The sequence below is a fragment of the Pseudomonas arsenicoxydans genome (assembly GCF_900103875.1).
GTDB classification, from domain to species: Bacteria; Pseudomonadota; Gammaproteobacteria; order Pseudomonadales; family Pseudomonadaceae; genus Aquipseudomonas; species Aquipseudomonas arsenicoxydans.
Genome location: NZ_LT629705.1, coordinates 3,293,699 through 3,409,041, shown reverse-complemented (window position 1 = coordinate 3,409,041; position 115,343 = coordinate 3,293,699). Strand labels below are relative to the sequence as shown.

Genomic DNA, 115,343 nt, shown 5'->3' with positions numbered 1-115,343 from the left:
AGCACGCCGCTGAGCAACAACACAACGCCCGCACTCCACATCTTCAACGCATTGCTCATGAAGCTGTAACCAGACGGGAGACATCATCGAGCATCAGATTTGCTCCGAGCATGCCGCCGGACAGGCTCCACGCGACGCCGTCGACCCGCCACACCTGCCCTTGTTGCGGCGCGCGCATTTGCTGCCACAGCGGGTGCTGCACCAGGCTTTCATAATTTCGCTGCACTGCCGCTTTCTCCGCGCGCAAGAAGATGAAGAAAATATCGGCATTCACCACCGCCAGGCTTTCCTTGCTGGTGAGTTTGATCGACACCCCGCTCGCCGCCCGACTGGCTTCACTCCAGTCAAAGCCTAATTCAGTGATGACGGACCCCGGAAAGCTCGCCGGCAGATAGCTGCGGATGTGGTCCTCACGCACATCCAGAATCGACACCGTGGGCGGCCAGCGTCCGGCAAACTTTTGCTGCAATTGCAGACGCAATTGCGCCACACGCCGCTGCCAGTGAGCCAACACCTCATCGGCCCGCTGCTGCCGGTACAAGGCAACGCCCATCAGCGCCAAAGTCTTTTTGAACTCGAACACTTCCTCCAGCATCACCACCGGGGCGATCTGCTTGAGCAACGGGGCGATGCGTTCATGGCGAAAGCGCGAGGCGATGATCACGTCCGGTTTCAGTAGTGCGATGTCCTCCAGGCTGGGCTGGGTTTCCAGCCCGACATGGGGCACCGGGTCCAACGCCGAACGCAGATAGCGGTAGGTGGGTTTCTCGCTCCACGAATCGACGATGCCGCACGGCGTAACACCCAACGCCACGGCGCTGTCGGTGGCGCCCTGAAACAGGGTGATCACCCGCAGCGGCGCGGCGTCGGTCTGGGCCCACACCGGCATGGAAAACCTGAGTGCAAGCGCACCCAACGACAGGCGCAACAGCGTACGCCTGGAAGGATGAGCTTGAAGGTCAGTCTTCACGATGCAACCGGTGGAAAGGGTTCACCACCTGGCCTTTGCCGAACGGCATGCTGCCGGGGCCGCCCGCCCGTTCGATCATCGGCGTAAGCAGCAACTTCTGTGGCCAGTGCAGTGCTTCGAACAGTTGCTGTTTAATCATCGCCCGAGCTTCGGTGTCGAAGTCGATGGTGTCAATCAACTCGTTCAGCTCTTCGCCCATCGCCGTCCATAAAGTAGCGGCCGGTAACGAGTAAACCTGCGCCAGCGTATCGATGATCGCGCGCAAGTTGACCTGGATCCCGAGGGTCTGCAGCCAGAACAACAGGTCTTCAGGACGCTCGTGATACAGCGTGTTGGCGTGCCCCTTCTTCAGTCGATACGCAGGATCGGCGAGGCCGTTGCGTTCCAGCCACGGCACGAAGATGCGCAGCGAATCGTGATCGCGCAGCAACAAGCCTTGGGCATGACCGGCCTTCCACACCAGTACAGCGTTCTGCCCGTGGATCTCGCCGAGCATGCCGATACGGAACATCCGCAGGTTGATGTCGAAGAAGCTGTGGCACAGCTCGCGGAACAATGTCATCACCGACGCAGCGTTGGCGGGCAGTTGTCGATAAGCCATCCAGTCATCGAAAAAGTGCTGATTGCTGCCGGGCAGCGGCGTGCCGAGAGCGGCCATCGGCACCAGTCGGGTGTCCGGGTCTTCCAGCAGTGCCGGCGGATAACCGCGGACCATGGCGGCCAAGTGACGCGGAGCCTCGTCGAACAGCGTCGCGTCCGGCGGCATGAACGCCCACCATTTGGTTTCATCGCACAGGTGCAGTTTCGTTTGCAGGGTTTCATCTTTGCCCAGCGCCTGACGCAGCAGCTTTTCACTCAAGCCGCCGTTGATCATTTTTACCGCGGGCAGGTAACGCGAGGCCCCCAGTGAATAGATCGCCATCGGCAACTTGAGGTAGTCGGCGCTGTTGAAGCACGGGGTCATCGAACGCAACGACGAGGTGGCGTAGAAATCACCGTCGGTGAAGTCGAGCCGCTGGCAATTGCCATTGGCGAAGGCGTCGCCGAGTTGCGCTTCCAATACATGATCGAACTGCCACGGATGCACCGGCATCGCGATATGGCTCTCGAAAATACCCCGTTGCTGCATCTCGTGTTGCAGGCCGGCCTGTAACGCGAATGGCAGCAGGTACTCGGCGGGATTATCCAGCGCCAGGTCTGTCACGCCGTCGCCGCATTGCAGCAACGTACGGTCGATGGCGACCCAGTTCAACGTCACGGGGCGGGCGAATTCGGCTTGGTAGTGTTGATATTCCGCGTCATTCAAACCCTGTTTGGCCTTGGCCAATGGGTGATACGGACGATCACGCAATGAGGCCCACTGCTCCATGGTCAGGAAGAAATCGGCGTTGCTTTTCTCCAGCAAGCGCTGGCTGTTGACCCGATGGGCCAGGGACAACTCGGTCTGGCGCACGCTGGTGCGCAGCACGTCGAGGAACAGCGCGAAGCCCTTTTCATTGTCCTGATAGCGGTCAGTCATCCCGGCCAGTACCTGGGTCATGAAAACTTCGGGGGACAGTTCGGTCAGACGCTCATGCTCTCGACCCAATACCGGCGTGCCCGGTACTTTCTCCCATTGCTGAGTGATGCCGGGGCGCAGGGCGACGAAGATTGAACCCTGCCATTCCCAGATGCGCTGATCGGCACTCAACCCGGTGAACGGCTGATCGTCTGCGGGCGCCATGAGATTCAGCGGTTCGGTCCCGAAAAAATGTTCGGCCAACAAACAATCGACCAGGTCCTGCATCACCCTGTCGGCGGCCATTGTGGTGAAGTTCATCAGGTTATTTTCCTTCTGCTGAAGTGGCGGCCAACTTGGCCTGAAGGGCGCGAAAAGCAATGCCACGCTCGTCACCCAAAACAAAACTGTTTACGCCGCGAGCCAACCACCGTTCGTGGTCGCCTGGCTGGCGTGGGATCGCGCAATACGGCACGCCCGCCGCACTGGCCGCTTGCCAACTGGCGAGCAGCGCTTGCTGCACTTCGGGGCGGTCGATCTGCCATGGCAGGCCCAGGGTTTGCGATAAGTCCGCAGCACCTTCGAGGATCATGTCGAGGCCGGGTACCGCTGCAATTTGCGCCGCGCGTCGCACGCCTTCGGCGCTTTCGATCATCGCCACGATCATGATTTGCTCGTTGGCCAGCGCGATGTAGTCCGCCAGGCTGTGTTTGCCAAATGCGCCGGGGCGCCCAGCGTTCAGGCTGCGGTGGCCCTGCGGATGGTATTTGCAGGCGCGAATGCTCTCGGCCAACGGCTCAGGGCCCTCGATCATCGGCAACACGATGCCTTGGGCGCCACCATCGAGCAGGCGCAGCATGGTTTTCGGGTTGAGGTCCGCCACCCGCACCAGCGGCGTGAGCGCGTAGCTTTCGGCGGTGCGGATCATGTTCTCCACGGTTTCGGGATTGATCAGCACGTGTTCCATGTCGATGATCACGAAATCGAACCCGGCTTCGGCGATCAGCTCGATGGCCGCTGGCGCTGGAATCGAACTGATCAGACCGTAGGCCGGTGCCCCGGTGGTGAGTTTCTGCTTGAGCAGATTGGTCCTCAGCATGATTGCGGCCGGAACGCGTGTAACGGATTCGGCACCTTTTTGAACCGCCGCTCGGCATCGCCCAGCAGGCGGCGTTTGGTCAGTTCTTCGACTTCATAGAACGGCGCGAACACATCAAACGACTCATACCGCGCACGGTGTTGCGGGTGTTCGGCCTGGTAGCCGGTGATGATCTCGGCAGTCATCTGCCAGAACTCGGTTTCGGCCAGTTGATAGTGTTGATGCATGAAGATCGCCATCTCGGCCAGGGCGATAAAAAAGAACGAGTCACAGGAGAAATCGCGCACCGCATCCACATCGTCAGTGAGGATGAACGAGTTGCGATTGAGCTTGGCGTGGCTGGCGGGCAGCGGCACCAGGGTCGGGCTGAGTTCGGGGCGGCCAAGGTGCTGCGGCGAATAGCGCACGCCGTCGTGGAAGTCTTTCAGGGCAATGCGTTGCGGCCAGCCCTGCTTGACGATCAGGACGATATTTTGACCGTGGGACTCCATGCCGATGCCTTCGGCGTAGAGCATATGAATGATCGGCGACACGGCGACCTGCAACAATTGGCGGGTCCAGGCTTGCAAGCCGTATTGCTTGATCCAGGCGTCGATAAACGGGGTTTGCTCACCGCTGCCGTAGCGATTATCCACGGAGCTCAAGCCATTGAATGGCACCGCTTGCTCATCGTCTTCCAGGTACTGGTGAATACTTTCGCGCCACAGGGTGCCCATGGTCCCGTAGGCCTGGGACATGCGCGTGGTGGGCAAGTGATCGTAGTCGAAACTGACGCCGACCACTTCGCCGAGAATCACAAAACCGAGGTCACGGGCGGTGCTGTCGCTGCGGATCAACCGGTGCAGCCAGTCGGTGATGATCGGGCCGTTCATCACGGTATGCCGGGCGAGAATGCGCGTGCTGGAGGTGTTGGTCATGCTCAGTGCGAGCTTGACGTAAGGCCGCTGTTTCTCAGAGACGTTGGCCAGGGTGCGGATCGATTGCTGCGCCTGGTAACGGTCATCGGTGGTGCCGAGATGGATCACTTCACCACTGACCAGCTCTGGGTAGAACACCGGAACAATGACGTTTTCCCACTGCCATGGGTGTACCGGCATAAGCCAGTAATCGCCCATCGACTTGCCTTGGTCGGTGAGGCTTTCAGCAAGCTCCTGCCAGCGTTGTAGGCCAAATTCTTGCTGGATGAAGTCGTCGTAGTTCAGATGCTGTGAGATGTTCATCGCACCGCAGCTTTTCGCCACGGCCAGCCACACGATGGCGACCGGCGCGGCAAATTCAGGCCCGTAACTGGCGTTGTCTTTCAGCGAAAAACCAATACGCGACTTGTAGCAAGGGTGGTAGCTGTGGGCGTCCATGAAATGCTGTTCCAGCGCATCGACGTCCAGTTGATGGCTCGGTCGGGCCGCTTGATAACCCTGGCTGCGCGATTGCAGATCCTTGAGCAGGGTTTGTTCCAGTTCATGGGTGAAACGTGGCAGGTGCGGGCTGTCCTGAAGCTCGCTCAGCAGTTCGGCCAAGGCCTGATGCAAGCGGGGTTGACTGTGCTTGCCCTGGGCATCGACGCGCTCAAGGCTGGAGTAATCGAGGCGGATCAGTTCGAAGCTGGCGCTGAGCAAACCGGTGCAGTGGTACTCCACCGGTTGCTGCTTCGCATCGACGCCGCTGACGACAAACCGGTATTGGCTGCCGGCCAAGGGTGAATGGCTGTACGACAGCACATTTTCATACAGCAGGGTTTGCAACAGCTGGCCGACTACCCGCTGTTCTACTTGTTGATAGCATCGGGTGTCGGCGGTCGCCAGCCAGACGCCAGGAGCCTGAGGTGTTGCCTGAAATGAGGTCGCCATTTTCATACCTTGTCGATTAAAGAATTAACGCTGTTCGAGGGCCGAAGGCAGTGCCTCGGCCGGCTCGTCGCGGGCGTGTACGGGAAAACGCCAGGCGCAGGGCAGCGCTAGCAGGACCAGGACGCCGGTGGCCATGAACACTTCGCTGATCGCCCCCGGCGTACCGGCAGACTGAACCCCTGCCCCCAGACGAAACTCGAGCCAGAGTGAAGCGATGACGATGGCCAGTGACGACACGAGGCGGCGGGAAATGTTGTTCATCGCCGCGCCCTGGGTGACCATCGGTTCGGGCAAGGCATTGAGCCCGGCAGTGGTAATCGGGATGTAGGACAAACCAAGTCCGGCACCGCGCACCATCATCAGGAAAAACACCACGCCGATGGAGGCGCCTGCGCCGAGCATGCCCAGGCCCAGCGTCGCGGCGCCGGTCAGCAGCAGCCCCCAAAGCACCACACCCCGTGGTCCGTGGCGGTCCAGCCAGCGACCTCCGAGGTGCCCGAACAGACTGGCAAACGCCGCTGTGCACAGCAGCGACAGGCCCGTCCAGATCGCGCTGTAACCCATCACCACTTGCACCAGCAACGGCAGCAACACCAGGCACTCGAACATGCCGACCGACTGCACCACCGCGATGATCACGCTCAGGCGATAACCGCGCAGGGCAAAGATCCGCAGGTTGAGCAGCGGCGACGTGCGGTTCAGTTCCAGGCGCACAAACGCGACCAGGCACAGGATCGCCGCCAGCAACATGCCGAGGTTGAGCGGATCCGTCAGGGCTTGCGCGTGACGCAAGCGCCCCACCGCGATCATCAGCAGGCCAATGCCCGCCGCAATCAGCAGGTAGCCCGCCAGGTCGAACGGTTTGCGCTCGGCGGGTTCAGACGCCGGCAGCACGGCCACGCCAAGAATCAGCGCCACCAGGCCAATCGGCACGTTCATCAGGAACAGCGAACGCCAACTGAACCACTCCAGCAGCAGGCTCCCACACAACGGCCCCAACGCCGGCGCCAGCATCACCGCTGCGCCCCACAGGCCAGTGACCCGCCCCCGCTCGCCTTTGGCGTACACCGAAAAAATGATCGCCAACGACAACGGAATCATCAGTCCACTGGCAATGCCTTGCACCACACGAGCCGTGATCACCAGCGCGATGGAATTGGCCAGCGCGCCCATCAGCGAGCCGCAGACAAACAACGCGACTCCCCACAGGTAAAGACGTTTGCGCCCTACCCGTTGGCTGAGAAAACTGGTGAGCGGCATGGTCATGCCCATGCTCACCATGAACGCCGCGACGATCCATGTCGCCAGCAGCGGACCGATGTCGAAGGCGCTCATGAACGCCGGCAATGCCGGGTTGAGCGAGCTGTTGTTGAGGCTGACGGTCAGGGTGCCCAACAGCACATTGACCACCACCAGCCAGCGCGGAACGGCGACCGTCAAACCCAAGACGCGCCTCCTGCATCTTGCACAAACAGCTGTGGCGGTCGCGGATGACAGAGGAAATCGGCATGGGAAATGTTGTAGCCGTAGGCCCCGGCCAGCGGCAATACCAACAGGTCGCCGACCTCGACACCGGTCAGCGGACAATCGCGGCTCAGCACATCCTTGGGTGTGCAGAGTTGCCCGACCACGGTCCAGTCCCGCTGCACTGCGCCGCAAGTTACGGGGTGCCTGGGCAGATGAATCACCGGGTGATCGTGCCCTTGCGCCACCGGCAAGCGGAAATGGTGAGTGCCGCCGCGACAGACCAGAAAATGCTTGCCATGACTGGTCTTCGTGTCCAGCACTTCAATGGCGTAGTAGCCGCAATACGCGCTGATGAAACGACCGGGCTCGAAGCGCACGATCGGCGCATCGGCACACGCCGCCAAGGACTGGCCCAAGTGCGCGCACAAGCGCTGCCAATCGAACTGCTGCGGGCCGAGATAATTCACGCCGATGCCGCCGCCGACATTAAGGTGGGTGATCGTCGCCGGAGTCGCCGACAACGCCTTCCATTGCGGCCAGCGTTCCAGGTACAGGTCGAGCAGTTGTTCGTGACGTTCCACCCGCGACTGATGGGACATCGCATGCACATGGAAACCCTTGAGCCGCAAGTGACTGGCGTTATCCACCCAACTCACCGCCTGGGCCAGCTGCGACTCGTCAATCCCGAATGGCGTGGCGGTGCCGGCCATGGCCAATTTGCTCGACAGCGGCGAAGGCAGCTCCGGATTGATCCGCAGCAACACGTCCTGTACCCGTCCCGCTTCCAGCGCCAGCCGTTGCAGACGGACGATTTCATTCAGGCTTTCGATGTGGATTGCTTCGACTTGATGCTGCAGGGCTGAACGCAGATCGGAATCGAGTTTGCCGGGGCCGGAGAAGATGAACGGCTTGGCCGTCGGACAGGCCTGCAGGCGATCGATTTCGCCGCCGGAGGAAATCTCGAAGCCGTGCACCAATGGCGCTACGGTGGCGAGGATTTGCGGTTCGCTGTTGGCCTTGATTGCGTAGTAGAGTTCCACGCCTTCGGGCAACGCCGCCATCACCTGGGTCACGTGCTGTTTCAGTGCATCCAGATCGTAGATGAATAGCACCAGCGGGTCTTCGTTTTGGAGGCGGGCTTGGTCGATAGCGGCCAGTACCGTTGCGGGCAGCTTATCCATGCTTGACCTCCTTGCCCCACGGCGACTCCAGGGTGACGTAGCCGGCCTGACGATCAGCCTTGGCCGCCAGACGGACTTTCAGGTTGGTTTTGCAGGCAATCGGCTGACCGGCGATCAGCGCATCCAGCTCCGGTGCCGCGCGGCTCAATTCGGCGCGGATGCTGATCAACTGCTGCTCGACTCGTTGCCACATCAGCGGTGCCAGGTGCGCACGTTCCCAGCTCAGGGCCAGCACGGCCTCGGACAAATTGTTGACGAACAGGCAATAGACGATGCGGTTCCAGCCTTGCTGACGGGAATAGAGAAGCGACTCGCGGACGCGCGGATGAACGTCGGCATCGATTCGCGAGGCGCCCAGTTCTTCGGTGAGTTTTACCCCTTCAAAATCTCGCAGCAGCAGGCGTTGCGGGCGACCGTTGTCGTGCACCATCACGCTGTTTTGCAGATGCGGCTCCATGACGATGCCGTGGTTGAAGAACAGTGCCAGCACCGGCCGGAGCAGCAGCGCCTGATAGTCATCGAACCAGCTCAACAGCTGTTGGTCGTCGATGTCATTGCCGTTGAAGCGAGTGAGGAATTCATGCACCAACGGCCGCAGGTGCAGGCCGCGAGCGAATAGCGTGCCGGCCATGATGCTGCAGTCGGTGCCGCTGTCGAGGCAGAAGTTCTCGCGCAGGATCGCCCCGGTCTGTTCGCGGAACCAATGGCTGTCGGCCTCGCTGGCGCCGTGCGGTGCCCAGCTCAACAGGCCCGGCTCGGCGACAACCGACAAGCCGCCGAGGGTCTCGGGTTGAGTCAGTTGCAAGTTACGGAAAATGCGGTCGATCATCAGCGCGCTTTCCAGTTCGTACCAGGCGTTTTTCCTGACGCAATTGGTGATGCGCACGTTCAGCGAGCCCTTGATGAAAAAGTCATGGCCCTCGATGTACCAGGTGCGGATCGACGCCGTGGGATTGGCCATCAGGCCCGTGGCACCGAGATCGACGATGGCCTTGGACTTGAGCAATTGCTGCACACGGCCGTCCTGCATGAACAACTGCGCCTGGACCGGGTGCATGCAAATCACCGCGTGTCCTGGCCGCGCTTGGGCTTGATCGGCAAAACCGGCCAGCACCTGGGCTTTGCTCAGGCCGTTGGCGCCGACGTTCAGCCCTTCCAGCGGTACTTCGAACAGGTGCAACGCTGTACGCGCCTGGAATTCAGGGGCGTAGGTTTCCTGGGACAGATGGGCGGGCCACAACCGCGCCTTGGGTGCCGGGTGGTTTGGGTGACCGAACCACAAGCCTTGCTCGCTGGCCAGATAACCGCTGAGCGGGTCCGCGTCCTTCGGTGTGTTATGGCCGACGATAGCGGCCGTCAGTAACTGACTTTGCAACACCTGATCCAGCAACTCGTCGTTGCTCGCGCGGGTCATGTGTTCGCACGCCGCGAGCAACTGCTCAACGAACCCGGCAAACCTCAGGCTCGACCAGTCACCCTCGCCGCGCCGGGCATAGACGTCCGACAGGTAACGGTGGCTGCCAAGACCGTCGCGGCGATCCACCATCACAAAGAACTGCTGCTGGTTCGGCAGCTTGATGGTCAGGGGAATACCCTTCCATTCCAGGCCGTCGAGGTAACTGCCCGGGGCAATACCTTGCATCTGCGTCGGCCAACTGTAGCTGAGGCAGTTTTCCGGCAAGGCGAACTCTTTGATCAAGCAATTCAGCAACGCACAGGTCGTTGCCAATTCACTGACTCTATTCGATAACACATTGCGATCTGGATGATTCATGGGTGCTCCACAGTAGCCCGTGAGGTCACTGAATACGTTATCTCGCGAAAAAATTAGTTGCTGATCGACTGATTTAACGGCCGACAAAACTCCACATAACGACATGACTTCGCCAAGCCTTTTTAAATAATCAAGGACACTTGCGCCAACGCCATCGAACTGCAACATGGCGGAGGTTTAACCAACTTCAATGGACTCATTCAAGGTCGCAATTGCGATAACGCTGTGGCCACGGCTTTATCAAAACGCTGGATCACTTGTTGGCATTGTTCTTCGTCGATAATCAATGGCGGCAACAAGCGGATGACATTGCCCTTGCGCCCACCGCGTTCCAGCAGCAGGCCCTGTTTGAAACACTGTTGCTGGATGGCCACGGCCAGCGCCGGGTCTATCGGGAAATGTCCGTGGCGATCAGCGGGCTCGCGCTCGTCGACGATCTCGATGCCGAGCATCAGGCCGCGACCGCGCACCTGGCCAAGGGCCGGATAATGGGACTGCAACTCGACCAACCGGTCCTTTAGCCACTGGCCACGACGCTCGGCATGTGCGGCAAGGTGTTGCTGTTGCAGCACCTGCAAGGTGGCCAGTCCAGCAGCCATGGCCATTTGGTTGCCGCGGAAAGTACCGGCGTGGTTGCCAGGTTCCCAGGCATCGAATTCACGACGGATGCCCAGCACCGCCATGGGCAAACCGCCCCCGAGCGCTTTGGACATGACGATCAGGTCCGGCTCGATTTCAGCGTGCTCGAAAGCAAACATCTTGCCGGTGCGACCAAAACCGGTCTGTACTTCGTCGAGGATGAGCAGGATGCCGTGCTTGCGGGTTACCTCGCGAATCGCCCGCAGCCAGCTCACCGGGGCGCAGTTGACCCCGCCCTCGCCCTGCACCGCTTCAAGGATCACCGCCGCCGGCAGCGACACGCCGCTTTCGACGTCTTCGATGAACTGGGTGAAATAGTGGCTCAGGGCTTCGACCCCGGCTTCACCGCCAATGTCCAGCGGGCAACGGTATTCATGAGGGAACGGCATGAACTGCACCCCCGGCATCAGGCTGGCGATGGCATTTTTCGGCGCGGTGTTGCCGGTCAGCGCCAGGGCGCCGTGGGTCATGCCATGGTAGGCCCCTGAGAAACTGATGATGTTGTTGCGCCCGGTGCAGGTCTTGGCCAGCTTCAGCGCGGCTTCCACTGCATCCGCCCCGGACGGCCCGCAAAACTGCAGGCAGTAATCGCGGCCCTGGTTCGGCAACAGGCTGAGCAGGGTTTCGCTGAAGGCATCCTTGACCGGTGTCGTCAGGTCCAGGGTGTGCATCGGCAGGCCAGAGGTGAGGAAGCTGTCGAGACTGGCCATGATGGCGGGATGATTGTGCCCCAACGCCAACGTGCCTGCGCCGGCCAGACAGTCGAGATAGGTATTGCCCTCGACATCGGTAACCCAGACCCCGTGCGCCTTGGCAATTGCCAGTGGCAACTTGCGTGGATAACTGCGCACATTGGATTCGAACTTGCTTTGTCGAGTCAAATAGTCGGCATTGGTTTTTTGCAAAGGATTAGAGCGCAATAAGCCATCATTCAACATCGGTTTATCCTCGATTCATTTCGAGATGAAAACTATTCCCATTTAGAAAATAGCGCAACTGTTGGTGCGCACTTTTTTGGAATATTAATATCACTCGATAATCAGTTATAAAAAGTGTTCAGGCACACAACATCACAAGTTATAGAAACCTGATAGTTGATCATCAGCGCCGTTATCCGGCCATGTTCTTGTTATTAAACTGACAACTTCGTTATCACCTTGATACAGGTATTAACGTATAGAAAAGTATCGCAATAGATTATCCAGTCGGGATGGACATGTATTTTTCCTCTACAAACATCCGCTGATACCCACCGGCGGCGCCCTTCCCTGTGGCGCGGCGCTCGACGGGTTAGGCTCAGAAGTCGACGGTGGCCGACAGGAGATAGGTTCGTGGGGTCGAGAGCGTCAATCCAGGCTCGCTGTCATCCGAGGCACCGGCCGAACTCCAGTAGCGCTTGTCCGCCACGTTCTCGACATTGGCCCGCAAGGTGACGTTCTTCTCGTCGACCTTGAACGCGTAGCGAGCACCGACGTCCATACGCGTCCAGGCGTCGATTTCCTTGACGTTGGACTGGTCCAGGTACTGCGAGCTGGAATAGATGGCGCGGCTGGTCAGGGTCAGGCCTTCCACGGACCGCACGTCATATTCAGCGCCCACGTTGACGTTGTATTTCGGCGTGGCGGGTGCGCGGTTGCCGTCGTAGGTGCCGTTGGTGGTGTTGGTCAGCTCGCTGTCGATGTACATGACACCGCCCAGCAGGCGGACACCGTTGAGCGGTTCACCGAACATGCTCACTTCCACACCGGTATTTTCGCGCTTGCCGTTCGGGCCGAAGACCCGCGTGATGGCGTTGGTTTCATAGGCGGGTTGCTTGATTCGGAACACAGCTGCCGTTACAGCGAACGGACCCGCGTCATATTTGGCGCCGACCTCGACCTGGCGACTGATGAATGGCGGGAAGATCTCGTCTTCGTTCACCGAGGTCGATGGCGCAATCTTGCCTTGGCTCAAGCCTTCCATGTAGTTGGCATACAGCGACAGCTTGTCGGTGGCCTTGAACAGGATGCCGCCCGACGGCGAAACTTTTTCCTCGTCGTAAGCCGTGTCGCCTTTGATATTGTCCGACCAGTCGTCGACCTTCACGCGCTGCCAGCGGGCACCGAGTGTCAGCAGTACGCGGTCATCGAAGAAGCCAAGGGTGTCGGACAACGCCACGCCGCTGAAGCGGTTCTCGGTGTAGACCTTGGGATCCTGTCGCGTGGGGCGGACCGGTGTCGGTGTTTCCACGGGGTCATAGAGGTTGCTGGGGGACGCGGCATAGCGGGCGCCGCCATTTTCGAAGTCCATGTAGAAGTAGCTGGCCGCCAGGTTGACTTCATGGCTGACAGGACCTGTGTGGAACCAGTTGCGCACGCCTACATTCGCCGTGCGGACATTTTCGTCCCGGGTGAAGTCACGGGGCAGAACGCTGAAATCACCGGCGTCATTGGTAATCGAAACGGCATGCCGGAGGAAGTCATGATTGCTTTTACGCGCCCCGACACCGCCGTACAGCATGACGGAATCACTGACGTCGAACTCGCCGTTCACCATACCGAAGGTGTCCTTGGTCCGCGCCTTGCTCCACGGCTGCGCATAGTTACGGCTTACATCGCTTGCATGGGGAACCTGCGCGTTGGCGCCGACGGTCACACGTTCCTGCGGAGCGTCGGTATCGCGCTCTGTGTGCCCGACATCCGTCGACAGCCGCAGGCGATCACCGCGAAAATCCAGGCCCAGTACCGCCATGTCGCGGTCGACACTCTGGTGGTCCCATTCGGTATCACCGGACTGCTTCACGCCGTTGAAACGAATCCCGAACTTGTCATCTTCACCAAAGCGCCGGCCGATATCCACGGCACCGCCGATCTGGTTGTTGGAGGCGTAGTTGGCGGTTAACGAGGTGATCGGCGTATCGGTGGCGCGCTTGGGCACCACGTTGATCCCGCCACCGACGCTGCCCCGTGGCGAGATGCCGTTGATCAGCTCGCTGGGGCCTTTGAGGATGTCGACGCGGTCGGCCATCTCCATGTCGATCGTATACGTCGGCAAGACGCCATAGAGGCCGTTATAGGAAACATCGCTGTTGAACAGGCTGAGCCCGCGAATGGTGAACTGCTCATAACGTCCGCCCGCCGGGTTAGTGACGCGAACCGACGGATCGCTGGCAACCAGGTCGCCCAAGGTACGCGCCTGTTGGTTCTTGACCACCTCGCTGGTGTAGGTGGTCATGCTGAACGGCGTTTCCATGAAATCTTTCGAGCCCAGCAAGCCTTGCGAGCCTTTGCGCGCGACCTGACCACCGGCATACACCTCGCCGTCCGCCCCGCCCGTGGCACCGAGAACCGAAGTCGGCGCCAATTGCAGGCTGCCGCCTTCTGGCGCCGGGGTCAGGATGTATGACTGCTCGCCCACCGACTGCAATTGCAGACCGGAACCCTGCAACAGTCGAGCAAAGCCCTCCTCGACCGCGAACTCACCGGAAAGACCAGGGCTGTTGCGACCGCTGACGAGCGACGGATCCATTGACAGATTGACCCCGGCCAGCCCGGCGAAACGGGTCAGCGCGGCGTCGAGACTACCGGCTGGCACCTGGTAACTGCGTCGAGAAGCATCGTCAGCCCAACCAGCAGTGATGAACAACGGACAGGCACTCAGGCTCAACAACAGACTCAAGTGCAACAACGGGCGCAGCCTGAAGGGAGCCAGACGCGTACTGCAAGACATCACTGCGGGCATTGAGAATCTCTCTGATTTCGTTTTACATGCCTTGAATGACAAGCAACACGAAAAAAGGGGACACGCCTCAAACACTATTTTTGCGCGGCTGCAGCGTTACCCAATAACGCGTACGCGAATGCACCTCCACGGGGAGACTGGCGGCCAGCAACGCAAGGATGCGATCAGTGTCTTGCAGACGAAAACTGCCGGTGACGCGCAGAGATTCCAATTCGGGCTCCCAGCGCAATACGCCTGGGCGATAGGTACTGAGTTCACGCAGGAAATCCCCCAAGGGTTGGTTCTGCGCCATCAGCACACCGTCGCGCCAGCCTGGGGCGAACACATCGAATGGCTCCACAGCACCCGCGCCCTTCGCTTGAAGGCTGACTTGCTGGCCCCCGCGCAACGAAAAGACAGGCCCGCGCAGAGGCTGCAACTGTACCGTGCCTTTAAGCACCGACACCTTGCACCCCGCCTGCCCCTGACGAATGCACACGTCGCTCTGACTGACGATCACGTGCCCAAAGTGCGTCTGGATCGTCAGCGGTGAGGTGCCAGACTGATTCAGCGCTATTTCGCCTTCTACGAGCTTCAGAAGCCGATTCTTCAGATCGAGATCGACGGCGCTCGCGGTGTTCAATTGCAGCGTACTGCCATCGATCAACTGGACTTTCTTGTCCTCCCCGGTCGCGGTGCGCAGGTCGGCTCTCCAGACATCCAGCGGTAACTGCCGACTGATCAACCAGGCCGTAGGCACCAGCGCCACCGCGCCGACAGCGCACTTGAGGACGGTGCGCCGACTTGCTTGCGGGCGGTCCAGACTAGCCATCGCCAGGGCGGGCGGCAGGTCGGCAAAGCGTTGGCGCAAGAGTTGCGCCTTTTGCCAGGCCTGCTCGTGACTGGAATGACTGTCGCGCCAACTCTGCAATTCGGCACGATCGCGCTCATTGGCAGAACCGGACTCCATGAGCGCCAGCCACTGCGCGGCGGCCCGCACGACTTGACGGGCTTCAGCCGAAGGTGCTGAACCGATCACAACTCCACCAGCAGGCAATGTTCGTAGGCTTGGGCCATGTAGCGCTTGATCGTGCGCTCTGAGACTTGCAGGCGCTCGGCGATCTCTTGATAGCCCAGGCCTTCGAGCTGGCTCCAGAGGAATGCCCGGCGCACCGGCCTCGGCAAGCCATCGAGCAATTCGTCGAGCGCTTGCAGGGTTTCCAGCAGGATCCAGCGCTGCTCGGGGGACGGCACACAGTCTTCAGGCAACAGCGCCAACGCACTGAGGTAGGCCTGCTCCAGACTGCGACGCTTGTAGAAGTTGGTCAGCAGGCGCTTACCGACGGTCGCCAGGTAGGCGCGGGGCTCTTGCAGGTCAGCAATGCGTTGGGAACTGGCGAGTAAACGCACGAACGTGTCCTGGCTGAGGTCCGCCGCATCGCTGCCATTGCTCATGCGTCGCCTCAACCAACTTTCCAGCCAGCCCCGGTGGTCGCGGTACAGGTCGTGGAAGGTTTGCCCCGTCGGCATCGCTGCATCACTCATCTATAGGAACCCTGCGCGAAGAAATATTTTAAATGAGACTCATTCTAATTAGTGTTGATGCGTCAAATAAAGCGCTTTGTGCGCTTTGCACCCAGTGACGACTTGAATAAATGAGCAACGGACGGGAGATTTCGGCGTGCAGGCACCGGTTAATCAGGGCTGCGGGGGAATTGAGGGGAATTATCACGAGACGTCAAAATTCATTGCAGATCATGCATTGGAATGACGGATGCGAATCCCTGGTGGGCAAGGGAAAGGAGAGAAGCCAATTCGCAGACACAAAAAACCCCGGTCTTTCGACCAGGGTCTTTGCTATCGACTCAAAGATAGCCAGCGGCTTTCTTTGTAGCTTCAAGGCGTTCAGTGGGCCTTGAAGCAGATATGGCGCAGCGGACGGGACTCGAACCCGCGACCCCCGGCGTGACAGGCCGGTATTCTAACCGACTGAACTACCGCTGCGTATCGCTTTGAGCTGACGCTCAATTAACTCGTCTGACTGGAAGCTTCGAGGCTTTCAATCTCGAACCAGGCGAACCTGACTCGGAAAATATGGCGCAGCGGACGGGACTCGAACCCGCGACCCCCGGCGTGACAGGCCGGTATTCTAACCGACTGAACTACCGCTGCGCGTCGGTGGAGGCTTTTAAAAGCTTCCATCTTGCTTTCGCAAGACTCTCAAGAAGTGGTGGGTGATGACGGGATCGAACCGCCGACCCTCTGCTTGTAAGGCAGATGCTCTCCCAGCTGAGCTAATCACCCTTTGCTTCGTTGAGGCCGCGAAATTTACGCAGGTAGCGAACCTAAGTCAATAGCAGGATTGAAGTTTTTTCAAAACAGCTTCAAGTCATAAGCTTCAAGCGGCAAGTAAAAGCAAGATTGCGTATCGAAGGCCTGCACGGGCTCGCCTTGACTTGCCGCTTCTAGCTTGAGACTTGCAGCTTCTACTTGTAGACCATCTTCTTGGTCATGCCGCCATCGACCACAAATTCCTGGCCCGTGACGAAACCGGCGTTCTTCGACAGCAGCCAGGCCACCATCGCCGCGACGTCTTCGACCGTCCCTACCCTGCCCGCCGGATGCTGGGCATGATCGGCATCAGTCAGCGGTTCGGCACGTCGTACCGCCGGATCCCGGGTATCGATCCAGCCCGGGCTCACCGCGTTGACGCGAATCTCCGGCCCCAGACTGATGGCCAATGCGTGAGTCAGGGCCAACAGACCGCCCTTGCTCGCAGCATAGGCCTCTGTGTCCGGTTCCGACTGCGCGGCGCGGGTCGAGGCCAGGTTGACGATCGCGCCGCTGTGAGCGCGCAGATACGGCGCACAATGCTTGGCCAACAGCATTGGTCCGCTGAGGTTGACTGCCAACACACGGTTCCAGTACGCCAGATCAAGACTTTCCAGCGTGATGTTGTGCGGATCAGCCACCGCCGCGTTACACACCAGAGCATCCAGACGCCCGAACTGTCCCAGCACCTCGGCGACACCCAACGCCACTTGCCCCTCGTTCGAAACGTCCATGGCGATGAACCAGGCGTTTTCGCCCAGCACCTTCGTCACCTTCGAACCCCGCGCTCGATCCAGATCGGTCAGCACCACCTGCCAGCCTTCGCAGATCAGCCAGGCAGCGATCCCCAGACCAATGCCTCGCGCGGCCCCCGTGACCAGCGCAACGCGGCCATGGGTGCCAGTGCCCGGCGTGGACATCTCGATCACAAGGCAGCCAACCCGCGCGCCAGATCGGCTTGCAGGTCGGCCACGTCTTCCAGACCGACCGCAATGCGGATCAGGCTGTCACGGATACCCGCCGCTTCACGCTCTTGCGGCGCCAGACGGCCGTGGGAGGTGGTGCTCGGGTGCGTGATGGTGGTTTTAGTGTCACCAAGGTTGGCGGTGATCGAAATCAGACGCGTCGCATCGATAAAGCGCCAGGCGCCATCTTTGCCGCCCTTGACCTCGAAACTCACCACGGCGCCGAAACCCTTCTGCTGACGCAAGGCCAGTTCGTGCTGCGGATGGCTCTTGAGGCCGGCGTAATGGACTTTCTCGATACCATCCTGCTGCTCCAGCCACTCGGCCAGTTGCTGCGCGTTGGCGCAATGCGCTTTCATGCGCAGGCCAAGGGTTTCGAGGCCCTTGAGGAAGATCCACGCGTTGAACGGGCTCAGCGTCGGCCCGGCGGTACGCAAGAAGCCGACGACTTCTTTCATTTGCTCGCTGCGACCGGCCACAACACCGCCCATGCAACGGCCCTGGCCATCGATGAACTTGGTCGCCGAATGCACGACGATATCAGCACCCATCTTCAGCGGCTGTTGCAGCGCCGGGGTGCAGAAGCAGTTGTCGACCACCAGCATCGCGCCTTTGGCGTGAGCGATTTTCGACAACTCGGCGATGTCCACCAGCTCAGCCAATGGATTGGAAGGCGATTCGACGAACAGCAATTTGGTGTTGGCCTTGATCGCCGCATCCCAGCCGGACAAGTCCGCCAGGGGCACGTAATCGACTTCGATGCCGAAGCGCTTGAAGTACTTTTCGAACAGGCTGATGGTCGAGCCAAATACGCTGCGCGACACCAGCACATGGTCGCCGGCGCTGCACAGGCTCATGACCACGGCCATGATCGCGGCCATGCCGGTGGCGGTGGCCACGGCTTGCTCGGCGCTTTCCAGAGCGGCAATGCGCTCTTCGAACGCACGCACGGTCGGGTTGGTGTAGCGCGAGTAAACGTTGCCCGGCACTTCTCCGGCAAAGCGAGCTGCCGCGTCGGCAGCGGTGCGGAATACATAGCTGGAAGTGAAGAACATCGGATCACCGTGTTCGGCTTCCGGCGTACGGTGCTGACCGGCGCGTACGGCCAGGGTATCGAACGCTACGCCTTCGAGGTCGCTGTCCAGCCGACCGGCATCCCAATCCTGACTCATGCTGTCACTCCTTGCCTTGCTCTTCTAGTAGATACAAAACCGGCCCCTCAGGGCCGGTTGTTACTCAGTTGTTATACAGATCAATGATCGCGCTGACTGCCTGCGTCTTGACCTTGGAGGCATCGTTACGAGCCTGCTCGATCTTGTTCAGGTAAGCCTCGTCGACGTCGCCGGTGACGTACTGGCCGTCGAACACCGCGCAATCGAACTTGTCGATCTTGATCTTGCCGCCACCGACCGCTTCGATCAAGTCAGGCAGGTCCTGATAGATCAGCCAGTCAGCGCCGATCAGGTCGGCCACGTCCTGGGTCGAACGGTTGTGGGCGATCAGCTCATGAGCGCTCGGCATGTCGATACCGTAGACGTTCGGGTAACGAACGGCCGGGGCGGCGGAGCAGAAGTAGACATTTTTCGCGCCAGCTTCACGGGCCATCTGGATGATCTGCTTGCACGTAGTGCCGCGAACGATCGAGTCGTCCACCAGCATCACGTTCTTGCCGCGGAATTCCAGTTCAATGGCGTTGAGCTTCTGGCGTACGGATTTTTTCCGCGCTGCCTGGCCCGGCATGATGAAGGTCCGGCCGATGTAGCGGTTCTTCACGAAGCCTTCGCGGAACTTGACGCCCAGGTGGTTCGCCAGCTCCAGGGCCGCGGTGCGGCTGGTGTCCGGAATCGGGATGACCACGTCGATGTCGTGTTCTGGACGCTCGCGCAGGATCTTCTCGGCTAGCTTCTCACCCATGCGCAGACGGGCCTTGTAGACCGACACGCCGTCGATGATCGAATCCGGACGCGCCAGGTAGACGTGTTCGAAGATGCAAGGGGTCAGGGACGGGTTGGTCGCACACTGACGGGTATGCAGCTTGCCGTCTTCAGTGATGTAGACCGCTTCGCCCGGCGCCAGGTCGCGAATCAGGGTGAAACCGAGCACGTCCAGGGACACGCTTTCGGAGGCGATCATGTACTCGACGCCTTCGTCGGTGTGACGCTGACCGAACACGATCGGGCGGATGCCGTGCGGGTCGCGGAAACCGACGATGCCGTAACCGGTCACCATCGCCACAACCGCATAACCGCCGACGCAACGGTTGTGCACGTCAGTGACCGCCGCAAACACGTCTTCTTCGGTTGGCTGTAACTTGCCGCGCTGGGCCAGTTCGTGCGCAAACACGTTCAGCAGCACTTCCGAATCGGAATTGGTGTTGACGTGGCGCAGGTCAGATTCGTAAATCTCCTTGGCCAACTGTTCAACGTTGGTCAGGTTACCGTTGTGCGCCAAGGTGATGCCGTAAGGCGAGTTGACGTAAAACGGTTGAGCTTCGGCCGAGGTCGAGCTGCCTGCGGTCGGATAACGCACATGGCCAATGCCCATGTGGCCGACGAGGCGCTGCATGTGACGCTGATGGAACACGTCACGCACCAGGCCATTGTCCTTGCGCAGGAATAACCGGCCATCATGGCTGGTCACGATACCGGCAGCGTCCTGGCCGCGGTGCTGGAGCACGGTTAGCGCGTCATACAGCGCCTGATTGACGTTCGACTTACCGACGATACCGACGATGCCACACATGCGACGCAACCCCTACTTAATGGATCTGAACTGAACACAACTCACTGAGGCGTTTTGGCCATCGGCAAGAGGTGATCCTTGAACGGTATTTCAGCGGGTACGCTGATACCGCTGGCAAGCCACTGACTGCTCCACCCGAGGATCAGGTTTTTGGACCAGTCTGCGACCAATAGAAATTTTGGCACGAGCTGTGACTCTTTCCACCACCCGTCCTGCTGTACCGGCCCCAGGCTCAAGAGCCCGACCGCCACGACCACCAGCAACACGCCACGCGCGGCGCCGAAGGCCATGCCGAGGAATCGATCGGTCCCGGACAACCCGGTGACGCGAACCAACTCGCCGATAAGATAATTGATCATTGCGCCTACGATTAACGTGGCGACAAACATGATGGCACAGCCCGTGATTATACGAGCCGATGGCGTTTGGATGTATCCGGCGAGGTACTCGGACAATGAACCACCGAACATCCAGGCGACGACTCCTGCGATGATCCAGGTCACCAGCGATAATGCTTCTTTGACGAAGCCGCGGCTCAGACTGATCAATGCGGAGATGGCGACGATTGCAACGATCGCCCAGTCAACCCAGGTAAATGGCACAGTGCAGCCTACAGACGGATAAGGCGGCGCATTTTAGCAGAGCGCATGACTATCGGTAAGCTGCGATTTTCAGTGCATTTCAAATCGGGGCGATAGTTTTAATTGCGCTCAGGCTGGAAGCGCACCACAAACCCCTTGAGGTTCTTCTGACGACCCAGCAAGTCACGCAGACGATCGGCCTCGGCGCGCTCGATCAGCGGCCCGACAAATACCCGATTCTTGCCATCGGCGGTACGGATGTAGGCATTGTAGCCCTGACTGCGCAGGTCTTTTTGCAGACTTTCGGCGCTTTCACGACTCGACAGGCTGGCCAGTTGCACCGACCAGCTGACCGACAGGCCATTGGCGTCGACGCGGCTCTGAGTGGTGTCAGGCTTGCCCGGCGCAGCTGAAATCGGCTGAGACGGCGCGGCTGAAGGCTTGGCAGCCAAAGCAGGCACCGGGGCTGGCGCTGGTGCGACCGGCTTGGCGGCAGGCGCGACGGGTGCGGCAGGCGCAATCGGCTTCGCCGGCACTGCCTGCTGAGCGATCTCGTCATCACTCGGCACAGGCTCCTGAGGCAGCGCCTGTGGTTCAGGCACCACCACAGGATCGACCTGCACTTGCGGCACGGACGGTGCTTGCGGCGCGGATGGCGCTTCGACGGTTACCTGACGCTGTTCGTCCTGACGGGAAAACAGCATCGGCAGGAAAATCACCGCCAGCGCCACCAGAACCAGGGCGCCAACCATGCGTTGTTTGTATGCCTTATCCAGCAATGCCATTTGCCGCTTCCTCCGTGGAGCGCCGGGCCAGCCATTCAAGGGCCTCGGCGACACAATAAAATGATCCGAACAACAGAATCTCGTCGTCGCTTGTCGCCAGCGCGCACTGCCCTTCCAGGGCCGCAGCCACGCTGTCATAGGACGTTACCGCGGCGCCAAGGTTCTGCAACGCGGCCTGCAAATCGGCTACCGGACGCGCCCGCGGTGAATCCAGCGGCGCAACCGCCCATTGCTGGACACTAGCATTCAATTCGCCGATGACACCATCCAGATCCTTGTCCGCCAACAATCCGAACACTGCCAGACGCTTGCCGACCGGCGGACGGCTGGCCAGACGGCGAGCCAGGTACTCGGCGGCATGCGGGTTATGCCCCACATCCAGCAACAGATTCAGACGCTTGCCCTGCCAGTCGAACTGACGGCGATCAAGGCGACCGACCACCCGCGTCGCTTTCAGCGCTTCAATAATCTGTGCATCTACCCACGGCAACCCGAGCAACAGGTATGCCTGCAAAGCCAATGCGGCGTTTTCCATCGGCAGGTCGAGCAACGGCAGGTCGTGCAATTCGACCACACGCCCTTGAGCGTCCAGCCCGCGCCATTGCCAGTTGTGATCGGTCACACCGAGGTCAAAGTCGCGGCCACGCAGGAAAAACGGGCAAGCCAGCTCACGTGCCTTGTCCAGCAGGGGTTGCGGGGGATTCAGATCGCCACAGAGCGCAGGCGCGCCCTGGCGGAAGATGCCGGCTTTCTCAAAGGCAACGGACTCGCGGGTGTTACCCAGATAGTCTGCATGATCGACGCCGATGCTGGTGACCAACGCCATGTCGGCGTCGACCACGTTGACCGTGTCCAGACGCCCGCCCAGGCCGACTTCCAGCACCACGGCATCAAGCCCCGCCCGTTGAAACAGCCAGAACGCCGCCAGGGTGCCCATTTCGAAATACGTCAGGGACGTGTCGCCACGGCCCGCCTCGACCGCAGCAAAGGCTTCGCACAGCTCGGCGTCCGTGGCTTCGACGCCATTGACCTGCACCCGCTCGTTGTAACGCAGCAGGTGCGGAGAATTGTAGACACCCACCTTCAGGCCCTGCGCCCGCAGCAATGAAGCCACGAATGCGCAGGTGGAACCCTTGCCGTTGGTGCCGGTGACCGTGATCACCCGAGGCGCCGGCTTGCCCAGCCCCATGCGGGACGCTACCTGTTGCGAACGCTCCAGGCCCATGTCGATGGCCGAAGGGTGCAACTGCTCAAGGTAGGCGAGCCATTCGCCAAGGGTACGTTCGGTCATATGTTCGCAGGTACCGGTGGAACCACGATCGGCTCGATTGGCGCGGCGACGAATTTCGGCGTCGGCAGGCCCATCATTTGTGCCAGCAGGTTGCCCAGGCGCGGACGCAGTTCCTGACGGTGAATGATCATGTCGATCGCGCCGTGTTCCAGCAGGAACTCACTGCGCTGGAAGCCTTCCGGCAGTTTTTCACGCACGGTTTGCTCGATCACGCGCGGACCGGCGAAGCCGATCAGGGCCTTGGGCTCACCGACGATCACGTCACCAAGCATTGCCAGGCTGGCGGAAACGCCGCCGTAGACCGGGTCGGTCAGCACGGAGATGAACGGAATACCTTCTTCACGCAGACGCGCCAGCACCGCAGAGGTCTTGGCCATTTGCATCAGGGAGATCAGGGCTTCCTGCATCCGCGCACCACCAGAGGCGGCGAAGCAGATCATCGGGCAACGGTTTTCCAGCGCGTAGTTGGCGGCGCGGACAAATCGCTCACCAACGATGGCGCCCATCGAACCACCCATGAAGGAGAATTCGAAGGCCGAGACCACCACCGGCATGCCCAGCAGGGTGCCGCTCATGGAAATCAGTGCGTCTTTTTCGCCAGTCTGCTTCTGGGCAGCGGTCAGGCGATCCTTGTACTTCTTGCCGTCGCGGAATTTCAGACGGTCAACCGGCTCCAGGTCCGCGCCCAGTTCGGCACGGCCTTCAGCGTCGAGGAAGATGTCGATGCGCGCGCGCGCGCCGATACGCATGTGATGGTTGCACTTGGGGCAAACGTCCAGGGTCTTTTCCAGCTCTGGACGATACAACACAGCCTCGCAAGACGGGCATTTGTGCCACAGACCTTCAGGCACCGAGCTCTTCTTGACCTCGGAACGCATGATCGAAGGGATCAGTTTGTCTACTAACCAGTTGCTCATGCTTTCTTTCTCCAGTACCGGCGGCCCGAACGCTCTGGTTCGCAGCCCCGCGTATGCCCTTGAGCTAAATTCATATGTGTGGCGATGATCAGTGGATGGCCGGGTCAGTGAAGCGTGACCTGCGTACAACCCAAAAATCCTCAGCCATGCGTGTGGACGGCGGCAGTGTGCCAGCCGTCACATCGACGTACCGCGTACCGCGTTGATGAATGCCTGAATCTTTGCGTGATCCTTGATGCCCTTGCTCGCCTCTACCCCACCGCTGACGTCCACCGCGTAAGGCCGTACCCGGGTGATGGCCTCGGTGACGTTTTCCGGCGTCAGGCCACCCGCGAGGATGATCGGCTTGCTCAGGCCTTGTGGTATCAAAGACCAATCGAACGCCTCACCGGTTCCACCGGGCACGCCTTCGACGTAAGCGTCCAGCAAGATCCCGCTGGCACTTGGAAACGCATCGCATGCCGCGGCGATGTCGTCACCGGCCTTGACCCGCAACGCCTTGATGTACGGACGGTGCCAGCCTTCACACTCGGCCGCGGTTTCGTCGCCATGAAATTGCAGCAAGTCCAGCGGCACGGCGTCGAGCAATTCGCCCAACTCGCAGCGACTGGCGTTGACGAACAAGCCCACGGTGGTCACGAACGGCGGCAGCGCGCTGATGATCGAGCGTGCCTGCTGGAACGTGACCGCCCGAGGGCTTTTGGCGTAGAACACGAACCCGATGGCATCCGCCCCGGCCTCGACCGCCGCCAACGCATCTTCTATGCGGGTAATCCCACAAATTTTGCTGCGAACGGCTGACATGTCGATAGAACCTCAGGGCAAATCCGAGAAAGTCCCGGATGGTAACAAATGCATTCGAGGGCGTCAGCCGTCAAGTTCCGTGAAACCGGTCAGGAAGTGTGGGCCGATGTAACGCTCGGGCAGTTCGAACTCGTCGCGATACTCGACCTGCACCAGATACAGACCGTACGGATGCGCCGTCACCCCGCCGGAACGGCGAATTCGGCTCTCCAGCACTTCCTTCATCCACTCCACCGGACGCTCGCCGGCACCGATGGTCATCAGCACGCCCGCGATGTTGCGCACCATGTGATGCAGGAAGGCACTGGCGCGAATGTCCAGGACGATCATCTTGCCGTGACGCGTGACGCGCAGATGATGCAGCTCCTTGATCGGCGACTTGGCCTGACACTGGCCGGCGCGGAAGGCGCTGAAATCGTGAATGCCGACCAGATACTGCGCTGCCTCAGCCATGCGCTCGACGTCCAGCGGACGGTGATTCCAGGTGATTTCTTCATTCAGGTGCGCCGGGCGGATCTGATCGTTGTAGATCACGTAGCGATAACGCCGGGCTATGGCCTTGAAGCGCGCATGAAAATGCGCCGGCATGACCTTGGCCCAACTGACGCTGACATCGTGGGGCAAGTTGATGTTGGCGCCCATGACCCAGGCTTTCATTGAACGCTCGACCTGGGTGTCGAAATGCACCACTTGGCCACAGGCATGCACGCCGGCATCCGTACGCCCGGCGCAGAGCAGCGACACCGGCGAATCGGCGACTTTGGACAAGGCTTTCTCGAGGGTTTCCTGCACCGTGAGCACGCCAGAGGCCTGACGTTGCCAGCCGCGGTAACGCGAGCCTTTGTATTCGACGCCCAATGCGATCCGGAAAAAGCCCTCGGCTGCCATTTCGGCGGCCGGGTTATCTAAATTTGCCAAGGAGTAACAGCCTGCTGATATGCGCAAAGGCGGGCATTATAAGGCCGTCGCACCGGGACGCCAGAGGCGTGTGGATTTTGTGTCGTTGCATCGCCCGGGCAGACTTCGTTATATAGATGACTACACAACGAAAAAACAGACACCACCGAGACCTGATGATGACCGCCACTCTCAAAGAAGCCGTCGGACTGGCCTACAGCCTGGACGGCATGCTCCACGCCAAACGCAAAACCTGGGAAGCCATCGACGAAATGGCCCGACGCGTGAAACCCGGCATGCGCGAATCCGAAGCCCTGGCGATGAGCCTCGAAGTGCTGAACGAACTGGGGATGGACCGCATCTGGCACCCGTCCAAAATCCGCTTCGGCGAGAACACCCTGAAAACCTTCAAGCAACCCTCCGACGGCGATCCGGTACTGGCTGACAACGACATTTTCTTCATCGACCTCGGTGTGGTCTGGGATCGTCATGAGGGCGACTCGGGCGCGACGTTTACGGTGGGCAATGATCCCGACATGAAAGCCTGCGCGACGGCGGCAAAAGCATTGTTTGATCAGGTCCACGATTACTGGCGAACCCATCAAGTCGCCGGCCCTGAGCTGTACCGCTATGCCGATGAACAGGCGACGGCCATGGGTTGGAGGTTGAACCTGGAGATCAAGGGGCACCGGGTCAGCGACTTCCCCCATGCGATTTATCGCGCCGGTGATCTGGGGAGTTTCGAGGCATGCCCGAATGTCGGGTTATGGATTCTGGAAATCCAGATCGCCCACCCTACTCGACCGTTTGGCGCGTTTTATGAGGATTTGCTCGCCTGATCCCAAGCGCATCACGGAAACAAAAACGGCAGCCTCAATGAGCTGCCGTTTCGTTTATTGCCGACCGATCATTCAAGCCAGGCGCGAAAGCATTTCCTTGGCTTCGGTCTTCTGACCGGCATCACCCTCGGTCACGACTTCATTGAGGATGTCCCGGGCGCCGTCGGTGTCGCCCATGTCGATGTAGGCCTGGGCCAGATCGAGCTTGGTGGCCACTTCATCGGTGCCGGAGAGGAAGTCGAAGTCCGGCTCGTCAGCCATCGAAGCCGCCGCGTCTTCCGCAGTGAAAGTCGGCTCGCTGATGCTCTGGGACAAACGATCCAGCTCGGCGTTGACGTCATCCAGTTCGGCAGCGAAGGCATCTGGCTCAGCCGGGGTGGCATCCATTTCATCGGACAGCGACAGGTCGAAATCGGCCGGCAACTCCAAATCGTCCTGCGGAACCTCAGGCTTGACAGGAGCAACAGGCTCGACCGGCAGGTCCTTCACGCCTTCATCCAGATCCAGCAGGAAGTCGTCTTCGGCGAGGATCGCAGGCGAAGGGTCGCCGCCCAGGTCCATGTCGAGGTCGAAGTCCGACAGGTCGTCGAGGTTTTCCTTGATTTCAGTCTGCTGCTGCAACACCGATTCAAAGCTCAGATCGTCGTCCAGCGGGAATTCGTCCAGTTCGGCCGCAGGTTCTGGCTCTGGCGCAACCACCGCCGGAGAAGCGGCTTCCAGATCATCCAGGCTCAAGTCGAAAGCGCTGTCGAAATCGTCATCCGCGGCTGCCGGTGCTTGCGGCTCGTCCAGCAGCAGGTCCTTGACGTATTGCGCGTCGAGTTCGGCGGCGAGGGCCGCAGCCGCCAGCCCACCGGCAACTGCAACGGCCATTGCCGGGAAGCGGGTTTTAAGCTTTTCGACCTGAGCGAAGTTGTCACCGTTGGCCACCAATTGGCGCTCCTGGGCAACAAACGCATCGCGATCACCCTGCTGACCGTAGACTTCCATCAGCTTGAGGCGCAGATCGCTGCGCTGCGGCTCCTGCTTGATGCCGTCTTCGAGCATGGCGGCAGCCTGATTCAAACGACCAGCGGTAATGTGCGACTGAGCTTTGCTCAACACATCGTCATCGCGCTCCGCCGCAGGCGAAATCAGTGGCGCGGCAATGGGCTGTGTGACCACAACCGGCTCAATGACTGGCGCGGGAGCCGGAGCTGGCACAGGTGCAGGCGCAAATGCAGGTGCAAAGGCCGGCGCGGTCGCGAGTTTCACGTTCGGCGGCGGCACTTCCAGACCTTCGAAGCTGCTTTCTGGCAGTTCCTGCTCGGTGGAGAATTCCTTTTCGTCCTCCAGGGCACGGGCCATGCGCAGGTGTTTCTCGGCTTCTTGCTGTGCTTTGCGTCGACGCGCCAGCAACAACAGCAAGAGCAGCAGAACCACTGCACCACCACCGACCAGACCCAGCAGAATCGGGTTGGTCAGCAGTTCGTTGAATTTTTGATCGTCAGAGGTCGCAGGCGTCGGCTCGACAGGCTTCTCGGCGGGGGCCGGAGCAACTTCAGCGACGGGTGTTTCAGGCTTAGGCGTTGCAGGCGCCACGTCCACTGGCGTTGCCGCAGGGCTTGGCGCCAGCTCGGCGGAGATCGCCGGAGTATTAGCAGTAGCCGCAGCAGCAGCGGGCGCACCGGCTGCGCCTTCTGCCTGTAGCTTGGCCAGTTGATTGTTTTTCAGCTCGATCAGACGTTGCAGCTTATCCAGCTGACTTTGCAGATCGGTCATGCGGCTTTTCAGTTCGGCGTTGTCACGACGGGTCGTGTCGAGGCTTTCCTGGGTCACCGCCAATTTATTGCTCAAGGCCTTGGCATCACCCCCTTTGCCACGACCTTTAGCGGTCTCGGCCGACACCAGGCTCAGGTTGTCCTTGGCCGTTTGCGATGAAGCGGCATCACCCCGCCCGCGCTTGGTCGCATCGAGCTGCTGTTGCCCGGTCCCGGGCTTGGCCACATAACGCCGCCCCTGACGCCACGCAGTGTTCTGCGCAGCAACTTCAGCGATGGCTTTAGGTTGCGGCAGGCTGGTGGTTTGGGTCTGATCCGGCATGCGCAGCACCTGGCCGGTTTTCAACCGGTTGATGTTGCCGTCGATAAAGGCATCCGGGTTCAACGCCTGGATGGCCAGCATGGTTTGCTGGACCGATCCGCCATTACGCGCCTTCGCGGCAATTTCCCACAGGGTATCGCGCGGCGTGGTGGTGTATTGGGCAGGCTTGGCAGCACCAGTGACCGGTGAAGTGATCGCCGGAGTCGGTGCAGGCTGCGCAGCCGCTTCAGCGGTCTGCGGCGAGAATTTGGAAGGATCGAGCAAGACGCTGTAATCACGCATCAGTCGACCGCTTGGCCACATGACCTGAACCAGGAATTTCACCATCGGCTCGGACAGTGGTTTGCTGGAGGTCACGCGCAGGACACTTTTACCGCTGGGGTTGAGCACCGGGGTAAAAGTCAGATCGTTGAGGAATGCCTGGCGGTCGACGCCAGCCTTGGCGAAATCTTCGGGCGAGGCCAGGCTCGGCACCACTTCGGCAGCGGTGAGGTCCTTGACGTCGAGCAGCTCGATTTCCGCCACCAAAGGTTGGTTCAGCGTCGACTTCAGGGTCAATTCCCCGAGCCCGAGTGCCTGCGCCATACCGGAGGACAGCGCCGAGGCGGCCGCTATTGCTAACACCAGTTTGCGAACTTGAACCATAGCCTCATCCTTTGTTTGAACATTCCTCGGCCAGCGAGAAGGTATTAATAGTCGCTGCCGTAAGGCATTGCGCGCAGCGCCGAAGTGTCGTCGCGCGCGATCATTTCTTTCATGCCCGGAAAGCCCCGTAGGGTGACTCGCCATCAGCAATCCGCCCCAGCATAGCGCTCGACCGGACTCATTCGAAAAATTGTTGCCAAGTATCTTTTACAGCAGGTCTTTTATCAACAATTCAGCCACCTGCACAGCATTGAGCGCGGCGCCTTTGCGTACGTTATCTGACGTCAGCCACAGATTTAGTTCCGACAGGTCGTCGACACCATGGCGAACCCGACCGACGTACACCACGTCCTGCCCTACCGCGTCGCCGACTGGCGTCGGGTAATCGCCGGCTTCCACCAGCTCGATACCGGGTGCATCTTCCAGTGCCGCGTTGACTTTCGCCAGGTCCACAGCGCTCGCAGACTGCAAGGTCACGCTAAAGCTATCGCCAAAAAACACCGGGGCTTGAATGCAAGTGACGGAAATCTTTAATAAAGGCAGGGCCATGACCTGACGCAGCTCACGCACAAGGCGTTTTTCCAACAGGGTATGCCCCTGCTCGTCAGGCTTGCCGACCTGTGCCAACAGGTTGAACGCCATCTGCCGATCGAAGAACGTCGGCTCCAGAGGACGCACGTTGAGCAGCTCGGCGGTTTGTCGGGCCAGCTCGGTGACGGCTTCACGGCCTTGCGCGGAGACTGCCAGGCACGCGGTCAGATGGATGCGTTGCAGATCGAGCAAACCGAGTAGCGGCGCCAGCACCACCGCCAGGGTGGTGGCCGACGGGCTTGGGCTGCTGACCTGGAACGGTTTTTTCAGACTGGTCAGGATGTCGGCGTTGGCTTCCGGCACCACTTGCGGCGCCTTATCGGCCGGCAAGGCGCCGGACAGGTCGATCAGCGAGCAACCGGCGGCGACGGCACGCGAGGCAAAACTCAGGGTCACCGCCGGACCTGCCGCGAAAAACACCAACTGCACTTTGCTGAAATCGAATTCGTCGACCTCCCGCACCCGCACGTTCTTGCCGCGAAACGGCACCGAATGACCGGCGGATTCGCTGCTGGCCAGCAGGTGCAGGTTGCCCACCGGAAAATCGCGCTCTTCGAGAATCTGCACGAGCGTCTCGCCGACAGTACCGGTGGCGCCGATCACGGCAATATCAAAGGACTGGCTCATGGTTCTACCTCTGGCGAAACGGGGGGAGCGGCACTTTACCGGGTGGTTGGCGTGCAGGCAATTATGTGGCGTCTGATCCAACCTCATCGCGGGCAAGCCCGCTCCCACAGGGATCTCGTTGAACCTTGTGGGAGCGGGCTTGCCCGCGATGGCGGCAGATCAGACACTGAAGAAGCGTCAGGCTGCCGGGATAAAAAAACCCGCGCCTCTTTCAAGGCACGGGTTCTTTCACATCTTCAACCGATCAACGCTCAAGCAGGATCCGCAGCATGCGACGCAGCGGTTCGGCCGCGCCCCACAGCAGTTGGTCGCCGACGGTGAACGCGCCTACGAACTGCGAACCCATGTTCAGTTTGCGCAGACGGCCAACCGGGACGTTCAGGGTGCCGGTGACTTTCGTCGGGCTCAGTTCCTGAATGCTGGCTTCACGGTTGTTCGGCACCAGCTTGACCCAAGGGTTGTGCTGGCTGATCAGCCCTTCGATATCGGCGATCGGCACGTCTTTGTTCAGCTTGATGGTCAGCGCCTGGCTGTGGCAACGCATGGCGCCGATGCGCACGCAGATACCGTCGACCGGGATCGGGCTCTTGAAGCGACCGAGGATCTTGTTGGTCTCGGCCTGGGCCTTCCACTCTTCGCGGCTCTGGCCGTTCGGCAGTTCCTTGTCGATCCACGGGATCAGGCTGCCGGCCAACGGTACGCCGAAGTTTTCGGTCGGATACGCGTCGCTGCGCATGGCTTCGGCCACACGACGGTCGATGTCGAGGATCGCGCTGGCCGGGTCGGCCAGTTGATCGGCAACGGCGGCGTGGGTTGCGCCCATTTGCTTGATCAGTTCACGCATGTTCTGCGCGCCGGCACCGGAGGCCGCCTGATAGGTCATGGCGCTCATCCACTCGACCAGACCGGCTTCGAACAGGCCGCCCAGGCCCATCAGCATCAGGCTGACGGTGCAGTTGCCGCCGATGTAGTTCTTGGTGCCCGCGTCGAGCTGCTGGTCGATGACCTTGCGGTTCACCGGGTCCAGCACGATCACCGCGTCATCCTGCATGCGCAGGCTGGAAGCGGCGTCGATCCAGTAACCCTGCCAGCCGGCTTCGCGCAGCTTCGGGAACACTTCGCTGGTGTAGTCGCCACCCTGGCAGGTCAGAATCACGTCGAGGGTTTTCAGCTCTTCAATGCTGTAAGCGTCCTTGAGCGGAGCAATGTCCTTGCCCACGGACGGGCCTTGGCCACCGACATTCGAAGTGGTGAAAAACACCGGCTCGATGAGATCGAAATCCTGCTCTTCCAGCATCCGCTGCATGAGCACGGAACCGACCATACCGCGCCAACCGATCAGACCTACACGTTTCATCGCAACTACACCTTCTTTAAAAAGTGGGCCGCTGCTTTCGAAGTTGAAAGTGGCAGCGGGCCCGAGAGATTACAGATTCCGCAGCGCGGCGACTACTGCGTCACCCATTTCCTGCGTACCGACTTTAGTGCAACCGGCCGACCAGATGTCACCCGTGCGCAGGCCTTGGTCCAATACCAGACTAACGGCCTTCTCGATCGCATCCGCCGCATCCTGCAGATTGAAGCTGTAACGCAACATCATGGAGACCGACAAAATGGTCGCCAACGGGTTGGCAATGCCTTTGCCTGCGATGTCCGGCGCCGAACCGTGGCACGGCTCGTACATGCCTTTGTTGTTGGTATCCAGGGATGCCGACGGCAGCATGCCAATGGAACCGGTGAGCATCGACGCCTGGTCGGACAGGATGTCGCCGAACATGTTGTCGGTGACGATCACGTCGAACTGCTTGGGTGCGCGCACCAGTTGCATGGCGGCGTTGTCGACGTACATGTGGCTCAGTTCGACCTCAGGGTAATCCTTGGCCACTTCCTCAACGATTTCACGCCACAGCTGGCTGGACGCCAATACGTTGGCCTTGTCCACCGAGCAGAGCTTCTTGCCACGCACCATCGCCATGTCGAAACCGACACGGGCAATGCGGCGGATTTCGCTTTCGCTGTACGGCAGCGTGTCGTAGGACTGACGCTCGCCGTTTTCCAGGGTGCGGGTGCCACGTGGCGCGCCGAAGTAGATACCGCCGGTCAGCTCACGGACGATCAGGATGTCCAGGCCGGCAACGATTTCCGGCTTCAGGCTCGATGCCTCAGCCAGTTGCGGATAGAGGATCGCCGGACGCAGGTTGCCAAACAGGCCCAATTGCGCACGAATTTTCAGCAGGCCGCGCTCAGGGCGGATGTCACGATCGATGGCGTCCCATTTCGGACCGCCAACAGCGCCCAGCAGAACCGCATCGGCCGCGCGGGCACGGTCCAGGGTTTCGTCGGCCAGTGGCACGCCGTGCTTGTCGATGGCCGCGCCGCCGATCACGTCATGGCTGAGTTCAAAGCCCAGGCTGTACTTGTCATTGGCCAGTTCCAGCACCTTGACCGCTTCGGCCATGATTTCCGGACCAATACCATCACCCGGGAGAATCAGAATCTGCTTGCTCATGCTTTCCTCATGTCATCAGTCGGCGCGCCCGCGGGCACGCGGGCACGCCGTGGAAAAAGTCTATTGTCAGGCGCTTATCGTTCAGCCATCAGCACCAATACATCGGTACTGAACGAACCATCGGCCTCAATCTCAAAATATTCGCGTACTTCGCTGCCCATCGACTGCTGCAATTCGCGGATTGCCGCGCGCATCACCTCTGGCGTGCGCATGCGCTCGACCCACGACGTGTATTCCAGACGCAGCCGCTGGCGCGTGGTGCTGCGGGTATGCAACCCCGCTTCGCTGACCTGGCGCAACCACTCACCGGCGGAATAATCGCGCACATGGCTGGTGTCGCGCAGCACTTCGACGCTTTGCAGGTAAGTGTCGAACAACGGGTTGCCCGGCGACAACACGTCGATGAACACCGCCACGCCGCCCGGCTTCAGCACCCGACGGACTTCCCGCAAGGCCATGCCGAGATCGCTCCAATGGTGCGCCGAATAACGGCTGAACACGAAATCGAACTCGCCATCGGCGAACGGCAGGCGCTCGGCGGCACCGTTGACGGTGATCACGTTGCTCAAACCACGATCCTGAGCGGCGGCAGACACCACGTCGAGCATTTGCCGGGACAGGTCGTAGGCCACGACTTCCTTGACCAGCGATGCCACATGAAAACACACGTGACCGGCGCCGCAACCCAGGTCCAGAACCCGCGCATCGCCCTGCCCGGCCAGTTCGGCCTGTAGCAGCGCGAATTCGGTGCCTTGAGCGTGAACGGCGCTGCTCAAATAGGCCGAAGCCTGCTCACCGAATTGCTTTTGGACTACCTGGCTGTGCTGGGCGGTGCTGGTCATGGGGACTTCCTTTTGGGGTTAAGCCTTGTGTTGTTCGGGCTGCCGTCTTCGCGGGCAAGCCCGCTCCCACATTTGAAATACATTCCCCTGTGGGAGCGGGCTTGCCCGCGATGAGGCCGGAACTGCCTACATCAATCCCGGATCAATCAAGCGTCGCGAAACAACCACGGCTGGCTCGCACGATGCTTGGCTTCAAACGTCGCAATCGCCTCGTGATCCTGCAAAGTCAGGCCGATATCGTCCAGACCATTGAGCAGGCAGTGTTTGCGGAACGCATCAATCTCAAAACGCAGCACCTTGCCATCCGGACGGGTCACGGTCTGGGCTTGCAGATCAACCTGCAACTGATAGCCAGGGGTCGCTTCCACTTGCTGGAACAGCTCATCAACTTCAGCGTCGCTCAGGATGATCGGCAGCAAGCCGTTCTTGAAGCTGTTGTTGAAGAAAATGTCAGCGTAGCTCGGCGCGATGATGCTGCGAAAACCGTATTCTTCCAGGGCCCACGGCGCGTGTTCGCGACTTGAACCGCAACCGAAGTTCTCACGGGCCAGCAACACGCTGGCGCCCCGGTAACGTTCGGCGTTGAGGACGAAGTCCTTGTTCAGCGGACGCTTGGAGTTGTCCTGATACGGTTGCCCGACATCCAGGTAGCGCCACTCATCGAACAGGTTCGGGCCGAAACCCGTGCGCTTGATCGACTTCAAGAACTGCTTCGGGATGATCTGGTCGGTATCGACGTTGGCACGATCCAAAGGCGCGACAAGACCAGTGTGCTGGGTAAAAGCTTTCATGCTGCGCTCCTTTAGATCAATTCACGGACGTCGACGAAACGACCGTTTACCGCGGCGGCGGCGGCCATGGCCGGGCTCACGAGGTGGGTACGGCCACCGGCGCCCTGACGGCCTTCGAAGTTGCGGTTGGAGGTCGAGGCGCAATGCTCGCCCGACTCCAAACGGTCCGGGTTCATCGCCAGGCACATCGAGCAGCCTGGTTCACGCCATTCGAAACCGGCGTCGAGGAAAATCTTGTCCAGGCCTTCCGACTCGGCCTGAGCCTTCACCAGGCCCGAGCCCGGCACCACGATGGCTTGCTTGATGGTCGACGCCACTTTACGGCCCTTGGCGATCACCGCCGCAGCGCGCAAATCTTCGATCCGCGAGTTGGTGCAGGAGCCGATGAATACGCGGTCCAACTGAATGTCAGTGATCGCCTGATTGGCGGTCAAACCCATGTATTTCAAAGCGCGTTCGATGGAGCCGCGTTTGACCAGGTCCATTTCCTTGGCCGGGTCCGGCACGTTCTGGTCCACAGCCAACACCATCTCAGGCGAGGTGCCCCAGCTGACTTGTGGCTTGATCTGGGTCGCGTCGAGCTCGACAACGGTGTCAAACACCGCATCTGCGTCGGACACCAGGTCTTTCCAGGCTTCGACGGCCAAATCCCATTCCGCGCCTTTCGGGGCAAACGGACGGCCCTTGACGTAGGCCACGGTTTTTTCATCAGCGGCCACCAGACCTACGCGAGCGCCGGCCTCGATGGACATGTTGCAGATGGTCATGCGGCCTTCAACCGACAGATCGCGAATCGCGCTACCGGCGAATTCGATGGCATGGCCGTTACCGCCGGCGGTGCCGATTTTGCCGATGACGGCGAGAACGATGTCTTTGGCGGTCACGCCGAACGGCAGTTTGCCTTCGACCGACACCAACATATTCTTCATTTTTTTGGCGACCAGACACTGAGTGGCGAGCACGTGCTCGACCTCGGACGTGCCGATACCGTGAGCCAAGGCACCGAACGCACCGTGGGTCGAGGTGTGGGAGTCGCCACAGACCACGGTCATGCCCGGCAAGGTGGCGCCCTGCTCCGGACCGATGACGTGGACGATGCCTTGACGCACATCATTCATCTTGAATTCGACGATGCCGTATTCATCGCAGTTGTCGTCGAGGGTCTGAACCTGCAAACGCGAGACCTCGTCGGCAATGGCTTCGATGCCGCCCTTGCGCTCCGGGGTGGTCGGTACGTTGTGGTCCGGGGTCGCGATGTTGGCATCGATGCGCCAAGGCTTGCGCCCTGCCAGACGCAGGCCTTCAAAGGCCTGCGGCGACGTCACTTCATGGATGATGTGACGATCGATGTAGATCAGCGCAGAGCCATCGTCGCGCTGTTTGACCAAATGCGAATCCCAGAGCTTGTCGTAGAGCGTTTTGCCGGCCATCAGACGGTTTCCTCATCAGCTTGTTTCTATGCCCTGGGTCTTGAGAGATTCAATAACCCCTTGGCTTGTGAGGTCGATCCTAGGGGGTTACATTAAATAACTCAAATTCATATTTTTTATGCTTTGGATAACCAACTGGAATACAGCAATGGACCTCGCCAACCTCAATGCCTTTATCGCGATTGCCGAGACCGGGAGCTTCTCAGGCGCCGGCGAACGCCTGCACCTGACGCAACCGGCGATCAGCAAGCGGATTGCCGGGCTGGAGCAGCAACTGAAGGTACGGCTGTTCGATCGGCTGGGCCGTGAAGTCGGCCTGACCGAGGCCGGACGCGCCCTGCTGCCGCGGGCTTATCAGATCCTCAACGTGCTCGATGACACGCGCCGCGCGCTGACCAACCTGACGGGCGAAGTCACCGGCCGCCTGACCCTGGCCACCAGTCACCACATCGGCCTGCACCGTCTGCCCCCCTTATTAAGGGAGTTCACCCGCCGCTACCCGCAAGTGGCGCTGGACATTCAGTTCCTCGATTCGGAAGTGGCCTACGAAGAAATCCTCCATGGGCGCGCGGAACTGGCGGTCATCACCCTGGCGCCCGAGCCTCATTCCCTGGTCAAAGCTACGCCGGTATGGGACGACCCGCTGGATTTCGTGGTCGCCCCGGAGCATTCGCTGATCAGCAACGGCGCCGTCAGCCTGGCGGATATCGCCCGGCACCCGGCCGTATTTCCCGGTGGAAACACCTTTACCCATCACATCGTCCAGCGTCTGTTCGAGGCCCAGGGATTGACGCCGAATATTGCCATGAGCACGAATTACCTCGAAACCATCAAAATGATGGTCTCGATCGGCTTGGCGTGGAGCGTTTTGCCGCGCACCATGCTCGACGATCAGGTTGCGCGAATACCTTTACCGGGCATACAACTGACTCGCCAGCTAGGCTATATCCTGCACACCGAACGGACGCTGTCGAATGCGGCACGGGCTTTCATGGCCCTGCTGGATGCACAAATCGATCTCCCAGGGACTCAAGGCTAACGTGTGCAATTGCCATAAAGCCGCGAACTCCTGTGCCTAACGCCCAATTCCGCCCAAGGCTTGCTGCCAATGCCCAAATCTGTTGACCGTATTCCGCCGATGCCGCGTATTCAGGCGCTAGACCCAAAACGATCCGAGCAGAGCTGGGAAAGTGCGCCGCAATTGCTGGCCGCCCTCAATGGCGCACGTCTGGGCGCCTGGTATTGGGACATCGAGCGCGGACAGATCAGCTGGTCGCGGGGCACTCAGGCGTTGTTCGGTTTCGATCCGCACCAACCATTACCGGCCGATCTGGAATACCTCGACTTGCTGCCGCCGGAGGATCGGGCGAAAACCATCCGGGCCTTCCATGCGGTGATCGCCGGAGCTCCGCTGGAGCAGGCGATGCATCACCGCATCCGCTGGCCCGATGGCAGCCTGCACTGGCTGGAAATCAATGGCAGTTTGCTGCCGGATAAACATGGACGGCCGCGAATGATCGGCGTGATCCGCGAAATCACCCACCAACGCCAGCGCGAACAGGCGCTGAGCAGCTCCGAAAAGCGCTTCGCCACGCTATTCCACCTCTGCCCGAACATGGTGTTGCTGACTCGCCAGGAAGATGGCCTGATTACCGAAGCCAACCAGTATTTCGAAAGTCTGTTTGGCTGGCCGGTGCAAGACGCCATTGGACGCACCACTGTCGAGCTGGGTCTCTGGGTACACCCGGAGCAACGGGACGTACTGGTCAAGGCGACCAAGGCCAAGGGCGAACTGACCAGCATGGAGGTGCAGTTTCGCGCCAGCAACGGCCAGATCCACGACGGCATCCTCAGCGCACAAAAAGTCGAACTCGAAGGCCAGCCGTACTTGCTGAGCACCTTTCTCGACACCACCGAACGCAAAGCCGCCGAACATGCCCTGAAGGACAGTCAGGAACGCCTCGACCTGGCCCTGGATTCGGCGCAACTCGGGACCTGGGACTGGCACATTCCCAGCGGCATGCTCTACGGCTCGGCCCGGGCCGCGCAACTGCACGGGCTGGACCCCATACCTTTTCATGAATCCTTCGAGGCGTTTTTCGAAGGCGTGCCCGGCGAAGAACGCGACAGCATGCGGGACGCCTACCGCAGCCTGCGTGAAGGCCCGGCGGGCAATTATCAACTGACCTACCGCGTGCAACTGGACGACGGCAGCTCACGCTATCTGGAAAGCCGCGCCCGGCTTTACCGTGATGAAAACGGCGCTCCGCTACGCATGGCCGGCACCTTGCTGGACATCACCGATCAGGTGGAGCGCGAGCAACGACTGGTAGCCTCCGAAGAGAAATTCGCCACGCTGTTCCAGGTCAGCCCGGACCCGATTTGCGTGACACGCCAGGACACCGGCCAGTTCATCGAGATCAACTCCAGCTTCACTCAGACATTCGGCTGGAGCGCCGCAGAAGTGATCGGTCGCAGCGCCGACGAAATCGGCCTGTGGGACGCTTCGGCAAAGAGCCTGCAACGGATTGAACAGGTCATCCGCGAACAGAGCCTGAACAACGTAGCCATCGTCGCTCAGCACAAAGATGGGCAATCCCTGACCTGCGTGATTTCCAGCCGACAGATCAGCGTCGGCGAACAACCGTGCATCGTCACGACGCTGCGCGACATCACCCAGCAGCAACGCTCCGAAGCGGCGCTGAAGGCCAGCGAGGAGAAGTTTGCCAAGGCGTTCCATTCAAGCCCCGATGCCATCACCATCACCGAGCGTGACACCGGGCGCTACCTGGAGGTCAACGACGGCTTCTGTCGCCTGACGGGCTATCGCGCCGATGAGGTGTTGGGCCGCACGGTGTATCAGGTCGGTATCTGGGCTCAAGAGAAACAACGTTCGGCGCTGCTGGCCGAGTTGCAGATCAAGGGCCGCGTACACCACCAGGAGATGATCGGCCGCAACAAGCGTGGCGAACTGCTGACCGTCGAAGTCTCGGTGGAGCCCATCACCCTCAACGAAACCGCGTGCCTGTTGCTGACCGCCCGGGACGTCAGCCTGCTGAAAAATGCCGAAGCGCAAATTCGTCACCTGGCGTACCACGACCCGCTGACCAACCTGCCGAACCGCGCGCTGCTGATGGATCGCCTGAGCCAGCAAATCGCCCTGCTCAAGCGGCATAACTTGCGCGGCGCGCTGCTGTTTCTCGACCTCGATCACTTCAAGCACATCAACGACTCACTCGGTCACCCGGTGGGCGATACCGTGTTGAAGATCATCACCGCGCGTCTTGAAGCCAGCGTGCGCATGGAGGACACGGTTGCGCGCCTGGGCGGCGATGAGTTCGTGGTGCTGCTCAGCGGCCTGGAAGGCTCGCGCAACGAGGTCAGCGCCCAGGTCCGGGAATTGGCGGACACCCTGCGCGAATTGCTGTCGGAGCCGATGTTCCTCGACGGCCAACGCCTGCAGGTGACACCGAGCATCGGTATCGCACTGATTCCCGACCACGGCTCGACACCGACCGACCTGCTCAAACGCGCCGACATCGCGCTTTACCGCGCCAAGGACTCGGGCCGCAATACCGCTCAGATGTATCACAACACCATGCAGAAGGCTGCCAGCGAACGCCTGCGCATGGAAACCGACCTGCGCCTGGCCCTTTCCCGTGGCGAGTTTGACGTGCATTACCAACCCCAGGTCGACGCCCGGGGGAACCGCATTGTCGGCGCCGAAGCACTGGTGCGCTGGAACCACCCGGAACTCGGTCCGCAATCGCCCGCCGAGTTCATCAAGGTGCTGGAAGACAGCGGACTGATTCTGGAAGTCGGCACCTGGATCCTTGACGAAGCCTGCGCCGCGTTCAAGCAACTGGTTGCCAAAGGCCTGGTCAATCCGCTCAGTTTCAGCCTGTGCGTCAACATCAGCCCGAGGCAATTCCGCCAGAACGATTTTGTCGAACGCATAGAGCACAGCCTCGGCAGCCACGGCCTACCCTGCTCGCTGCTGAAACTGGAAATCACCGAAGGCATCGTCATCCAGAATCTGGAGGACACCATCAACAAAATGCGCCGCCTGAAAAAACTCGGCGTGAGCTTTGCGATGGACGACTTCGGCACCGGTTACTCCTCGCTGACCTACCTCAAGCGGCTGCCGGTCGACACACTGAAAATCGATCAGTCGTTCATCCGTGACGCCACCACCGACCCCAACGACGCCGAAATCATCCGCGCGATTGTCGCCATGGCGCGCAGCCTGGAATTGAAGGTGATCGCCGAAGGCGTGGAAACAGCGGAGCAGCTGGAGTTTCTACAAGGGTTGGGCTGCCATTTTTACCAAGGGTATTTGCACAGCCGGCCGTTGCCGGTGGAGGAGTTTCAGAAGTTGCTGAAATGAAGACACAAAAAAGGGCGCCAATGGCGCCCTTTTCGTAGCTCCGACTCAGTGCTGCAAAGCCGGTTTTTCTGCCCCGTTGATCGGGATTCGTTTGGCTTTCGCCTCTTCCGGAATCACCCGCAACAGGTCGATGCTCAACAAACCGTTGCTCAGGCCGGCAGCCTTGATTTCGATATGGTCCGCCAGACGGAAGGACAGTTTGAAGGCGCGCTGTGCGATGCCCTGGTACAGATAGGTGACGTCTTCGTTTGCGTCACGCTTGCCACCACTGATGGTCAGCACACCTTTTTCCACTTGCAGGTCCAAGTCTTCTTCCTGGAACCCCGCGGCCGCTACGACGATACGGTATTGGTCGTCACCGTGTTTTTCCACGTTGTAGGGTGGGTAGGTGCTGCCTGGCTCATTGCGCAGGGCGGTTTCGAACAGGTCGTTAAAACGGTCGAAGCCCACCGAGGAACGGAACAGAGGCGCCATCGAAAATGCAGTACTCATGATTCAAATCTCCTGAAAACAGATCAGCAAGTTTTTTTGTCTCCGCGACCCGGATTCGGCATCGCGTAATCCTTAAATAAGGATCGCCGATTGCTTTTCAAGAGATTTTTTTCGGTTTTTTTAAAAAAATTTACGCCGCTTCGGACACCTGCAACCCCAGCAAACGCGAGACCTGGTCCAGCTCGGTTTCACGACGCAGGACGGTAAACAGCTCGACCGCTTCTGGATAATTGCGGGTCAGCATCGCCAGCCATTGCTTCAAGCGACCCGGCGATTGGCGTGGCGTCATCTGCGCCTTGGCTTGCAGCCAGAAGTCCTGGATCAGCGGCAGCAACTCGTTCCAGGTCATCTCAATGACCTCCTCACCAGCCCGCGCCGCCGCGATTTGCCGGGCCAGGTCCGGGCGAGAGACCAGGCCGCGACCGAGCATGATGTCTTCGACGCCGCTGATTTCGCGGCAACGGCGCCAGTCTTCGACGCTCCAGATGTCGCCGTTGGCGAAAACCGGCACCTTGACCACGTCCTGTACCCGGGGGATCCATTCCCAGTGCGCGGGCGGCTTGTAGCCATCGGTCTTGGTCCGCGCGTGAACCACGATGTGCGCCGCGCCGCCTTCGGCCAGGGCCGTGGCGCAGACCAGCGAGCCGTCCGGACTGTCGAAGCCCAGGCGCATCTTGGCGGTGACCGGAATGTGCGCCGGCACCGCGCGACGCACGTGTTCGACGATCTGGTTGAGCAGTTCAGGCTCTTTGAGCAACACGGCGCCGCCGCGCGATTTGTTGACGGTCTTGGCCGGGCAGCCGAAGTTCAAGTCGATGACCTCGGATCCCAACTCACACGCCAGCGCAGCGTTTTCCGCCAGACACACGGGGTCGGAGCCGAGCAACTGCACCCGCAACGGAACACCCGACGCGGTGCGCGCACCGGTCAACAGTTCCGGGCCGAACTTGTGGTAATAGGCAGGCGTAAGCAGTTGATCGTTGATCCGGATGAACTCGGTCACGCACCAATCGATACCGCCCACACGAGTCAGCACGTCCCGCAGGATGTTGTCGACCAACCCCTCCATGGGCGCCAAAGCAATTTGCATGAAAAACACACTCGACGAAAAACGTGCGGCAGTTTACAGGTTTTGCTCCTGTAGGAGCTGTCGAGTGAAACGAGGCCGCGATCCTTTGATCTTGATCCTTACAAAAGCAAGATCAAAGGATCGCGGCCTCGTTTCACTCGACAGCTCCTACAAAGGGAGGGTTCAGGCTGGGATTTGCAAGGCCGGGCCGTAGCCTTCGATGAACTCGGCCGGCATGCGCTTGGGCTTGCCAGTGGACAATTCGATGCAGACAAAAGTGGTTTGCGCCCGCAGCAGCGTAGTGTTGTCGCTGGGGCGCTTCAACTGGAAGTGTCGGGTCATTTTCAGGCGTTGGTCCCAGTCGACGATCCAGGTCGCCAATTGCAACTCATCGCCTTCATAGGCCGCGGCCAGGTAATCGATTTCATGCCGCACCACCGCCATCGCCCGGTCCAGCCGACGATACTCGACCAGGTCCAGGCCCAGACGCTGCGAATGGCGCCAGGCGCAGCGTTCGAGCCAGGTCACGTACACCGCGTTATTGGCGTGACCCAGCCCGTCGATGTCTTCGGCGCCGACTTCCAGATCAATGATAAATGGCGTTGCCCGATCCCAGCCCATGCCCCACTCCCGGTCAGATGATGTTGACCGGGGCAGTGTAACGGATGCTTACGCCGATTGGCGCGATTGCAGACTGCGACCGGCCAGCAATGACAGCACGCCGTCAATCACTCGGGGATCCGCCAGCACGCGCTGATGGCCGCCCTCTTCCAGGCGCAACAGCCGACTGTCGAACCAGGCTTCATTGATCAACTGGGCTTCTTTGACCGAGACCAATTTGTCATCTTCGGCATGAACGATCAGGCCCGGCATGTCGAGTTGATAATGGGCGACGTCCAATGCTGCAGCACGCATACCGACGTCTCTCTCGACCTGACGAATGAACGCAGAGCGCGCCTTGGGCGGCAGCCGCACATAGTGGGCGAAACCCCGTAACACACCAAGAATCCGCGCTGGCGCGGCAATCGTCACCAGGGTTTCGGTACGCAGGCCCAACTGAACGGCGAGCATGGCACTCGCCCCGCCCATGGAGTGACCGATGACCGCTTGCAATGGTGGCAATTCAGCGGCTGCTTCGAGCATGGCCCTGGCAAATAGCACCACGTTGGCCTCACGACCAGGGGATCGGCCGTGCGCCGGACCGTCCAGCGCAACCACGGAGTAACCGGCATCGACCAGCGCGGTGATAAGGCTTGCGAACTGCGTCGGCCGGCCCTCCCAGCCGTGCATCAGCAATACCGCCGGCCCTTGCCCCCAGCGCAGCGCGGAGAGGCCGAAGCGCAGAGTGATTCGTTCGGATCTTGCCAGCAGCGGCAGCTCCCAATCACGTGGTGGCAGTTCTCGCGGCGTCATGAACGCCAGTCGCATCTTGCTCGCGACCAATTTCGGAGCAAACCAGCCCAAGGTGCCATTAACGCCACGAACCCACTTCAACGTGCTCATCGCTCTCACTCCCCAGGCCTTGCCTTCAGGTCATAGCACCGCCGATTTGGCGGCGCGCAGCAATCGATCAGACAACTCTCCTGGCCCCAGCGCCCGCGCCAGAGCCAGACCACCGACCATCAAGGCCATGTCGGCCAAGGCTTTGTCGGTGTCTTCCGGGCTGGCCGCCAACTGCGCGACCATCATTTCAACGTGCTCATTCAACGCCACACGAAACTCGTCCGGCAGACGCCCCAACTCGCCAACAGACGCCGGGATCGGGCAGGCTGACTCAGAGGAGTCACGGTGTTTGCGCGACAAATAGAACGCCGCCACTAACGCTCGGCGCTCTTCGCCGGTCAGTTGGGAGTCCATCTCTGCGATCAAGCCACGGCGATGACCGAGCAGTTGCTTGAATGCTTCCAGCATCATCGCGTCCTTGCTTTCGAAGTGCGCATAGAAGCCACCAACCGTCAGGCCGGCTGCACCCATCACTTCGCCCACGCTCGGTTCGGCCGGGCCACGCTGAATCAGCGCTGCACTGGCGGCCTTGAGGATGCGTTCGCGGGTTTGAGCTTTTTTATCGTTCATCGTTGCCTCCGAATATTACGACTAGAATATTATTCTCATAATAATTTTCCGCAAGTCGTGGATGTGACCGCTGGTCTGAAGAACAGTTTGAAAGAAACGGGGGGATTTGGCCAAACGCCAGACAAACAAAAGGGCCATTCAATAATTGAATGACCCTTATAAAATCCCGCAGAGCGGGTAATCGTGGCGTCCCCTAGGGGACTCGAACCCCTGTTACCGCCGTGAAAGGGCGGTGTCCTAGGCCACTAGACGAAGGGGACGCAAAACCTTCTATACAACTGATCAGTGCTGAGAGCTGATCGATTCAAGGCCGGTGTGGCCAGACCTTGAACTGTAAAATTGGTGGAGCTAAGCGGGATCGAACCGCTGACCTCCTGCATGCCATGCAGGCGCTCTCCCAGCTGAGCTATAGCCCCGGATTTTTCGCCTCGCGGCGGAGCGACATCTTGCAACATCGCTTCTGTAAAACTGGCGTCCCCTAGGGGACTCGAACCCCTGTTACCGCCGTGAAAGGGCGGTGTCCTAGGCCACTAGACGAAGGGGACGCAAACCCTTCTATACAACAGATCAACGCTGAGTGTTGATCGCTTCAAGGCCGGTGTGGCCAGACCTTGAAGTGTAAATTGGTGGAGCTAGACGGGATCGAACCGTCGACCTCTTGCATGCCATGCAAGCGCTCTCCCAGCTGAGCTATAGCCCCTCATCGCTGAGGACGGGGCGAATCTTAATGGCGCATCGGAAACGTGTCAAATTTATTTTCAACAATTTCCAAAGTTTTTTGCCGACATAACAATCACTTACCGCCCTCCCCCCGAAAAACCGGGGGTGTCGCCGAAGGCAGGATCAAAAGATCACGGCCTCCGGCAGCTCCTTCACGGGATCAAATGCTCTCAGGCGATGTTGCCCAAGAGTTTTTCCCACTCCTTGTTTTCCTTTTTCGACACGCCGCCCAGCAGGTCGATCGCTTGGCGCAGACGGAAACGGGTCAGGTCCGGACCGAGGATCTCCATCGCATCGAGTACCGACACAGAGCTGGCCTGGCCGGTGATCGCGGCGAACATCAGCGGCATGGCGTCACGCAGCTTCAATTCCAGCGACTCGACCACCGCCTGAATCGTCGCGGTGATGCTGTCTTTCTCCCACTGACGCAGGCTTTCCAGCTTCCACAGGATCAACTGCATCAACTGACGCACCTGATCGCCCGACAGCTTCTTGGACTCGAACAGTTTGGCATCCGGGTTCACGCCACCGGCGAAGAAGAAACCGGCCAGCGGTGCAACCTGGCTGAAGGTTTCTACCCGGCCCTGCACGTGCGGTGCGATTTTCATCATGTATTCTGGGTTCAGCGCCCAGGTTTTCAGGCGCGAAGCGAATTCTTCCACCGGCAAATCACGCAGCCACTGGCCGTTGAGCCACGACAGTTTCTCGATGTCGAAAATCGGCCCGCCGAGGGACACACGGCTCAGGTCGAAGTGGTCGACCATTTCCTGCAGCGAGAACTTCTCACGCTCGTCCGGCATCGACCAGCCCATGCGGCCCAGGTAATTGAGCATCGCTTCGGGCATGAAGCCCATGCGCTCGTAGAACGTCACCGACGTCGGGTTCTTGCGCTTGGACAGCTTGCTCTTGTCCGGGTTACGCAGCAGCGGCATGTAGCACAGCTGCGGTTGTTCCCAGCCGAAGTACTCGTACAGCAGGATCAGCTTCGGCGCAGACGGCAACCATTCTTCGCCGCGCAGGACGTGGGTGATGCCCATCAGGTGGTCGTCGACCACGTTGGCCAGGAAGTACGTCGGCAGGCCGTCGGTCTTCATCAACACTTGCATGTCCATGCGATCCCACGGGATTTCGACGTCGCCACGCAACATGTCCGGGACCACGCACACGCCTTCGCTCGGCACCTTCATGCGGATCACATGCGGCTCGCCAGCGGCCAGGCGGCGCGCGACTTCTTCTTTGGACAGCAACAGCGCACGGCCGTCGTAACGCGGGGTTTCGCCGCGCGCCATTTGCTCGGCACGCATCTGGTCCAGCTCTTCGGCGGTGCAGAAGCACGGGAAGGCATGGCCCATTTCGACCAGTTGCTGGCAGTACTTCTGATAGATGTCGCCGCGCTCGCTCTGACGATACGGACCGTGCGGGCCGCCGACATCCGGGCCTTCGCTCCAGTCGATACCCAACCAGCGCAGAGCGTCGAAAATCTGTTGTTCGGACTCGCGGGTCGAACGCAATTGGTCGGTGTCTTCGATCCGCAGGATGAACTCACCGCCGTGCTGCTTGGCAAAGCAGTAGTTGAACAAAGCGATGTAAGCGGTACCTACGTGGGGGTCCCCGGTAGGCGATGGCGCGATGCGAGTGCGGACGGTGGTCATGGCAAGTCTCGAAATGAAGATAAAACAAAGGGCGAATGGTAACAGGCGATACCCGCCCGGCTCCAGTCAGCAGGGCATTTAAGCCAACGTTGCGTCTACAACGGGCCTGAGCCGCGATGAATGATCGATTATCAGCCGATGGCATTTACCCACTATCGCCTGTATGCCAAATTCGCCTGCTGATAACTTCCCTTACAATTTCTCGACTACAGTCTGCCCCATGCCTGCCCAACTCAAGCGCCGCCTATTTATTTTCCTGTTGATCGTCCTGCTGATTGCCGGGGGCTTTTTCGCCCAATGGTTCTTCAAGGGACGGTTTTATGAGAGCACCGACAACGCCTATGTCCAAGGCGAAATCACCCGTGTCTCGAGCCAATTGGGAGCGCGCATCGAGCAGGTGTTGGTGCAGGACAACCAGCACGTCGAGAAAGGCCAACTGCTGATCAAGCTCGAAGGCGATGACTTCCACCTCGCCGTCGATCGCGCCAACGCGACCCTCGCCACCCGTCAGGCCGAACGCCTGCAAGCCCAGAGCAAACTGACCCAGCAAGCCAGCCTGATCGCTGCCAGCGAAGCGCAAGTGGCTTCCAGCCAGGCGAGCCTGGGCCGTTCGCAGATCGACTTGTCCCGGGCGCAGACCTTGCGCAAACCCGGCTACGTGTCGGAAGAACGGGTCACCACCCTCTCCGCCGACACTCACATCGCCCGCTCACAAGTGACCAAGGCTCAGGCGGATGCGCAAAGCCAGCGCCAGCAAGTCAACTCCCTGAGCGCCGAGATCAAGCGCCTCGACGCCATGATCGCCAACGCCAAGACCGACCTCGCCCAAGCCGAACTGAACCTGACCCGCAGCGAAATCCACGCGCCCATCAGCGGCCTGATCGGCCAGCGCGCGGCTCGCGAAGGCCAGTACGTGCAGGCTGGCGCGTATCTGTTGTCGATCGTCCCGGATCAGGACATCTGGATTCAGGCCAATTTCAAGGAAACCCAGATTGGCCACATGCAGCCAGGGCAGAAAGCCAGGCTGACCTTCGACGCCTACAGCGACACGCCGATCGAAGCGCGAGTCGACAGCCTGTTCGCCGCCTCGGGGGCGCAGTTCAGCCTGTTGCCGCCCGACAATGCCACGGGCAACTTCACCAAAGTCGTACAACGGATTCCGGTCAAACTGACATTCGCTGCCGACAATCCGCTGCGCGGCAAGATTCGCCCCGGGATGTCGGTCACCGTCAAAGTGAACATCAAAGACGCCCCTGACGATGGCCGGTGATCAACTGATCCGTCCGGACGGCGAACCGACCCGGCGGGACTGGATCGCGGTGATGAGCGTGATGCTCGGCGCCTTCATGGCCGTGCTCGACATCCAGATCACCAACTCGTCGCTCAAGGACATTCAAGGCGCGTTGTCGGCGACGCTGGAAGAAGGCTCGTGGATTTCCACTTCGTACCTTGTCGCGGAAATCATCATGATCCCGCTGACCGCGTGGCTGGTGCAGTTGCTCTCGGCACGACGCCTGGCGGTCTGGGTCTCGCTCGGCTTTCTTGCCGCCTCCCTGCTCTGCTCCATGGCCTGGAGCCTGGAGAGCATGATCATCTTCCGCGCCTTGCAGGGGTTCACCGGTGGCGCGCTGATTCCGCTGGCGTTCACCCTCACGCTGATCAAACTCCCGGAACACCACCGCGCCAAAGGCATGGCGATGTTCGCCATGACCGCGACGTTCGCCCCCTCTATCGGCCCGACACTGGGTGGCTGGCTGACCGAGAACTGGGGCTGGGAATACATCTTCTACATCAACATACCGCCGGGCCTGATCATGATCGCGGGCCTGATGTACGGCCTGGAGAAGAAAGAAGCGCATTGGGAATTGCTCAAAAGCACCGACTACATGGGCATCCTTACGCTCGGCGTCGGCCTCGGCTGTTTACAGGTGTTTCTGGAGGAAGGCCACCGCAAGGACTGGCTGGAGTCGAACCTGATCGTGACCCTTGGCAGCATTGCGCTGGTGAGCTTGATCACGTTTGTGATCGTGCAATTTTCCAAACCCAATCCGCTGATCAACCTCGGCATCCTGGGCAATCGAAACTTTGGTTTGTCGAGTATTTCCAGTGTCGGCATGGGCGTCGGGTTGTACGGCTCAATCTATTTGCTGCCGCTGTACCTGGCGCAGATCCAGAACTACAACGCCCTGCAAATAGGCGAAGTGATCATGTGGATGGGCGTGCCGCAGCTGTTTCTGATTCCGCTGGTGCCGAAGCTGATGAAGATTATTTCGCCGAAATGGCTGTGCACCCTGGGCTTCGGACTGTTCGGGTTGGCGAGTTTTTCATCGGGGGCGTTGAACCCGGACTTTGCCGGGCCGCAGTTCAATCAGATCCAGATCATCCGGGCGCTGGGTCAGCCGCTGATCATGGTGACCATCTCGTTGATCGCCACGGCGTACATCCTGCCGCAGGACGCGGGGTCGGCCTCGAGCCTGTTCAACATCCTGCGCAACCTCGGCGGCGCCATCGGTATCGCCCTCCTCGCGACTTTGCTGGATGCGCGAACCAAGACCTACTTTGATTATCTGCGTGAATCGATCGTCCCGAGCAACCCGCAAGTGGCGGAGCGGATGGCGTCGATGACTGACCGGTTTGGCAGTGAGACGGCAGCGCTGGGCAAGCTGAGTGAGATCGCCCATCAGCAGGCGTCGATCATGGCGTACAACGATGCGTTTCATTTTGTCGGGATTGCGCTGGGGATCAGCATGATCGCGGTGTTGCTGACCAAGAAATTGCCGGCGGGGTTGAAGGCTGGCGAGGCGCACTAGTCACCGCCGATCGTTCCCACGCAGAGCGTGGGAACGATCACCTATCAAACAGTGATCAACCGCTCCCGCAACTTGCCAATCTCATCACGCATCTGCGCCGCCGCTTCAAATTCCAGATCCCGCGCCAAGGCGTACATCTTCTCTTCCAAACCTTTAATGCGCTTGGCGATTTCACCCGGCGAACGCAATTCGGCCTCGTACTTGGCACTCTCCTCGGCAGCCTTGGCCATGCCTTTGCGCTTCTTGCTGCGCGAGCCCGGCACGGTGGCGCCTTCCATGATATCGGCAACGTCCTTGAACACGCCTTTGGGGGTGATGCCGTTGGCCAGGTTAAAGGCGATCTGTTTGTCGCGGCGACGCTCGGTCTCGCCAATCGCCCGCTCCATGGAACCGGTGATGCGATCCGCGTACAGAATCGCCCGTCCATTAAGGTTGCGCGCCGCACGGCCAATGGTCTGGATCAGCGAACGCTCGGAACGCAGGAAGCCTTCTTTGTCCGCATCAAGAATGGCCACCAGCGACACTTCCGGCATGTCCAGGCCTTCACGCAGCAGGTTGATCCCCACCAGTACGTCGAAGGTGCCCAGACGCAGATCGCGGATGATTTCGACCCGCTCCACGGTGTCGATGTCCGAGTGCAGGTAACGCACGCGCACGCCGTGGTCGGCCAGGTAATCGGTCAAGTCTTCGGACATGCGCTTGGTCAGCGTGGTGACCAGCACCCGCTCTTCCAGCGCCACTCGTTTGCCAATCTCGGAGAGTAAATCGTCGACCTGGGTCAATGCCGGGCGGATTTCGATTTGCGGGTCCACCAGACCGGTCGGACGGACCAGTTGCTCGACCACACGTCCGGCATGTTCCGCCTCGTAGTTGCCCGGCGTTGCCGAAACAAAAATGGTCTGCGGGCTGATGCTTTCGAACTCGTCGAAACGCATTGGGCGGTTATCCAGCGCGGATGGCAGGCGGAAGCCGTACTCGACCAGGGTTTCTTTACGCGAGCGGTCGCCCTTATACATGGCGCCGACCTGCGGCACGCTGACGTGGGATTCGTCGATCACCAGCAAGGCATCGGCCGGCAGGTAGTCGAACAAGGTGGGTGGCGCCTGGCCGGACTCACGGCCCGACAGGTAGCGCGAATAGTTTTCGATGCCGTTGCAATAACCAAGCTCGAGGATCATTTCCAGGTCGAAACGGGTGCGCTGCTCCAGACGCTGGGCTTCCACCAGTTTGTTGTTGGAGCGCAGGTAGTCCAGACGCTCCTGCAGCTCGACCTTGATACCTTCCACAGCGCCGAGCAGGGTTTCTCGCGGCGTCACGTAGTGGCTTTTCGGGTAGAACGTGAAACGCGGCAGCTTGCGGATGACCTCGCCGGTCAGCGGATCGAAAGCAGACAAGCTTTCGACTTCGTCATCGAACAGCTCGATGCGGATCGCTTCGAAATCGGATTCGGCCGGGTGAATGTCGATTACATCGCCGCGCACCCGGAAGGTCGCCCGGGCAAATTCCATGTCGTTGCGGGTGTATTGCAGGTCCGCCAGGCGTCGTAGCAAGGCGCGCTGATCGAGCTTGTCGCCGCGATCCACGTGCAAAACCATTTTCAAATAGGTTTCCGGGCTGCCCAAGCCGTAGATGCACGACACCGTGGTGACGATGATCGCGTCTTTACGCTCCAGCAAGGCTTTGGTCGCCGACAGCCGCATCTGCTCGATGTGGTCGTTGATCGACGCATCTTTCTCGATAAAGGTGTCCGACGACGGCACATACGCTTCCGGCTGGTAGTAGTCGTAATAGGAAACGAAATACTCGACGGCGTTGTTCGGGAAGAACGCCTTGAACTCGCCGTACAACTGCGCAGCCAGGGTCTTGTTCGGCGCCAGCACCAGAGTCGGACGCTGAACTTGCGCGATCACATTGGCGATGCTGAATGTCTTGCCTGAGCCGGTCACACCGAGCAAGGTCTGGTGCGCCAGCCCGGCTTCAATGCCCTCGACCATCAGGCGAATGGCTTCCGGCTGGTCGCCGGCGGGCTCGAAGCGGGTGACTAGCTGGAATTCAGACATGAAATACCTCTGATATCGCGCCAGCGCGGTCAAACCGGCAGCAACGAGAAAGGCCGCAAACGACTGACGTCGCCCGAGGAAAAAACTGGATTGTGCTCAATGTGGAGCCGAATGCCTTCGCTTTCAAGGCAAACGTCCTACATCGCGTAAAGACTTTGACGATGCCATTCGACTAACGGTCGAAAAATAATCGGAAAAACTTAACTTAAAAGCCGAATCGTCTGTCGCCTTCAATCGCAGATGGCCTCTATACTAGCTCCCCGTTTGTGCACCGCTCTAGTGCATTCGGCTGGAGCGCGACACGTCCCTCCACTCTCCATTCAGAGCCGCCGCAAAAATGAGCCTGTTCTCCGCTGTCGAAATGGCACCACGCGATCCAATCCTGGGCCTCAACGAAGCATTCAACGCCGATACACGCACCACCAAGGTCAACCTGGGGGTCGGTGTTTACTGCAACGAGGAGGGGCGAATTCCACTCCTGCGCGCCGTTGTCGAAGCCGAGACGATTCGCGTCGCTCAGCACGCTTCCCGTGGCTACTTGCCCATCGACGGCATTGCCGCCTATGACCAGGCCGTTCAAAAACTGCTGTTTGGCAATGATTCGCCGCTGATCGATGCTGGCCGCGTCATCACCACCCAGGCCGTTGGCGGTACGGGCGCCCTGAAAATCGGTGCCGATTTCCTCAAGCAACTGCTGCCGAACGCCGTCGTGGCCATCAGTGACCCTAGCTGGGAAAACCACCGCGCCCTGTTCGAAACCGCCGGTTTCCCGGTGCAGAACTATCGCTACTACGACGCCGCGACCCATGACGTTAACCGCACCGGCCTGCTCGAAGACCTGAACGCCCTGCCGTCCGGCTCGATCGTTGTGCTGCACGCGTGCTGCCACAACCCGACCGGCGTGGACTTGAGCCCGGCGGACTGGAACAACGTTCTGCAAGTGGTTAAAGCCAAAGGTCACGTGCCATTCCTCGACATGGCCTACCAGGGCTTTGGCGACGGCATCGACGAAGACGCGGCGGCCGTGCGCCTGTTCGCTGAATCGGGCCTGACCTTCTTCGTCTCCAGCTCGTTCTCCAAATCCTTCTCGCTGTACGGCGAGCGCGTTGGCGCCCTGTCGATCGTCAGCGAATCGAAAGAAGAAAGCGCGCGCGTGCTGTCGCAAGTCAAACGCGTGATCCGCACCAACTACTCCAACCCGCCGACCCACGGTGCAAGCATCGTCGCTGCCGTGCTCAACAGCCCGGTACTGCGCGCACAGTGGGAAGAAGAACTGGCCGAAATGCGTCTGCGGATTCGCGGCATGCGCACCCAGATGGTCGACCTGCTGGCGAAAAACGCACCACAGCGTGATTTCAGCTTCGTCGGTCGTCAGCGCGGCATGTTCTCCTACTCCGGCCTGACCGTTGAGCAAGTCACCCGCTTGCGCAACGAGTTCGGCATCTACGCCCTGGACACCGGCCGCATCTGCGTGGCTGCGTTGAACCAGAGCAACATTGATGCAGTGACCAAGGCCATCGTTGCGGTGATCTGAGTGGTTGCGTGATATGAAAAACGGGAAGCCAAGTGGCTTCCCGTTTTTTATTGTTCGCAGATAATTCTCGGTAACTGGAACGAGACCTTTAAACTGCTCCCACAGATATTGTGTACACCCGAGAATTCTTCAGAGAACCCACATGAAAAACGATGACCTACGCGCCGACCGTGACGAGCTGGACGATTTCGTCCCTCGCACCCCGGCCAAACGCGGTAACAACCTGGTGTTGCAAGTGGCCGCTGGCGTATTTCTCGGCGGCCTGGCGCTGTGGCTGGTGCAGCTGGGCGCTACGATGCTGTACGCCAAACTGATGCTCGCCACAGTGACGTTCGGCGGTTAAGCCAGTTCGCCGGCACGCTGACTGGCAGCGTCGTCATAGGCGACGTAGAGCGATTCGGCAACCTGACTCTTGATGGCTTTGGCGCTTTCCAGACCAAGTACAAAACCTTCAGCCTTGCCGCCTGCACGATTCAAATCGTCTGCGGTGCTGGCCTGGGTGATTGCATCGAACAGTTTCTCGGCGTGCGGGCCGACACCTTTGGGCAGGCTGATCTGAGCGATGCTCATGCGAACACCCCGTTGATTTGAGAGGAGAGGATTGGGTGATTCATGGCGCGTACCTTTTCGGCGAATGGCCGGCAGCGCGTGTAACCACTTCCGGGCGGCCATGGTAGACCTCTGAGGCGATTCTGGTAACCGCCCACGGTCGATAAACCACCGTCCGTCCCCATGAACCTGTCATGTTCTACACAGACGCTTGACTTCTCTTTTTGAATCAGTAACATACACGCCATTCCGCGATAGCTCAGTTGGTAGAGCAAGTGACTGTTAATCACTGGGTCCCTGGTTCGAGTCCAGGTCGTGGAGCCAGACAGCAAAATCGAAAAGCCCCTGAATCGAAAGGTTCAGGGGCTTTTTTGTGGCCAAAAGATCGCAGCCTCGTTTCACTCGACAGCTCCTACAGGGGATCGCGTAAACCTGTAGGAGCTGTCGAGTGAAACGAGGCTGCGATCTTTTGATCTACTCGCTTTTCAAGCAATACAACAATCAGACATGCTCACTGCTTTTGGCATGAGCCGCTCGATGCTCACCCGACTCATGCCCCGCCTCCACCACCGGAATCTCATTCCCGTCACAGTCACGCAGTTTGCCTTCGCTGAAATAATCTCCTTCGCGCAACGCCGCCAGATCCTGATAACGCAAAACGCGTTCAGTGCCGGCCGCGAACACCGACTGCTGATCGGAGTTGCCGGCAGTCAGGTGGTTGAAGGTCAGGTTGAGCACGATGGCCATGATTGCCGAGGAGCTGATGCCCGAGTGGAAGATCGTGGCGAACCAGCTTGGGAAGTGGTCGTAGAAGTTCGGTGCGGCGATCGGGATCATGCCGAAACCGATGGAGGTGGCGACGATGATCAGGTTGACGTTGTTGCGGTAATCGACCTTGGACAGCGTACGAATACCGCTGGCCGCCACGGTGCCGAACAGCACGATGCCAGCGCCGCCAAGGACAGACGTCGGCACCGCGGCAATAACCCGGCCCATGAAGGGCAGCAAACCAAGGATCACCAGGAACAAGCCGCCGGTGGCGACCACAAAGCGGCTCTTGATACCGGTGACGGCTACCAGCCCGACGTTCTGGGCGAAGGCGCTCTGGGTGAAGGAGCCGAAGATCGGCGCGATCATGCTCGATAGCATGTCGGCGCGCAGACCGTTGCCCAAGCGCTTGGAGTCGACCTTGGTGCCGATGATTTCACCGACCGCCAGGATGTCCGCCGAGGTCTCCACCAGGGTCACCATGACCACGATGCACATCGACAGGATCGCGGCGAAGTGGAACGTCGGTATGCCGAAGTGGAACGGCGTCGGGAAGCCGAACATCGGGCCTTGCGTGACCGACGAGAAGTCCGCCATGCCGAGGAACACCGCGATGACGGTGCCGATCACCATTGCCAGCAGGATCGACAATCGGGAGATGGTCGCGCTGCCGATCTTGCTCAGCAGCAGAACCAGCACCAGCGTAACCGCCGCCAGACCAATGTTAGCCATGCTGCCGAAGTCCGGGGCATGGCTGTTGCCGCCCATGGCCCAGCGAGCGGCCACTGGCATCAGCGTCAGGCCGATGGTGGTGATCACAATGCCCGTGACCAGCGGCGGGAAGAACTTGGTGATTCGCGAGAACACCGGCGTGATCAGCAACCCGATCAACGACGCGGCAATCACCGCCCCGAGAATCGACTGGAACCCGCCCTCCCCGCCACTGCTGACGATCGCCACCATCGTCGCGACGCCCGAGAAAGACACGCCCTGCACCAGCGGCAACTGACAACCGAAAAACGGTAACCCGAGGGTTTGCAGCAATGTCGCCAAGCCCCCCGCAAACAATGAAGCAGCAATCAACAAACCGATGTCCGCCGGCGAAAGCCCGGCTGCCTGACCAATGATCAATGGGACTGCGACGATGCCGCCATACATGGTCAGAACGTGTTGCAGGCCGTAAGCCATATTCGCGCCGACCCCGAGGTTTTCGTCCTCGGGCCGTTGGTGTGAAACATGGGGCGTTTTCATGGTTGGGGGGTTCCCTGGTTTTTTGTTATGCGCACACTGTATGCAAGACTCAGGACAAATGTCCATAGAGTTGTATACAACTGACCGGTCAGATTATGGACATGTGTCCACACGGCCCTCTACCTGTGCGGCCTCCCCCACGTAAAAATTTTTGAAATACATCATTCCTCTGCCCGCTCCCCTGCCCGCTAGTCTTCAGAATTCAAAGCGACCGGCGGCACGGAAGATTCTCTCGTTGTGTGCAATTAGACGCCTATGCCGCGGCGATCAATCGCCCAAGCACCTGTTTCAAGCCCGCATGCTCCGGCAGCAGAATGCCGAACTCACGCTCAAGCACCTCAATCAACTCCTCGACATCCGCCACCTGCCGCCGCTCGCTCTCGGCACCCACTCGATGGATCGCAAAACTGCCATTGTTCAACGTGCGCCTCCAACCCTCACCAGTTCGCGCGACCATCAGTTGCCTGGCAAACAAGGAGTCGGGATGGGTCGAGACGTACCAGTTGCCTAGGGCGTAATCGATGTCTTCCTGGCGTTGCAGGTCGAAAATGTACATCGCCCGCCATTCGCCGCCGACATTGGCGCGCAAGGTGTAGCCGTCTTCATGGCGCTCGACGCGATACGGTTCGTGTGGCGTGCGTTGTTCGGCATTGGTGTCGAGCACCAGCGGTGCGGTCGGCACCATCCCGCCGAAACCCACATCGGTGATGTAGCGCACGCCGTCCAGCGTGACCAGGCTCAAGCGATGTGTGCGGGCGGTCCAGGCGCCTTCGGGCTGCCCCATGACCACGCGACCGGTGATGCCGCGCGCCTCGAAACCCAGTTCCTGGAGCAAGGCCAGGAACGCATTGTTGAGCTCGTAGCAATAACCGCCGCGCCCCGCGTGCAGAATTTTCTGCTCGATGGATGGCAGATCGATGAGCACCGGATCGCCTGACAGCGTGGTGAGGTTTTCGAACGGGAAGGCACCGGTGTGGCGCAGCTGAAGTAGGCGCAGGGTCTCCAGGGTTGGCGCCGGTGGCGCGTCGAAGCCCAGGCGTTGCAGGTATAACGCACGGTTGGTCAGGCGTGGCTCGCTCATTGCTCAGTCCTTATGCATCGGGCCGCGGATCTCTCCGCCGATGGGCGCCATGTATAAGGGATAAAGCGGCCCGACTGACAATTGATTTAGCCAATCGCCTGGCTCATTGAAATCAACGCCGCTTGCGCGAACCCAGTCGAATCCATGTCGGTGCGTGATCGCTGGCGTGCGGTTCGTTGCGCACCCACGCGTCCACACCGGCCTCTTGCAGATAAGGACTCAACGCCGGGTTAAGCAGCAGGTGATCGATGCGCAGTCCGGAGTTTGTCTGCCAGTGCTGCCTGAAATAATCCCAGAAGGTGTAAAGCCGATCCTCTGGATACAGATGACGCAGGGAATCGGTCCAGCCCTGTTCCAGCAAGCGCTGGTAACACTCGCGACTTTCCGGTTGCAGCAAGGCGTCCTTAAGCCATGAGCGCGGGTTGTAGATGTCCAGGTCGGTGGGCACGACGTTGTAGTCACCGGCCAGCACCACCGGATGGTCGCTGCTCTGGAGGTCCTTGGCATAGGCGATCAGCCGTTCGAACCACGCCAGTTTGTAATCGAACTTGGGCCCCGGCTGTGGATTGCCGTTAGGCAAATACAGGCAACCCACCAAAATCCCATGCACCGCAGCCTCCAAGTAGCGGCTATGGGTATCGGTGTCATCCCCCGGCAGACCACGCCGACTCTCCAAAGGCTGGGCACCACGCGCCAGAATCGCCACCCCGTTCCACGACGACTGGCCTTGCCAGATGGCACCGTAACCTGCCGCTTCAAGTTCGGCGGCAGGGAATGCGCTGTCGACCGATTTGAGTTCCTGCAAACAGGCAATGTCCGGTTTTTCTCGTTCAAGCCAGGCAAGCAAGTTGGGCAAGCGGGCACGCATGCCGTTGACGTTGAAGGTGGCGATTTTCAGGTTCTTCATGGTCCCGGGCTCGTAACGGATTGACGGTATCCAGTTGTGACCGGGGCGCGTCGTGGCAGTTGCCACGACACACCAGGCAGGCGACTAAAGGTGTGAGTCCTGTGTCGGATAGTCGTCTTGCGAAGCCTTGAGCAACGGCAACAGCGCCTGTTTTTCCATCGGCCGACTGAGGTAGAAACCCTGCACCTCGTGGCACTCGTCAGAGATCAGGAAGTCCAGTTGCTCCAGTGTTTCGACCCCCTCTGCAGTCACGGTCAGGCCCATCGCCTTGCCCAGATTGATGATCGCCTGCACCACGGCACGGTCATTACCGGCGCCCCCCATGGAGGAAATGAAACGCTTGTCGATCTTGATCCCGTCGAACGGGTATGTGCGCAAGTAACCCAGCGACGAATAGCCGGTGCCGAAGTCGTCCATGTTCAGCCGCACGCCCAATTCTTTCAGTGCGTTCATGGTCGCCAGGGCGCCATCGACATCATTGAGCATGACGTTTTCGGTGATCTCCAGTTCCAGCCGACTGGCCGGCAACCGGCTGTGGATCAATGCCTCCCTGACATCCTCCACCACGTCACTGCGAATAAACTGCACGGGAGACAGATTGACCGACACCATCAGCTCACCCGGCCAGCTCAGTGCCGTCTCGCAAGCTTCGCGCAGCACCCAGCGTCCCAACGGCACGATCAGATCGGTTTGCTCCGCCAATGGAATGAACGTATCGGGCGCCAGCAAACCCTGCACCGGATGCTGCCAGCGCAACAACGCTTCGACCGAGACAATCTGCTTGCCATCAACGTGATAACGCGGCTGATAGTGCATCACGAACTCGTTGTTCTTGATCGCCTGGCGCAAGTCGTTTTCCAGTTTGCGTCGATGCTGGATCTGATCGTTCATGTGCGGCGCAAAGTAGCACCAGGTTTTCTTGCCGTCGGATTTGGCCTGATACAGCGCAATGTCGGCACACCGGATCAGCTCTTCCGGCATGTGCCCCTGACGCCTGCTCAAGGCGATCCCGATACTCGCGCCGATGTGCAGCGTGTGATGGTCATAGTGGATCGGCTGTTGCAGGCTCTCGAGAACACGCTCGCAGATCCGGTCGATTTCCGTGTGGCTGTCCATGCCATTGAGCACCAGCACAAACTCGTCACCGCCCAGTCGGGCGACCAGATCGATATCCCGCGTGCACTCACGCAAGCGCGCGGCAACCTCCAGCAGTACTGCATCGCCGGCCGGGTGGCCGAGGGAATCATTGATCGGCTTGAAGTTGTCCAGGTCGATCATTAACAGCGTCAACGCCGCCGAATGCTCCTTGAGCACCAATGCCTCTTCGAGGTAACGCGCCAGCTTGTTGCGATTGGGCAGGCCAGTCAGGGCATCGTGCAACGACAAGTGCTGGATTTGCGCGTGGGCGGCCACTTCATCGGTGATGTCACTGGCCGTCCCGCGATAACCCACTACGGTGCCTTTGTTATGGATCGGGCGGGCCGACACCCGGCAGATGCGCTGCTGCCCGGATTGATCACGATAGGAACAACGCAGGTGACTGACGTTGTGTTCTTCATTGAGCCTGTTCAGCCACAGTGACAAGGACGTGGTATCACAAAATAGCAATTGCTCGATGTCTTGCCCCAGCCATTGCTGCTCGGAATACCCGGTGACGGCACCGAAGCGCCCGGACAGGTACGTGATGTGATGCCTGTCGTCGATTTCCCAGATCCAGTCGGAAGCCGCCTCGGCCACCGCGCGAAAACGTTCTTCACTGGCCTCCAGCGCCTGGTTCGACAGGTCGAGGTTGATGTAGCTGGCATCCACGTGGCCGGACGCGCGCAACACATAGCGGAAGAAATAGACCGTCAACAACGCAAGGATCAGTAAGGCGCCACCCAACGGTGGCAGCAGCGACCAGAGTAGTTGATGGCCTGGCCGTTCGAGCCGGGACACCAGGCTGAAACCGGTGCCCGTGAGTGCCACTGCAGGCTGACCGGGAACGAGGGTGTTGTCAGCTGCAAGGCTCAAGTCATGCAAACCGTAATCGGTGCTCAAGTCATTGAGCTTTTGAGGGCTCAATTGATCGACGAACACCAGCACCGAGGTGCTGTGGGGATCGACCGCTGGCCGCTCGTCATTGGGGGTGATCGCGGCAGCCGTCAACAACGCGGGCTGGCCTTCGAACATCGTGAACTGGCAGACCGGAACGAGCAGGCTCTCCTGCGCCTGCACGACCTTGATCAGCTCCGCCATCGATGTCGACACTAAGGCTGCAGCGTCATCGTGCGATTGAACGCCGCGCACCACCGCGTATTTGGTCCGCTGAGGGTCGACCACCAGGACAGCGTCGTAATGGTCCGTGGTGAACAGGGTTTTACCCATGTTCTGCTCGGTATACGCCCACTGCACATCGACCTCACCGTTCAGGTGATCGTAGGCGGTTGTCCAGGTGGCGTAACTGGCGACGTAGTTTTTCGAGGCGGAGATGCGGTTTTCCAGCGCACGCTGGGTGTAGAAAGTAGTCTTGGCCAGGTCCTGGGCATCGAGCCGGCCGGCAATGTTGAACAGTGCAACCAGGGCAATCAGCACCCCGAGGACAAATACCAGCCCGACGGCCCAGACCAGGTTACGTGTGATCGGGGTATGGCGCGCAGGGGCGGCAGTGGTAACGGCAGTCATTTCCATGCACAAATCCTGTCAATCGATTGCCTGATCCGGTGCATGACAGGCAAGCGTCCATTGACCATAGCAGTCCTCCTTGGTCACTGCCTTTGAGGTGTCAGTGAAAGCTGTTTTCGACCACTCGTCATCCAGCCAACACCCACCACCCTCCCCGGCACACCATCATCAGGTAACGACTCATACTGGGAGGCGTGCCCCGATGAACATCAAAATCACCTCGCTGCTGTTGATCGGTTTGCTGTGTGCGGCAACCGGGGCTGCTTATGCAGTCTCCGGCAACGGCGCTGACGCGACCGGAATCCAGTCCGGCGCAACTCGCGGCTCGTCGGTGCCGCCCGACAACACTCCAGGCTCACCGGCATCCGGCAGCAGCGCAGGCAGTGGCACCGGCACGTCTGCCGGCGCCAGCGGTTCAGGGTCCGGCGCGGGCGGTGGCACGGGGGCTGCCGGCGGCGGGACCGGGGGCGCCGGAGGTGGCACTGGCAGCTGGACGCATAAAAGCAGCCCATGATGAACATCGTGGGCTGCTTTTTTACGCGCGGTATTTACAGGCGCTTGATGGGAGGTGGCTCCCATTTGCCATTGAGCGCTTCAGGCTTGGGCCCATATAGGCGCATGGTCAGGTTGAACGGGCCTTTGGGCGCGGGAAGCCAATTGGCTTCAAGTTCCTTTCCCGGGCTTTCGTTCTGGAAGTAGATATCCAGCGATCCATCCGCGTTGGCCTTGAACGGCATCCAGCTACTGACCGCAAAACGGTTGAGCTCATTGCCGACCTGGAAACCTTCAGGGTCGTACAAGGTGATCGACCAGAACGCATTGACCGGCGGCGCTTCGCCTTTGTTGAAATGCAGCACGTACCGGTTAGCCCCTTCGAGCGGCTTGCCGGTGTCGTCGCCCATGTTCAACGGATAAATCGCATCCTCGGGCAAGTTCGCGCCCAGCCCCACTTGTGCAACGATCGCGCGCTTGAGGTAGTAGTTGCCATAGACCCCCATCGTGTCGGTGTTCATCGACCAACCGTTGACCACCCGCGCAAGGGTTGCGACCTTCCACTTCATCAACGCCTGGGCCTCCTCGGGCACCGTTTGAAGCGCTGCTTTTACGTCGGGATCGAGCGCATCGATATTGAACGGCTTGCCGGCTTCGATACCGATGCGCTGCATCTGCGCCAGGATCGGTTGATCGGTGATGTGAGGTGGATGGACCTTGAGCAACGCGGCGGCGTAGGTGAAGTAATTGGCTGCCGACATCGTATCGACCTGAATCTTCGGCGGCGTTTTCATGTCCACCGTCGGGTCGATGACCACCTTGACCGGCTCGGCTTTTTTGCCCATTTGCGACAACGGGGTCACGGTGTAGCCCGCCTGGATTTTATGCACCGCGTCGTAGTCCGCTGCCCCGTCGGTCTTGGTGCGACCAATGACCCAGACGAAGGGCGTGGGCGCCGGCAATTGATTCAATCCGGGCGGCACCATTCCAGTCCATCCCGGCGGTGTCACCAGGAACTGACTGGCCTCGGTGCCAGTCGTGCGCCAACCCGGCGAGGCGAACACATCGCTCCACATGTCGAGCATCGGCAGCAGGTAAAACCGCCCGGCGGTGTCCGGTGCGCTGATCACCAGCGGCTCCTTGGTCAAGTCGAGCCACGCGATGGAATACAGCGTGTCGAAGTTCGGCCGCACCACGCCCTTGAAATTGGCGGGCGGGTACTGCGGCACACTCACAAACATGTTCATCGGGCCTTTACCGAACTCCTTGCCGGGTTCGATATTGGTGAACTGCTTGCGGGTGATGTCCATGGTCAACAGCGGGTAAAAATACAGGTAGGCATCAACACCGATGGTGTGAGCCTCTGCAGGTGTGATTTTCGATTGAGCCTGGCTGGCCAATGGGAAGACGGCGCAGGCGGCAAGGCTTAGAGCAACAGCTGTCAATGTTTGAGTGATCAACATGTTGGCAATCGTCCGTGCTGTGGGGAGATCCGCCGGGCTCGGCAGAGCTACCGCAACTCTAGACGATCAAAACAGACGGATATGACAGGGAGACAAACGGCCAAAAACTGTTGCAAGCCTGAAACAAACACACGAAATTTATCAACGATCGGAGCGCATCAGCGCCTCCACCCCGCCTTCCATCGACAACACGGCTGCACGATTTCGCCCCGAATGCTTGGCCTGATACAACGCCGCATCGGCGCGTTCGATGAACACTTCGATGGTGTCGAGCGCGGTCGGCACAAACGCATAGCAGCCAAGACTGACCGTCAGATAGCCCGTCGGTGAACCACTGTGGGTGATGTTCTTGCCCATGACGCTGCGGCGGATCTGTTCGGCAATGACCAGCGCGCCATGAATGTTGGTGTCGGGCAGCAATACGGCAAACTCCTCCCCGCCATAACGCACCGCCAGATCGGCTTTTCGATGGCAGCAACTCTTGACGGCTCGCGCCACCTCAGCCAGGCAATGGTCCCCCGCCACGTGACCGTAAGCATCGTTGTAACGCTTGAAATAATCGATATCGAGCATGATCAGGCTCAACGAACTCGACTGCCGGGCACCCCGGCCGAACTCGATGTCCAACGCCTGCTCGAACAGCCGGCGATTGGCCAGCCCCGTCAGGCTATCGTGAGTGGCAATCAGCTTCAGCGCGTCCTTGGCCTTGCGCAAATCCGCCTCGACTCGTTCGCCGAGGCGCACCTGACGCACGAACACCCAACCGAACAAACCGATACCCATCAAAACCAGCGCCACGATCACGCTGGATTGAAACGCCGTGCCATACCAATCCTTGAGAATCGAATCCCTGGACGACGCCGCCGACACCACCAGCGGATAAGCATCGAGTTGACGGTAGCCATACAAGCGCACAGTGCCATCCACGACCGAGTTGATCATCGCGTTGCCGGCGGGCGCGTTGATCAAGTGTTTCTGAAAGATGTCACCCTTGGCCAACGATGAGCCGATCTGCGACTCCACAAACGGCCGGCGCGCCAGTAACGTGCCGTCGGTCAACGCCAAAAACATCGAACCGTTGTCATCGATGCTGAAGCTTTTGAAGAACTGATCGAAGTAGGACATTTTGATCCCGGCCAACAACACGCCCTGGAAGTTGCCGTTCTTGTCGTTCACCCGCTTGGAGACCGGAATGATCCACTCGCCATTCTGCCGACTGCGAATCGCCGGCCCGATGTGCGCGACCGTGGAGGCGTTCTGCTGGTGGAATTTGAAGTATTCCCGATCCGCAACGCCCGGGCCTCGGGGCATATCCTCGAACGAGGTGACAATCCACTGTCCCTGCTTGTCGAACAGGAAAATCCCGTGCAACTGCCCAAGCGCCTGCGCCCGCCGGGCCAAGGTTTTCTGTAAGCGAGGCCGTTGCGCGGTGCCGTAGCCATCGATCTGGATCCAGTCCACCAGACTGGTCAACACCAGATCGGCTTTCATTAAAGCGTCTTCGGCCTGCTGCGCCATTGCGCGAGTCAGGTTCGACGACGCCACTCGCGCCAATTCCAGATCGTGGCGGCGCGATTGCTCCAGCTGCAGATACAGAAGCGCACAGAGACAGAGGCACACCGTCACGATAAACAGCACCGCCGCCTTGAGCAGCGGCAACCGTTTCAACGCACCGCCCGGGGCTTGATCAGGGTCTTGAATGGGGATAGGCAAAAGCTCTTCCTGTAAGGGCAAGGCATGGGCAACGGCCCAAAGCCCTTATTTTTTGTGAGCTTAGTCTACGCAAGAGTGAGGGGCAATTGTCCTTTGGATAGCCGGTGCATCGCACTGTGCATATGCGCCCGTGTGATCTGGTGGAGTTTTTGTCCCTAGAGCTAGCGGTGTCGCAGAACAGAGCATTTGCCCAGAGATGATTTGTCACGATTGTGTAGCCGACATGACGCAGGGCAAAACCAGGGTTACGCTCAAGCAGCTACGATTACTCATAGACCACCACAGGGAATCGAAATGAGTAAGGCAGACGAACTCGCGGCGAAGTTGAAACAACGGCAGCCCCATGCTGAGCAGGTGATCGACAGTTGGCCGGGCCAGGTCTACGAGCTGTACCATCAGATCGAGGCGTGGCTGGTGCCCGTAACCGAAGTGGGCCTGGTCCTGCGGCGCAATCCCACTCATGTCTTTGAGCGCGATTTGGATGGTGAAACGTTCGACTATGCGATCGATCAATTGCTGATCGAGGGTAATGATCATCGCATCACTTTCGATCCTGTTGCGCGTTTCACCGAAGATGGTGCGGGCCGCGTGGAGATTCACGCCAAAAACAGGGAGCTTGCCCTACTGCGCACCGTAGGTGAACACGGCGAGACGCATTGGTGGTTGCAGGCGATTGAACATTACGGGCAACAACCGGATGCGGTGGCGTTGACCGAGCATAACCTGCTGGCGGTGGTGCAGGAGGGGCTAGAGCTCTGAGACCTGCGGGCGACCTCAAGGTCGCCCGCTACTACTGCCGTGCCGACGCCACTGAACCGACCGCCGAGTGCAAATCCAGCACGGGCATCGGCGAAGGCCGGTTCAGTGCCCGCAATACCGGTTCGTCGTACCCATACACATCAGGTTTGAACACCACTCGTCCGTCACTTCCCAGATCAACGGTCCAGTAGGCCAGCAACACCGGCACTTTGACCGGAAGCCGGATGTTCTCGGTCTTGCCGTTGGCCAACTGCTTTTGAATGCCTTCGCTGTTCCATTTAACCGGGTCGTTGAACAACAGCTCCACCAGTTGCAGCGGATTCTCTACCCGAATGCAGCCGGAACTGGTGGCGCGCACGGTTTTGGCAAACAGCTCGCGGTGCGGTGTGTCGTGAAGGTAAATCGAATACTCGTTGGGAAAACGGATCACCACTTGACCCAGCGAGCTGTCCGGTCCTGCGTCCTGGCGCAGGGTCAGCCCGCGCGGGTTGCTCCAGTCGACGGTCGAGGGATCAAGCACATTGCCTTCCCGGTCCAGCACGCGAATACGGTTGGCGGCCAGGTAGCCGGGATTGTTCTGGATCTTGGGCAGCACGTCCTCCTTGAGGATCGTCGGCGGCACGGTCCAGGTCGGGTTGAACGTGATGTAGCTAATCTGCGCCTGGAAGATCGGCGTGTTGCGCGCCGTTTTACCGACCTGCACCCGGGACCGCCAGATCGGTTGACCATCGCGGTACATCGCCACCTTATAGCCGGCGATATCGACAATGACGAAAGTGCCCTGGAGTTTGTAGAGCAGCCAGCGCGCCCGCTCCATGTTCACCCGCACCTGATCGATTCGCGCCTGCACGGGCACGTTCAGCGCGGCCAGAGTTGTCGCCCCGGCCATGCCGTCCGCGCCCAGGTATTGCTCGTTTTGATACTTTTTCACCGCCGCGGTGACGGCGCCGTCGTATTTCGTGCCGTGGATCAATCGAGGGTCGAGGAAACCGGCTGCGACCATCCTCGCGCGCAACTGCGCGACAGCCGGTTCGTCCATGCCCGGTTTGAGCGAATGGTCCACCGCCACTTTCGGCCAACCGCCCCGATCCCGAATACCACGCAATTGCGCCAGGGCCTGACGCAAGCCGACGTACACCGCCTCTTGCGGCGGCGCTAGAGCAAACGCCTTCGCCACGTCGTGATGGTCGAGCGCGGCGAAGAAGGTGTTGACGTCGTCACGGGGGTCGACGCCATTGGAATCAAAATTCCAGTGGATATCGAGCCGCGAAGGATCGACCTTACCCCGGCGCAGCTGCAACAGCGCGGTGATAAACGTATGCGTGGTCGCCACATCGAACGCCGCGCGTTGCTCGGGCGTTACCGGGGTCGCCTGTATAGCGGCGTGGGAGCGGACCAACTCATCGACATGAAAATCCGCGGGGATCAAGCCATCGGCGTCGGTCGCGTTCAGGCTGGCGATCAATTGTGCGACATCGCTGTCATCGGTCCACGCGGCGCGATAAGCACGGTGCGTATAAAAATCCATGACCAGACGGCTGACGTCCACCCGCCGATAGCGTGGCGCCGTGAGCAGCGGTGGGAACGCGCTTTTCAAGGGCTCGAGCGACGCCTGAATCGATTGAGCGACGTTATCGTCCGCTGCCGCCTCGATAACGGAGATAGGCGCATCTACAGGCTCAATCGGCGAAGTTTCCGCAAAGGCCGTGCCGCTGATCAGAAAGCCCATAAAAAATATGCGGCTTATGAAGAATAACCTTGTTAAAAGCACCATGAATAATCCTTAATCTCCCGCATTCAACGTCCAGCTTTCAATGCCCCTGCTAGACTCGAACTTAACATGATGAGACATCTATATGGCGCCACTACGTTTTGGCTATCTACTTGCGGGCCTGCTTTTGACTGCAATGTCCGTACCGTCAGCCTACGCCGATTCGCTCTCCGCCGCCCTCATCAAAGCGGCTCCGAACGCTAACGCCAACGTCATCAACCTCGCCGTTCGCGCTTCACAATGCAGCATCGCTCAAGGCGCTGGCCCGGTGCAAAGACTGGCGATCATCGATTATTCGCTGCCTTCGACCGAACAACGCCTGTGGGTGTTCGATTTAAAGAAGCGCAAGTTGCTGTTTCATGAACTCGTCGCCCATGGACGCAACAGCGGCGAAAACATGGCCGTCAACTTCTCCAATCAAAACGAGAGCTTTGCCACCAGTCTCGGCTTATATCGTACGCAACAGAGCTATGTCGGACAAAACGGCTACTCGTTGCGCATGGAAGGCCTGGAGCCTGGTTTCAATGACAACGCGTTTGACCGTGCAATCGTCATCCACGGCGCACCTTACGTCAGTCCGGTACTTGCCCGCATCAACGGGCGGATCGGCAGGAGCCTCGGTTGCCCCGCCGTCCGACCGGCGGTAGCTCGTCGACTGATCGATTCGATGAAAGATGGGCAGCTTCTGTTTTCCTATTATCCGGATCAGCGCTGGCTGAAGTCCTCTTCGTACATCAATTGTGGCAGCGGCACGATGGCCTCAGCCGGCAAAAACACCGTGCGCAAGTAAACCCGGCGTGAACCTGTCAAAACTGTAATCCCCGCCTCAGACTTCTGAAAGGCAGCGCTCGTTAGCCTCCCCGTCAACTTCCCAAGTTGACGGACCGGGTAAACGGCATGCACTCCAGCACCACAAGACGCACCTTCGTTAAAGGCCCGGCCGCGAGCGGATTGCTCGCCGGCCTCGGTTTATGGCGCACGCCTGTCTGGGCGGTTACCAGCCCTGGCGAACCTCAGGTGCTAGCGGGCACCGAGTTCGAGCTGTCGATCGGCGAAACCGCGGTCAACATTACCGGCAATCCGCGCACCGCCATGACCACCAACAGTAGGGTTGGTCGCCTGGCTGGGGACTTTAAGCCCGCAAATGAGCGAAAACTAACGCAAAGGGGCGTCACTTGATATGGATCAATGACAGCCTTTCGCTCAGGACTAACCTCAAGATATCCCTCTTGGATCGGGCTCGATTCAACGATTAAAACCCACCTGCGCGTGCCGGCTAGCCGTCCTTACGTTTTGGTTGCGCCTCTCTGGCGCGTCACGTCCCTGACTCCCTGGAGATTGCCATGCACAAGCACCTCAAATCCGTCGTCGCCGCACTGCTCATCAGCAGCCCATTAATGGCCATGGCCCTCGACGAACAGTCCTCCGACACAGCGCCCACCACTCCGGCCGCCACCTCTCAAGCCGCGCCCGCACAAGACAAGGCCATGAGCGAACAGATGCAGAAAATGCGGGCGGCCCACGAAAAAATGGCCGCTGCCAAAACCCCTGCCGAACGCCAGATCGCCATGCAGGAAGGCATGGCAACGATGAAGGACAGCATGGGCATGATGCACAAAAACTGCGAAGGCATGAGCATGGGCAAAGGCATGTCCGGCAGCAAGGACGGCCCAGACCAGATGATGGGCATGATGATGAAAATGATGGATCAGCAGTCGAGCATGATGAAGATGCCAATGAGCAACTAACGTGCTGAAACAAGCGCTTGACCTTGCCATCGTGGCAAGGTCAACCATCGATCCATGTCATCACATCAACGCTACTCACGGCAAAAGAGGTACACGCAATGAACGGTACTGAACTACAAGTCGAAGGCATGAGCTGCGGCAGCTGCGTCAAACATGTCAATGCTGCGTTGCAACCGCTTGCCGGAGTGGGGGAAGTGACGGTCGATCTGGCGTCCGGCCGGGTCAAAGTGACCGGCAACACCGACAGCGATGACCTGTTGTCGGCACTGAAGGAGGCAGGGTATCCGGCAAGCGTGCGGGCAGTACAAACACCCGAACCCGTACAGAAAAAGTCGGGGTGCGGCGGTTCCAGCTGCTGCTGTCGCTGAGTCCGAACGGCAAGGGCCACATCGCGTCCAGACGGGACACACTGTTGAAAAAAGGGCGCTCCCACAATGAGCGCTCTTTTTCGTCATGGATGACAGCCGAGAAACTGTTTTACTACACTCCCCTTCCTTCACCCCCACTCCATCACAAAAGCCCGCCAGAAATGAAAACCATAACAAGCACAATGATGCTAGGTGGCCTGCTTGCATTGTCCCTCAGTGCTCAGGCAGCGGAAGGCCCCTCGCATCTGGACAGCGTCATCCAGCAAGGCCAATTGCGGGTTTGCACCACGGGCGACTACAAACCCTATACCTACAAAGCCGAAGACGGCGAATACTCGGGCATCGACATCGCGATGGCTCGCACGCTGGCCGACAGCCTCGGCGTCAAGGTCGAGTGGGTGCAGACCACCTGGAAAACCCTGATGCCCGACATGCTGGCGGGCAAGTGCGATATCGGTGTCGGCGGCATCTCCGTCACGCTGGAACGCCAGAAAAAAGCCTTCTTCAGCACCACGTTGGACGTCGACGGCAAGATCCCGCTGGTGCGTTGCGAAGATCAGGCGCTGTACCAGACGGTCGAGCAGATCAACCAGCCTGCGGTTCGCCTGGTTGAACCGGCCGGCGGCACCAACGAAGCGTTTGTCCACGCCTTTCTTCCCAAGGCGCAGTTAAGCCTTCACGACAACGTGACGATCTTCCAGGAGCTGCTGGACAAGAAGGCCGACGTGATGATTACCGATGCGTCGGAAGCGCTGTACCAGCAGAAACTCAAACCCGGTTTGTGCGCGGTGAACCCGAGCCAATTCATGCAGTACGGCGAGAAAGCCTACTTGCTACCCCGTGATGACATCACCTGGAAGTTGTACGTCGATCAGTGGCTGCACCTGACGAAGGTCACCGGCAACTACCAGAAAATTCTGGGTCAATGGATCGCAACGCCCGCCTCCAAATAGCCGCAACATGCGCGATCCCCGCAGCCTGCGTCCGACTGCGCGGTGGTCGACGGGGCATCAGGCAATGACGTGAGCAGGCCAGATTTCCCCCGCCGTCGCGTCACACCTCAGTCATCGTGCAACAAACCCGAACTGTACTGACTGAAACTGTTGCCGATTGCACTTCCACCGAACTTCAACTGGTTGGCACCATGGCCGTCGAAAGATTGGCAACCTTGTGAAAAACACGTGTTGGTACTCACGCCCGAGCAAGCGCTCAACAGCAAAGCACCGGCGATCATCACGACTTTGAGGAGGTTCGGGATCATTTTTCAGTTTCCTGTGGGTTCGACGCGTGGCCATACGAATGTGCGCACTTCATCCTAGGCCGCAAATGCGTCAGACAAGATGAAATCTGACGGGTCGACAGGATCTGTTCAGCTGCTGCGGCATTGTCATCGCAATGACGGCAAATCCGATCTCGATACAAACAATGCGAGCACCGCAGCCAGTAAAAGAAATACTCCACTTGCGATGAACGTTGCCTGGTAGCCAACTCCGTCATAGAGCAAACCGCCCACCGTCGCGCCGAGCGTGATCGCCAACTGAATCACCGCCACCATCAGGCCACCTCCGGTTTCGGCATCGTCCGGAAGCGTGCGCGATAACCATGTGAACCAACCGACAGGTGCACACGTAGCAATCAGGCCCCACATGCCCAGCAGGACGGCGGTCGCCCACATCGAGCTGCCAAATACGAGTAGCGCCGCAGCAATCCCCGACATCAACAATGGGATGATCATCAGCACTCGATGAAGACTTGTGTTCAACACCGAGCCGATCACCATGGTGCCCAGCAATCCGGCCATTCCGATAATCAGCAATAGCAGGGAGAGTCCAGACACATCAACGCGGGTCACCAACTCCAGGAATGGACGCAGATAGGTGAACAACGCGAACTGCCCCATAAACAAAAATGCCACTGCGGCCATGCCCAGCGAGACTTTGGCGTTAGCCAGTAGCCGAAACACATCCGTTACGGAGCCAGACTCATTTTGCCCAGGCATTTTCGGCAACGTAAATGCTTGCCAACAGAGCGCCAACGCGGCGAGTGGAACCACGCAGAAAAATGCACCTCGCCAGCCGATCAGCCCACCCATGTAACTGCCAATGGGAGCCGCGACAGCCGTTGCGAGTGCCGTGCCGCCCTGAATCAAAGCGATAGCCTTAGGCACAAAATGCTCAGGTGCAATCCGCATCATGACGGCAGTCGACATCGACCAACTGCCACCAATAGCGATTCCCAAAATGGCTCGGCCCACCATCAGTGTCGAGTAGTTCGGGGCAAAGGCGACGAGCGCGCCTGAGGCAATCATCAAGCCGGTCAGGAAAAGCAAAACGGGCCTTCGGTCGAGTCGACGGATGACTGAAGAGATGAAGAGACTGGTGACGACCGCGAAGAGGCCTGAGATGGAAATCGCTTGTCCGGCCTGCCCCTCCGTCAGGGCAAGATCAGTCGCAATCGGTGTGAGCAAGCTCACCGGCAGAAACTCCGAAGTCACCAGGGCAAAGGCGCACAGAGACATCGCGAGGACGGCTCCCCATACCTGTCGACTCGCGGCCTGGATAGGAAAGGTGGTGCTGCTCATGATTTTCTCCAACACGAAAAGCTCCAACGCCAGCAAGGAGCACGTGGCGTCGGAATCGTCTTTTGGTCACTTAAGGTGGGTTCGGAAGAACGAGGTCAGCTTGGCAAACGGAATAAGATCGACCCGGTCATAGAGATCCACGTGGCCTGCACCTGGAATGATGACAAGCTCTTTGGGTTGGCCGGCCAGTCGATAGGCCTCTTCACTGAACTCACGCGAGTGAGCATTTTCACCGGCAATGAACAGCATTGGGCGCGGCGAGATCGTCTCGATATCGTTGAACGGATAGAAGTTCATGAACTTGGCGTTGCTGGTGAGCGTCGGATGAGTGGTCAGTAACGGTGACTGACCTTTGGGTGTGAACTCACCGCGTGGTGTGCGGTAGAAATCGTAGAACTCGCGCTCGATGGGGTTGGATGTGTCAGTGAGCTCATGGACCGTTCCGCTGGTGTACTGGGTTTCGCCACCTGTGAACTCGACATATCGCTGCTCGGCAGCAGCGGCGATAGCTTGCTTCCTCTGCTCGACAGTGACGGAATGCTTCAAGCCGTTTCGGTTGGCTGCGCCCATGTCGTACATGCTGACCGTGGCAACGGCCTTCATCCGAGGGTCGATCTTGGCCGCGCTAATGACGAAGCCGCCGCTACCACAAATGCCCAGGACGCCTATGCGATTGCGATCAACAAATGTCTGTGTGCCGAGGTAATCCACTGCAGCACTGAAGTCTTCAGCATAGATGTCTGGCGCAACCGCATTGCGCGGTTGCCCCTCACTTTCGCCCCAGAACGACAGATCGATAGCAAGTGTCACGAAGCCCTGCTCCGCCAGTTTCTGGGCATACAGGTTCGAACTTTGCTCTTTGGCCGCCCCCATGGGATGGCCAACGATGATTGCCGCACTTTTGCTACCGGGCTTCAGATCTTTAGGGACAAACAGATTGCCTACCGTGTTCATCCGGTACTGATTTTTGAAGGTCACCTTTTGCATCGTGACCTTCTCGCTTTTGTAAAAATTATCGGCTCCGTTGGACATGTCTGCTCCCAGTGCGCAGAGCGACGCCATCAGAAGGCCGAGCAACAAAACCAGGTTTCTCATGAGGTGCTTCCATCAGTGAGTAGGTGCTGATCGACCTGCTTTCCAGGGTCTGAATCAGCGAGTGGTATGAGCAATACCTGTAGCGACAGGCGAGGCTTGCCCTATTCTCTGGGAATACGTCATGCTTGATAATCTAATGAAAGCTTGTTGAAGTTATAAGCACAGCTAATCAATCCGGATAGGCGGGCTTCGATGTCACGACATAACCTGAACGACCTTCTGGCCTTTGTGACGGTCGCCAGAGAAGGCAGCTTTACCCGAGCGGCCGCCCATCTGGGTGTCACGCAGTCCGCCCTGAGCCAGACGATTTCCGCACTTGAAAAACGGCTGAAAATTCGCCTGCTTACGCGCACCACTCGTAGCGTTTCGCCGACCAGCGCAGGTGAACGCCTGATGCAGGCCATCGGTCATCGTTTCGACGAAATCGAGTTAGAGCTGGATGCTTTGACGGAGCTTCGTGACAAGCCTGCAGGTACGGTGCGCATTACCTGCGGAGATTTTGTCCTGAAGACCATCCTGCTTCCGCGACTCACTCCACTGCTCCTCGAATACCCTGACATCAAGGTTGAGTTTGATATCAACTATGGCTTCCGGGACATCGTCGCTGACCGCTTCGATGCGGGCATCCGATTTGGTGACACCGTCGATAAAGATATGATCGCCGCTCCAATCGGACCTCAGGTACGGATGGCCGCTGTGGCATCGCCTGCGTATTTCGCACGCAAGGGCATGCCCAAAAAACCGCAGGATCTGGTGAATCACCAATGCATCGACATACGCTATCCAACCCTTGGCGGAGTTGACGCCTGGGAATTCGAAAAGCGTGGTCGAAAGCTCAACGTGCGTGTCACGGGCCAGGTCATTGTGAACACCAGCGCCCATGTCCCGGCGGCGGCAGTCAACGGCTTGGGTATCGCCTACTTGCCGGAAGAAGAATTTGCACCGCATCTTGAGGATGGCCGCCTGGTACGCGTCCTGGAGGACTGGTGCCCTCTGTTTTCGGGTTATCACCTGTACTACCCAAGTCGTCGCTTGCCAACACCCGCCTTTTCGCTAGTGCTGAACGCTCTACGTGGAGAGTCTTTGGAAGACATGCCGAGGCATGTCTCCTGATATGAGTTGAGTCGACGTTGGGTGCCTGGAGCGACAGTTAACGGGCGCTGTTGATGATTTGGCCGTTTCAGCTGTACGTTCCCGTGCCGGGGCGGCCTGTTTGCGGGCGAATGTCCGGCACTCTTGGTAAACTGGTGACCCTTTGTTTTCAGGCGGACTAAAGACGCCTGAAAACGACCCAGAATGCGCAGAGAAAAATGCTAGCTAAAACTGTGACAACCCCACAAAACACAAGCACTGCGCTGTCTCGGCGGTTTAGTGTTGCGCCGATGATGGATTGGACAGACCGCCACTGCCGGTTCTTCCTGCGCCTGCTCTCAAAACACGCGCTCCTCTACACCGAAATGGTCACCACCGGCGCGTTGCTCAACGGCGATCACGAGCGTTTCCTGCGACATAACGAAGCCGAGCACCCGCTTGCGCTGCAACTTGGCGGTAGCGTTCCGCTGGACCTGGCCGCGTGCGCGCGCATGGCTCAGGAACATGGTTATGACGAGGTCAATCTGAATGTCGGCTGCCCGAGTGATCGGGTGCAGAACAACATGATTGGTGCGTGCCTGATGGGGCATCCGCAGTTGGTGGCCGATTGTGTGAAGGCGATGCGCGATGCGGTGTCGATTCCGGTGACGGTAAAGCATCGGATCGGGATCAACGGGCGCGACAGTTACGAGCAGCTGTGTGATTTCGTCGGCACGGTTCGGGATGCCGGGTGCACGAGTTTTACCGTGCATGCGCGGATTGCGATTCTGGAGGGGCTGTCGCCGAAGGAAAACCGTGACATTCCGCCGTTGCGTTATGACGTGGCGGCACGGCTGAAGGCGGACTTTCCGGAGTTGGAGATCATTCTCAACGGCGGAATCAAGACGCTGGAGGCCTGTCATGCGCATTTGCAGACGTTTGACGGCGTGATGTTGGGTCGTGAGGCTTATCACAATCCTTATGTGATGGCTGAAGTGGACCAGCAACTGTTCGGCAGTACAGCCCCGGTGATCAGTCGGGCCGAAGCGCTGGCCCAGTTGCGCCCTTATATCGCCGCGCACATTGATGCGGGTGGTTCGATGCACCACATCACCCGACATGTACTGGGATTGGGCACCGGATTTCCGGGGGCGCGCAAGTTCCGGCAATTGTTGTCGGTGGATATTCACAAGGCGAAAGAGCCTTTGGCGTTGCTGGATCAGGCAGCGGCGCTGCTTGAAGGGCGTTAAAAACTATCCGCGTTACCACCAGGCTGTTGATCGACAGCCTGGTGGTTAGTGTCAGAGCGCTGCAGCTTCAGTCCAGTTGACCCAACCGAACAGCCATGTAGCCAGAATCAACAACCCAAAGACGATCCGATACCAGGCGAATGCGGCGTAACTGTGGCTGGCGATGAACTTGAGCAAGCCGCGCACGGCGATCATGGCGAAAAAGAACGCGGTCACGAAACCCAGGGCAAAGACTGGCAGGTCAGCGGCCTGGAATAGATCCCGGTACTTGTAGCCTGAGTAGATCGCCGCACCGACCATGGTTGGCATGGCCAGGAAGAATGAGAATTCGGTGGCGGCCTTGCGTGACAGGCCGAACAGCAGCCCACCGATAATGGTCGAGCCGGAACGCGAGGTGCCCGGTATCATCGCCAGGCATTGGGCGAAGCCGACTTTAAGCGCGTCAGTCCAGCGCATGTCGTCAACATGGTCGACATACACCACGTGCTCCCGCCGTTCTGCCCACAACATGACGATACCGCCTACAACCAAAGCCACCGCGACGGTAATTGGGTTAAACAAATATTCATGAATCTTGTCGGCGAACAATACGCCCAAGACAACAGCCGGTATAAAGCCGATCAATACGTTGAAAGTAAAACGTTGCGCGTTATGTTGCGTTGGCAAGCCTTTGATAATCTCGAAGATCTTGCGCCGAAACTCCCAGACGACCGCCAAAATGGCGCCCAGTTGAATAATGATGTTGAACGCCATCGCACGTTCACCGCCGAAGTCGAGTAAGTCCGCGACAATAATCTGGTGCCCTGTACTTGATATGGGCAAAAACTCCGTCAGCCCTTCGACCACACCCAATATCAATACCGCCACTGTCGTCCAAAAATCCATTAGTTCCTCTCACTGACAAAAGCACATCAACTGATCTGCTTAAGATGTGTCGCCAACGAGAAATTAAAACGCATCCAGCCACGTATTAAAACTTAATGTTATTAAATGTCCAGCCACCCCTTATCAAGAGGGATGTTATATAACAACAAACACGAGTTATAGGGGAGCCGAAGAAACGCCAAAACCTCTCTTCCAACTAGACCTGCCGTGGCCATTATTAACGTCCTTGGAAATCGGTATGTAACTGAATGTGTGAGCCGCGTGTAACGTTCATTGTTCTGGAAAAGCGAGAGATCACGAAAAAAGATGGCACAATGACACTCTTTTGCCATCCACGTGCTGCATGCCGGAACCGCGAAGAATCACGTCGTAGCCCCCTGCAATGTTAAAAAATATGTGATGACCGCTGGAAAATTCCGTGAAATGTTACCAATTGTCAGTCACAAATGAGAATTGGTGCTTTAACATCCAAATGTCAGCACCCAGCCGAGTCAAAGCATGATGCTTACAGGGAAAATAACGACGACCCGCCACAACCACGTGAAGGAGGTGCCAGGCATTCTCACCATGGGGCGGACCCATTCAATAGCAGAGGATTTTAGAACTTTAGTTGCCAGCCACATTGCCCGTGATATACCCGTCGATACAATGTGCTACAACAACCCATTTAGAAAAAACAGGAATACTCATTCGTATCGCGCAATCTTCATTGTGATTGACAGCCCCCAGGTGTTTATTGAAAGCCTTGCGCTGGTAGAAAGTATTCGCGCCCACAACCAGGCCAGTATCATATTTGTAGCGATCACAGGAAAAGGCACTTACAACAAGATGAAATATTATCTTGCCGGCGCCGACCACTGCGTTAAATTCACGACTTTACCGAGTGAAAACTGCGACGTACTTGCTGATTTTTTCGACAGTGCAGAGTGGCAGAAGAAGCACAGCTTGCTTCTCGATCCGACGCGCATGTGCCTGATTGGAGATTATAAAAAGCTGGACGTTTCGTTTCCCGAAATGAAAATTCTTGAAGCATTTTCTGAAACCAGAAACCAAATATTGAGCCACGACGAAATCGCCAGAATCATGGGGCTAAATATAAATTTTTATGACCCAAGAGCCTTGGAAAAATCGATAAGCCGCCTTCGCGGCAAAATAAAAGGCATGTACGGCACCAACGCCATTCAAAGTATTCGTGGTCATGGATATCGTCTAATCAGGGGTCTGATCGCGACCGCTTGACGAGTTAACAAGCAAGGGAGTTATTGCATTATGAACGCACCGGGGAGCGCGTCTTACGTCTATCCTGCGAGTCATTATTTGTCTCGACAATTGATCCTCACTCGCGATGACTGCCCTTTTGGCAGCGAGATCAGAATACAGTTTGACGACCTTCAGGCTCAGCCCACTCCTGCACGGGTGAACCCGATGAGCGGACTTTACAGTGAAGTACTCACGCAAACCCGGCAGATTGCCTGCTCGCTTAAAGATCGCAATACCTCAAGCGAAAGCAAGTACCTGAGCCGTCGATTCGTCTGCGTCAGGCAGTCGGATCTCGCCAGCTCCGCCCTCGCTGAAGAGCTGATCCAGTGCGGCGATGCGCTGGGAAATCTTGGCCAGACGCTGGTGATCGCACTCAATGAGCTACCCCTCTCGGCGGTCAGCTTCGTCGAAAAAAAGAAAATCCTCAACAACCTGTACCTGTTGAAAGATCACGGCATTGAAATCGCCTTCGACAATTACAACATCGACGATGAAAGTATCGAGATGTTTACAACCCTGAATTTATTCGACTATATAAAGATCCCGCTTTCAACCCTAGACTTGAGTCTTAAACTCACTGGCAACCCAGAACTTTTCAATCGACTCCACGAACGCATGACGATGCTGACGCATACCACAAAAGTTGCATTTATTGCGGACAGAGTGGAGCAAGCTGCTAGCCATATACTGGCTCGCGCATTGCCGTTTGAATACTTTCAAGGGAGCCATTACTCCCCTGCCGACATCCTATTAAACTGAAATCGAGCGTACCCTTCAGGAGAGAGACATGGAAAGCAGTACACCCCTCCCCAGAAAATACTTTGTCGTCGTTACCCACAGCCCGGCATTACAACTTGAGCTTGAAGCCTTACTCTCGAGCGAGCGATATAACTCATTCGGCACGTCACAGGCAAAAATGTTTGTCGAAGGTGTTACCCTTCCCTCTTCAACGCCCAAACTCATGGAGTTTATCTCCCCTCATCTGGACATAAATGTCCCGCCTGTTATCAAACATGACACTCAGCGCATACTCTCGACATTTGAGTCCGAGTGGTTAGCCGCGCAATCCGACACATCTTTTAATAACATCACTTCACCGACAGGTGACACTCGGGACGAGTCCGTCTCAATGAATGTGAAAGCTCACTATCCGTGCTCGGACGCCTGGCAACTGAGCAACGGTAATGGCGCGCTGATCAAAGATGATGTCGAGATTGTCTTGACCGGTCTTGAGGCGACGCTGGTCGAGAAAATGCTCCACCATGATGATCGAGTGGTCAGCAAAGATGATCTGATTCGCAGCATTGGCAGAGAACCCGAGCACTATCGCGGTCTCGAAATGTGCCTCAGTCGATTACAGGAAAAATTTAAAAATGCCAGTAATGGCGAGCGCCTTTTCCGCGCAGTTCGAAACCGTGGCTATTGCCTGATACAGAAAATCACCCGAGGGAAAAATAACATCTGAGCGACTAACAATCCTTTTGATAGTGCACTACAAAAATAAGAAAGCACTTCATGACTCTACCCCCTTCATGCCCCTGATTTATTTCATACCGACCGGCCTTGCGCCCCCTCTTTAATTATCGACCATTTCTAACACCGTTCATAAATCGCAATAGAAACAGCAACTAACACTCCGTTAGAAGTCGTCAGACTGCTTTTAGATCGATCAATTAATCTATTCACTGACGAGCGCGCCGCACAGTGGCGTTTCGATCGTCAACGCGGCGCCATCCTATAAAAACAATAACGCTGATTTATCAACTTTGGCTGTTGTCTGTCGACGCGCAAATGGACGTATTTTGGGGATATCGCATGGTTAACAATCTTCGTATCAATCGAAATACCCACCTCAAAGGACTGACCTTCTGGGGACAGTGGGCATTGGGTCAGGGCTATGTAACGGCCCTGTTGTTTTTATTGGTTTATTACCAGACCGGAACGCTGGAGTTTTATTATCGAGTCTGCGCCATTCTGACGGTATTGGCCTCGGTACCCGCTTATACATGGTGTGGCGTCTATGCCAAGAAGGACAACTACCTGGCGGGATTGGGACGTTTGCTGATGGGCTGGTCAATGACACTCGCGGCATTGGCCTGCGTGGCGTTTATCTGCAAGGCTGATGAGCTGTTTTCACGCGAGATCATCCTGGTATGGGCGGCAGTCGGTTACCTCGGGCAAGCGCTGCTGTACGTGCCATTGCATGGATTCTCGCAATACTATCAACGGTCACTTCAGAGCGAGCATAAAACCCTGATCGTCGGCACAGGCGAGTTGGCATTGGGGCTCGCCAGAAAGCTGCGCAGCCTTGAGCACTTTCCGCTGGTGGGTTTGGTCAGCACGGACACCACGCTTCCGCTGGGCTTGGGGGCACCGCGTATCGTCGGTCCTCAGGAACAACTGCTGGAGTTGATAAAAGCCCACGACATCCGTCGTTTGTACATAACACTACCCCTGAGCGAAGCGGCAAAAATCGAAGCCATGTACATCGATCTGCTGGGGGCCAATGTCGATGTGGTCTGGGTGCCGGATTTGAACAGCCTGACGCTGCTCAATCACTCGGTACGGGTCGTGGACGGTTTGCCGGCGATCTACTTGAACGAAAGCCCACTGACCAGCCAGCCCACCGCCGCACTGAGTAAAAGCCTGTTGGAAAAGAGCGTGGCGCTGTTGGCCATTGTCCTGCTCAGCCCCCTGCTGTTGCTGATTGCCCTGGCCGTGAAACTCAACTCTCCAGGGCCGGTGTTCTTCAAACAGGACCGTCACGGATGGAATGGCAAGGTGATCCAGGTCTGGAAGTTCCGCTCGATGCGCGTGCACGACGACCATGAAGTCAAACAAGCCAGTCGAAACGACTCGCGGATCACCGCGGTCGGAAGGTTTATCCGCCGTACCTCGCTGGATGAGTTGCCGCAACTGTTCAACGTGCTGCAAGGCCATATGGCCCTGGTGGGTCCACGTCCGCACGCGGTTGCGCACAACGATTACTACTCCGGAAAAATTCTCGCCTACATGGCCCGTCACCGAATCAAACCGGGGATTACCGGCCTGGCTCAGATCAACGGATGCCGCGGCGAGACCGACACCCTCGACAAGATGCAGAAACGCGTGGAAATCGACCTCAAGTACATCAACAACTGGTCGTTGTGGCTGGACCTGAAGATCCTGGTGAAGACACCGTTCACCCTGCTCTCCAAAGACATCTATTGATGGCTTGGTGACCGGGCGCAGCAGAATGACAAGGGGACGCAAGTCCCCTTTTTCGTGGGCGTCTATCAAGCTTTGCCGACCTATCAAGACCATTGACCGAGCGTGACTAGACCGCTGCCGAGGGATCTGGCTGACGGTTCTCAGTGGGGCGGGATAACGCAGCGAACGCTGCACAGAAGAGGCTTTACCGTACGACCTTCAGGGCATGGCCCTTACGGTTGAATGCATCGCGAGCTACAGCACTGATCGCCCTGTAGCCCGCTCGCTTTCACTCAGTGATCTTGTCGAAGTTGCGGTAGAACATGTCGCTGTCACGGCTATCGGTCATGGAGTGTAGATAGTAGCTGCGATTGAGCCGCGCGCCACCGTCCCGGGTCAGGGGTGACCAGACGATATTCGCTCGACGCATCGTCGACATGCTCATGAGTTCGTCAAAAGGAATCGAAAGGTAGATGCCTTTGTCGAAGCTGCCTTCGCCATATTCTGCTGTGGTTGCAGTGGTCAACGTGGCCCAGGCACCGAATCGCACGCCATTGGCAAACTCCCGCGACAGGTCGATCGTGGTGCCCCAATCCCGAGCCAGGTAACGTCCAACGCTGACGGCTGCCTGGGTATCAAAAGGCAAATCTGTGTAGCCGGTGATGTGGCCTGTCACGGTCGAGTAATCCCGCAGGCCAAAGCCCTGATTGAACTCGCGCTGACGCACGTAGTTCAGGTCCGCGCCCACCGACCAGCGCTGGCCCGTCGGACGAAACAGCACCTCACCGCCAACGCCGGCGAACATCGATTCCAAATAACCGCCGTAGACCATGCCAAACAGGTCTTTATCGAGCTGCTCGGCATGGCTGAGCTGGAACGTCGGCATGGTGACGTCAGAGGTCGTCAGGTACTTGCGCAGGTCGGTGCGCACTCGGGGCAAGCCACTTGGCGCGTCGTAGGTGAAGTGGTCGTAGTTGTTCGCCAGATTGGCGCTGAGCATGCCGCTCCACCAAGTGTTGCGCGTGAAGCGATACTCGGCGTCCGCATCGACGCTCAATTGATAGAGCAAACCATCGGGGCCACCGATGTTCTGTTTGTAGCCCAGCCCGACACCGTAGTTGAACGGATCACGCGCTGCGGTATAGAGCGTGGTCTCGGTATGGGGCATCGCCGCATTGACCTCGGTGCTGCGGTGCAGGGTTTGTAGCGTCTCCTCATTGTTGACCACTTCGCGAAAGGTCTCGCGCGGCACGCTGGTTTCCTCCAGCGGCATGTCGTAGCGCTTGTTCACCAGGGTGAACCAGTCGATGTCGTCGTTGACGCTGTTGTCCAGAATCCGGCTGGCGCGGCCGACCGCTTTTGCCGCATAGAAATAATTCGTCTGCTCGCCATACACAAACAACTCTGAGCCGCGCTGGGTAATGCGCTCGACGTTGTAGCCGGCGTTTTTCTGCAATCGTTGCGACACGTTGGCCCAATTGACCTGGTCCGGCGCCGTGTTGGGTGCGTGTGCCGGCAGACGCTCCGCCGGCGGATCGTAAGTCTTGGCCGGCGCCTTGCGGCTGACGAAGTTGGTGTGCAAGGTGATGCCGAACATCGCAGTATTGCCGCGTTCCCAGCCAGCGCTCAGATCAACCGAATCGGTCAGCTTGAACACCGCGCCCAGGTTGATGGGCGAGTCTTGCTTGATCACGTTGTCCTTCGGTTCGTTTTTATAGTCGTTGCCTTCGTACTCGAGTTTCAGGCTGAGCGGCTCCCAGGGAGTCTGGTAGGTCACGCCGCCAAACAACGAGGGACGTCCACGGAAATAGGCATTGGTGTTGACGTCACCGGTGCCCTCGCCGTCCGGCCGGGTCTTGAAGCGATCATCCGCCCAACCCAACGGGTTTTCGAAATCGCCTCGATTGCCGATATAGCCCCAGGCAATGCCCGCGCTGAAATCGAAGTCGTCATAGCGTTTGTTGGCGACCAGGAACTCGCTGGAGAACAGACCTGTGCCGCCCACGTCGCGAAAACCCAGGGCCACATCAGGTGCCCAGTGGGTTTCTTGCCACAGGCGCACCTTGAGGTCCACGGCCTTGTCTTTATAGCTCTGGTCGCCGCTCAACGATTCGGGACCGTACCTGCGGTTGGTGATGGCGGTGTAGCGAAACGAGCCTTCCAGCCATTCAAACGGCTGCAATGAAACGCTGTAGCGACTGTAGGGGCTGGTCCGACTGGCGTTCACACTCAACTCGCCGGCCGGGGCCATTCGGGCGGTCGGCGTCTGCATCAAGCCCACGCCGCCGAAATCACTCTGAGTCAATCGCGGCTCTGCGTGAGCCAGACCACACGGCAATAACAACACTGCTGCAAAACGTAAATTCAAGGAACCACCTCAGCCAGTTGCGTGGCAAGAAATTCGGCCAACTGCTGATTCAGTTCAGGTATAGGCGGATTAAGATCATCGTTTTTGACGGGGACCAGGATCTTGCTGCCCGCGGCAGGCACCTGACCGCTTTCGCGATTCCACGGCGCGATGCCGACCCGTCGGGTGATGCCATCGGGCTGAATGATCCACAGGTAATCGGCTTCGGCGTCGCCGCTCAGCGGAGAACACGCTTGCAAGTAATCACGAGCCTCTTGCATCGGGCGATACGCGAGCTCGCACGGTTCGGCGACCGCGCCCAACACTTCAACCACATTCGAACGCATCGGGTAGATCAGGCTGTCGCCGTCATCGAGGCGAAAGTTGCGCGCGAACCCAACCTCGACCGCGACCGGGTCCAGCACGGCCACCTGACGCCCGGTCACCGGCAAGCGACTGACGTGCTCGTACATCTGCAGCGCCAGTGCCGCGCGGCTGGGGCGATCAAAGAGCAACGCTGTGCGCTGCAGCACTTTCAAATCGAACAAGACGCCGGCTTTGAGCCGGGTCTGCTCTTCGAGCAGCGACCGTCGCAGCCAGGCCGCCGCCAGCCAGTAGCCTTCAGGATTGGGCCGCGCCAAGCGCATCACATCCAGCGCGCGGCCACCGGGTTGCAGGTCGACCGGCCCCGGATGGCCGACGTCGCCATCGACGCTGACCGCCGCCTGACTCGTGCCTCCCGCGACCCACAACAGACACGTGCATAACACCTTTGAAAGCTTCAACGGACCGCCCCGCGTTCAGCGGTCAACTGCACGATCTTCACCCGCAATTGCGTCGTCAGTTGCTGCTCACTTTGCAGGATGAAACCACTGTCGGGATCGACCCAAAAATGATTAGTCGCGCGCAGGCCGATCGCCGGCGCATCAATCTGCTCATCGACACGCAGCACAGCGTATTCCTTGTCCAGAATCCTGATGGTTTCCATGGCTTGGCGGGTGAAGCGACTGTTCACCGCTACTCCCACTTCGTAGCCGTGATAGAGATCGATCCAGCGCTGGCTGGTGTAACCGTCGGGCAGCCGATGAAGGCCTTGCCTGAACGGCGAGACCGCGTCAAAACGGGTCCCGTCCAGATCACCAGCAAAGCCCAGACCGACACTGCGAACCGCCAGTCCATCGCGCAGCATCAGCACTTGCTTGCCGGACGCGACCCAGTACTGCAAGTCGCCTCGGGCGCGCACCATTGCCAACACCCCGACGCCGGACGGGGTGGTCAACTTGAGTTGGGGGTATCGAACCTCGGCCACTTGGGCCGGGGTCAGTTCCAGGTCGTCGGGTCCGCTGGCCACGGCTTTGAAGTTCGCCAGCGTGGCCTTCATCAGGGGATTACATCCACACAACAGCAAGGCCGCCATCAAGCAGACGCTAACGTTCAACGTTCTCACAGTGGGACCAGGCCTTATCTGCTGTTGGCTTCACTTAAATTGTTTTGTGCCGCTGCGCCCATACCGAGAATCGAGGCGGATGGCACCAACTGACTGATGAAGCGGTTCCAGCGGGTGACGTTGGCAGGGCCCACGTAGACAATGTCTTGCGGGCGAACATCGAAGTGAGTGGCGAGCGCCATGGCGGACGGCGACTCAGCTTGCAACTGATAGATTTTTGCAGGTTCTACATCAAGGTTTTCCACACCCCGGATGACGTATACGGCGTTGCCGTTCGACGTGGTCTGGTTCAGGCCACCGACCGAGCCGATGACGTCAGACAGGTTCATGGTGCGGGTCCTGAAGGTCAACGCGCGCGGCTGATTGACCTCGCCCATCACGTAAATCTTTTTGCTGTCGTTGTACGGCAGGTACAACTGGTCGCCGCCCTTGAGGTAGACCTTTTGCAGCTCGGCATCCTGTTGATTGATCGCATCGAGATTCAGCGGGTACACCCGCCCGTTGCGCGTCAACAGCAATCCGGACAAGTCGGCATTCACCGGGTCGATGCCGGCCGAACCCAAGGCTTCGACCACATTGAGCGCATTGGTGGAAATCGCTTGCGGACCGGCTTTCAATACGGCGCCCGAGACCACTACTTTCTGACTGGCAAAGCGCAGCACAGCGACATCCACTTGCGGGTCCGAGATGAAAGTCGACAACTTCTCGGCGATATCGGATCGCAGTTGCTGGACGGTCTTGCCGGCGGCCTGGACTTCTTTGATGTAGGGGTAATAGAGCGTGCCGTCGGAACGAACCAGGCGGCCGTTGGCATCGATTTGCTGTTGCGCCCCCGAGGGGGCGGTCAGTTCCGGGTGATCCCATACCGTGATGTACAAGACATCGTTGTTACCGATGCGGTACTCCTCGGGCGGGGTCAACAATTCTGCGGGCAGTGACTCATGTTTCTGCGTGGCCCTGTCCATGGCGATGAGCTTGGGAGTAATCGGAATAAGCTCGACCCGACTGCTTTCGCTGGCACCTTCACGCGTAATCTCGCTGGTACTCAGATGTTGACCCGGAGAAAACATACAACCTTGCAAAGCAATACTTGCCAGCATTAAAAATGGAACACTACGAATCATAATGGCACTACGCTATTCAAGGGCAAACCCAAAACAAGATCGCCCAGTGTTAGCCGGGCAATCTTGTATGACACCTGCGATATTTATCAGTTACTTGTGCCGGTCGTCCCGGTAGTGCCCGTTGTCCCGGTGCTGCCGGTTGTTCCGCCATTGGAACTTCCGCCGCTGTTGGACGCGGCCACGGCAGCGGCCACCAATGCGGTGCTGGCCAGCGCCGCTTGGCCAGCCGTCACGTCACCCACAACTTTAGTGTCCAGGGTGAGCGCCTCTTCCGCGGCGAGTGCCCAGCCGCTCGTCATGGACAACAAGGCAATTAGCATTATCTTTTTCATATCAAACTCCTTCCGGCGTGTTCTTTATATCTACGGACTTGCCGGTGCTGTTTCCAGTCAATTTTCCCGACCTTAATTAACATCACTGCCGGATATAACAATCGGGCTGAAAACACCGCGTTGAACGCACGCCTATCAGCCTTGATCGAGGTATCCCCTGGGATGGTTCGATTGCCAGCGCCAGGTGTCCGTCATCATTTCCTGCAAACTGCGCGTGGCCTTCCAACCCAGTTCCTTCTGCGCCTTGGAGGAATCGGCCCAACACTCGGCGACATCGCCCGAGCGGCGCGGCATCACGCGATAAGGCACCGACCGCCCCGAGGCCTGCTCGAATGCCCGTACCACCTGCAGCACGCTGTAACCATCGCCGGTGCCGAGGTTCCAGACATTGATTCCGCTGCGCGTCGAGATCGATTGCAGTGCCTTGAGATGCCCGTCCGCCAAGTCCACCACATGAATATAGTCGCGCACGCCGGTGCCATCGACCGTGGGGTAATCGTCGCCGAATATCGACAGTTCCTGCAGACTGCCGACTGCGACCTGGCTGATGTAAGGCACCAGGTTATTGGGAATCCCGCTAGGATCTTCACCCATATGCCCACTGGCGTGAGCGCCGATCGGGTTGAAGTAACGCAACAGCGCGATGCTCCATTTCGGCTCTGCCGCGCACAGGTCACGCAACACGTTTTCGATGATCAGCTTGGATTGCCCGTAAGGATTGGTCGGCGTGCCCGTGGGGAAATCCTCGCGAATCGGCATTTGCTCGGGCGCGCCGTACACCGTGGCCGACGAACTGAACACCAGCCGGAACACACCGGCCGCGGCCATCGCCTGGCACAGCGTGATGCTCCCGCAGACGTTGGATTCGTAATATTCAAGCGGCTTGCGCACGCTCTCGCCGACAGCCTTGAGGCCGGCAAAATGCAGAACGGCATCAATGGAATGCTGCTGAAAAATCCGGTCCAGCAAGGGTCTGTCGCACACGTCCCCGTGAATCATTAACGCGGATTTCCCGCAGATGGCTTCTACCGCGTGCAGCGCGGCGTCAGAGCTGTTGCACAGGTTGTCCAGCACGACCACTTCGAAGCCCGCTTCAAGCAGCGCAAGTGTGGTGTGAGAACCGATATAACCGGTTCCACCCGTTACCAGAATCTTCATAGAGCGGTCCATAGTGGGGGTATTTAAGTGTTCAACTGTCCGGCGCCGGGTATATAACCTCCGGCACACATCACACAGTGACGCCCACTACTTATTAGCACCTCACCCCAACTAACACTATTAACAGAGACCGACCAAAAATAACTAAAACCGTGCAGGACCGACAACTAATAACATTTACAAAGTTACAAGCGTGCCACTAATTGCCATGAAACCACTGCTGGGGTATTAAAGTACAAACGCTGTATTACATCGATATTCACAGTTCCGTCTTTTGTGATCTGTGAACAATGACTTTCCAGGAAATATCTATGATTCGTAAATGCTTGTTCCCCGCCGCTGGCTATGGCACGCGCTTCTTGCCTGCTACCAAAGCAATGCCAAAGGAAATGCTGCCGATCGTCAACAAGCCTTTAATTCAATACGCCGTTGAAGAAGCTCGAGATGCCGGCTTGCAGCACATGGCAATTGTGACTGGCCGGGGCAAACGTGCACTGGAAGACCATTTCGATATCAGCTATGAACTGGAACACCAGATTCGCGGCACCGAAAAAGAGAAGTTTCTGGCCGGCACCCGCGAGTTGATTGAAACCTGCACTTTCGCCTACACCCGCCAGGTCGAAATGAAAGGCCTGGGCCACGCGATTCTCAGCGGGCGCCCCTTGATCGGCGATGAACCATTTGCCGTCGTGCTGGCCGATGACTTGTGCCTGAACCTGCAAGGCGACGGCGTCCTGGCGCAGATGATCAAGCTCTACAAAAAATTCCGCTGCTCGATCGTGGCCATTCAAGAAGTCCCCCGTGATCAGACGCACAAGTACGGCGTCATTGCCGGCGAACTGATTTCCGAAGGGATCTACCGGGTCAACAGCATGGTCGAGAAGCCGGCCCCTGAGGATGCGCCGTCCAACCTGGCAATCATCGGCCGCTACATTCTGACCCCGGACATCTTCGACCTGATCGCCGACACGCAACCGGGCAAGGGTGGCGAAATCCAGATCACCGACGCACTGATGAAGCAGGCGCAAAATGGCTGCGTGCTGGCCTACAAGTTTGAAGGCCTGCGCTTTGATTGCGGTGGTGCGGAAGGCTATATCGACGCGACCAATTTTTGCTATGAGCAGCTGTACCTCAACGGTCTTTAAGCACTGCTCACCCTGCGCATCCGTCATCGAACCCATTCATCCAGGCAGGCCACTATGACCACCGCAAAACGCTCGGCAGACATCGAACCGAAGGCGAGCAACTTCGCAGTGATGGCCTGGCTGGGCACCAGCCTGCTGGTGGAGCGTATCGGGGTGTTTCCCTCGTCGGGCGATCTCCTTCGCCCGGTCAAGGAGTTGCTTCCCCTGCTCGCTCACCTGAAGAGCCTGTACGTTCACCAGGCGCTGGATATCGAGGAGCACAACGGACTTAAAATGATATTCAACGACTGGCGATTCCGGGTTCGCCCCCACGACAGCGACCCGGTTGTCGTGATCACGATTGAAACACGCTGCGATGCGGATCTGATGCCGTTGAAAACCGCAGAGCTGCTGGGTCATCTGGAGCATTTTGAGCGGTGACGATTATTTCAAACCCCCAGCGCACCCCTGCTCCTCGACCCCACCGACGATCAGTCGATAAAGATGATCGGCGATCAGCCGACCGCCCGAACCGGGGATGGGATGTATCTTGTCCGGGCCGATCATCGGGGTCGGCCCGTCGCTGGCATAGCGTTTGAAGTCAGGGCCGAACGCACACTGCAAACTTGAATACGTGATGTTCTGCGAACGTGCCCAGGGTTCCAGCACACGGGCATAATCCGACATCGGATAGGCACTGGATCGCGTGGTGTCCTGACGCAGAATCACGTTGATGCTCGCCGCCGGATGGATCTCGCGAATCATCCGTACCAGTCCTTTCATATTCTCCAGATAGTCCTGGGGCTTTACGCCGAAACCTTGATCGTTACCGCCCAACATAATCAGGTACACGTCCGCCGGTATCTTTGAAACAACGGCCTTCCACTGGGTTTGCCACTGGTTGTCGTCTTTATAAAAGTCAGCGGAAGCGGCGCCGGAAGCGGCGAGTTTGGAGACCCTGACGCCACCACGGTTATTGGCCAGCCATAACCCGAACAACGTCGGCGCACCCTTCACCACTTCGAGCCTTAACGCCCAATCCGCGCTGGCGGGGACGCTCAATTGCACTTCCTGAACCCCGGAGCCCGCCATCGTCAACGCCTGCCAAGGGTCTGAAGGTGACCACCGATAGCGCAACTCATTGGTTTTACCGTCGCCCAGATAGAGCAATCTGGCTTGGGCAATAGAGGTATCGATCACGGCCGTTCGACTGGAATCCACCTCAAGCCAGGCCCCCGCACGGCCGGTCACGGTGCGGCTGTCCGGGCTCGCTTGGCCTAGCCTGGAAACGTCCCAATCACCACTGAAGTACTTCTCGCTGCTGCGGGTGTACTTGACGTTGGTACCGCCGAGCGCGGCGCCGTGGTTGAACCCGACATAACCGGGCCCGGCGAAACCGAAATCCTTGGCCAAACGCTGAGTCAGGGCGTTCAGATAAAAGTCCTGCCCGGCGCTGTAGCTGTCGCCAATCACCGAGATGTCCAGCACATCCCCTGCTTTACCCTTGCCCAGCCCGGCAAGTCGTTCGCTGGAACTGCGCACCTCGACAACCGGAGCCGGCACGGGACGCACATCATCGACATAGGCCATTGGCTCATCCCTTATCAAATCACCCGCTGAACGCTGCTCAGGATTGAGACACTTTCAACTCGGGTGTTGGCGTCTTTTTACCGGTCGCGCGTTCACCCAGAAACAGCATGGACGTCAGGGCGAAACGACTGAACACATTCGACAACAGTACCGGCCCCAACAGTCCGCAGAGCACTCCGCCGATGACCAGGATGCTGTCGTCCGTAATGCCCAGACGACCGAACGCGAACCGTGAACTGGCCGCAAACAACACGTGAAACAGGAAGATCGCGTAAGAGTATCCGCCCAGCCAGATCAGTGCTTTTGAACGCATGTCACTCGACAGCAGCGCCACGCAGGACGCACAGCCGACAAGTAATCCGACAAGGCTTCTGCGATCGACGATCAGTTCGCGGTCCACCGCAGCAATGTAGAGCAATGCGATGGAGATCAACACAAACACCACCGGCCCGATCACTTTGAGCGATTGCTTTATCACCGCGACCTTTTCGTGGCAGATCATCCCCGTGACGAAAAACGGCAGCAAATAGAACGCGCCATTAATGCCAAACGCATCGACCGCAAAGGGCGGCAACAAGAACGCCACCGCTGAAAACAGGAACAACAGGTACAGCCGCGTCGTCGTCTGCAACAGCCCACGCCACTGAAGAAAACCGACAAACATGAAAATGATGAACACCGCCTGCAAAAACCAAAAATGGTTAACCGGCACATAAAACGACAACAAGGCCTGGATTAAACCGACGTCCTTGTTCACACCCGGCGCGACAGCCTGCAACACCGAAAATGGAACACCGACAAAAAACAACGGCACGATCAACCGTCTCACCTTGCCTGTGCAGTAAGCGGAAAAATCATTGCCTCTGATTTTGTAGATGGAATAGATGTAGCCCGATATGAAGGTAAACAGCGGCATCCGGACGTACACCATCGAGTCAGCCAGCACTCGAAACGGCGACCCCAAATCTATTTTCAATCCGCCGCCCAACGGCCCGATCACGTGATAGAGCACCAACAGCAAACACGCCAGGCCTCTGAGGGTTTCTATTTCCAACGACTTCTTCTTGCTTTGCATACAGCACAAACCTCAGTTCAAGACCCGTGATTCAACCGGCTCGGGTTTTCTTGCGCGCAATTGCAGCCCGAGCCCCAGAAAGAGCACCGGCACCACCATGGAGAAGTGTCGTGCGAACGAGCCGAAGTCAGGCTCGAACAAGCCCTGCACCAACAAAAACGACAGCGGGATCGCAATCAGCTCTTTGACTTTCGGTTCGATGAACGAGCCCTTGTAGTGACTCGACGTCATCATTTTGAAGATCAACAACGAGGTCATCATCATCAGCACGACAAAGATGATCTGGCCCAGTCCAGACAACAGGATCAACTCCACCGGGAACGACAACCTGAAGAAGATGCTCATCGAGTCCACAGCCTGGGAAACGAAGTCACCGCCGCTGAGCCACGACACGATCAATGACTTCGAGCCCTCCTCCCCCAGGGTCCGCTGTTCGTTGTTACTGGCGCGAATGGACGACACCGAATAACCGACCAGCAGTTGAATCGCGGTGGCAATCACCAGGTAGAACATGAACAACATCACGAAAAAGCTGAAGCGCGATACACGCTTCTTCATCACGCACACACCGACCCAGACCAGCGAAAACAATATCCAGTAGGGTCGAATCAGCACGCCATAGAACAGCGCAGAAAGAAAAAAGCCCGCCCGGTAGCGCTTCGAAAAGGAAAAAAACAGGATGACGATGACCGCCACCGAAACAATGATTTCCTTGGTCAGGTTATCCAGAAAAAACGACCTGACCACGCCCCACAGGCACAGGGTCAGAAAGATCGTCAGCGGTATTCTTCTGAAGATGAAGATCGGGATAGACGTCAGGAACAAGTTGCACAACATGCCGTAGGCCCACGCGTTGTCCAGGTTGATCCCGGTGGGACGCAACAGGTAGGCGGAACATTCGTAGGAAGAGCGGTCTGGCGAAAACGGATTCCAGAAGTTGCAGTTGTCCGAGCGAGCGTAGGACGTCCACAAGGTCATCGCATCAGGGCCAGGATCGCGGTGCATCAACAGCGGCATCGCAATGGACAGGAAAAGACCGCAGAACAGAATCAGGAAGGAAATGGACGAATCCAGTTTTCTGCCGCGAAACTCGATGGAAGGCAGGGATAACGCCATTACACAGTCCCCTTCGTCCGGGCAAACTGAGTCAGCAACGCAATAACGACCAGTTGCACCGTAATCGAAAAGACATTGCCCCACGCCGCGCCATAGATTGAATAGTGCTTGATCAGCACGTAGCTGACGGGCAGCGAAATCACCAGGCAGATCGCCGCACTGGCCAATGACACTCGACTGTTCTTCGAAGCGATAAGGCCTCCCCAAACGATGTCGCCAATGGCACGAAGCGCAAACGAAAAAATCAGCACCGCTAAAATCCTGTTGTCCGGCCGCGGAACAGCTGCATCGACATAATCCAGCAGGATGTTGAAAAAGGCGTAGATCGCCACCGCCACGGCGCCGGAAACCACCAAGGATCGCAGCACCCATTGATTCAGGAACAACTGCCGAACCGTGAGGGCCTGTGGATTATTCTTGTAGCGCTTGGCGAGCACGGGAATGCCGACGACAGCAACAACCGCGTAGGACAGCGCTTGCAGGGTATTGGCGGCGGACCAGGAATACACGTACTTGCCAAGGCTCGCGTAGGGCTCGATGTCCAGAATAAGAAAGCGCTCGGCGTATTGGCTCAACGCAATCAAGCCGCCGCCCAGATAAAAAGGCAGCCCGGCTTTCCAGACGGACACCGTGGTGACGGCACTGACCTCCCGCTCCCGGTGAACGTTAACCACAATGAAGTAGCCGGCCAGGATCACCAGCACGTTGGTGACCACCCACAACCACAGAACACTGGCGATGGAAGACACGACGCCCGTCATGAGTCCGCCCACGGCAATGAGAGCCCAGAGCCCGGTTTTTATGAAGAACAGCAACGCGCCCCAGTTGGCTTTCTGTGCGGAAAAGACAAACGAATTGATTTCAAAGGACAGATGCTCACTGAGCAACAACAGCGTCACGCAAGCGATCAACGCAGCACTCGCCTCGACATCACCGATCAATGAGTAAAGCGTGACCGTTACCACCGACAACAACAAACCCACAGCCAGGTACAGGATCAGCACCTTATCGACGACACCTCGCGAACTGCCGCCAACACTGATCAGCCGGTTGATCTCGGAACTGAATCCGACGCTGTAAAACTTCGAGGCTATCAGTGAGGCCGCCACCACGACGCCGTAAAAGCCCAATGCGTCATAGCCCAGATAATGAGTAATGGCCAACACCAGCAAAAACTTGGCGCCGAGTGCGCCGCCCCGCAGCAACAGCCGGAATATCATCGAACAATCCCTTTGATGATAGTGTCCATCTGCAGCGTTTTGGCTTCGATTTCCTTACAGGTGTCCGTGAGTCTTTTACCGAATCGGCTCAGAGCATTCGGCGCATAGACAGTGTCGATGATGGTGTCGACGTTGATGTCTGCACCATTGATCACCCAGTCTTCCACGCCCATGTCTTCATAGGCGCCAAAGCCTTTGCGCTCATAACTGATATGGAACGCCGGTACGCCGGCCAGCAGCGACTCGATGGCGCCGTGCAGTCTGACGGAAATGACCAGGTCGGGCTGATACTTGGCCAGCGTCGCCTTCAACGGCAGCAGGTCCTCGGTAATACCGAGTTCACGATAAAAAGCTCCGTCATCGTTGCCGCGCACGGCGCTTTGTACCGCGCACACCACTTTGCTCTTGGCCCGCAATCGCTGCAGAAGAAGTTTCAGATTGGCCACGTAGCCGACTTTCTTGTCTTTGCTCCATTGCGGCGGTTTGCGTAACACCACGCAAACTACGGCCGGCGAAGCTGCACAGCGGGTGAACTTGGGTTGCAGCAGGATCTTCTTGGCCAACGCCTGGACCGCCAGATCCGGCGCGCGATACACGTTTTCATGGGCCGCGAAAATGGCTGAAGAACGGTTGTCCCGGACAAACACTGCATCGGCACTGGCGTAGTGCTCGACGATCTTGCTGCTCTGGCCATGGAACGGACCGATACTTTGCGGCAGGTAAACCGACGGCACCTTGCTCAAGATGGCCGTTTCGAGTTGCTTGGCATGCCCCAATTTCAGCTTGATATGTTCAAAGGCGCTTTTGGAGCGCATGTACCCACCGCCGACCCCTACAATCAAATCACAGGTGCTCAACAGATCAGCCAGCGCGGTGTAAGACTGGTTGAGAAACACCGCTTCCTTGACCCGGCCAAATCCTTTAGCCGCCATGACAGGTGCGTCATACCGTTTATAGGGAAGATAACTAAATGATTGGGGGTCCGACGCAACTACGTTGATTAAAGTGTCAGGCCCGAAATTTCGCAGCACCAAGGCGATTGCCAAATCCACGAGAAGGCCATCGCCCGAGTTGGACGCACTGTAGCCATGCAAAATAGTTACGTTCATCATCTTGATTTCTACTTAATAAGTTTGAGCGGAATACACGTCGTAGGTTTGCTGAATCATCAAGGTCGCACTGAACCGCTCGCGCACTTTCTTGCGGCTTTCGGTCCCGAGCTCGAACAATTTTTGCTTTTTGATGTTCAGTAGAATGTTGGCCAGCGCCTGGTAATCGCCCGTCGAAAACAAGTAGCCGGTGATGTTGTCCGTCACCAGTTCAGGCAGCGAAGTGCAGTCACTGGCAATCACTGGCACGCCCATGGCCATGCCTTCAAGCGGCACCATGGCAAAGCCTTCCCAACGACTGGGAACAATCAGGGCGTCGGCTGTTTTATACAGCTCGTTGACTTCCGCAGGCGTCACCCAAGGCAGGTATTCCACGGCATCGATGGCCGGGCACTCGACGGACTCTTCATTGACCGCACTCCCCACAACCGTAAGCCGCAAGTCCGTTCGCTCGACTTCAGCAAACGCCTTCAGCAGGACATCGAAGCCTTTCTGATAGTCGAGTCGCCCCACGAACAGCAGCTGAATGTCCGTGCTCTCGCCAGACTTGTTCTCATCGCTTCTGTAATGAATACCGTTGTAGATCAGCTTCATCCGGTGCCGGTCGATACCGAACGAGGCGGCCTTATCCATTTCGTACTGGCTGACACAGATAATGACGTCGGTGACTTTCTGCAAAAGCCGCTCGACCAGTGAATACACTTTCTGTTTGACCGGAGAGCTCTCCATCAAGAAAGAAAATGCGTGCGGGCAGTAGATGATCTTGGGGGCACGCCATGGACGCATGAGCAGACAGACACACCGGCCAATAACACCGGAAAATGTACTGTGCAGGTGCACGACATCAGGCTTTTCCTTGAAGATCACCCGGATCAGTTGCCAGGCAAACCGCAGGAGGGAGATCACATCCCGCTTATTCCTCGAGAAGGTCCTGATGTCTTTTTCATCAATACCGTGCAGTTCTTTTTTCTGATCGAACGGGATCAGATACACCAACTCATATTGACGAGCGTCGCCCTCGGGGGGAGTCGATATCGTACGAATGACCGTTGCCACTCCGCCTTTAATCGTTTCGGCCACGTGCAGTATTTTTTTCACAATCTATCCATCTCCATGATCGTAGTCGCAGGCGATAAAGCGCTGAGCGTGGGTATTGCTTCACCCCACGCTCGGTTCAATTTCCTGGCAGATAGAAATCGCGTCACGCCTTGTCGGAGGCGTATTCATAGTTGTAATAGCCGTAGCTGCTATTACCGTAATAACTGGACGCCCGTTTCTCGACGCCATTGAAAATGGCGCCCTTCAACTCGATGCCGTTTTGAGCAAACCGGCGCATGGTCAACTCGATCTCTTTGGCCGGGTTAACGCCAAAACGCGTCACGATCAGATTGATTGCCGCTTCACGTCCGACAATGGCCGCATCGGTGACAGCCAAAAGCGGTGGTGTGTCGACGATGACCACATCGTAGCGTTCGCTGAGTTCCGCCATCAGCTCTCGGAAGTTGGCATGCATCAGCAGTTCCGAGGGATTAGGCGGTACTTGGCCACGGCTGATGAAGTGCAGGTTTTCGATCTCAAGTTTATTGATCGCCTGGTCCAGACTGCAGCGTTTGACCAACAGGTCCGACAAGCCATTGTTGATCGGGGTCGCCAACGTCTTGTGCAAATGACCTTTACGCATATCCGCATCGATCAGGATGACCCGCTGCCCGCTTTGAGCCATGACAGCGGCCAGGTTAGAGGAGACAAATGTCTTGCCGACCTGAGGGCTTGGCCCGGAAATCATGATGCGATTGTTGGTCGCGTCCAGCCCCGCAAAATGCAAACAGGTTCGCAGGCTGCGTATCGATTCGATGGACAAATCGGTGGGGTTACGCAGCGCCAATAGAAAGCCCTGGTTAGGGCTACCGTCGCCCAGCCGGAGTTTCTTGGTGTCCTCTTCCTGCTGCAACGCGCTGTACGGAATAGAGGCGTAAACGGGCAGCCCAAGTTGCTCGATGGCTTCGGGGCCTTCAAGTCCTCGGCTTAGGGATTTGCGCACCAACACCAGGGCAACACCGACAAACGCTCCCAGGAAAGTCGCAATAAGCACGATAAGGATTTTACGTGGCTTGACCGGGGTGGTGATGTCGACATCCGCCGTATCAATGAGCCGCGCGTTGCCGACCGCACCGGCCCGCACGATGTCCAACTCCTGGGATTTGTTCAAAAGTTGGGTGTAGATCTGCGTTGCCACTTCGACATCACGGGTGAGGTTCAACAACTCTTGTTGCGTCGCCGGCAGCCCCTGAACCTTCTTCTCCAGTGCTCGGCGCTGGCTGTTCAAATCGCCCATCTGAGCCATCAACGCGCGGTATGCCGGGTGCTCGCGGGTGAATTTTCGATCAAGGTCGGCTTGCTGCAGCTTCAAATCCGAGAGGCGCGTGTCCAGCACCACAATCTGTTCCAGGACAGACTTGGTTTCCAGGGAGATATTCACGGTATTGCCGCGAGTCTGGTAGCTGTTGAGCGCGTTGCTGGCTTTGACCAGATCGTCTTTGACTTGAGGAAGTTGTGCCTGCAGGAAGTCCAGACTCTGGGCCGCCTCGGCAGACGTGCGTTGCACGTTCTGCTGCACATACAGGGTCGATATCTTGTTGAGTATTTTCACCGCCAGGGCGTAGTCGGTGCTGGCCAGGGCCAGGCTGATGATGCCCGACTCCTTACCTTGCTCGGAGACATCCAGGGCGTCCTGGTAACTTTGAATGGTGACGATACGTGGATTGCGCACCACCTCGAATTTCGTCCCCGGGTTGGCGGCCATCCCCGTTACGAGCATCTCGACGCCATTCTCTGCGACAGCAACGCCTGCGGCACCGCTGGCCAACAAACCGCCGTTGTCATCAAACAGCTGGAACCGGTTTTGCTCGCCGGCAATCAGCATCAGCTTCTTGCCCAACAACTCATCGGGCAGTTTGAGCTTCTCGATCTCGAGGCGCTCACCGCCCCAGGCAAAACTGCTCAACCCAAAGCGTGCAGGTGACACCGGTTGATCAGGAGCGCTTTTATAACGACGCGCCAGAAAGCCACCCACTACGGGAAAGGTGTTGGGCGTGACCACAATATCCAGGCGCAGATCATCGACCGTTTTACCAATGACTGCGCGGGACTTGATGATGCCAATCTCGGTAGCCGCTGGCGATTGTCCGCCAAGCATGCTGCTGATATCCGAGAAGCCCAACATGTCGTTCTTTTTCGGCTCGACCTGTACCAGCGCGTTCGCCAGATACACGGGCGCTGATAAAACCGAATACGCGGCACCGGTCACCATGAACGCACCGGTGATAGCACCTATTAACCATTTGTGGTCAATCAATGTGCCGAGTAAACCGAGAAGATCAATCTCGTCTCTATCTTTATCCCGGGTGCTGATTACTGACGGTAACTGCATAAGGTCTATTCTTTTACCATTATTGCTAATCTGAAAATCATCCATCAACGTCCGAGGCGCTGCGCCCATGAGCAAACAGCCTCTTCAATCAATGCATGGGCATGGACAAAAGCAGCTTTTCCTTGACGATACGGATCCTTTATTTCGCGCTCACGCTGCCACTTCCCCAGAAGAAACACTTTGCCTCTGGCATGTGATGCAATATCGAGCACGCCTTTTACATGCTCTTTTTCCATGACCAGAACGAGGTCTGATTCATTAACGATGGCCGCTGTTATCTGCCGTGCTTTAAAGTTCGGCGCGGCGCGCCCATGTTCTTCCAGTACCGAAAGTGCGTCAGGCGCCATAGACTCGCCCACCCGCGCGGCGAGGCCCGCAGAGGTCACTGAAATTGAAGGTTCCAGCGCATTGCGCAGCAACATTTCGGCTGTGGGACTTCGGCAAATATTGCCGACGCAAACGACAAGAATTTTTTTGAACAAGGCTACTCTTCCCGTTGTAGTGTCGAATTGGCCAATGTGCAGCGGGAGTTGAGTGAACCCATAAGATCGTCCCGCATTCAGCGCTGGACCCATCATGAAATTACAAGTGTATTAAATACCATGACCCACAAAAAACGCCCAACCAGAATAACTGGACCAAAAATAACAACAGCATTCTTGTCGTTGTTTATCCGACAAAAAATAACAATGGCGTGTTTTAAGTAAACGATTAAGGGTATGGCTGTATCGACTGACCGATGTTACTTTCATTCGACTAACACCGGGACGATATACTTGATTACCAGGAAAACTGCCAATGACCTTGACGCGCTATCGACTGATTACAACTTCCATGCTCTTTCTATTCGCCGCCAGTCCTGCTTACGCCGGGCAGCCTTTTGCAGCACTGGCGAAAGACCACAAGACAATAGGCGTTCAGGTAAAAATCCAGAATTTCACCGCTAACGATGCCCAACAGATCAAAGCCTCAGGGTTTGGATTCGTGCGCTTTGGCGTATGGACCAACAGCTTGGGCACCCCGTCGTATCAACAGCAGATCAGCGAAGCTTTCGCCGCTGCCAAAACTGCTGATCTACCGGTATTGATGACCGTCCGCTCAACCAAACCTTTGACCAGCACGACAACCAGCAGTGACAGCGATCTCGCCACGGCAGGTGAGGCATTCGCCCGCTCAGTCATCAGCCTGGACAACGCATACCGCACCCAACTTGTCGCCATCGAAATTTGGAATGAACCGGACTTGCCGAAATATTGGCCGACTCAAGACTTCGAAGTCACGTTTGCGCCATTCATGAACGCCGTGTGCAGCGGGCTGCAAAAACGCGACACTTCAACCCCGCTGATCGGCTTTGGATTTGCAAAGGCACCTGTCCAGGGTTCCAAGGCTACCGTCGCACTGAACAAAATCATCAATGACCATCCAAAGTGCCTGAGCGCGGTGTCCTATCACCCCTACGGCATGTCGAGCGCGCAAATCAGCGATGCTCAAGCCTTCATACTCGATAACTTTCATCTGCCGGGTGTCATCAGCGAATGGGGCGTGCCATCGCTCAGCTCCATCGGCGGTACCACCGGGCAAGCCTCGCGAATCACCCAGTTCATCAGCGACACGCAAAAACTGAACATACCGCTGACGTCTATCTACGAATGGAAGAACAGCGATTCTGGAGGCAACGATCGCGAGAGAAGTTTTGGGATCTTGTCGTCGGACGGGACTTCAAAACCTGCGGGAATCGCGGTCAAGTCATTATTAAAATCACACTAGTCAATCAGTGCCCCTTTATGGGAGAGGGGCTTCTCTGTCCAACTGCGAATAACGCTCGATGTCCATCGCCAGCGATGCCTCCACCAGCGCATCAAGCAGAACGACTTGCGCTTGAAAACGCTGGTCTTGCTTGAACGTCTGCGCATCGTTCATTTGCTCGATCAACACATGGGAGACCTGGAGGGGTGTGCTGGATTCCACGCGTTTCAGCCAGAAGGGAATGAGGGCTGCGCCTTTGACACTCCCCATCTCCAGCAAACCTTGCATATTGTCCGGGTGGTGTTGCCTGGAGACTTCCATCAACGTTTCAAAAACGTCGGTCAGTTTTTTCAGGACATAACCCAGAATCAGGTTATCGACGACCTCCACACTGACGCACGCTTGTTGCTCCTGTGAAGCCATGTTCCGATCCACTGCGTCCATTTATCAGCAGCACATTACACGGCATCCGCACCTCTCTATTTGACATCTTATAACGCCTGCACCCGACCCTTTTTAACAACGGCAATGGCTCAAATGCAGGCCTGGAAGTGGACGCACTGGCGCTGATCGAGCAATGCCAACGGTCAATCGCTTTGAACCTGTGCCTTGTTTTGGCATCGTATTCATCACTACCGTGCCCCGCCTTTCAAACATCCGTTTTCCGGTTGTTGCCGCAGGGACCCTCGATACGTACATGCGCCCTTGAGTGGCTGTCAGCGCTCGGGTAATGTCATTAGACCCATAGGACAGAGCACGCCCATGACCTCCAAGCTGGAACAACTCAAACAAATGACTACCGTGGTTGCCGACACCGGCGACTTCGAAGCTATCGCTCGCGTTAAACCCGTGGACGCTACCACCAACCCTTCCCTGCTGCTCAAAGCCGCAGCCATTTCCGGTTATGCCGAGTTGCTGAACGCCTGCGTTCACGACTGCAAAGGTGATGTAGGCCTGGCCAGCGACCGTTTTGGCGTTGCCGTCGGCCAGGAAATCCTGAAGGTCATACCGGGTCGCATTTCCACCGAAGTGGATGCACGCTTGTCGTTCGACACTGACGCCGTATTGAAGCGCGCGCACCGTCTGATCGAGTTGTATGACAAAGCCGGCATTGGCCGCGACCGCGTACTGATCAAGATCGCTTCCACCTGGGAAGGCATCCGCGCTGCCGAGATCCTGGAAAAAGAAGGCATCCAGACCAACCTGACGTTGTTGTTCTCGTTTGCCCAGGCTGCCGCGTGCGCCGATGCGGGCGTGTTTCTGATTTCGCCTTTCGTCGGTCGTATCTACGACTGGTACAAGAAAGCCAACGGCAACGACTACACCGGCGCGGATGATCCGGGCGTGCAGTCGGTGACGCGCATCTACAACTACTACAAGGCCAACGACTACAAGACCGTGGTCATGGGCGCAAGCTTCCGCAACCTGAATCAGATCGAGCAGTTGGCCGGGTGCGATCGCCTGACCATCAGCCCGGATCTGCTGGAGAAGCTGGCGGCCGACACTGGCAAGCTGGAGCGCAAACTCGCGCCGGGTCATGCCGGTGAAGCGCGTTTGAGCTTGAATGAAGCGCAGTTCCGCTGGTTGTCCAACGAAGATGCGATGGCGACCGAGAAACTGGCTGAAGGTATTCGCCAGTTCGCTCGCGACCAGGAAAAACTCGAAGCATTGCTGCAAGCCAAGCTCTGATCCGGTAAGGCTGTCTAGTCCTGAAATAGGTTTACACCTGTTTCACCCTAACGCCCGATGCATCGCCTCGGGCGTTTTGTATTTCAACGACAGGTGCGGACGCTCGCGGTTGTAGATCGATACCGACTCGCTCACCATCTTCTTCGCCTGCGTTAAATCCTGTGGTCGCTGGAGCAAAAGCTCCGTCTTCAATATCCCGTTGACCCGCTCTGCCAAGGCATTTTGGTAGCAGTCATAGCCGTCCGTCATCGAACACCTGATGCCGTGTTTCGCGTGCAGTTCCTGGTACATTCCCGAGCAATACTGGCTGCCTCTGTCCGAGTGATGAACCAGTGGCTGCTCCGTTCGACGGTGCTTCACCGCCCGGCGCAGCGCTTGCGCGACCGACTCGGTGTGCAGGCTTTCATGGACGTGATAGCCCACGATCTTTCGCGAAAAAGCATCCGTCACAAGGCTCAGATAGGCCACGCCTTCCTGAGTGGGCAGATAGGTGATGTCAGCCACCCAAACCTGTTCCGGGCCGCTGGGAACAACCTGTTCAGGCCCCGGTTTGAGCAGGTTCGGATGGCGTCGAAAGCGATGATGACTGTCGGTTGTCTTGTGATACGCCCGCTTTCGCGCTACCAATAAACGCCGTTCGCGCAGAATCGAAAACAGGCGATCTCGCCCTACTTGCAGCTCAAGCAGCGGCTGACATTGCAGCAGGTAATGCAGCTTTCTAGTGCCCAACCGCGGCTGCCGCAGGCGCTTTTGCTGAACGAAATCGGCAACTTTCTGATCCAGAATCAGACGAGCAGCATCGGCGCGATTGCGTTTGTAGTAAGCCTGTCGGCTTATCCCCATGAACTGGCAAGCCCTGCTGATGCTCAGGTTTTGGATTCGTTTTTGCGCGAGGACTTGCCGGGACGCTTTTTTACGACAGAGAGACCGTAGTCATTTTTCAAGACGTCCACGACGGCCTCGAAAAACTGCGCTTTCTGATTGGACAGCGCCAACTGCTCTTCAAGCTCTTTGATGCGCTGCTCTGGCGTTAATGGTCGGTTTTTGTCGGGCATAGACCCCATCCTCGGCGAGCCAATGTAGGTGCCGGGGCTCCAATCTTGACGACCGTGCTTGCGTAACCATGTCAGAACGGTCGTTTTGCCTTGAATCCCGTAGCGCTCCTGAGCCTCTTTATAACTCAGCTCGCCTTTTTCGACCTGGTCGACGACCGACAATTTAAAGGTCAGCGTGTAGTCTCGCTGACTACGCCTTTTTGCGGATTCCATTACGTCCTCCTGAAAAACAGATCAGAAGGTGTAAACCTTATTCAGGACGGGACAGGCAAACGCAAAAAGGGCGAACCTTGACGAGTTCGCCCTTTTTTATGCGTTGGTTTTGGCGCTTGTCGCGCAGCCTAGGGGGAGCTTGCTCCCTCGCCAGACGTCAGTGGCGCTCGAGAGCGTTCACCAGGTCATGGAACGCTTCACGATTGGAGTCGTTCAGGCCCATGAGGATCTTGTGCGCTTCCAGCACTTTGATTCGCACCACTTCTTCGGACTGGTCCTGATCCGGCAAGTCAGTCAGGCACTCAGGGCACGGAATCGGGCGGTCAACAATGTTGAACACTTGCTCGAAGCCCATGGACTCCAGCAGACGCGTGATGTCTTCGTGGGTGGTGACGACGGTCGGCAACAGGCCGACCTTTTGCCGCGACAGGATCGACAATTTGGCCAGCAGGCCAAGGGTGGTGCTGTCGATGCTGCGGGTTTCGGTCAGGTCGATCACGATCGCGTTGAAGTTCAACGCTGTGAAGATCCGATCAATAGTCGCATCCAACGCCGAACACAGGGTCAGGCGAACTTCACCGACGAACTTCAGAACGAAGGTGCCGTCCTGCTCGGCGAACTGGATTCTACCGGTACTCATTAAAGATTCCTGCTCAACACCAACAGGGCGATATCATCCGGCATCTCCCCTAGCGTGGCCAATCCAAAAACCTGCCGCAGACCATCCAGGCTGCCGCCCGCTGCCTTGACCCGTTGGGGCAAAGCCGCTTCTTTTTCTTTGAGTGTAGGTTCTGGCAAAAGGTCCAAAATGCCATCGGACATCAGCGTCAGGCTGAACGTCGGCGGCAGCTCCAGTACGTGGTCTTCGTAGGTGGCTTCATTGAAGAGGCCCACCGGCAGGCCACGCCCTTCCAGATAACGAACACTGTCTGGCGTGTACAACACTGGCAACGGCAAATGACCACCGATGCTATAGGTCAACAAACCTGTCTCCTCGTCGATGACTCCACCGACCATTGTGACGTGTTTACCCAGCTTACAACTGATCAGGCCCCGGTTGATATGACCAAGAACCTCTGAAGGCTTGAATTCCGGCAATGTACCGCTGCGCTTGGACTCGAACAGCAAGCGCGTGGTCATGAATTTCAGCAGCACAGTGACGAAGGCTGAGGAAGCGCCATGACCGGAAACGTCCGCCAGGTAGAACGCTACCCGACGCTCGTCGACCCGAAAGTAGTCAACGAAATCACCCGACAGGTACAGCGACGGGATGATCTGGTGAGCAAACTGGAACTCATCGATGGTCCAGGGGCTGACCGGCAGCATGTTCATCTGCACCTGGCGACCGGCGTTCTGGTCTTCCTGGAGCAGGTTCAGGCTGGCGGCGAGCTCGCGGTTGGCTTTTTCCAGCTTCTCGCGGTACCGCTGGTTTTCCACCAGCAAGCGTGCGCGATCCAGGGCCCGGCGCACGGAGTGCTCGAGCACAGCCAGATCTTCGAGAGGCTTGATCAGGTAATCCGCAGCGCCCAGGCGCAAGGCCTCGACCGCGTCGTTCATCACCCCGGCACCCGACACCACGATCACCGGCGTTTGCGGTGACCGCTCGGTGACCTGGCGAATGAGTTCGAGACCGCCCATCTGCGGCATGCGCAGATCGCAGATGACCAGGTCGGGCTTGTCTTGCTCGAATACCTGAAGACCCTGCTGGCCGTTACTGGCCTGCAGGACACTGAAACCACTGTCTTCCAAATAGGCCGCGAGGCTCGCGCGCACTACTTCGTCATCATCGATTATCAGCAGCGTGGCACTGGTTTTTGGCATGTGGGCAAACGGCGCCAGAATTAGGTTGGCGTAGCAGGCGGGGCTGTGGCCCGGCTCACACTACTGGATTCGCTTTCTAGCCTCTCTGTCGCACCATTTTCGAGCATCCGCCCTACTCACAGGTCCACCAGAGGTGCCCTTCTAAGGCGCAGACGGTACTCCCATCCGCGGGGCGTTTCAAGCTCACGCCGATGGTCGCTTGACGACTTTACTTGTCAAATCACCGGGAGTTATAAGAACAGACAAAACCGTAACCCAATGGAAGGATGGAGACCATGCCTCAAACCGATCGGGACTACAGCGAAAAGCGCGATTTCATCCGCATGCGGGTCGATGCCGATGTGTCGCTGATTCATGAAGGCGATGAGGTGCAAGCCGTCTGCATCGACCTTTCCAGCAGCGGCATGCAGGTCGAGGCGCCGCGTTTGTTCAAGGTCGGAGACCGGCTCAGCGTGCGGATCGATTCCGATCATGCAGCACTCAAAGGGCTTGAGGCTGACACTGAGGTGGTGTGGGTGAAGGAACAGGACGGTGGCAGTCAGAAACTCGGGCTTACAATCTTGAAGATGAAATAACTCCCCAAACGCAAAGAAGGCGGCCAATTGGCCGCCTTCTTCGTTTTACCGCTCGAGATCAAAAATCGTCGACGACCTTGCCGTCTTTGACTTTGAATTCGCGGTTCTGCAAATACGCATTGCGAATGAAGGTGTATTTGTCGCCGGTGATCAACTTCTCGCTCGACAGCAGACTGGCGCGGGTGTCGACAATGTTCAGGCCGAAGACCGAGTTACGTACAGGCACATCGTTGATGTACGGGTATGGGCCGGTGTAGTTGTCGACGACCTTGGATGGCGCATCACGCAACGTGCTTGGGCCCAACAGCGGCAGCATCACGTACGGACCGCTGCCCACGCCCCAATACCCGAGGGTCTGGCCGAAGTCTTCGTCGCTGCGATTCAGGCCCATTTTGGTGCCTACATCGAAGAAGCCCAGCAGGCCGAAGGTGGTGTTGAAGATCAGGCGAGCCGTGTCGACGCCCGCGGCGGCTGGTTTGGCCTGCAAGATGTTGTTGGCAAGGTTGGTGACATCACCCACGTTGCGGAACATGTTGTGGATGCCGTCTTCCAGAAACTGCGGCGTCACGAACTCATAGCCCTGCGCGATGGGCTTGAGTGCATAAGTATCGACGAAGTCATTGAACTGGTAGATCGGACGGTTGACGCTTTCCCAAGGGTCTTCTTCCGTAGCAGCCTGGGCTACAAACGGAACCAGTACTACACTGGCACACACACAAAACTGAGCTAGATGATTGCTCCAGCGCATAGAAAACTCCTTGGATTGTACTGGCACGGGCGCATGAGCCCAGGCGTTAAGCTGGTTAGTATAAGACGGAAACGCCGGTTTAGGCAGCCTCACGCGCAACAGGCTACAGATGAATCACAGGATCAGGAGCGCTTCATATCCCTGTCACTCAACTGTCATGGAGGACGCCTAGCTTTATGGCTATTTCAAGGACGTTGATATGCCGCACGCCGAAACCTTGCCCCTCGCTGCACCCAGCCTGACCGCCGTGTTGTTCGGTCTCAGTGGTTGCCTGGTGGATTTCGGTGCCCGGACACGCCACGGCAACCCCGCCCCCGAACATGCCGAGGCCACGCCCGGCGCGCTGGACAGCCTGCGCAGCTTGCAGCGTCAGCAGATTCCGTGTGCCTGGCTCGACGAATTGCCCCCCACCCTCACCCACTCGCTGGCCGCTGCCCTGCCTTCGTGGATCAAATCTTCACAACACCTTGCAACGAACAATCCCTGGCCGGCGCCGAACGCTTGTTGGCAAGCCCTGATGGCGTTGAACGTCGGGCAACTGGATGGCTGCGTGCTGGTCAGTGGCGAGCCTCGCTTGTTGCAGTCAGGCCTGAATGCCGGGCTGTGGACCATCGGCCTGGCCTCCTGCGGCTCGCTCTGCGGATTGGCACCCAATGAGTGGCTCGCCTTGAGCCCGAAGGAGCGCGAACACTTGCGCGGCCAGGCAACGGTGCAGCTGTTCGGCCTCGGTGTGCACTCGGTCATCGATCACCTGGGGGAACTCGACACCTGCCTGGCCGATATCAGCCTGCGTCGGCTAAAGGGCGAAAAGCCCTGACTGAGATCATGCACGTTGCGCGCGAGTGGATTAATCTAAAGGTCAGCCATAGACCTTTGGCGTGCTGCTGCGGTCTATGCCAGTGCCTATCGATAAAAGGAAGAACGCCATGCCTGCCCGCGAACTGCAAGAACAGCTCAATACTCTGCGCGAGCAACTGGAACAGAATCCACCGCTGTCCGAAGCCGAGCGCGCCGACCTGCACGCGCTGATGCAACAGATCGAACTCGAACTTGAGCTCGAAACCAAAACCAAGGATTCCAACCTCGCCGACGGTGTAAACCTGGCCGTCGAACGCTTCGAACTCGAACACCCCGTTATTGCCGGCACCTTGCGCAGCATCGCGCAGACCCTGGGTAATATCGGAATCTGAATCCCGCAGATGCAAAAAAGCCCCGCTATCGCTAGCGGGGCTTTTTCATATCCGTGATGTGCAATGCAATCCCTGTGGAAGCGAGCCTGCTCGCCCCCGCATCGGCTGTTTACTGGCGGACCAGGCGATGGTTCGGCAGTTGCACGTCTTCGGTACTGCGATACGGGTTGATGTCCAACCCACCGCGGCGCACATACCGCGCATATACAGTCAGTTTCTCGGGTTTCAGCAAGCGCTGCAGGTCGAGGAAAATCCGCTCCACGCACTGCTCATGGAAGTCCGAGTGCTGGCGGAAGCTCACGATGTATTCCAGCAGACTAGCGTGATCCAGCGCCGCGCCACGGTACTCCACCGCTACGCTGCCCCAGTCCGGCTGGCTGGTCACCGGGCAATTGGATTTGAGCAGGTGACTGTGCACGCTCTCTTCCACAATGCGCGATTGATCGCAGCGCAGCAGCTCAGGGCGCGGATGCTCGTAATTGCTGACGCTGATCTCCAGGTCGTCGATGCATACGCCCGGCAACGCCACGACACCTTCGGCTTCAACCTCCTTGAGGCTGCGGATGCGCACGCCGACCGGTTTGCCGGCAGCCGCCGACAGGTCTTTCACCAGGGTTGTTTCAAGGGTGGCGGTATCGGCGAACGGCGTCTGGTTCAAGGAGTTCAGGTACAGCTTGAACGACTTCGATTCGATGATGTTCGGCGAATCTGCCGGAATGCTGAACTCACCAATCGCCACCACGGGTTTGCCGGACGGCAGCAGCCATGACAGCTCAAAGCAGTTCCAGAAGTCCACGCCCTTATATGGCAGGGTTTCAGCGGTCAGGCCCAGCTCCGCCCATTTCGCGGTGCGCGGGATCGGGAACAGCAAAGACGGCGTGTAAGTGGCGATGTATTCGCTGGATTTGCCCAGCGGCGAGTGTTCGGCTGCGGGATGCATGGCGGAAACCTGACTGAAGAATCAGCGGATTCTACCAGCCTTTGCTCCCGCCTTTGAGTGCTTACTGACTGACAGTCAACTTACCGACCATACCGGCCTGATAGTGGCCTGGAATATTGCAGGCAAACTCCAGGTTGGTGGCCTTAGTAAAGGTCCAGGTCAGTTCAGCTGTTTTGCCCGGTTCGACGAGGACGCTATTGGGATCGTCGTGTTTCATCATTCCATGGTCCATGCCAGCCATCGAGCCGTGGTCCATTTCCTTCATGCCGGTCGGCGTGAGCATGCCACTCTGCTGCATCTTCAGCATTTCCTGCTGGTGCCTGGCATGCATCGCCGCATCGCCGAGGTTGAATTCATGCAACAGCTGGCCTTTGTTCACCAGAACAAAACGCACCGTCTCACCGGCCTTGATATCGATGGCCTTGGGGGTGAAAGACATGTCGCCCATCACCACCTCGACACTGCGGGTCGCCTTGGACGCAGGGGCCGGTTGACCGAAATCGTAGGTCGACGCAGGCGAGGCCCATACCGGCGAGCTCAGCACCAGCAAACAGGCGGCCAGCAGCAGCGGTTTGCGCAAAAACATAGTCGTACTCCAACAAGATAAGGTTCAGCCTGTGGAAAACTCTAAACTGCTACCGCTGCCCGCAAGCTGACAGCCAGATTACAACTTTGTCAGGTTGACCTGTAATAACGCTGCCCACGGTATAAAGCGTTCGTTCCACTTGCCTCGAGTTGCCCATGAAACTGCTGATTGTCGAAGACCAACCGAAAACCGGCCACTACCTGCGCCAAGGCCTGACCGAGGCCGGCTTCAACACGGAACTGGTGGCCGACGGCAACACCGGACAGCAACTGGCGTTGAGCGGCGATTACGCGCTGTTGATTCTCGACGTGATGCTGCCCGGGCGCGATGGCTGGCAGATTCTGCAAGCCGTGCGCGGCGCCGGTCTCGATACGCCGGTACTGTTTCTGACCGCGCGAGATGCGGTGGAGGACAGAGTCCACGGCCTCGAACTGGGGGCCGACGACTATCTGGTCAAGCCTTTCGCCTTCTCCGAGTTGCTGGCCCGGGTCCGCAGCCTGTTGCGCCGTGGCAGCGCCTCGCCCCAGGAAACCAGCCTGCAACTGGCCGACTTGCGCCTGGACCTGGTCCGGCGCCGGGTAGAGCGTAGCGGTCAGCGCATCGACTTGACCGCCAAGGAGTTCGCCCTGCTGGAAATGCTCCTGCGGCGCCAGGGCGAGGTACTGCCCAAATCGCTGATCGCCTCTCAGGTCTGGGACATGAATTTCGACAGCGACACCAATGTCATCGAAGTCGCGATCCGTCGTTTGCGCCTGAAGATCGACGATGAATTCCCCAACAAGCTGATTCACACCGTGCGCGGCATGGGTTACGTCCTTGAAGAGCGCCCTGCCTGATGCGCCGGCTTTCTTTAAGCAGTCGCCTCGCGCTGTTGTTTGCCGCGTGCACCGCCGTGGTTTCACTGTTCGCCGGGGTGTTGTTCAGTCGAGCCAGCGAGGCGCACTTCGTTGAACTGGACCAGCAGTTGCTGGACGGCAAACTGATTGGTCTGCGCCGGGCACTTCACGACATTCAATCGAGCGAAAGCGAAATCAGGCTGGCCGATGAACTGAGTCGACAAGCTGATCTGTCGCTGCGGATCACCGGCAGCGACGGCAAGCGCTGGTATGACAGCTCGACAGGTTTGCCCGAGGATTTGCCGCATCAGCCGGGCCTGTCGACGGTCAGCGACGAAGGCACGGACTATCGCGTATTGAATGCTCCGCTGTATCTCGACAAGCCCGACTCGCCCCAACTGACCCTGCTGCTGGACATCACCCATCACCAGCATTTTTTACAACGCATGCAGCACCTGATCTGGCTGACCGTCGGGTTGTCAGCGCTGGCCACGGCGCTGCTGGGTGCATGGGCGGCGCGTAGCGGGTTGCGGCCGTTGCGCAGGATGAGTGCGATTGCCAGCGGGGTTTCGGCGCAATCGCTGAATGCCCGACTGCCCGAAGAGAATATGCCGTCAGAACTCACGGAATTGGCCCACAGTTTTAACGCCATGCTCGGACGCCTGGACGATTCCTTCCAACGCCTGTCGGCGTTTTCCGCCGACATCGCTCATGAACTGCGCACCCCGCTGTCGAACTTGTTGACCCACACCCAAGTCACCCTCACCCGCCCGCGCGCCCTCGAGGATTACCGCGAAGCGCTGCACAGCAACCTCGAAGAGCTGCAATGGATGGCGCAATTGGTCAACGACATGCTGTACCTGGCCAAGGCTGACCATGGATTGCTGACGCCCAATCGAGAGCCATTGGAGCTGGCAGAGGAAGTGGATGTGTTGCTGGAGTACTTTGCGCCGCTGGCCGAAGACGCTCGTGTGGCGCTGAGCCGCGAAGGAAGCGCGCACATGGAAGGCGACCGAAACATGTTGCGTCGAGCGCTTTCCAATCTGTTGGATAACGCATTGCGCTTTACCCCCGCCGATGGCGAGATTCGGGTGCGGATTGCCGATCAGCTCAACGGCTTGAGCCTGACGATTGAAAACAGCGGGGATGGGATAGATGAGGCGTTGCTGCCGCGCTTGTTCGATCGCTTCTACCGCGCTGATCCGGCGCGCCAGGAAGGCAGTAGCGAACATGCGGGATTGGGGCTGGCGATCACCCAGTCAATCATCCGTGCCCATGGTGGGCAGATTCATTGTGAGTCGGAGGAGGGATGGACGCGGTTTGTGATTGAGTTGCCGAAGGGGGATTGAGGCCAGCAGGTCTGGCCTCTTCGCGGGCAAGCCCGCTCCCACAAGGTCCGGAGTCGTTCACAAATTTGTGGCTCAACTCGGTCACTGTGGGAGCGGGCTTGCCCGCGATGAGGTCTGACAGATTACGAATACCGCAACGCGGTAGCCGGCTCGACTTTCGCCGCCCGCCACGCCGGATAAACCGTCGCCAAAAAGCTCATGATGAAACCGGCGGAGCAGATCAACAAGACATCCCCGCCCTGCAGTTCCGACGGCAGATTGCTGACGAAATACACATCCGAACTGAAGATGTGCTGCCCGCTCACCCGCTCCATCCAGCCCACCAGCGCACTGACGTTCAACGCCGCAATCACGCCAAGCACGCCGCCAATCAAGGTGCCGACAATCCCGATCACAGTGCCCTGCACCATGAAGATCGCCATGATTTCCCGGGGTGTCGCACCGATGGTGCGCAGGATCGCGATGTCCGCGCCCTTGTCGTTCACCACCATGATCAGGGTTGCAATGATATTGAACGCGGCCACGGCAACGATCATCAGCAACAGCAGGCCGATCATGGTTTTTTCCATCTTCATCGCACTGAACAGGCTGCCCTGGGTGTGGGTCCAGTCGTCAGCCTTGTAAGCAGTGCCCAGGGCGCCGGCAATATCGCTGGAGACCTTCGGCGCGGCGTACAAATCCTTCACCGCCAGGCGCACGCTTTGCACCTGATTCGGCTGCCAATGCTGCATCTGTGCAGCATCGGCCATGTGGATCAACGCCATCGAACCGTCCAGTTCGGCGCCCACCTTGAACACGCCGACCACGTTCAGCCGCTGCATGCGCGGGGTGATGCCACCCGGCGCGGTGCTGACTTCCGGCACGATCAAGGTGATCTTGTCGCCGACATTCAAGCGGAAACGCCGCGCGGTGATCTCGCCGATCACCACGCCGAATTCGCCCGGCTTCAAGGCCTCGAGACTGCCCTGCACAATGTGCTTGGCAACGATCGACACCTTGCCTTCCAGCGCGGGATCGACACCGCTGACCTGGATCGGTTGCATCGTGCCTTTATAGGAGAGCATGCCTTCCATTTCAGTGAACGGCACAGCGGCGGTGACTTCCGGGTTCTTCATCGCGGCGGCGGCCACCGGCTGCCAATCGTCAATCGGATTGACGCCGACGATGGTCGCGTGCGGCACCATGCCGAGGATGCGGGAGCTCATTTCGCGCTGGAAGCCGTTCATCACCGACAGCACCACGATCATCGCCAGCACGCCAAGGGCGAGGCCGATCATCGAGGTCATCGAGATGAAGGAAACAAAGCGATTGCGGCGCTTGGCGCGGGTATAGCGCATGCCGATAAAGATCGATAACGGTCTGAACATTCGCTGGGGCACCGTATAAAAATAAAAGACCCGACGCACTGTTCAGTGCCGTCGGGTTTCGGCCAGTCAGATGGGGGTCAGGCAACCTTCCTGCAAATGCAGGACGCGATCCATCTGGCGGGCCAGGTTCATGTCGTGAGTCACCACCAGGAACGCCGTGCGCATCGAGGTGCTGAGTTCCAGCATCAAATCCTGAATGCCCTGGGCGGTGTGGGAGTCGAGGTTGCCGGTCGGCTCGTCGAGCATCACCAGGCCCGGCTTGTTCACCAGGGCGCGGGCGATGGCCACGCGCTGACGTTCGCCGCCGGACAATTCGGACGGTTTGTGTTCCAGGCGATGGCCCAGCCCTACCCGCTCCAGCAATGCCGTCGCACGCTGACGCGCCTCCGGGATCGCCGTCTTGCCGATCAGCAGCGGCATGCAGACGTTTTCCAGTGCGGTGAATTCCGGCAGCAAGTGGTGGAACTGGTAAACGAAACCCAGCGACCGGTTGCGCAACAGGCCGCGATTCTTCTCGCTCAGGGCCGACAGCTCTTCACCGTCAAGCCAGACGCTGCCCTTGGTTGGCGTGTCGAGACCGCCCAACAGGTTGAGCAAAGTGCTTTTGCCCGAACCGGAGGTGCCGACAATCGCCACGCGCTCACCCGGATGCAGCTCCAGTTGCAGCCCTGCCAGAACTTCTACCGACTCCGGGCCTTCCTCATAGGATTTGCCCAGGTTGCGGCAGCTCAAGATTGCTTTATCACTCATGCCCGACTCACTCATAACGTAGCGCCTCCGCAGGCTGGGTGCGCGCGGCACGCCAGGCTGGATACAGGGTGGCGAGGAAACTCAGGACCAACGCGGCGGCGCAGACCATCAATACATCCTGGCTCTGCACTTGCGACGGCAGGTAATCGATGAAGTAAACGTCGGCGTTGAGGAATTTATGCCCGATCAAGCCTTCGAGGACCGAGATCGCGGCGCTGACGTTCAGCGCGGCGATGATCCCGACCACGGCGCCGATCAGCGTACCGATCACACCGATGACCGTGCCCTGCACCATGAAGATCGCCATGATCTGCCCCGGCGTGGAGCCAAGGGTGCGCAGGATCGCGATGTCGCCCTTCTTGTCGTTGACCACCATCACCAGCGTGGAAATGATGTTGAAGGCCGCGACGGCGACGATCAGCAGCAACAGCAGGCCGATCATGGCTTTTTCCATGCGGATCGCCTGATACAGGTTGCCGTGGGTGCGCGTCCAGTCGCGGGCATAGAAGCGGTCTTCACCGAGCTGCTGGGCGATCGTCCACGCCACGCGTGGCGCCTGGAACAGGTCGTCGAACTTCAGGCGGATGCCCTGGACCTGATCCGGCTTCCAGCGATGCAGCTTCGCTAGATCCTGCAGGTTGGTGACGCCCAGGTAACCGTCGATCTCGCCAGCGCCGACATGGAAGATGCCGACGACGGTAAAGCGTTTCATGCGCGGGAACATGCCGGCCGGGGTCACCGTGACTTCGGGCGCGACAAACGTCAGCTTGTCGCCGATGGCTGCACCGAGCTTGGCCGCGGCCTTGTCGCCAATGACGATGCCGAAGCTGCCTGGCGCCAGATCGTCGAGTTTGCCCTGGAGCATGAACTTGTCGATGATCGAGACCTGCCGTTCCAGCGCAGGGTCGACGGCATTGAGCAGCACTTTGGACACCTTGCCGTTGTTGGTCAGCAGGCCCTGCATCTGGGTGAATGGCGCAACGGCCGTCACCTGCGGGTTCTGCTTGACCTTAGCGGCCAGGCTTTGCCAGTCGCTGATCGGTTCACTGGACTCGATGGTCGCGTGGGGCACCATGCCCAGCACGCGGGTGCGCATCTCATGATCGAAGCCGTTCATGACCGACAGCACGACAATCATCACGACCACGCCGAGGGCCAGTCCGATCATTGAAGTCAGGGAAATGAACGACACAAAATGATTGCGACGCTTTGCACGGGTATAACGCGTGCCAATAAATACGAAGAGAGGTCTGAACATGTCGGGGCTTGTTCGGAGGGAAAAGGAACGTCCTTGTGGCGGGGGTCGGTAACCAGCTTTACACTCAGACCACCGCCGCTACCATGGGTTCGCCATGTCGACATTAGATGAAGAAGATCGCCGCGAATACTACCGTATCGAGGACATGATCGCACTGGAAATTCGGCCCCTCTCCGCTCCCGAAGCCGCAGGCCAGGAAGTGTTGCAGGATGCTTCCCCACTATTCAACTTGCTCAGCGAGCTGCACCTGAGCGAATTCGAGTCGCAGCACCTGCTGCGCCAGATCAGCGAGCGTGACCGCAACCTCGCGGCGTTCCTGAAATCCCAGAACAAACGCATCGATTTACTGAGCCAGGTGATCGCCATCACCGTGCTCGGGCAGATTGGCGAACCGCAGCCGGTGATCATTTCCGAAGGCGGTATCGACTTTCAGCACCCGACCCCCATCGCCGTGGGCGCGCACCTGTCGGTCAAACTGGTGTTGATGCCGCAAGCCCTCGGCCTGTTGTTGCGCGCGCGCGTGACCCATTGCGATCGCAAGGGCGAAGGCTACGACGTTGGCACCGAGTTCGAGTACCCGACCGATGCCCAGCGCCAGTTGCTGGCCCGTTACATATTGCAGAAGCAGGCCCAGGAACGACGTCTGGCCCGCGAAAACGAATCAGGCATTTAATTTAAGGAAGAACCGTGACCCTCATCTACGGCCATCGCGGCGCCAAGGGCGAAGCACCGGAAAATACCCTCACCAGTTTTCAGGAATGTCTCAAGCACGGCGTGCGCCGTTGCGAACTGGACCTGCACCTGTCCAAGGACAACGAGTTGATGGTCATCCACGACCCGACACTCAAACGCACCACGGAACGGCGCGGCAAGGTCGTCGAGCACACGGCGGCCGAGCTGGTGACCTATGACGCGCGCAAGGGCGGCCCGGGCTGGATCAAGCCCTGCCCGATTCCGACACTGGAAGAACTGTTCGAGAAATGCGATTTCGAGCATTGGCAGCTGGAAGTCAAAAGCGCTTCACGTACCCGCGCCGCGACGACCGTGCTGGCGATTCGCGAGATGGCTCAGCGTTTCGGCCTGCTGGATAAAGTGACCATCACCTCAAGTTCGCGCGAAGTGTTGAAAGCCGCGCTGGACCTGGTGCCGGACGTATCCCGCGGATTGGTGGCCGAGTACGCCTGGCTCGACCCGTTGAAGGTCGCGCAAAGCTATGGCTGCGAGATTCTGGCGCTGAACTGGACCCTGTGTACGCCGGAACGCCTGCAAAAGGCGCAGCGTCAGGGATTGCATGTGTCGGTATGGACAGTCAACGAGCCCGCGCTGATGCGCAGACTCGCCGACTTCGGCGTTGACAGCCTGATTACAGACTTTCCCGGTTTGGCCAGCGCCACGCTCGAGAATTGCTGAAATCGGTCTCCCCGGCCGGCTCAGGCCACCGGCCGGAGCCGCTCAAAAAAGCCGGTTGAGGCCATCGTACGCCGCTACCCGATAGGCTTCGGCCATGGTCGGGTAGTTGAACGTCGTGTTGACGAAGTACTTCAGCGTGTTCAGTTCGCCCGGCTGGCTCATGATCGCCTGGCCGATGTGAACGATCTCCGACGCCTGATAGCCGAAGCAGTGAACGCCCAGCACTTCCAGGGTCTCGCGGTGGAACAGGATCTTCAGCATGCCCTGAGGCTCGCCGGCGATCTGTGCACGCGCCATGCTCTTGAAGAACGCCTTGCCCACTTCGTACGGTACTTTGGCTTGGGTCAGCTCCTGCTCGTTCTTGCCGATCGAGCTGATCTCCGGAATGGTGTAGATGCCGGTTGGCACGTCATTCACAAAGCGCCAGCTGTTGTTATCGACGATGCTGCCAGCGGCCGAACGGCCCTGGTCGTGCGCGGCACTGGCCAGGCTCGGCCAGCCGATCACGTCACCGGCACCGTAAATGTTCGGCACGCAGGTGCGGTAGGCTTCGTCGACTTCGATCTGGCCACGGCTGTTGACCTTCACGCCGATGTTTTCCAGACCCAGCTGATCAGTGTTGCCAGTACGGCCGTTGCACCAGAGCAAGGCGTCGGCCTTGATCTTCTTGCCGGACTTGAGGTGCAGGATCACACCGTTGTCCACGCCTTCGACGCGGTCGTAGTCTTCGTTGTGGCGAACCGTGATGTTGTTGTTGCTGAAGTGGTAGCTCAGGGCCTGGGAAATTTCCGAGTCGAGGAAGCTCAGCAACTGACCACGGTTGTCCACCAGCTCAACCAATACACCCAGACCACTGAAGATCGATGCGTATTCGCAACCAATCACGCCGGCGCCGTAAACGATGAGTTTGCGCGGGGTGTGGCCGAGGCTGAGGATGGTGTCGCTATCGTAGATACGCGGGTGATGGAAATCGATGTCCGCCGGGCGATACGGGCGCGAACCGGTGGCGATGATGATGTGCTTGGCCACCAGCTTTTCAACCACGCCATTGGCGCAGACCACTTCGATGGTTTGCTCGTCGGCGAAGCTGCCGGTGCCGAAGAACACGTCGACACGGTTACGGGCGTAGTAGCCGGTGCGCGAAGCGACTTGTTTGGAAATGACTTTCTCAGCGCTTTTCAGCACGTCCGGGAACGAGAACCAGCGCGGCTCACCAATGGCCCGGAACATCGG

The 115,343-nt window shown here is 58.5% G+C and carries 101 protein-coding genes, 8 tRNA genes and 2 pseudogenes (2 of these 111 running past the window's edge); 32 read left to right on the top strand and 79 right to left on the bottom strand.

Annotation, left to right across the window (positions count from 1 at the left end):
• The 24 genes from BLQ41_RS15885 to truA all read right to left on the bottom strand — a co-directional run.
• A protein-coding gene (locus BLQ41_RS15885; RefSeq protein WP_090182312.1) for a FecCD family ABC transporter permease crosses the window boundary here: on the bottom strand, window positions 1–59 show its 5' end (the start). 931 nt of this gene lie to the left of the window's left edge; only the first 59 of its 990 coding nucleotides appear in the window; it begins with the start codon at window positions 57–59; its stop codon lies off the left edge, out of view.
• Window positions 56–970 carry an ABC transporter substrate-binding protein gene (locus tag BLQ41_RS15880; protein ID WP_090182310.1) on the bottom strand — a complete coding sequence of 305 codons (915 nt, stop codon included), beginning with the start codon at window positions 968–970 and terminating at the stop codon, window positions 56–58. Before BLQ41_RS15880 ends, BLQ41_RS15885 begins: the two co-directional genes overlap by 4 nt.
• The gene (locus BLQ41_RS15875; RefSeq protein ID WP_090182309.1) at window positions 960–2,789 is read right to left on the bottom strand and encodes an IucA/IucC family protein; all 1,830 of its coding nucleotides are present in this window, start codon (window positions 2,787–2,789) and stop codon (window positions 960–962) included. The genes BLQ41_RS15880 and BLQ41_RS15875 overlap by 11 nt, the downstream gene beginning before the upstream one ends.
• 4 nt (window positions 2,790–2,793) lie before the next feature.
• Window positions 2,794–3,567, bottom strand: a complete 774-nt coding sequence (locus BLQ41_RS15870; RefSeq protein ID WP_167360489.1) for an HpcH/HpaI aldolase family protein — start codon at window positions 3,565–3,567, stop codon at window positions 2,794–2,796.
• On the bottom strand, window positions 3,561–5,420 hold the full coding sequence (locus BLQ41_RS15865) for an IucA/IucC family protein (protein WP_408003460.1): 1,860 nt from the start codon (window positions 5,418–5,420) through the stop codon (window positions 3,561–3,563). The genes BLQ41_RS15870 and BLQ41_RS15865 overlap by 7 nt, the downstream gene beginning before the upstream one ends.
• A gap of 18 nt (window positions 5,421–5,438) precedes the next feature.
• Window positions 5,439–6,854 (bottom strand): DHA2 family efflux MFS transporter permease subunit, encoded by a 1,416-nt coding sequence (locus BLQ41_RS15860; RefSeq protein ID WP_090188588.1) that lies wholly within the window; start codon window positions 6,852–6,854, stop codon window positions 5,439–5,441.
• Window positions 6,851–8,062 carry a type III PLP-dependent enzyme gene (locus BLQ41_RS15855; protein ID WP_090182306.1) on the bottom strand — a complete coding sequence of 404 codons (1,212 nt, stop codon included), beginning with the start codon at window positions 8,060–8,062 and terminating at the stop codon, window positions 6,851–6,853. Before BLQ41_RS15855 ends, BLQ41_RS15860 begins: the two co-directional genes overlap by 4 nt.
• Window positions 8,055–9,836 (bottom strand): IucA/IucC family protein, encoded by a 1,782-nt coding sequence (locus BLQ41_RS15850; RefSeq protein ID WP_090182304.1) that lies wholly within the window; start codon window positions 9,834–9,836, stop codon window positions 8,055–8,057. Before BLQ41_RS15850 ends, BLQ41_RS15855 begins: the two co-directional genes overlap by 8 nt.
• Window positions 9,837–10,036: 200 nt before the next feature.
• On the bottom strand, window positions 10,037–11,413 hold the full coding sequence (locus tag BLQ41_RS15845) for a diaminobutyrate--2-oxoglutarate transaminase (protein ID WP_090182302.1): 1,377 nt from the start codon (window positions 11,411–11,413) through the stop codon (window positions 10,037–10,039).
• Between the two features lie 358 nt (window positions 11,414–11,771).
• Entirely contained in the window at window positions 11,772–14,195 is a 2,424-nt protein-coding gene (locus BLQ41_RS15840) for a TonB-dependent receptor (RefSeq protein ID WP_090182301.1), read from the bottom strand.
• A 67-nt stretch (window positions 14,196–14,262) separates the two neighbouring features.
• The gene (locus BLQ41_RS15835) at window positions 14,263–15,213 is read right to left on the bottom strand and encodes a FecR domain-containing protein (protein WP_090182299.1); all 951 of its coding nucleotides are present in this window, start codon (window positions 15,211–15,213) and stop codon (window positions 14,263–14,265) included.
• Window positions 15,210–15,719 carry a sigma-70 family RNA polymerase sigma factor gene (locus BLQ41_RS15830; RefSeq protein WP_090182297.1) on the bottom strand — a complete coding sequence of 170 codons (510 nt, stop codon included), beginning with the start codon at window positions 15,717–15,719 and terminating at the stop codon, window positions 15,210–15,212. Before BLQ41_RS15830 ends, BLQ41_RS15835 begins: the two co-directional genes overlap by 4 nt.
• 382 nt (window positions 15,720–16,101) lie before the next feature.
• Window positions 16,102–16,178 (bottom strand) — tRNA-Asp (locus BLQ41_RS15825).
• 91 nt (window positions 16,179–16,269) lie between these two features.
• Window positions 16,270–16,346, bottom strand: a tRNA-Asp gene (locus tag BLQ41_RS15820).
• A gap of 56 nt (window positions 16,347–16,402) precedes the next feature.
• Window positions 16,403–16,478 (bottom strand) — tRNA-Val (locus BLQ41_RS15815).
• A gap of 182 nt (window positions 16,479–16,660) precedes the next feature.
• On the bottom strand, window positions 16,661–17,425 hold the full coding sequence (locus BLQ41_RS15810) for an SDR family oxidoreductase (protein ID WP_167360541.1): 765 nt from the start codon (window positions 17,423–17,425) through the stop codon (window positions 16,661–16,663).
• Between the two features lie 5 nt (window positions 17,426–17,430).
• The gene (locus BLQ41_RS15805; RefSeq protein ID WP_090182294.1) at window positions 17,431–18,642 is read right to left on the bottom strand and encodes an O-succinylhomoserine sulfhydrylase; all 1,212 of its coding nucleotides are present in this window, start codon (window positions 18,640–18,642) and stop codon (window positions 17,431–17,433) included.
• Window positions 18,643–18,706: 64 nt separating this feature from the next.
• The gene (gene purF / locus BLQ41_RS15800; protein WP_046026886.1) at window positions 18,707–20,212 is read right to left on the bottom strand and encodes an amidophosphoribosyltransferase; all 1,506 of its coding nucleotides are present in this window, start codon (window positions 20,210–20,212) and stop codon (window positions 18,707–18,709) included.
• Window positions 20,213–20,253: 41 nt separating this feature from the next.
• Window positions 20,254–20,814: a CvpA family protein gene (locus tag BLQ41_RS15795; protein WP_090182293.1), complete on the bottom strand. Its 561-nt coding sequence runs from the start codon at window positions 20,812–20,814 to the stop codon at window positions 20,254–20,256.
• 98 nt (window positions 20,815–20,912) lie between these two features.
• On the bottom strand, window positions 20,913–21,578 hold the full coding sequence (locus BLQ41_RS15790; protein WP_090182291.1) for an SPOR domain-containing protein: 666 nt from the start codon (window positions 21,576–21,578) through the stop codon (window positions 20,913–20,915).
• Window positions 21,562–22,869 (bottom strand): bifunctional tetrahydrofolate synthase/dihydrofolate synthase, encoded by a 1,308-nt coding sequence (folC, locus tag BLQ41_RS15785; RefSeq protein ID WP_090182289.1) that lies wholly within the window; start codon window positions 22,867–22,869, stop codon window positions 21,562–21,564. Before folC ends, BLQ41_RS15790 begins: the two co-directional genes overlap by 17 nt.
• Window positions 22,866–23,786: an acetyl-CoA carboxylase, carboxyltransferase subunit beta gene (accD, locus tag BLQ41_RS15780; protein WP_056744405.1), complete on the bottom strand. Its 921-nt coding sequence runs from the start codon at window positions 23,784–23,786 to the stop codon at window positions 22,866–22,868. The genes folC and accD overlap by 4 nt, the downstream gene beginning before the upstream one ends.
• Before the next feature lie 177 nt (window positions 23,787–23,963).
• Window positions 23,964–24,590, bottom strand: a complete 627-nt coding sequence (locus BLQ41_RS15775; protein WP_090182287.1) for a phosphoribosylanthranilate isomerase — start codon at window positions 24,588–24,590, stop codon at window positions 23,964–23,966.
• A 63-nt stretch (window positions 24,591–24,653) separates the two neighbouring features.
• Entirely contained in the window at window positions 24,654–25,478 is an 825-nt protein-coding gene (gene truA, locus BLQ41_RS15770) for a tRNA pseudouridine(38-40) synthase TruA (RefSeq protein WP_167360540.1), read from the bottom strand.
• Between the two features lie 188 nt (window positions 25,479–25,666).
• On the opposite strand from truA, the gene BLQ41_RS15765 reads away from it, so the two are divergent.
• Complete coding sequence (locus BLQ41_RS15765; RefSeq protein ID WP_090188585.1) at window positions 25,667–26,326, top strand: M24 family metallopeptidase; 660 nt, start codon at window positions 25,667–25,669, stop codon at window positions 26,324–26,326.
• Window positions 26,327–26,398: 72 nt separating this feature from the next.
• Here the strand turns inward: BLQ41_RS15765 and BLQ41_RS15760 are convergent, their stop codons facing one another.
• The 7 genes from BLQ41_RS15760 to leuC form a co-directional block, all read right to left on the bottom strand.
• A complete protein-coding gene (locus tag BLQ41_RS15760) occupies window positions 26,399–29,053 on the bottom strand; it encodes a FimV/HubP family polar landmark protein (protein ID WP_090182284.1) in 2,655 nt (884 codons plus the stop codon).
• A gap of 207 nt (window positions 29,054–29,260) precedes the next feature.
• Entirely contained in the window at window positions 29,261–30,271 is a 1,011-nt protein-coding gene (locus tag BLQ41_RS15755) for an aspartate-semialdehyde dehydrogenase (RefSeq protein WP_090182282.1), read from the bottom strand.
• A 244-nt stretch (window positions 30,272–30,515) separates the two neighbouring features.
• A complete protein-coding gene (asd, locus tag BLQ41_RS15750; protein WP_045057948.1) occupies window positions 30,516–31,628 on the bottom strand; it encodes an aspartate-semialdehyde dehydrogenase in 1,113 nt (370 codons plus the stop codon).
• Window positions 31,629–31,697: 69 nt separating this feature from the next.
• The gene (leuB, locus tag BLQ41_RS15745; protein WP_090182280.1) at window positions 31,698–32,780 is read right to left on the bottom strand and encodes a 3-isopropylmalate dehydrogenase; all 1,083 of its coding nucleotides are present in this window, start codon (window positions 32,778–32,780) and stop codon (window positions 31,698–31,700) included.
• 74 nt (window positions 32,781–32,854) lie between these two features.
• Complete coding sequence (locus BLQ41_RS15740; RefSeq protein ID WP_090182277.1) at window positions 32,855–33,622, bottom strand: class I SAM-dependent methyltransferase; 768 nt, start codon at window positions 33,620–33,622, stop codon at window positions 32,855–32,857.
• Window positions 33,623–33,768: 146 nt separating this feature from the next.
• The gene (gene leuD / locus BLQ41_RS15735) at window positions 33,769–34,413 is read right to left on the bottom strand and encodes a 3-isopropylmalate dehydratase small subunit (RefSeq protein WP_090182275.1); all 645 of its coding nucleotides are present in this window, start codon (window positions 34,411–34,413) and stop codon (window positions 33,769–33,771) included.
• A gap of 11 nt (window positions 34,414–34,424) precedes the next feature.
• On the bottom strand, window positions 34,425–35,843 hold the full coding sequence (gene leuC / locus BLQ41_RS15730; RefSeq protein WP_090182273.1) for a 3-isopropylmalate dehydratase large subunit: 1,419 nt from the start codon (window positions 35,841–35,843) through the stop codon (window positions 34,425–34,427).
• 148 nt (window positions 35,844–35,991) lie between these two features.
• Here leuC and BLQ41_RS15725 point away from each other — a divergent pair, with 148 nt between their 5' ends.
• Together BLQ41_RS15725 and BLQ41_RS15720 are read left to right on the top strand one after the other, a co-directional pair.
• Entirely contained in the window at window positions 35,992–36,882 is an 891-nt protein-coding gene (locus tag BLQ41_RS15725; protein ID WP_090182271.1) for a LysR family transcriptional regulator, read from the top strand.
• A gap of 69 nt (window positions 36,883–36,951) precedes the next feature.
• Complete coding sequence (locus BLQ41_RS15720; protein ID WP_090182269.1) at window positions 36,952–40,230, top strand: PAS domain S-box protein; 3,279 nt, start codon at window positions 36,952–36,954, stop codon at window positions 40,228–40,230.
• Between the two features lie 45 nt (window positions 40,231–40,275).
• Here BLQ41_RS15720 and BLQ41_RS15715 read toward each other — a convergent pair whose 3' ends face one another.
• The 10 genes from BLQ41_RS15715 to gltX form a co-directional block, all read right to left on the bottom strand.
• A complete protein-coding gene (locus BLQ41_RS15715) occupies window positions 40,276–40,722 on the bottom strand; it encodes an Hsp20 family protein (RefSeq protein ID WP_090182268.1) in 447 nt (148 codons plus the stop codon).
• Between the two features lie 130 nt (window positions 40,723–40,852).
• On the bottom strand, window positions 40,853–41,812 hold the full coding sequence (locus tag BLQ41_RS15710; RefSeq protein ID WP_090182267.1) for a tRNA dihydrouridine synthase: 960 nt from the start codon (window positions 41,810–41,812) through the stop codon (window positions 40,853–40,855).
• A 162-nt stretch (window positions 41,813–41,974) separates the two neighbouring features.
• Window positions 41,975–42,412, bottom strand: coding sequence for an acyl-CoA thioesterase (locus tag BLQ41_RS15705; protein WP_090182266.1), 438 nt, complete (start codon window positions 42,410–42,412; stop codon window positions 41,975–41,977).
• Between the two features lie 48 nt (window positions 42,413–42,460).
• The gene (locus BLQ41_RS15700; protein WP_090182265.1) at window positions 42,461–43,294 is read right to left on the bottom strand and encodes an alpha/beta fold hydrolase; all 834 of its coding nucleotides are present in this window, start codon (window positions 43,292–43,294) and stop codon (window positions 42,461–42,463) included.
• Window positions 43,295–43,324: 30 nt separating this feature from the next.
• Window positions 43,325–43,864, bottom strand: coding sequence for a TetR/AcrR family transcriptional regulator (locus tag BLQ41_RS15695; RefSeq protein ID WP_090182264.1), 540 nt, complete (start codon window positions 43,862–43,864; stop codon window positions 43,325–43,327).
• Window positions 43,865–44,048: 184 nt separating this feature from the next.
• Window positions 44,049–44,124: transfer RNA gene (locus BLQ41_RS15690), tRNA-Glu, on the bottom strand.
• An 80-nt stretch (window positions 44,125–44,204) separates the two neighbouring features.
• Window positions 44,205–44,280 (bottom strand) — tRNA-Ala (locus BLQ41_RS15685).
• 53 nt (window positions 44,281–44,333) lie between these two features.
• A tRNA-Glu gene (locus BLQ41_RS15680) sits at window positions 44,334–44,409 on the bottom strand.
• A gap of 79 nt (window positions 44,410–44,488) precedes the next feature.
• Window positions 44,489–44,564: transfer RNA gene (locus BLQ41_RS15675), tRNA-Ala, on the bottom strand.
• Between the two features lie 190 nt (window positions 44,565–44,754).
• Window positions 44,755–46,236, bottom strand: coding sequence for a glutamate--tRNA ligase (gene gltX, locus BLQ41_RS15670; RefSeq protein WP_090182262.1), 1,482 nt, complete (start codon window positions 46,234–46,236; stop codon window positions 44,755–44,757).
• A 220-nt stretch (window positions 46,237–46,456) separates the two neighbouring features.
• On the opposite strand from gltX, the gene BLQ41_RS15665 reads away from it, so the two are divergent.
• A complete protein-coding gene (locus BLQ41_RS15665) occupies window positions 46,457–47,506 on the top strand; it encodes an HlyD family secretion protein (protein ID WP_090182261.1) in 1,050 nt (349 codons plus the stop codon).
• A gap of 49 nt (window positions 47,507–47,555) precedes the next feature.
• Window positions 47,556–49,046 carry an MDR family MFS transporter gene (locus BLQ41_RS15660; protein ID WP_197678952.1) on the top strand — a complete coding sequence of 497 codons (1,491 nt, stop codon included), beginning with the start codon at window positions 47,556–47,558 and terminating at the stop codon, window positions 49,044–49,046.
• Between the two features lie 44 nt (window positions 49,047–49,090).
• Here the strand turns inward: BLQ41_RS15660 and uvrB are convergent, their stop codons facing one another.
• On the bottom strand, window positions 49,091–51,106 hold the full coding sequence (gene uvrB, locus BLQ41_RS15655; protein WP_090182258.1) for an excinuclease ABC subunit UvrB: 2,016 nt from the start codon (window positions 51,104–51,106) through the stop codon (window positions 49,091–49,093).
• Between the two features lie 337 nt (window positions 51,107–51,443).
• Here uvrB and BLQ41_RS15650 point away from each other — a divergent pair, with 337 nt between their 5' ends.
• Window positions 51,444–52,640, top strand: coding sequence for an amino acid aminotransferase (locus BLQ41_RS15650; RefSeq protein WP_090182256.1), 1,197 nt, complete (start codon window positions 51,444–51,446; stop codon window positions 52,638–52,640).
• Window positions 52,641–52,782: 142 nt separating this feature from the next.
• The gene (locus BLQ41_RS15645) at window positions 52,783–52,983 is read left to right on the top strand and encodes a hypothetical protein (protein WP_090182254.1); all 201 of its coding nucleotides are present in this window, start codon (window positions 52,783–52,785) and stop codon (window positions 52,981–52,983) included.
• Here the strand turns inward: BLQ41_RS15645 and BLQ41_RS15640 are convergent.
• Window positions 52,980–53,210, bottom strand: coding sequence for a hypothetical protein (locus BLQ41_RS15640; RefSeq protein ID WP_090182253.1), 231 nt, complete (start codon window positions 53,208–53,210; stop codon window positions 52,980–52,982). The two genes, BLQ41_RS15645 and BLQ41_RS15640, sit on opposite strands and share 4 nt — an antisense overlap.
• A gap of 227 nt (window positions 53,211–53,437) precedes the next feature.
• Here BLQ41_RS15640 and BLQ41_RS15635 point away from each other — a divergent pair.
• Window positions 53,438–53,513 (top strand) — tRNA-Asn (locus BLQ41_RS15635).
• Window positions 53,514–53,690: 177 nt separating this feature from the next.
• Here the strand turns inward: BLQ41_RS15635 and BLQ41_RS15630 are convergent.
• From BLQ41_RS15630 to BLQ41_RS15615, 4 genes are all read right to left on the bottom strand, one after another.
• The gene (locus BLQ41_RS15630) at window positions 53,691–55,208 is read right to left on the bottom strand and encodes a nucleobase:cation symporter-2 family protein (RefSeq protein WP_090182251.1); all 1,518 of its coding nucleotides are present in this window, start codon (window positions 55,206–55,208) and stop codon (window positions 53,691–53,693) included.
• 253 nt (window positions 55,209–55,461) lie between these two features.
• Window positions 55,462–56,289, bottom strand: coding sequence for an arylamine N-acetyltransferase family protein (locus BLQ41_RS15625; RefSeq protein ID WP_090182250.1), 828 nt, complete (start codon window positions 56,287–56,289; stop codon window positions 55,462–55,464).
• Window positions 56,290–56,401: 112 nt separating this feature from the next.
• Window positions 56,402–57,196 (bottom strand): exodeoxyribonuclease III, encoded by a 795-nt coding sequence (xth, locus tag BLQ41_RS15620; protein WP_090182248.1) that lies wholly within the window; start codon window positions 57,194–57,196, stop codon window positions 56,402–56,404.
• Between the two features lie 84 nt (window positions 57,197–57,280).
• On the bottom strand, window positions 57,281–59,866 hold the full coding sequence (locus BLQ41_RS15615) for a bifunctional diguanylate cyclase/phosphodiesterase (protein ID WP_090182246.1): 2,586 nt from the start codon (window positions 59,864–59,866) through the stop codon (window positions 57,281–57,283).
• Between the two features lie 196 nt (window positions 59,867–60,062).
• On the opposite strand from BLQ41_RS15615, the gene BLQ41_RS15610 reads away from it, so the two are divergent.
• Window positions 60,063–60,374 (top strand): hypothetical protein, encoded by a 312-nt coding sequence (locus BLQ41_RS15610; RefSeq protein WP_090182244.1) that lies wholly within the window; start codon window positions 60,063–60,065, stop codon window positions 60,372–60,374.
• A 34-nt stretch (window positions 60,375–60,408) separates the two neighbouring features.
• Here the strand turns inward: BLQ41_RS15610 and BLQ41_RS15605 are convergent, their stop codons facing one another.
• Both BLQ41_RS15605 and BLQ41_RS15600 read right to left on the bottom strand, forming a co-directional pair.
• The gene (locus BLQ41_RS15605) at window positions 60,409–61,815 is read right to left on the bottom strand and encodes a DUF1254 domain-containing protein (protein ID WP_090182242.1); all 1,407 of its coding nucleotides are present in this window, start codon (window positions 61,813–61,815) and stop codon (window positions 60,409–60,411) included.
• A 141-nt stretch (window positions 61,816–61,956) separates the two neighbouring features.
• Window positions 61,957–63,528, bottom strand: coding sequence for a sensor domain-containing diguanylate cyclase (locus BLQ41_RS15600; protein WP_090182240.1), 1,572 nt, complete (start codon window positions 63,526–63,528; stop codon window positions 61,957–61,959).
• Between the two features lie 294 nt (window positions 63,529–63,822).
• Between BLQ41_RS15600 and BLQ41_RS15595 the strand changes: the two genes are divergently transcribed.
• A complete protein-coding gene (locus tag BLQ41_RS15595; RefSeq protein ID WP_090182238.1) occupies window positions 63,823–64,287 on the top strand; it encodes a hypothetical protein in 465 nt (154 codons plus the stop codon).
• A gap of 31 nt (window positions 64,288–64,318) precedes the next feature.
• On the opposite strand, the gene BLQ41_RS15590 is transcribed toward BLQ41_RS15595, so the two are convergent.
• Window positions 64,319–66,061 (bottom strand): L,D-transpeptidase family protein, encoded by a 1,743-nt coding sequence (locus tag BLQ41_RS15590; protein WP_090182237.1) that lies wholly within the window; start codon window positions 66,059–66,061, stop codon window positions 64,319–64,321.
• 82 nt (window positions 66,062–66,143) lie between these two features.
• Between BLQ41_RS15590 and BLQ41_RS15585 the strand changes: the two genes are divergently transcribed.
• The 5 genes and pseudogenes from BLQ41_RS15585 (at window position 66,144) to BLQ41_RS15565 (ending at window position 69,127) form a co-directional block, all read left to right on the top strand.
• A complete protein-coding gene (locus BLQ41_RS15585) occupies window positions 66,144–66,848 on the top strand; it encodes a murein L,D-transpeptidase catalytic domain family protein (protein WP_090182234.1) in 705 nt (234 codons plus the stop codon).
• A 107-nt stretch (window positions 66,849–66,955) separates the two neighbouring features.
• A pseudogene (locus tag BLQ41_RS15580) lies at window positions 66,956–67,171 on the top strand (twin-arginine translocation signal domain-containing protein); the annotation flags it as partial.
• Between the two features lie 230 nt (window positions 67,172–67,401).
• Window positions 67,402–67,806, top strand: a complete 405-nt coding sequence (locus BLQ41_RS15575) for a hypothetical protein (protein ID WP_090182231.1) — start codon at window positions 67,402–67,404, stop codon at window positions 67,804–67,806.
• A 98-nt stretch (window positions 67,807–67,904) separates the two neighbouring features.
• On the top strand, window positions 67,905–68,174 hold the full coding sequence (locus tag BLQ41_RS15570; RefSeq protein ID WP_090182229.1) for a heavy-metal-associated domain-containing protein: 270 nt from the start codon (window positions 67,905–67,907) through the stop codon (window positions 68,172–68,174).
• Window positions 68,175–68,335: 161 nt separating this feature from the next.
• The gene (locus BLQ41_RS15565) at window positions 68,336–69,127 is read left to right on the top strand and encodes a transporter substrate-binding domain-containing protein (RefSeq protein ID WP_090182227.1); all 792 of its coding nucleotides are present in this window, start codon (window positions 68,336–68,338) and stop codon (window positions 69,125–69,127) included.
• 107 nt (window positions 69,128–69,234) lie between these two features.
• On the opposite strand, the gene BLQ41_RS15560 is transcribed toward BLQ41_RS15565, so the two are convergent.
• The 3 genes from BLQ41_RS15560 to BLQ41_RS15550 form a co-directional block, all read right to left on the bottom strand.
• A complete protein-coding gene (locus BLQ41_RS15560; RefSeq protein ID WP_090182225.1) occupies window positions 69,235–69,435 on the bottom strand; it encodes a hypothetical protein in 201 nt (66 codons plus the stop codon).
• 126 nt (window positions 69,436–69,561) lie between these two features.
• Window positions 69,562–70,755 carry an MFS transporter gene (locus tag BLQ41_RS15555; protein ID WP_090188583.1) on the bottom strand — a complete coding sequence of 398 codons (1,194 nt, stop codon included), beginning with the start codon at window positions 70,753–70,755 and terminating at the stop codon, window positions 69,562–69,564.
• Between the two features lie 66 nt (window positions 70,756–70,821).
• Window positions 70,822–71,850, bottom strand: a complete 1,029-nt coding sequence (locus BLQ41_RS15550) for an alpha/beta hydrolase (protein WP_090182224.1) — start codon at window positions 71,848–71,850, stop codon at window positions 70,822–70,824.
• Window positions 71,851–72,042: 192 nt separating this feature from the next.
• Here BLQ41_RS15550 and BLQ41_RS15545 point away from each other — a divergent pair, with 192 nt between their 5' ends.
• Together BLQ41_RS15545 and dusA are read left to right on the top strand one after the other, a co-directional pair.
• Window positions 72,043–72,963 (top strand): LysR family transcriptional regulator, encoded by a 921-nt coding sequence (locus tag BLQ41_RS15545; protein ID WP_090182222.1) that lies wholly within the window; start codon window positions 72,043–72,045, stop codon window positions 72,961–72,963.
• A 197-nt stretch (window positions 72,964–73,160) separates the two neighbouring features.
• Window positions 73,161–74,171 carry a tRNA dihydrouridine(20/20a) synthase DusA gene (gene dusA / locus BLQ41_RS15540; protein WP_090182198.1) on the top strand — a complete coding sequence of 337 codons (1,011 nt, stop codon included), beginning with the start codon at window positions 73,161–73,163 and terminating at the stop codon, window positions 74,169–74,171.
• 51 nt (window positions 74,172–74,222) lie between these two features.
• Here the strand turns inward: dusA and BLQ41_RS15535 are convergent, their stop codons facing one another.
• Window positions 74,223–75,056, bottom strand: a complete 834-nt coding sequence (locus tag BLQ41_RS15535) for an undecaprenyl-diphosphate phosphatase (RefSeq protein ID WP_090182197.1) — start codon at window positions 75,054–75,056, stop codon at window positions 74,223–74,225.
• 498 nt (window positions 75,057–75,554) lie between these two features.
• Between BLQ41_RS15535 and BLQ41_RS15530 the strand changes: the two genes are divergently transcribed.
• The 4 genes from BLQ41_RS15530 to BLQ41_RS15515 all read left to right on the top strand — a co-directional run bounded on the left by BLQ41_RS15530 (window position 75,555) and on the right by BLQ41_RS15515 (window position 79,526).
• A complete protein-coding gene (locus BLQ41_RS15530; RefSeq protein ID WP_090182173.1) occupies window positions 75,555–76,295 on the top strand; it encodes a winged helix-turn-helix domain-containing protein in 741 nt (246 codons plus the stop codon).
• Between the two features lie 30 nt (window positions 76,296–76,325).
• Window positions 76,326–77,075, top strand: coding sequence for an EAL domain-containing protein (locus BLQ41_RS15525; protein ID WP_090182171.1), 750 nt, complete (start codon window positions 76,326–76,328; stop codon window positions 77,073–77,075).
• A gap of 28 nt (window positions 77,076–77,103) precedes the next feature.
• Window positions 77,104–77,781 (top strand): winged helix-turn-helix domain-containing protein, encoded by a 678-nt coding sequence (locus tag BLQ41_RS15520; RefSeq protein WP_090182169.1) that lies wholly within the window; start codon window positions 77,104–77,106, stop codon window positions 77,779–77,781.
• Between the two features lie 350 nt (window positions 77,782–78,131).
• Entirely contained in the window at window positions 78,132–79,526 is a 1,395-nt protein-coding gene (locus BLQ41_RS15515; RefSeq protein WP_090182167.1) for an undecaprenyl-phosphate glucose phosphotransferase, read from the top strand.
• A gap of 268 nt (window positions 79,527–79,794) precedes the next feature.
• Here the strand turns inward: BLQ41_RS15515 and BLQ41_RS15510 are convergent, their stop codons facing one another.
• The 6 genes from BLQ41_RS15510 to galE all read right to left on the bottom strand — a co-directional run bounded on the left by BLQ41_RS15510 (window position 79,795) and on the right by galE (window position 85,913).
• Window positions 79,795–81,873 (bottom strand): YjbH domain-containing protein, encoded by a 2,079-nt coding sequence (locus BLQ41_RS15510; protein ID WP_090182166.1) that lies wholly within the window; start codon window positions 81,871–81,873, stop codon window positions 79,795–79,797.
• The gene (locus BLQ41_RS15505) at window positions 81,870–82,637 is read right to left on the bottom strand and encodes a capsule biosynthesis GfcC family protein (RefSeq protein ID WP_090182164.1); all 768 of its coding nucleotides are present in this window, start codon (window positions 82,635–82,637) and stop codon (window positions 81,870–81,872) included. The genes BLQ41_RS15510 and BLQ41_RS15505 overlap by 4 nt, the downstream gene beginning before the upstream one ends.
• Window positions 82,634–83,299 (bottom strand): YjbF family lipoprotein, encoded by a 666-nt coding sequence (locus tag BLQ41_RS15500; protein ID WP_090182162.1) that lies wholly within the window; start codon window positions 83,297–83,299, stop codon window positions 82,634–82,636. The genes BLQ41_RS15505 and BLQ41_RS15500 overlap by 4 nt, the downstream gene beginning before the upstream one ends.
• 14 nt (window positions 83,300–83,313) lie before the next feature.
• Window positions 83,314–84,423, bottom strand: a complete 1,110-nt coding sequence (locus BLQ41_RS15495; RefSeq protein WP_456239003.1) for a polysaccharide biosynthesis/export family protein — start codon at window positions 84,421–84,423, stop codon at window positions 83,314–83,316.
• 86 nt (window positions 84,424–84,509) lie between these two features.
• Window positions 84,510–84,755 carry a hypothetical protein gene (locus BLQ41_RS15490; RefSeq protein ID WP_090182159.1) on the bottom strand — a complete coding sequence of 82 codons (246 nt, stop codon included), beginning with the start codon at window positions 84,753–84,755 and terminating at the stop codon, window positions 84,510–84,512.
• A 135-nt stretch (window positions 84,756–84,890) separates the two neighbouring features.
• Window positions 84,891–85,913: a UDP-glucose 4-epimerase GalE gene (gene galE / locus BLQ41_RS15485; RefSeq protein ID WP_090182157.1), complete on the bottom strand. Its 1,023-nt coding sequence runs from the start codon at window positions 85,911–85,913 to the stop codon at window positions 84,891–84,893.
• A 311-nt stretch (window positions 85,914–86,224) separates the two neighbouring features.
• Between galE and galU the strand changes: the two genes are divergently transcribed.
• Together galU and BLQ41_RS15475 are read left to right on the top strand one after the other, a co-directional pair.
• The gene (gene galU, locus BLQ41_RS15480; protein ID WP_090182155.1) at window positions 86,225–87,058 is read left to right on the top strand and encodes a UTP--glucose-1-phosphate uridylyltransferase GalU; all 834 of its coding nucleotides are present in this window, start codon (window positions 86,225–86,227) and stop codon (window positions 87,056–87,058) included.
• A 54-nt stretch (window positions 87,059–87,112) separates the two neighbouring features.
• Complete coding sequence (locus BLQ41_RS15475) at window positions 87,113–87,478, top strand: mannose-1-phosphate guanylyltransferase (protein WP_090182154.1); 366 nt, start codon at window positions 87,113–87,115, stop codon at window positions 87,476–87,478.
• A gap of 3 nt (window positions 87,479–87,481) precedes the next feature.
• On the opposite strand, the gene BLQ41_RS15470 is transcribed toward BLQ41_RS15475, so the two are convergent.
• The 8 genes from BLQ41_RS15470 to BLQ41_RS15435 form a co-directional block, all read right to left on the bottom strand.
• The gene (locus BLQ41_RS15470) at window positions 87,482–88,627 is read right to left on the bottom strand and encodes an SGNH/GDSL hydrolase family protein (RefSeq protein ID WP_090182152.1); all 1,146 of its coding nucleotides are present in this window, start codon (window positions 88,625–88,627) and stop codon (window positions 87,482–87,484) included.
• A gap of 37 nt (window positions 88,628–88,664) precedes the next feature.
• Complete coding sequence (locus BLQ41_RS15465) at window positions 88,665–89,702, bottom strand: acyltransferase family protein (RefSeq protein ID WP_090182150.1); 1,038 nt, start codon at window positions 89,700–89,702, stop codon at window positions 88,665–88,667.
• 12 nt (window positions 89,703–89,714) lie between these two features.
• Window positions 89,715–90,818, bottom strand: a complete 1,104-nt coding sequence (locus tag BLQ41_RS15460; protein WP_090182149.1) for a hypothetical protein — start codon at window positions 90,816–90,818, stop codon at window positions 89,715–89,717.
• On the bottom strand, window positions 90,818–92,038 hold the full coding sequence (locus BLQ41_RS15455; RefSeq protein ID WP_090182147.1) for an MATE family efflux transporter: 1,221 nt from the start codon (window positions 92,036–92,038) through the stop codon (window positions 90,818–90,820). The genes BLQ41_RS15460 and BLQ41_RS15455 overlap by 1 nt, the downstream gene beginning before the upstream one ends.
• The gene (locus BLQ41_RS15450) at window positions 92,035–93,147 is read right to left on the bottom strand and encodes a polysaccharide pyruvyl transferase family protein (protein WP_090188580.1); all 1,113 of its coding nucleotides are present in this window, start codon (window positions 93,145–93,147) and stop codon (window positions 92,035–92,037) included. Before BLQ41_RS15450 ends, BLQ41_RS15455 begins: the two co-directional genes overlap by 4 nt.
• Window positions 93,148–93,162: 15 nt before the next feature.
• Window positions 93,163–94,245: a glycosyltransferase gene (locus BLQ41_RS15445; RefSeq protein ID WP_090182145.1), complete on the bottom strand. Its 1,083-nt coding sequence runs from the start codon at window positions 94,243–94,245 to the stop codon at window positions 93,163–93,165.
• 103 nt (window positions 94,246–94,348) lie between these two features.
• Window positions 94,349–96,577, bottom strand: a complete 2,229-nt coding sequence (locus BLQ41_RS15440; protein WP_090182143.1) for a polysaccharide biosynthesis tyrosine autokinase — start codon at window positions 96,575–96,577, stop codon at window positions 94,349–94,351.
• Between the two features lie 44 nt (window positions 96,578–96,621).
• A complete protein-coding gene (locus BLQ41_RS15435) occupies window positions 96,622–97,059 on the bottom strand; it encodes a low molecular weight protein-tyrosine-phosphatase (RefSeq protein ID WP_090188575.1) in 438 nt (145 codons plus the stop codon).
• A 316-nt stretch (window positions 97,060–97,375) separates the two neighbouring features.
• Between BLQ41_RS15435 and BLQ41_RS15430 the strand changes: the two genes are divergently transcribed.
• Window positions 97,376–98,344, top strand: a complete 969-nt coding sequence (locus BLQ41_RS15430) for a glycosyl hydrolase family 5 (protein WP_090182142.1) — start codon at window positions 97,376–97,378, stop codon at window positions 98,342–98,344.
• Between the two features lie 15 nt (window positions 98,345–98,359).
• Here the strand turns inward: BLQ41_RS15430 and BLQ41_RS15425 are convergent, their stop codons facing one another.
• The gene (locus tag BLQ41_RS15425; protein ID WP_231997025.1) at window positions 98,360–98,767 is read right to left on the bottom strand and encodes a hypothetical protein; all 408 of its coding nucleotides are present in this window, start codon (window positions 98,765–98,767) and stop codon (window positions 98,360–98,362) included.
• Window positions 98,768–99,085: 318 nt separating this feature from the next.
• Here BLQ41_RS15425 and tal point away from each other — a divergent pair, with 318 nt between their 5' ends.
• Entirely contained in the window at window positions 99,086–100,012 is a 927-nt protein-coding gene (gene tal / locus BLQ41_RS15420; protein ID WP_090182140.1) for a transaldolase, read from the top strand.
• Between the two features lie 14 nt (window positions 100,013–100,026).
• Here the strand turns inward: tal and BLQ41_RS15415 are convergent.
• The 3 genes and pseudogenes from BLQ41_RS15415 to rssB form a co-directional block, all read right to left on the bottom strand.
• Window positions 100,027–101,280 (bottom strand): annotated as a pseudogene (locus BLQ41_RS15415) (IS3 family transposase).
• A 157-nt stretch (window positions 101,281–101,437) separates the two neighbouring features.
• Window positions 101,438–101,920: an anti-sigma factor antagonist RssC gene (rssC, locus tag BLQ41_RS15410; protein WP_090182139.1), complete on the bottom strand. Its 483-nt coding sequence runs from the start codon at window positions 101,918–101,920 to the stop codon at window positions 101,438–101,440.
• Window positions 101,920–103,101 carry a two-component system response regulator RssB gene (rssB, locus tag BLQ41_RS15405; protein ID WP_090182138.1) on the bottom strand — a complete coding sequence of 394 codons (1,182 nt, stop codon included), beginning with the start codon at window positions 103,099–103,101 and terminating at the stop codon, window positions 101,920–101,922. The genes rssC and rssB overlap by 1 nt, the downstream gene beginning before the upstream one ends.
• A gap of 275 nt (window positions 103,102–103,376) precedes the next feature.
• Here rssB and BLQ41_RS15400 point away from each other — a divergent pair, with 275 nt between their 5' ends.
• A complete protein-coding gene (locus tag BLQ41_RS15400; protein ID WP_090182137.1) occupies window positions 103,377–103,676 on the top strand; it encodes a PilZ domain-containing protein in 300 nt (99 codons plus the stop codon).
• A 58-nt stretch (window positions 103,677–103,734) separates the two neighbouring features.
• On the opposite strand, the gene BLQ41_RS15395 is transcribed toward BLQ41_RS15400, so the two are convergent.
• Window positions 103,735–104,424: an MlaA family lipoprotein gene (locus BLQ41_RS15395; protein WP_090182135.1), complete on the bottom strand. Its 690-nt coding sequence runs from the start codon at window positions 104,422–104,424 to the stop codon at window positions 103,735–103,737.
• Window positions 104,425–104,623: 199 nt separating this feature from the next.
• Between BLQ41_RS15395 and BLQ41_RS15390 the strand changes: the two genes are divergently transcribed.
• Together BLQ41_RS15390 and BLQ41_RS15385 are read left to right on the top strand one after the other, a co-directional pair.
• Window positions 104,624–105,241 carry a phosphatase gene (locus BLQ41_RS15390; RefSeq protein WP_090182133.1) on the top strand — a complete coding sequence of 206 codons (618 nt, stop codon included), beginning with the start codon at window positions 104,624–104,626 and terminating at the stop codon, window positions 105,239–105,241.
• 109 nt (window positions 105,242–105,350) lie between these two features.
• Window positions 105,351–105,614 (top strand): DUF4404 family protein, encoded by a 264-nt coding sequence (locus tag BLQ41_RS15385; protein ID WP_090182132.1) that lies wholly within the window; start codon window positions 105,351–105,353, stop codon window positions 105,612–105,614.
• 109 nt (window positions 105,615–105,723) lie between these two features.
• On the opposite strand, the gene queF is transcribed toward BLQ41_RS15385, so the two are convergent.
• A complete protein-coding gene (gene queF, locus BLQ41_RS15380) occupies window positions 105,724–106,554 on the bottom strand; it encodes an NADPH-dependent 7-cyano-7-deazaguanine reductase QueF (protein ID WP_090182130.1) in 831 nt (276 codons plus the stop codon).
• 61 nt (window positions 106,555–106,615) lie between these two features.
• A complete protein-coding gene (gene copI / locus BLQ41_RS15375) occupies window positions 106,616–107,140 on the bottom strand; it encodes a copper-resistant cuproprotein CopI (RefSeq protein WP_090182129.1) in 525 nt (174 codons plus the stop codon).
• Window positions 107,141–107,295: 155 nt separating this feature from the next.
• Here copI and BLQ41_RS15370 point away from each other — a divergent pair, with 155 nt between their 5' ends.
• Together BLQ41_RS15370 and BLQ41_RS15365 are read left to right on the top strand one after the other, a co-directional pair.
• Window positions 107,296–107,976 carry a heavy metal response regulator transcription factor gene (locus BLQ41_RS15370; protein ID WP_090182127.1) on the top strand — a complete coding sequence of 227 codons (681 nt, stop codon included), beginning with the start codon at window positions 107,296–107,298 and terminating at the stop codon, window positions 107,974–107,976.
• Window positions 107,976–109,325, top strand: coding sequence for a heavy metal sensor histidine kinase (locus tag BLQ41_RS15365; RefSeq protein WP_090182125.1), 1,350 nt, complete (start codon window positions 107,976–107,978; stop codon window positions 109,323–109,325). The genes BLQ41_RS15370 and BLQ41_RS15365 overlap by 1 nt, the downstream gene beginning before the upstream one ends.
• Before the next feature lie 122 nt (window positions 109,326–109,447).
• Here the strand turns inward: BLQ41_RS15365 and BLQ41_RS15360 are convergent, their stop codons facing one another.
• From BLQ41_RS15360 to BLQ41_RS15350, 3 genes are all read right to left on the bottom strand, one after another.
• Window positions 109,448–110,692, bottom strand: a complete 1,245-nt coding sequence (locus BLQ41_RS15360; RefSeq protein WP_090182123.1) for a lipoprotein-releasing ABC transporter permease subunit — start codon at window positions 110,690–110,692, stop codon at window positions 109,448–109,450.
• A 66-nt stretch (window positions 110,693–110,758) separates the two neighbouring features.
• Complete coding sequence (gene lolD / locus BLQ41_RS15355; RefSeq protein ID WP_167360488.1) at window positions 110,759–111,442, bottom strand: lipoprotein-releasing ABC transporter ATP-binding protein LolD; 684 nt, start codon at window positions 111,440–111,442, stop codon at window positions 110,759–110,761.
• Window positions 111,443–111,449: 7 nt separating this feature from the next.
• Window positions 111,450–112,700, bottom strand: coding sequence for a lipoprotein-releasing ABC transporter permease subunit (locus tag BLQ41_RS15350; RefSeq protein ID WP_090182122.1), 1,251 nt, complete (start codon window positions 112,698–112,700; stop codon window positions 111,450–111,452).
• Window positions 112,701–112,794: 94 nt separating this feature from the next.
• On the opposite strand from BLQ41_RS15350, the gene BLQ41_RS15345 reads away from it, so the two are divergent.
• Both BLQ41_RS15345 and BLQ41_RS15340 read left to right on the top strand, forming a co-directional pair.
• Entirely contained in the window at window positions 112,795–113,373 is a 579-nt protein-coding gene (locus BLQ41_RS15345) for a PilZ domain-containing protein (RefSeq protein WP_090182120.1), read from the top strand.
• A gap of 14 nt (window positions 113,374–113,387) precedes the next feature.
• On the top strand, window positions 113,388–114,110 hold the full coding sequence (locus tag BLQ41_RS15340) for a glycerophosphodiester phosphodiesterase (protein WP_090182118.1): 723 nt from the start codon (window positions 113,388–113,390) through the stop codon (window positions 114,108–114,110).
• A 42-nt stretch (window positions 114,111–114,152) separates the two neighbouring features.
• Here BLQ41_RS15340 and sthA read toward each other — a convergent pair whose 3' ends face one another.
• Window positions 114,153–115,343 carry the 3' portion of a Si-specific NAD(P)(+) transhydrogenase gene (gene sthA, locus BLQ41_RS15335; protein WP_007907752.1) on the bottom strand. Its footprint extends 204 nt past the window's final position, so only the last 1,191 of its 1,395 coding nucleotides appear in the window; its start codon lies off the right edge, out of view — the gene reads right to left on this strand; its stop codon occupies window positions 114,153–114,155.

Bases quoted from the DNA above. Each gene is read 5' to 3' on its own strand.
- BLQ41_RS15875 (WP_090182309.1), bottom strand. From the start codon at position 2,789: ATGAACTTCACCACAATGGCCGCCGACAGGGTGATGCAGGACCTGGTC.
- BLQ41_RS15870 (WP_167360489.1), bottom strand. From the start codon at position 3,567: ATGCTGAGGACCAATCTGCTCAAGCAGAAACTCACCACCGGGGCACCG.
- BLQ41_RS15865 (WP_408003460.1), bottom strand. From the start codon at position 5,420: ATGAAAATGGCGACCTCATTTCAGGCAACACCTCAGGCTCCTGGCGTC.
- BLQ41_RS15855 (WP_090182306.1), bottom strand. From the start codon at position 8,062: ATGGATAAGCTGCCCGCAACGGTACTGGCCGCTATCGACCAAGCCCGC.
- BLQ41_RS15850 (WP_090182304.1), bottom strand. From the start codon at position 9,836: ATGAATCATCCAGATCGCAATGTGTTATCGAATAGAGTCAGTGAATTG.
- BLQ41_RS15845 (WP_090182302.1), bottom strand. From the start codon at position 11,413: ATGTTGAATGATGGCTTATTGCGCTCTAATCCTTTGCAAAAAACCAAT.
- BLQ41_RS15840 (WP_090182301.1), bottom strand. From the start codon at position 14,195: ATGCCCGCAGTGATGTCTTGCAGTACGCGTCTGGCTCCCTTCAGGCTG.
- BLQ41_RS15830 (WP_090182297.1), bottom strand. From the start codon at position 15,719: ATGAGTGATGCAGCGATGCCGACGGGGCAAACCTTCCACGACCTGTAC.
- BLQ41_RS15810 (WP_167360541.1), bottom strand. From the start codon at position 17,425: ATGTCCACGCCGGGCACTGGCACCCATGGCCGCGTTGCGCTGGTCACG.
- BLQ41_RS15805 (WP_090182294.1), bottom strand. From the start codon at position 18,642: ATGAGTCAGGATTGGGATGCCGGTCGGCTGGACAGCGACCTCGAAGGC.
- purF (WP_046026886.1), bottom strand. From the start codon at position 20,212: ATGTGTGGCATCGTCGGTATCGTCGGTAAGTCGAACGTCAATCAGGCG.
- BLQ41_RS15790 (WP_090182291.1), bottom strand. From the start codon at position 21,578: ATGGCATTGCTGGATAAGGCATACAAACAACGCATGGTTGGCGCCCTG.
- folC (WP_090182289.1), bottom strand. From the start codon at position 22,869: ATGACCGAACGTACCCTTGGCGAATGGCTCGCCTACCTTGAGCAGTTG.
- accD (WP_056744405.1), bottom strand. From the start codon at position 23,786: ATGAGCAACTGGTTAGTAGACAAACTGATCCCTTCGATCATGCGTTCC.
- BLQ41_RS15775 (WP_090182287.1), bottom strand. From the start codon at position 24,590: ATGTCAGCCGTTCGCAGCAAAATTTGTGGGATTACCCGCATAGAAGAT.
- truA (WP_167360540.1), bottom strand. From the start codon at position 25,478: ATGGCAGCCGAGGGCTTTTTCCGGATCGCATTGGGCGTCGAATACAAA.
- BLQ41_RS15765 (WP_090188585.1), top strand. From the start codon at position 25,667: ATGACCGCCACTCTCAAAGAAGCCGTCGGACTGGCCTACAGCCTGGAC.
- BLQ41_RS15760 (WP_090182284.1), bottom strand. From the start codon at position 29,053: ATGGTTCAAGTTCGCAAACTGGTGTTAGCAATAGCGGCCGCCTCGGCG.
- BLQ41_RS15755 (WP_090182282.1), bottom strand. From the start codon at position 30,271: ATGAGCCAGTCCTTTGATATTGCCGTGATCGGCGCCACCGGTACTGTC.
- asd (WP_045057948.1), bottom strand. From the start codon at position 31,628: ATGAAACGTGTAGGTCTGATCGGTTGGCGCGGTATGGTCGGTTCCGTG.
- leuB (WP_090182280.1), bottom strand. From the start codon at position 32,780: ATGAGCAAGCAGATTCTGATTCTCCCGGGTGATGGTATTGGTCCGGAA.
- BLQ41_RS15740 (WP_090182277.1), bottom strand. From the start codon at position 33,622: ATGACCAGCACCGCCCAGCACAGCCAGGTAGTCCAAAAGCAATTCGGT.
- leuD (WP_090182275.1), bottom strand. From the start codon at position 34,413: ATGAAAGCTTTTACCCAGCACACTGGTCTTGTCGCGCCTTTGGATCGT.
- leuC (WP_090182273.1), bottom strand. From the start codon at position 35,843: ATGGCCGGCAAAACGCTCTACGACAAGCTCTGGGATTCGCATTTGGTC.
- BLQ41_RS15725 (WP_090182271.1), top strand. From the start codon at position 35,992: ATGGACCTCGCCAACCTCAATGCCTTTATCGCGATTGCCGAGACCGGG.
- BLQ41_RS15720 (WP_090182269.1), top strand. From the start codon at position 36,952: ATGCCCAAATCTGTTGACCGTATTCCGCCGATGCCGCGTATTCAGGCG.
- BLQ41_RS15715 (WP_090182268.1), bottom strand. From the start codon at position 40,722: ATGAGTACTGCATTTTCGATGGCGCCTCTGTTCCGTTCCTCGGTGGGC.
- BLQ41_RS15710 (WP_090182267.1), bottom strand. From the start codon at position 41,812: ATGCAAATTGCTTTGGCGCCCATGGAGGGGTTGGTCGACAACATCCTG.
- BLQ41_RS15705 (WP_090182266.1), bottom strand. From the start codon at position 42,412: ATGGGCTGGGATCGGGCAACGCCATTTATCATTGATCTGGAAGTCGGC.
- BLQ41_RS15700 (WP_090182265.1), bottom strand. From the start codon at position 43,294: ATGAGCACGTTGAAGTGGGTTCGTGGCGTTAATGGCACCTTGGGCTGG.
- BLQ41_RS15695 (WP_090182264.1), bottom strand. From the start codon at position 43,864: ATGAACGATAAAAAAGCTCAAACCCGCGAACGCATCCTCAAGGCCGCC.
- gltX (WP_090182262.1), bottom strand. From the start codon at position 46,236: ATGACCACCGTCCGCACTCGCATCGCGCCATCGCCTACCGGGGACCCC.
- BLQ41_RS15665 (WP_090182261.1), top strand. From the start codon at position 46,457: ATGCCTGCCCAACTCAAGCGCCGCCTATTTATTTTCCTGTTGATCGTC.
- uvrB (WP_090182258.1), bottom strand. From the start codon at position 51,106: ATGTCTGAATTCCAGCTAGTCACCCGCTTCGAGCCCGCCGGCGACCAG.
- BLQ41_RS15650 (WP_090182256.1), top strand. From the start codon at position 51,444: ATGAGCCTGTTCTCCGCTGTCGAAATGGCACCACGCGATCCAATCCTG.
- BLQ41_RS15645 (WP_090182254.1), top strand. From the start codon at position 52,783: ATGAAAAACGATGACCTACGCGCCGACCGTGACGAGCTGGACGATTTC.
- BLQ41_RS15640 (WP_090182253.1), bottom strand. From the start codon at position 53,210: ATGAGCATCGCTCAGATCAGCCTGCCCAAAGGTGTCGGCCCGCACGCC.
- BLQ41_RS15630 (WP_090182251.1), bottom strand. From the start codon at position 55,208: ATGAAAACGCCCCATGTTTCACACCAACGGCCCGAGGACGAAAACCTC.
- BLQ41_RS15625 (WP_090182250.1), bottom strand. From the start codon at position 56,289: ATGAGCGAGCCACGCCTGACCAACCGTGCGTTATACCTGCAACGCCTG.
- xth (WP_090182248.1), bottom strand. From the start codon at position 57,196: ATGAAGAACCTGAAAATCGCCACCTTCAACGTCAACGGCATGCGTGCC.
- BLQ41_RS15615 (WP_090182246.1), bottom strand. From the start codon at position 59,866: ATGGAAATGACTGCCGTTACCACTGCCGCCCCTGCGCGCCATACCCCG.
- BLQ41_RS15610 (WP_090182244.1), top strand. From the start codon at position 60,063: ATGAACATCAAAATCACCTCGCTGCTGTTGATCGGTTTGCTGTGTGCG.
- BLQ41_RS15605 (WP_090182242.1), bottom strand. From the start codon at position 61,815: ATGTTGATCACTCAAACATTGACAGCTGTTGCTCTAAGCCTTGCCGCC.
- BLQ41_RS15595 (WP_090182238.1), top strand. From the start codon at position 63,823: ATGAGTAAGGCAGACGAACTCGCGGCGAAGTTGAAACAACGGCAGCCC.
- BLQ41_RS15590 (WP_090182237.1), bottom strand. From the start codon at position 66,061: ATGGTGCTTTTAACAAGGTTATTCTTCATAAGCCGCATATTTTTTATG.
- BLQ41_RS15585 (WP_090182234.1), top strand. From the start codon at position 66,144: ATGGCGCCACTACGTTTTGGCTATCTACTTGCGGGCCTGCTTTTGACT.
- BLQ41_RS15575 (WP_090182231.1), top strand. From the start codon at position 67,402: ATGCACAAGCACCTCAAATCCGTCGTCGCCGCACTGCTCATCAGCAGC.
- BLQ41_RS15570 (WP_090182229.1), top strand. From the start codon at position 67,905: ATGAACGGTACTGAACTACAAGTCGAAGGCATGAGCTGCGGCAGCTGC.
- BLQ41_RS15565 (WP_090182227.1), top strand. From the start codon at position 68,336: ATGAAAACCATAACAAGCACAATGATGCTAGGTGGCCTGCTTGCATTG.
- BLQ41_RS15560 (WP_090182225.1), bottom strand. From the start codon at position 69,435: ATGATCCCGAACCTCCTCAAAGTCGTGATGATCGCCGGTGCTTTGCTG.
- BLQ41_RS15555 (WP_090188583.1), bottom strand. From the start codon at position 70,755: ATGAGCAGCACCACCTTTCCTATCCAGGCCGCGAGTCGACAGGTATGG.
- BLQ41_RS15550 (WP_090182224.1), bottom strand. From the start codon at position 71,850: ATGAGAAACCTGGTTTTGTTGCTCGGCCTTCTGATGGCGTCGCTCTGC.
- BLQ41_RS15545 (WP_090182222.1), top strand. From the start codon at position 72,043: ATGTCACGACATAACCTGAACGACCTTCTGGCCTTTGTGACGGTCGCC.
- dusA (WP_090182198.1), top strand. From the start codon at position 73,161: ATGCTAGCTAAAACTGTGACAACCCCACAAAACACAAGCACTGCGCTG.
- BLQ41_RS15535 (WP_090182197.1), bottom strand. From the start codon at position 75,056: ATGGATTTTTGGACGACAGTGGCGGTATTGATATTGGGTGTGGTCGAA.
- BLQ41_RS15530 (WP_090182173.1), top strand. From the start codon at position 75,555: ATGATGCTTACAGGGAAAATAACGACGACCCGCCACAACCACGTGAAG.
- BLQ41_RS15525 (WP_090182171.1), top strand. From the start codon at position 76,326: ATGAACGCACCGGGGAGCGCGTCTTACGTCTATCCTGCGAGTCATTAT.
- BLQ41_RS15520 (WP_090182169.1), top strand. From the start codon at position 77,104: ATGGAAAGCAGTACACCCCTCCCCAGAAAATACTTTGTCGTCGTTACC.
- BLQ41_RS15515 (WP_090182167.1), top strand. From the start codon at position 78,132: ATGGTTAACAATCTTCGTATCAATCGAAATACCCACCTCAAAGGACTG.
- BLQ41_RS15495 (WP_456239003.1), bottom strand. From the start codon at position 84,423: ATGATTCGTAGTGTTCCATTTTTAATGCTGGCAAGTATTGCTTTGCAA.
- BLQ41_RS15490 (WP_090182159.1), bottom strand. From the start codon at position 84,755: ATGAAAAAGATAATGCTAATTGCCTTGTTGTCCATGACGAGCGGCTGG.
- galE (WP_090182157.1), bottom strand. From the start codon at position 85,913: ATGAAGATTCTGGTAACGGGTGGAACCGGTTATATCGGTTCTCACACC.
- galU (WP_090182155.1), top strand. From the start codon at position 86,225: ATGATTCGTAAATGCTTGTTCCCCGCCGCTGGCTATGGCACGCGCTTC.
- BLQ41_RS15475 (WP_090182154.1), top strand. From the start codon at position 87,113: ATGACCACCGCAAAACGCTCGGCAGACATCGAACCGAAGGCGAGCAAC.
- BLQ41_RS15470 (WP_090182152.1), bottom strand. From the start codon at position 88,627: ATGGCCTATGTCGATGATGTGCGTCCCGTGCCGGCTCCGGTTGTCGAG.
- BLQ41_RS15465 (WP_090182150.1), bottom strand. From the start codon at position 89,702: ATGCAAAGCAAGAAGAAGTCGTTGGAAATAGAAACCCTCAGAGGCCTG.
- BLQ41_RS15460 (WP_090182149.1), bottom strand. From the start codon at position 90,818: ATGGCGTTATCCCTGCCTTCCATCGAGTTTCGCGGCAGAAAACTGGAT.
- BLQ41_RS15455 (WP_090182147.1), bottom strand. From the start codon at position 92,038: ATGATATTCCGGCTGTTGCTGCGGGGCGGCGCACTCGGCGCCAAGTTT.
- BLQ41_RS15450 (WP_090188580.1), bottom strand. From the start codon at position 93,147: ATGAACGTAACTATTTTGCATGGCTACAGTGCGTCCAACTCGGGCGAT.
- BLQ41_RS15440 (WP_090182143.1), bottom strand. From the start codon at position 96,577: ATGCAGTTACCGTCAGTAATCAGCACCCGGGATAAAGATAGAGACGAG.
- BLQ41_RS15430 (WP_090182142.1), top strand. From the start codon at position 97,376: ATGACCTTGACGCGCTATCGACTGATTACAACTTCCATGCTCTTTCTA.
- BLQ41_RS15425 (WP_231997025.1), bottom strand. From the start codon at position 98,767: ATGGACGCAGTGGATCGGAACATGGCTTCACAGGAGCAACAAGCGTGC.
- tal (WP_090182140.1), top strand. From the start codon at position 99,086: ATGACCTCCAAGCTGGAACAACTCAAACAAATGACTACCGTGGTTGCC.
- rssC (WP_090182139.1), bottom strand. From the start codon at position 101,920: ATGAGTACCGGTAGAATCCAGTTCGCCGAGCAGGACGGCACCTTCGTT.
- rssB (WP_090182138.1), bottom strand. From the start codon at position 103,101: ATGCCAAAAACCAGTGCCACGCTGCTGATAATCGATGATGACGAAGTA.
- BLQ41_RS15400 (WP_090182137.1), top strand. From the start codon at position 103,377: ATGCCTCAAACCGATCGGGACTACAGCGAAAAGCGCGATTTCATCCGC.
- BLQ41_RS15395 (WP_090182135.1), bottom strand. From the start codon at position 104,424: ATGCGCTGGAGCAATCATCTAGCTCAGTTTTGTGTGTGTGCCAGTGTA.
- BLQ41_RS15390 (WP_090182133.1), top strand. From the start codon at position 104,624: ATGCCGCACGCCGAAACCTTGCCCCTCGCTGCACCCAGCCTGACCGCC.
- BLQ41_RS15385 (WP_090182132.1), top strand. From the start codon at position 105,351: ATGCCTGCCCGCGAACTGCAAGAACAGCTCAATACTCTGCGCGAGCAA.
- queF (WP_090182130.1), bottom strand. From the start codon at position 106,554: ATGCATCCCGCAGCCGAACACTCGCCGCTGGGCAAATCCAGCGAATAC.
- copI (WP_090182129.1), bottom strand. From the start codon at position 107,140: ATGTTTTTGCGCAAACCGCTGCTGCTGGCCGCCTGTTTGCTGGTGCTG.
- BLQ41_RS15370 (WP_090182127.1), top strand. From the start codon at position 107,296: ATGAAACTGCTGATTGTCGAAGACCAACCGAAAACCGGCCACTACCTG.
- BLQ41_RS15365 (WP_090182125.1), top strand. From the start codon at position 107,976: ATGCGCCGGCTTTCTTTAAGCAGTCGCCTCGCGCTGTTGTTTGCCGCG.
- BLQ41_RS15360 (WP_090182123.1), bottom strand. From the start codon at position 110,692: ATGTTCAGACCGTTATCGATCTTTATCGGCATGCGCTATACCCGCGCC.
- lolD (WP_167360488.1), bottom strand. From the start codon at position 111,442: ATGAGTGATAAAGCAATCTTGAGCTGCCGCAACCTGGGCAAATCCTAT.
- BLQ41_RS15350 (WP_090182122.1), bottom strand. From the start codon at position 112,700: ATGTTCAGACCTCTCTTCGTATTTATTGGCACGCGTTATACCCGTGCA.
- BLQ41_RS15345 (WP_090182120.1), top strand. From the start codon at position 112,795: ATGTCGACATTAGATGAAGAAGATCGCCGCGAATACTACCGTATCGAG.